Here is a 115,343-nt window from a genome sequence, read left to right on the forward strand (position 1 = left end):
TGCCCGTTGGTCTGGAGTATTCTTTCCGCCTCGGCCGTCGGGACAAAGCGCCCACCTTCGGCATCTTCGCCCAGGTGTTAGACCTCGGGGCCCTTCTCAACTACCGCGTTGCCAATGCCTTCACCCCTCCCGCCGACGAGGCCACTGCCGCCGACCCCCAGATCGGCTTCGATCAGGTGCTCTCCCCCGGTGCCTGGCTGCTCTGGCACGTCCCCAACACACCCATTGTCATCGGTGGGGGCTACTCCTACAGTCCCCGCCTGCGGCGGGTGGCGGTCAGTGGGGTAGAAGAGACCGCCAACTCCCACCGCCTGGGGCTGCTCATCGCGGTGGATGTCAACCTGTTCCATCTGGCTGCCAGCCGCCGCAGCAGTCGCTGATTATGCTTATCTATTCCCGTCCAGCACTTAAGGGGTCGCTTGGGGGTATTTTCTCTTTGCCGGGCTCGGGTATGCGTGTGGGCCTCACCAATGCACATGTACTGCTGCCTTACAGCGACATGCCGCTCGGTACCCGTGTCTTCAGTGCCAAAACCGAGAAGCCCATAGGGCGGGTGTTGGCTGCGACCAACCTCTGGACGGGCGCTACGCTTCCCCTCGACGCTGCTCTTTTCACTGTCGATGTCTCGCTGACGAGCGCCCTCTGGCCTCCGGTTGCGCTGTCATGGCCCATGCCCGACTGGCAGTTGTCCCCCGGCAGTGCCGTACAGGGCTGGCTGGGCAGGTCGGGCTATCTCACCGGCACAGTGGTACAGGCCCCCGCCACCTGGGATCTTCTCCTGCCCGGTTCCGGCATGCAGGTGCGCTACAGTCCGCTCTTCGCTATCCAGTGGCACGATGGCCGCACCTCCACTGGCGGCGACTCCGGCTCGCTCATCCTCACGCCCGAAGGCCAGGTCGCAGGCCTGCTCCTCGGTCTCTCCGACAACGGCCTCTCGCTCGCCTGCCACGCCCAGCCCCTCATGCAGTGGCTGGTTTTTGTCTAAAATTCTTGATATAATTGGCAGTATTATTGGCAATTATTTTTGTTCATGGCAACTAGTGAAGAAGATGAAGTGTTGCGGAATGAGGCTTTTGAGGCTATTCAATCTTTGTTTAGAACCAGGGTAGGACTTGTAGTGGGTTCTGGCTTTTCATGTGGATACGGATTGCCAAGTATGGGGCAGCTAGCTAGACATCTTGAGAATGAGTGCCCAATAAGGCTCAAAGGCGATACAGATGCATATCAAAGATGGCAATCAGTATGTCATAAAATTCGTGAGAATCTTGAAAGCGGCTTGGAAGAGCTACAGCCCAACTCTCAAGTAGATACACGGCTTCAGGATACCATAAGAGAGATAGTCCAAGACTACATTCTAGGTGAATGTGAGAATGTAATCAATCAAAAATTAATTGGCGAGTCTGTTTGGCTTGATGCCTTCCCTAAATTTCTTAAATGGCTTTACGCTGGAATGCCTCAAAACGCAGATTTTATCTCTATTGTAACTACTAATTATGACTATCTTATTGAATTTTTTTGTGATGTTGCTATGATACCAGTTGATACTGGTTTTGATGGATTTGGAATTAGGGCTTTTAGAGAAGGTAGGCCCATTTTCAAAAATTATTACAGGCAGCAATTAAACTCTGGTGAAAAGAGATGCGTAATTAAATCTGTTAGACTATTTAAGCCTCATGGATCGTTGCTATGGTCTAATACTGATAATGGGCTTATCGAATCATTATTTCTGCCACGTAGCTGTAAAAGAATGATTGTAATACCAGGCCCGACAAAGTATTTTGAGTCAGTAACAAATTATAGTATTGATTCAATACGTAGTGAAATGAATGATGCGATTGGTAAGCTTGATTCGCTCGTTACAATTGGTTACGGTTTTAATGATAGACATTTGCAGCAAAATATTATAGGTAAAATAAAGAAAGGAATGAAAGTTCTTATTATTGCTAAAGAGCCAACTGCTAGCATATACGATTTAGTGTCATCTTCTCCTTTAAACATTATCTTAATTCAAGAAAGTGGTGAAGGCGCTATTTGTACTTATCAGGGTTCTTTAATTAAATTCGAGCAACCTATATGGAGGCTTGATCATTTTTTCACTTCTTTACTGAAATAAAATGTCAATTTTTGATTTTTCTGCACAAGACTCTATTGGTGCAGTCCGTCGTGTTGAGACTGCTTCAGTTTATGTACGTGTGACTAGCTCCGACGGGTTAGGTAGAACAAGAGTGGGAAGACTTGCAGTTACCCAAACTATTGGTGATGAGTGGGTAATTGGAATTGTAGAAAAAATATGGCGACACCCTGTAGAAATATCAAGACAATTTCAAGATTCTTTGGATGAGGATGATAATGCGCAATTTATCCCAATAGAAGAAAATGGGTTACTGATAAAGCTACTCGGAACGTACAGAAGCAGACATAAGCAGCAGGCGGATTTTTTTACAAGAGCTGTATTTTCTTTGCCTGAGATTGATCGACCTGTTTACCCACTAGAGGGTGAAAATTTGGCAAGCTTTATGTCAATTATTAGTAGAACCGCTGGTGAAGCGGGGAAATTCCCACTTTCGATAGGGGCTTATGCACTTGACGATAAAGCGCATGCTTACCTAGATGGCAACAAACTTTTCCAGAGACACGCTGCCTTATTAGGGAGTACTGGTTCTGGTAAATCCTATGCAGTGGCAATGATTTTGGAGCAGGCCGCCCAGCTCTCCTCTACGAATATTATTTTATTTGATATACACGGTGAGTATAATACACTTGAATTTGCTACACAGCTTAGAATCGCTGGAATAAACGAAGATGATGCTAGTGGACATAGCTTGTATGTTCCTTTTTGGCTGTTGAATTTTGAAGAAATGCTTTCATTGTTTATTGATAGGTCTAGTGATAATGCACCCAATCAAGCGGTGGCTCTCTATGATATTGTTTTAGATTTAAAGGCTGAAAGATTAAAAGCCTTAGGCAAGGAAGATCTTGCTGAATTTGTTACAATCGATACACCTGTTCCTTATAATTTCCATGATTTAGTACATTCACTCATAAGAAAAAATGATGAAGTGATTGAAACTGGTGAAAATTATGTTTCTGGAGATAAAAAAGGACAGCCTAAGACAGAAAAGGGCCCATTGCATGGAAAATTGAATAGATTAATCATGCGGATGAAGGCTAAGAGTACCGACAAAAGATACTCATTTCTATACAATATACCGAATGAAATGATGGATTTCGATTCTCTGAATTTTATAATGAAAAGATTACTTGGAGTCGGAAACAATGGGCTTTTTAATGGAGGTATTAAAGTGATAGATTTTTCTGAAGTGCCAACAGATGTTTTGCCAGTTGTTGTAGGTTTGGTTAGTCGTTTGATTTTTCAGGTGCAGTTTTGGAGTTCAGGTGATTCCGTGAATGGATTAAGACATCCGGTACTTTTAGTCTGTGATGAGGCACATTTGTATATGCCAAATTCTAGTGCTAATGTTAGTCCTGTAGAGCGGAGAGCAGTTGAACAGTTTGAAAGGATTGCCAAGGAGGGGCGAAAATATGGAATTGGATTATTCGTTGTTAGTCAACGCCCCTCGGATGTAAGTACTACTATACTTAGTCAGTGTAACAATATTATTAGTTTGAGATTAACAAATCAGGCTGATCAAAACACTGTTAAGCAGGTCTTGCCTGAGAGTTTAAATAGTCTGCTTGAAATGTTGCCAAGTCTCGATATTGGAGAGTCTATTGTTGCAGGAGATGCAACATTATTGCCTACGCGGATAAAACTAAGGTTGCCAGTTTGCAAGCCTAGGAGTTCCACAATTGATTTTTGGTCAGAGTGGTCTAATATGTCAAAAGGTTTAGACATTGATGCTGCAATAAACAATTTAAGGATGCAGACGAGGTTGGGAGGTTTGGGCTCATCTAAAGGTAATCAGTAATAACCCTCCCCCCCCCCCAAACGAACACCCCCTTGCTTCCGCAGAAACAAGGGGGTATAGCCTGAAGGGGACAGCCTGTTTAGGCCGTCGCCAGCTGCACAATCGGACAGCTCGTCTGCTTGATGGCGCCAAACCCACCGCCGATGTTCACCACGTTGTGAATGCCCTTGCGCTTCAGCAGGCTCGCCGCTATCATCGACCGATAACCTCCCGCGCAGTGAATCAGCACCGTGTCCCCCGTGGGCACTTCGCTCATGCGCGCTTCCAGCTGGCCCAGCGGCAGCAGCTGTGCAACCGGCACTACACCGTTGCTCTCGCATTCGCTGGGGTTGCGTACGTCCAGCACCCAGCCCAGCTTCATGTCTACACGCTTCGCAAACTCCTCCGCCGTCAGCGTCTTCACTTCGTCCACGGCGCGGCCACTGGCTTTCCAGCTGTCCATCCCGCCGTCGAGGTAGCCAACTACGTTCTCATAGCCTACCCGCGCCAGGCGCAGCACGGCTTCGGCTTCTTTGCCGGGCTCGGCCACCAGCAGCAGGCGTGCGTCGGTCGGTATCAGCGTGCCCACCCACACTGCATACTGGCCATTCAGACCAATGTTCAGCGCACCGGGCACAAAGCCTTTTTCAAAGCTGGCGGGCTCGCGGCAGTCCAGTACCAGCGCCCCCTGTGTTTGGGCTTCCTCAAATTCACCGGGTTGCAGCGGTTGCAGGTTGCTGGCCATCACTTCGTCCAGGCTGCTGTAACCTTCGCGGTTCACTTTCGCGTCGAAGAAGAAATAGGCAGGTGGGGCGCTCAGGCCGTCGGTCACTGCGGCGATGAAAGCTTCGCGGCTCATGTCCTGTAACGCGTAGTTCGTCTGCTTCTGGATGCCAATAGTGCTGTGCGTCTCCTTGCCGATATTCTTGCCACACGCCGACCCTGCCCCGTGCGCCGGGTACACCACCACGTGGTCGGGCAGCGTTTTGATGTGCCGGTTCAGCGAATCGTACAGCATCCCGGCCAGGTCGGCTTGCGACAGGTCCGACTTTACCGCCAGGTCTGGCCGGCCCACATCTCCCACAAAGAGGGTGTCGCCCGTAAAGACGGCCTGCGGCGTGCGGGTTTCGTCCAGCAGCAGGAAACAGCTGCTTTCGGGGGTGTGGCCGGGGGTGTGCAGCACTTTCAGGGCAATGTCCCCCAGCTTCAGCTCTTCGCCTTCCTGCGCCACATGCACCGTAAAGGCTGGCTGGGCCGTGGGGCCGTATACGATGGTGGCACCCGTCTTGCGCGCCAGGTCCAGGTGGCCCGACACAAAGTCGGCGTGGAAGTGCGTCTCCACGATGTATTTGATCTTCGCCCCGCGGCTCGCGGCCAGCTCCAGGTACGGCTCGGTCTCGCGCATCGGGTCCACAATGGCCGCTTCGCCATTGCTCTCGATATAATACGCTGCCTCGGCCAGGCAGCTCGTATATAGTTGTTGTACGTAGTAGCGGCTCATAGACACAAGTATAGGCACGGGAACATTCCCGCACCCTGAACTAACGCAGTTTGCCCGCGCCTTCGTTTGTCACTGTCGGCTGACGACTCTCAGTTGGGCACAAAAAAGGGGGCTGGCTTGGCCAACCCCCACTTTCCAACTCCATGCGACGACGTCTTAGAGCGACGTCGTACTCAGTTCGGCATTCACATGGCGGCCCGTACGGGTAGCCAGGTCCTGCGGGCGCTTGCCCTCTACCTCTACAGCGCCGTTCGGCAGGGCAGCAGCCATGATTTCTTTCAGCTCGGCTTCGTACTGGAACTGCTTTTCAGCCGAGGCGAACACCAGGTGCAGGGCTACGTCGTAGCTCTCGTTGTTGCGGGTGTTCGGGCGAACCATCACCTTGTAGTCCGAAACAAGGCCACGGCTCTTGGCTTCCTGGGCTACTTTCACCCAGTTTTGCTTCAGCGACGCCAGATATTCGGTCATCTGGCTCGGGTTGTTCAGCTTCATTTCCTCGATAACCACAACCTGGTTTACCTGGGCTTGAACCTGAATGCTTGCCACTGCCAGCATCACCAGCAGGAAGGCACCTTTGAAAAACGTTTTCATTTTGAGTAGCGTGAGTAAGTGAGAGACTTTCAGTTTGTATGCTCCGGCGTGTTGTCCGTTGAATACAGTCGCAAGTTGTGCGGTCTTTCGTCCGCCGACAACCCAACGAACGTTAAGCCAAGTGAAGAAATCTTAACGTGTTATGAATTGATAAACAGCAGATTAGCCAAATGTTCCCGCCGCAGAAGGTCAAAGACGGTCCCGTTGGCCAAAAGGTTGCACCGTCCGCTGTTTTCCCTTCATTTTCACGAAGTTTTCCCTCTCAACACAAAAAAAGGGTGGGAAACCCCACCCTTTGCTGTCTGTTGTTTGAAAAGGGCTTTTGCAATGCCCACTGGATTGCTCAGTACAAAATTCCGCCATCCCGATTCCCCCCACAACCCAAGGAAGGTTAAGCCCCTCACAACAAAACCTAACGGCCAATAGCTTGCGCCCAGGCCCGCACGCTACCTATCATGCAGCCCGTCCATACCTTATATTTTATGAGTCTCCCGCTCATCGCCGACCGCACCTACAGCCAGCTCACGCCCGCCCAGCCCTTGGAGCCTGCCATCTACGAGGGCTGTACCTTCTCCCACTGCGACCTCTCCGGCGCCGACCTCTCCGAGTATCAGTTCATCGACTGCACCTTCGCCCACTGCAACCTCGCCAACGCCACTCTCTACCGCACTGGCTTCGTACGCTGCACCTTTGAGCACTCCAAGCTCGTCGGCCTGCAGTTCCTGCACCTCGATAAGCTTTCGCACGAGCTCACCTTTCGCGCCTGTAACCTCACCTACGCCAGCTTCGAGGGCTGCAAGCTGCCCCGCACCCGCTTCGCCGACTGCACCCTGCACAACGCCGACTTCGGCCGTGCCGACTTCTCCCAGTCCACCTTCGCCGACACCGACCTCCGCGACGCCCACTTCGAGGACACCACCCTCGACAAAGCCGATCTCCGCACCGCCCACAGCTACAGCATCAACCCCGCCACCAACCGCCTCCGCAAAGCCCGCTTCGCCCTCCCCGCCGCCGCATCTTTTTTCCACTTCATGGGAATAGAGGTACAGTGAACTTTCATATATTGCATGAAATCCAATAATATGATTCTAAAGCAAGTCGATATTCACGGCCTTAATGGTAGTGAAAAAGTTCGAACATTAAAGTTGATTGATAACAAACTGATTCTCGTCTCAAAAAATGGATATGGTAAAACTACCATTGTAAGCATGATTTTTAATTTTTTGAGTGGACAGTATATAAAACTACTTAACTATAATTTCGAATCTATTATTATTAACATTGGCGATAGTGGGTCTCTTGAAGTACGAAGAGTTGATATTTATGAGTCATATAAAAAAGTCAAATCTATGAATACTAGAAGAATTCCTTCTGAGTTGCTTAACAGGGCGCAATATGAAGTAGATAAGCTATACAATAAATTTAGCATGAATGAAGATAATTTTTTGGTTAATAGTGATTGGGATGATTATTATGAGATTAGGTATGCAAAGGATAATAAAATGCTGTATGATGTAATTAGGCTATTGGATGTTCATATAATGGAGAATCTGGGTCATGTTAAAGATGAATTTAAAGGAATTCAGATGCTATTCCTGCCAACTTATAGAAGGATTGAGAAAAATCTTGGGTATATATTTCCGTATATTAAGCAGGATAGTACGGTATCAAGAAGCGTACTTTCTCAATGGCAATCTGAAACTTTTTATGAGTTTATTGGGTTTGGAATGGATGATATTGAGAAAGTTTTTGTAGAAAGAGGTGAAGTTATTAAAAAATTGCTGAGTGATAAAATTAAAAAGGAATTGGTTGGTGAGTTGATTAAAGATATTGTTGGAGATGATGCTCTTATTCTAAATGTCTCTGAACTTAGTAGCGGAATAAACTACGAATCATTTAGTGCTTTACTTGACAGAATTGAAGATAGTCATTTAGGTAGAGAAGAGAAATCAAAACTACTTGTTATGATCCGGAGCTATGATGATGCTAACGAGAATAAAAGTGAGATTGATAGAATAAAAATATACTTAATTAATAAGATATATAACATTTTTGATTCAATAAAAAAAAGTGAAGAGAAAATATATCGCTATGTTGAAATTATAAATTCATACTTAGAAAACAAAGAAATATACTATGACCCTTCTAGTTTTAGGATATTTGTTAAAGCGAAAAATAGTGATGGTGATTACATGATTAGTTTAAATGATCTGTCATCTGGTGAAAAGCAATTGATATCATTATTTGCTAGGCTACTTCTAAGTGACGGTGATAATTTCTTTATCATTATTGATGAACCGGAATTGTCTCTTTCTGTTGAGTGGCAGAATAAATTTGTTCAAGATATTGCTAACTTGGATGTTTGTAAAGGTTTAATTGTGGTTACTCATTCCCCATTTATTTTTAGTAATTCAATATCAAAGTACGTAAAATCAGTTTAATATGGCTATTGCAAATACTGAATTCTTTCCGGCTCAGAAACATGATGAATCAAGAGCTGATTTTATGTTACGACTAACTAATATTTCTGCTGAGTATTATCGTCAATATATTCTTCGAGATAATGATGTTTTTTTCCTCTTCAGTGAGGGGAAGCATGATCATCTTGTTTATAATGGTATTATTACACGTGTTTTGAGAAAAAGAGTATCATATTACTGTTTGTCTGGTATTAAGAATGTTATTGATATTTGCCATTTTTTCGAGCATGCTTCCTCAGTGAGCCCCTCATTTGATTACTGTTTTTGTGTTGATAAGGATTTTAGTAATTTTTCTAGTGATCACTCGAAAAGACTTTATGTAACTGCTTTTTATTCAATTGAGAATCATCTACTTTCAGATGATTTATTGAAAAGTTTTTTTTATTACAAGTTTTCTGGCTTCCAGGGGCGTGGTCTTACTGTTGATTTATTTATCGAAAAGTACAAAAATGACATTGATTTTGTTTGGAGAAATTCTAAATTATTTTTTTCAATATTGTGCTTGTTCAAAAATAATCGCATGAATCCGGTGATTGACAATGTGAATTTTTGTGAACTATTTAAGTATTGTAATGATGGCAGAATTGAATTTTTGAAAAAAAATCAAAAAAATCAAATACTTAGGATATTTAAGGGTAAAGACAGATCTTTTTTAAAAACGACAAAACTAAGGTTTAGTGAATTAAAAGAAATATTAAATACGTTTAATAAGGTTGAATATAAGTGCAATTTTAGGGGTAAATTTGAATTAGATTTTTTTAATTATTTTGTATCAAATATTGTACAAACTTATCAAGTTAGGTATAATGGGCAATTAAGTAGGGATTCTGTTTTTGCTGATTTGGCCTCTCATTCTCATGATTGCTTTCCGCATTTTGAGAGTTTTTTAAACGACCTGCAGACTGCACGCTTAGAATAATGTAACTCCCCCCTCCCCATGCGGTCTTTCGCTGCGCTCTACGCTGCCCTCGACGCCACCACCCGCACCCGCGAGAAGACCGCCCTCCTCGCCGATTACTTCCGTACCGCCGCCCCTGCCGATGCCGTCTGGACGCTGTCCCTGCTCTCTGGCCGCCGCCTGCGCCGCCCGGTGTCTACCACGCTCCTCCGCCGCTGGGCCGCACAGGCCGCCTGCATCCCCGACTGGCTCCTCGACGAGTGTTACGACGCCGTAGGCGACCTCGGCGAAACCCTCGCCCTCCTCACCGAGCCGCCCACACCTCCCACCGCAGAGCCCCCGCCCCTCCACCACTGGATGGAGCACGTCATCGCCCCCCTCCGCGACCTCCCCGAAGACCAGCAGCAGGCCGTCGTCTCCCGCGCCTGGGCCCAGCTCTCCCGCCCCGAACGCTTCCTGTTCAACAAGCTCATCGGCGGCAGCTTCCGCGTCGGTGTCAGCCAGCAGCTCGTTATCAAAGGACTGGCACAGGCATCCGGCCTGCCCGAAGCCCTGCTGACCCATCGCCTCATGGGCGACTGGCAGCCAACGCCCCACTTCTTCGCCAGTCTCCTCGCCCCCGATGCCCAGACCGTAGACATTAGCCGTCCCTATCCCTTCTTCCTCGCCTACGCCCTCGACGTCCCCTTCGACGACCTCGGCACCCCCTCCCAGTGGCTGGCCGAGTACAAGTGGGACGGCATCCGGGCTCAGCTCATCCGTCGGCAGGGCCAGCACTTTCTGTGGAGCCGCGGCGAGGAGCTCATCACGCAGTCGTATCCCGAAATGGCCGCGCTGGCTACCCATCTCCCCGACGGCACCGTGCTCGACGGCGAGCTCCTGCCCTGGAAGCCAGCACCGGCGCCCGACCCCGAAGCATTTCCGACAGGGTGGGGCAGCGGCCCCGCCACTTTCGCCGACCTCCAGCGCCGACTGGGCCGCAAATCACTGGGTCCCAAACTGCTGGCCGAGGTACCCGTGCGCCTCGTCGCCTACGACCTCCTCGAGTGGCAGGGGCAGGACCTCCGCGACCAGCCCTTGCGCCGCCGCCGCCAGCTCCTGCTCGATCTCTGTGCCCAGCTGTCCCCCGGCTTGCCGCTCCTGCCCAGTCCTGCGGTCACTGCCCCCGACTGGCCCGCGCTCACCCAGCGCCAGCAGGCCGCCCGCGACGTCCTCGCCGAGGGCCTCATGCTCAAGCGCCTCGACAGCCCCTATGGCACTGGCCGTCGCCGCGGCGACTGGTGGAAATGGAAAGTGGAGCCCTTCACTCTCGACGCCGTGCTCGTCTACGCCCAGCGGGGTACCGGGCGCCGTGCCAGTCTCTACACCGACTACACCTTTGCCGTCTGGGGCCCCAGCGACGACGGCAAACCCACGCTCGTCCCCTTCGCCAAAGCCTACAGCGGCCTCACAGATGAGGAAATCGGCAAAGTCGACGCCTGGATCCGCCGCAACACCCGCGAGAAGTTCGGTCCCGTCCGCACAGTCGCCCCCGAACTCGTCTTCGAACTCGCCTTCGAGGGCATCCAGCTCAGCGCCCGCCACAAGAGCGGCATCGCAGTGCGCTTCCCCCGCATCCTCCGCTGGCGCACCGACAAGCCCGCCACCGAAGCCGACACCCTCGACACCCTCCGCGCCCTCCTCGCCAGCCAGTGAGGTTGTGGCCGCACATCTCCCGATGCTTTGATAAAAGGCACGTCATTTCGAAGGTTGCCCCATCGGGGCTTCCTGAGAAATTGGCTCATCCCGATTTATCGGGGCTACCTTTGGCCTTCGCAGAAGGCCCATATCCGCCGGTTTGCGGCCATTTCGAGCGCAGCGAAGAAATCTCCCCAGCGTCTTCAACAAGGCCGATTGAAGGTAAGAGCACGTCATTTCGAAGGTTGGCGCAGCCTTCCTGAGAAATCTACCTTTGGCGGCTTGCCGCCAGTCGTTAAGCTCAGGGCGTAAGCTACATAACTGGGGACCAGTCTTTAGGTGCCGTCCCACTAGAATTTTGGGGCTTCAGCAAATGCGGTTTGGGTATATCGGGAATGTGTCTTTGGGTATGGGATCATTGCCTGAAAATCATTTCCCGCAAGAATGTGCCACTCTTCCTGTAAACCAACCTGATTCCGAAAAACCTACACCCCTTCGCCAAACTCCACCTGCCACTCCAGCACCTGCCGGTCGTCGGACACTGTGACCACACCATAGGCCACATCTTCGGGGTGTTTGGGCAGCCACAGCACGCGGTTCACGCTGCTGGTGTGGGCGGGGTGGCGGCGGGTGTCCACCACTTTCACCAGCTTCAGATCGCTGCTGCGCCACAGCTTCAGACTCTTGTCCATGCTGCCGCTGGCCAGCCACTTCCCATCGCCCGAGAACGTAAGGTGGTGTATGCCAAACAGATGGGCCACGATGTCGTGCAGCGGGGTGCCGGGCGTGCGCACATCCCAGGCTTTCAGCCGGGCATCACGGCCGCCACTCACCAGCCAGCCTTCCGGGTGCCAGGCCAGCGTGAATACCGTGCCCTCATGGGCTGTCCATTGATACAGCGGTGCCAGCGTGGCGGCATCGTACAGGCGTATCTGCTGGTCCTGCCCTGCTACAGCCAGCAGCTGTCCGTCCGGCGACAGTGCCACCGCCCGCAGCCCCACCGGCGACACCTGTAGGCTCAGCGTGCACTCCAGCGTGTCCAGGTCCCAGCGCGTCAGCAGGCCATCGCCGCCCACAGCCGCCAGTTGTCGGCCAGGCAGTTCGCACAGGTCATACAGACTGCCCCTGTGCGCCTGTGCGCTCTTCAGCAGCTTCCGCCCAGTCAGGTTGTAGAAATGCAGGCCGCCATCCAGCTGGCCTGCCACCAGCACCTGCCCATTATCTGCGGCCAGTGTGGTGTAGATGCCTGCGGTGCCTTTCATCAGGGCGTCGCCGTCGCGCGCGCTGCCGGCCTGCCATAGGGCCACAACCCCCTCCGAGCCCGCCGTTACAAACCGGCCTTCGCCTATGCCGCTCACACTATAAACAGCATCGGTGTGTCCGGTGTGGGCCTGTGCCAGCCGCGCCTGTATCGGATAGGTCATACTATATAAGGAGGGGAGTAGGGGAGAGGAACAGCCTACAGGAAATCCGTTTCCGCATCAATTCGTTTCAGCGCCGCCGCTATTTCCCCGTGCTCATAGCCCTTCTGTGCCAGGTATTGCGCCAGCCGCTGGGCGCGGTGGGTAATGTCTGGGGCCAGGGTGCGGTTCTTGGCGGCCAGTAGTTTGTCCAGCGTGGCAGTATAGTCGGCTTCGTCTATTTCCTCGGCCAGGGCAATCTCGATCACGCTGTCCGGTATGGCGTCTTCGCGCAGGGCATACCGCAGCTTGATGCGGCCCCAGCCCCGGGCCCCGCCAAACTTGCCCCGTACAAACAGCCGCGCGTAACGCTCTTCGTCTATAAACTGCTGTTCGCGCAATTCTTCCATCCAGGCGGCGTGGTGCTCGGCAGCCACGCCCAGCTCATGCAGCTTGCGGCGCACATCGCCGGGGCTTCGCTCCTGAAAGCCACAATAGCGGTACAGCGCCCGCCGTATGTCGGCCGTCGTCAGGGCTTCAGGCTTCCGTTTGCGCTGCAACATCCCCTCTAAATTCCGCTTTTCGCCTGCCCGCCGCACACCTATTTTACACACAGCCTACCCATAACATTGCAGTTACAATTGTTTATGTATTTTTGCGGTCTGAATTGAAAAACAGCACCGCCCTCACACGGCAGTGCCCCACTCCTCCCCTCAGGCCGTGGCAGCCAACCCCTACAGTATCGATGTGCACCGTCTCAAGGACGGTGAGCATACGTTCGACTTCCATGTCGGGGCGGCGTTCTTTGCCCAGTACCCCGAACAGCTGGTCGACGACGCTGATATTGCCGTCAACATCCGCCTGAGCAAGAACACCCGCCTTATCGATCTCCGCATGGACATCGCCGGGGCGCTTACCCTCGCCTGCGACCGCTGCCTGCAGCCCTTTGGCTACGCCATCGACACCGATGCCCGCATCGTCTACTCCTACGACACCTCCCTAAAGGAAACCGAGGAGATGGACGACGTCGCCTATCTGCCCCGCGAGCAGCAGCACCTCGACCTCACGCAGGACATTTACGACTACATCGCACTGCAGATTCCCATGCGCCGCCTCCCCGAAGGCTGCCCTGGCGACATTTGCCCGCCCCATATTCGTCAGTATCTTTCTGACGAAGAACAAACTCAACCTGCTGAAAATCAGGAAGAAGAATCAATTGACGAATTAGACCCCCGGTGGGCCGCACTCAAAAAGCTGCGCGAATCCGGAAACTAATCGTACCTTTACAGCCCTTTTTTCGAGTAGAGCAATGCCAAATCCCAAACGACGCCACTCCGTCAGCCGCCGCAACAAGCGCCGCACGCATGACAAGCTGGAGGTCAAGCCCTTCTACATCGACGAGACCAGCGGCCAGGCCACTGCCTACCACCGCGTCTGCCTCGAGAGTGGCTACTATCGTGGCCGCCAGGTGATGAAAGGTACCGACGAGTAATCCCCCCGGCCGATGCGCATAGGCATTGACGTGATGGGCGGGGACCACTGGCCCCATGCCCCCATCGGCGGTCTCAAGTCCGCCCTTAGCGCACTGGAATCCGGCGTGGAACTCGTCCTCGTGGGCGACCAGGAAATCATCCTGGCCGAACTCGAGCGACAGGGTCTGCCTGCCTCCCACGAGCGCTATTCCGTAGCGCACGCTGGCGAAGCCATTTCCATGGACGAGCACGCGGCGATGGCCATCAAGGCCAAGAAGAACTCTTCCATCGCCATCGGACTCTCCATGATGAAGGAAGGCACCCTCGACGCCTACGTCTCCGCCGGTAATACTGGTGCCCTCATGGTGGGCGGTGTGTTGGGTCTCGGACTCATCGAGGGCGTTTCCCGCCCTACGATTGGCGCCTTGTACCCCCACAAAGGCCGCTATGCCATGATTTGCGACGTCGGCGCCAATACCGACTGCAAGCCCGAGCAACTGGTACAGTTTGGTCTCATCGGCTCGGTGTTCATGCAGAACGTCTTCGGCATCGACAAGCCCCGCGTCGCGCTCATCAACATTGGTGAAGAGCGCAGCAAAGGCAATCAGGTGGCGCAGGCAGCATTCCAGCTCTTCGAGCAGAACCCCAGCATTAATTTTGTGGGCAATGCCGAGGGCCGCGACCTAAACCGCGACATGGCCGATGTCTACGTAGTAGACGGCTTCACTGGCAACATCCTCCTCAAGTTCGGTGAGTCTTTCTACCCGTTCCTGAAGGAAAAGCTCCCCAACGACCCCGACATCGAAGCCTTCAACTTCGAACAGATTGGTGGCCTGCCCATCATCGGCGTTAAGGGCACCATCATGGTAGGCCACGGCATCTCCGGCCCGCTGGCTTTCCACAACATGATTTTCCGCGCGATAGAAATCGTTCGCAGCAACCTTACTGAGAAAATTGCCCGCGCATTCGCCGAGCAGTAAGTCTTTTCCGGTAGGTCACGAATCGTATAATGACGGTGGGGGTGTACAACTCCCACCGTTTTTTTTCACTTTTGCAAACCCCGATGTCATCGGGCGTTTCTCTTTTCGCGAATGTCCCCCAAAATCACCGCTGCCATCACCGCCCTCGGCGGTTACGTACCTGAGCGTGTCCTCTCCAACGCCGATCTCGAAAAGATGGTGGACACCTCTGACCAGTGGATCCGCGAGCGTACGGGTATTTTCGAGCGCCGTATCCTCGAAGAAGGTCGTACCAACTCCGACATGGCCGTCATCGCCGCCCAGCGCGCCCTTGAGCAGCGCGGTATCTCTCCCATGGACATTGATATCATCATTGTCCCCACCGTGACCCCCGACATGGTCTTCCCTGCTACGGCCAATATCGTCGCCGATAAGCTGGGAGCCAAGCGTGCCTGGAGCTTCGACGTTGGTGCCGCCTGTTCTGGCTTCCTCTTTGCGCTCGCTACCGGGGCTTCCTATATCGAGTCGGGCCGCGCCAAAAAAGTGCTCGTCATCGGATCCGACAAAATGTCCTCCATCATTGACTATCAGGACCGCAACACCTGCATCATCTTCGGCGATGGGGCCGGTGCCGTCCTCCTTGAGCCCAATGAAGAGGGGCTGGGCCTGGTAGATTATTGCCACTACACCGACGGCTCAGGCCGCCAGTTCCTTCACATGAAGGCCGGGGGCAGCCAGAAGCCCGCTTCCATCGACACCGTCCGCAACCGCGAGCATTATGTCTACCAGGATGGTAAGCACGTTTTCAAGCATGCCGTCACGGGCATGGCTGAGGCAGCCGCTACCATCATGGAGCGCAACAACCTCAAGTCTGAAGACGTCGCATATCTGGTGCCGCACCAGGCCAACCTCCGCATCATCGATGCCACCCGTGAACGCATGGGCTTGCCCGCCGAACGCGTGATGGTCAACATCCAGAAGTACGGCAACACCACCGCCGCTACCATTCCGCTTTGTCTCGTCGAGTGGCAGGATCGTCTCAAGAAAGGCGACAACCTCGTGCTCGCTGCCTTCGGTGGCGGCTTCACGTGGGGTGCGTCTTACCTGAAGTGGGCCATCTGATATATTTGCCGTATGCGCTCCTTCAGGCTCGTTGGCTTCCTGCTCGTTACGCTTCTTTTGGCGGGCTGTGATGCCTTCGACGACGACGCCCAGTATGTGCCCGAGTACAAGGCCAGCCTGCTGCTGGTGCAGCGGAGTGGGGGGCTCCACCTTGATGCCCTGTCTCCCGCACAGGGCTATCAGCCCGACTTCCATCTCCGGGCGGGCGTAACGGCTCCGGCCGCTATGGCCCTCGATGGCGATAATCTCCTACTGGCCGACTCCGCCAGTCCTCGCCTCGTCGTCGCCGATCCCGTCTCCGGTGCAGTGCGTGGTACCTTCGCCCTCCCGTTCGTCGCCGACGCTATCTGCCGCGGCAACGAGTCGCTGCTCATTCTCAACCGCACCGCCCGCAAAGTAGCTTTCATCCAGCTCACCGCCGCTTCGGCCACCCCCGTCCGCGTCTTTGATCTCGACTGGACGCCCCTTTTCATCGCCTACTCTGAGACCGCCAAGTACCTGGTCGTCGGCAACGACGCCCTCAGCAAAGGGCGCGCACTCCTGCTCTCAGAGCCCGCCATCACCGAGCTGGCTTCGTACACGCTCACCCGTGCCGCCGCTTCCCTCAGCCTCAACTCCGGCGGCCGCTTCCTCATCGTTTCCACGCCCGACGGCAATCCCGTCAACGCCGATCTGGCCATTCACACCGTGGATCCCCTGGGCTATGGCCTCGACAATCCTGCCGGAGTGCCTCAGGCCAATACCCGGCAGTACCAGCCCTCCAACATGTTCCGCTCGCTTTTCGGCCGCGAGTTCCTTCGTCCTGTCCGGCTCCTCACTTCCACCCGCCGAACCGACATCACCGCTCTCACGGACACCCTCTCCCGCTTTGAGATGGACTTCGAGGGCTCCCGAATCCTCTATCAGCGTCAGGACAGCCTCTTCCAGTTCGATGCCGCACGTGGCTCTTACCTCGCACGCGTCCCCTTCTCTGGGCATCTGCGCTCCGCCCTTCATTATTATCTCCGCAGGCACTAGCCATCTGCCAAACACTTGGCACTGGCTTTTTTCCGTATCTTCACGCCCTGACCAAATTGGGCCGGAGCAGGCCACCGGTTGTGGCTCAGCTGTTTGCCCCCGTGTGCTGCTCCTTTCCGTCTGAAACTCAAACCCTGACCCAATCGCACAGACTCATGGATTTCAAGTCGGTACAAGAGATTCTTCGTTTCGTAAACAAGTCGGACCTCACCGAGGTGGAGCTTGAAGACGGCGAGTTTAAACTGAAAATCAAGCGCGCCGTTCCCGGCGCAGGCGCTGTTGTTGAATACGTATCGGCTCCTCAGGCTGTACAGGTGCCCGTTTCCCTGCCGGTGCAGGTGCAGGCCCCTGTAGCACAGTCAGCTGCTACTGGCGGTGAAAACGTACCCGCACAGGCAGCTGCTGCGGCCGAAATCCCCTCCGGTGCCAACCTTCACACCATCGTGTCCCCCATGATCGGTACCTTTTACAAGTCCTCGTCTCCCGACAAGGAAGCGTATGTAAAGGTGGGCGATGTCATTTCGCCTGGCCAAACCCTCTGCATCATCGAGGCCATGAAGCTCTTCAATGAAATTGAGAGCGAAGTCTCCGGCAAAATCGTCAAGATCCTTGTCGAGAACGCACAGCCGGTGGAGTACGACCAGCCCCTCTTCGTTGTGGAGCTGTCGAAGTAACACACCTTATCTCCTCCGCCCGTGTTCAAGAAAATCCTGATTGCCAACCGCGGCGAAATCGCTCTGCGCGTTATCCGAACCTGCCGCGAAATGGGCATCCAGACGGTAGCCGTGTACTCTACCGCCGACAAGGACTCCCTGCATGTCCGCTTCGCTGACGAAGCCGTCTGTATTGGCCCTCCTGCCAGCAAGGATAGCTATCTCAACATCCCCAACCTGATTTCCGCTGCCGAAATCACGGGCGTTGACGCCATTCACCCTGGCTACGGATTCCTGTCTGAGAATTCCAAGTTCTCCGCTATCTGCCAGGAGTATGGCATTAAGTTCATCGGTTCGCCCCCACACATCATTGATGCCATGGGCGATAAGGCTACTGCCAAGGAAACCATGCGCAAAGCAGGGGTTCCCGTTGTGCCAGGCTCCGATGGTCTCCTGACGGATCTCTCACATGCCCGTAAAATCGCCAAGGAAATCGGCTACCCCGTCATCATGAAGGCTACCGCCGGGGGTGGTGGCAAGGGGATGCGCGTTCTCTGGAGCGAAAACGACCTTGAGGCTGCATGGGATGCCGCCCGCATGGAAGCCAAGAACGCTTTCGGCGACGACGGCATGTACATGGAGAAGTACATTGAGGAGCCCCGTCACGTAGAGATTCAGGTTGTTGGCGACCAGTTTGGCAACGTCTGCCACCTCTCCGAGCGCGACTGCTCTATCCAGCGCCGCCACCAGAAGCTCGTCGAAGAGTCGCCCAGCCCGGCCCTCACCCCCGAGCTCCGCAAGCGGATGGGCGATGCCGCCGTACAGGGCGCCAAGTCGGTCAACTACGAAGGCGCTGGCACCATCGAATTCCTCGTCGACAAGCACGGCAACTTCTACTTCATGGAGATGAACACCCGTATCCAGGTAGAACACCCGGTTACCGAGGAGATCTTCTTCTATGACCTCATCAAGGAGCAGATCAAAGTCGCTGCGGGTATCCCCGTCTCCGGCAAGGCATACTTCCCGCAGGAGCGCTACGCCATGGAAGTGCGTATCAATGCCGAGGACCCCTACAACGACTTCCGCCCCTCCCCCGGTAAAATCACCAACTTCTATCGGCCCGGTGGCCATGGTGTTCGTGTAGACACGCACGTCTACGCAGGGTACGTCATCCCGCCTTACTACGACTCCATGATCGCCAAGCTCATTGTGTCTGCTTTTTCCCGCGAGGAAGTCATCGACAAGATGGCGCGTGCCCTCGACGAGTTCATCGTAGAAGGCGTCAAGACAACCATTCCCTTCCACAAGGCCCTCATGAAGGATGAACGCTTCCGCCGCGGAGAGTTCTCTACCCGCTTCCTCGAAACCTTCGATTGGAAGTAAATCTGAGTAACAAATGTTAACGGAACAGGCACTGCGCTGACCTACAGCCGCTTTGCTCTGTTAATTTATCCTAACACAGACGCAGCCCCCTTGGGGCTGCGTTTATTTTAACAGTTATTTGTACCTAACGGGCGCTAAGGCACTTTTTAGACAGCGCCCGAACTTACATGAATCAGCGCATCCTTTGGCTCGTCGTGGGCCTGATGTCAGCAGCCCTCATCGGACTGATGTCCATCCAGCTCTACTGGGTGCGCAACGCCATTCAGCTTCGCGAGTCCCAGTTCGATCTCGCCGTGCAGTCCGCTGTTCATGCTGTCATAGCCCGGCTCGAAGCCCAGGAGGCCCGCGACCGCGCAGCGTCTCTCCTTTCCCCTGATCCCGATACGGCCACCCGTTACTTCGTGGCATCACCAAAGGCCAAGCCGCCAGTCATACCCACGCCGCCGGGGCGCGTTACCCTCTATGCCGGCTCCAATGGTATTTATCAGGTCCGCGATGGTAAAATCATCGGCGTCGATACGTCCGTCAAGATGCAGGTGGTGCCTGGGCAACAGCCTGGTCCTCAGCCACTCTCACCAGAGGTCATCGCCAGTCGGGCGCGCACCGAGGGCCGCAACCTCACCTCCAGCCTGCCCACCGCCAACCCCGACTCGCTCAGCTTCTACGTCACCACACAGTCCGACATCCGGGCGGGTATCAATGCCGACGACCCCGATCTCTTCGGCAGTTCATCGCTTTCCCGCAGCATTGCCAACCAAGCCGATGTGCGGCGCCGCGCGCAGCAGGTCCGGGGCAGCGCTCAGTCACAGCAGGAAGTTGAGCGCCTTAACAGTCGCCTGCGGACGCTTAATGACAAGCTCCGCGAGATGCTCCTCAGCCCAAAGCCCATTTCCCAGCGGGTAGATACTGCGGCACTCCACAAAATCATTCAGCAGGAACTCACAAGCCATGGCGTAGACGCTGGCTTCATCTTCTCCATCACACAAGGCAGTGGCTCCGTGCGCCTGGTCGACAACACAGTTCCCGCCACAGTCAATCCCAACAATACCCGCGCCTACCTCGCCCGCCTCTTCCCCAACGACGTCCGCCCAGCCAACTACTTCCTCAACATCACCTTTCCTACACGGGGACAGGTCATTTTCGAAAGCGTTCGTTGGATTTTGGGTTCGTCGGTTATCTACATCATCCTTATCGTCTTCGGCTTCACCTATACTGTCCGCACAATCCTGCAACAGAAGAAGCTCTCCGACATGAAGACTGACTTCATCAACAATATGACGCATGAGTTCAAGACCCCTATCGCTACTATCTCCCTGGCGTCAGAGGCCTTGCGCGAACCCATAGTGCAGCAGAACCCTGATAAGATGGGGCGCTACATCCGTATCATCCAGGAGGAGAACAAACGCCTTGAAGGACAGGTTGAGCGCGTGCTCCAGATGGCCCAGATAGAGCGCGGTCAGGCGGAACTCCAAATGCAGGAGATAGACATACACGAAATACTTCTCGCACCCATTCAGAAGGTCGGGCTCCAGATTGAGAAGCGTGGCGGCACCCTTGAAACCCGCCTCAACGCCAAGCAGACCCGCATCATGGCCGACCCCCTGCACCTCTCCAACATCTTCTTCAACCTTCTCGACAACGCCAACAAGTACAGCCCTGATGCCCCGCGGGTCCAGATTACCACCCAAAGCTTTGGCGGTGTCATCCAGATATACGTTCAAGACCACGGCCTTGGCATGACCGAAGCCCAGATGAAGCACATTTTCGAGTCGTTCTACCGAGTTCCCAACGGCAACCGGCACGACGTCAAAGGCTTCGGTCTTGGCCTCGCTTACGTTAAGTCCATGGTTCAGGCACACGGCGGAAACGTCGAGGTGCGCTCCGAGCTCGGAAAGGGCTCCCGCTTTGAAATCACCCTCCCGCTGTTGACAGCATAACACTTACTCACTCACCACTCAAAATGAAAGACGTCCTGAATTCAACTCACGTTCTCCTGGTAGAGGATGATCCCAACCTCGGCAGTGTCCTCCAGGAATTTCTGGAAATGAAAGGCTTCAGCGTGGTACGCTGCGAAGATGGCGAACAAGGCTGGCAACAGGTCCAGAAAGAGTCCTTCGGCCTTTACATCCTGGATGTCATGATGCCCAAGAAGGACGGTTTCACCCTCGCGCGCGACATCCGCGCCTCACAACAGGATGCGCCCATCATCTTCCTCACCGCCCGTGGCCGTGTGGAAGACAAACTGGAAGGCTTCCAGGCCGGCTGTGATGACTACATCACCAAGCCGTTCTCGGTGGAAGAGCTCCTCATGCGCATTAAGGCCATCATGCGCCGCGCAAAAGACCGCAAGCAGGGAACGGTAGACCTCCCCGAGGCCGATACCGAGCAGTACCGTATCGGTCGCTATCTCTTCGACTACCCACGCCGCATCCTGCAGTATGCCAGCACTGAAGGCGCCGCCGAAGAACAGACCCTCACCTCCCGCGAGGCCGATCTGCTCCGTCTTCTCAGCCAGCATCCCAACGCCGTCGTCCGCCGCGACCTTGCCCTCAAGCAAATCTGGGGCGATGACTCCTACTTCAATGCCCGGAGCATGGATGTTTTCATCTCCAAGCTGCGTAAATACCTCTCTGCCGACGCCTCTGTGCGCCTCATGAACGTCCATGGCATCGGCTATAAGCTTATGATTGGCTGATTCAGCCCGTCCTGAGCTGGCAGACAAAAAAGGCCCCACTGGGGCCTTTTGTCTTTTTCAGTACGTGAACAGCTCAGGCGGGCAGATACGCCACCAACCAGTCGGCGGCCAGTACGGTCTTGGTTTGGCCTTCGCGCTCCATTTCACAGGCCAGCGTCAGCAGCACGCCCCGGCCCTCGGCCAGCAGCTTGGCATCCTGTAGCTTCATCCGTAACCGCACCCGCGAACCTACTGGCACCGGCTGTGGGAACCGAATCTTGTTCAGGCCGTAGTTTACGGCCGTTACGGGCCCCGTAATCTCTACGATCTCGCGCAACATCACCGGTAGCAGGCTCAGTGTCAGAAAGCCGTGGGCCACCGTGCCACCGAATGGGCTTTCCGTTTGGGCGCGTGCTACATCCAGGTGTATCCAGTGGTCGTCGCCCGTCAGGGCGGCAAACTGGTTTACTGCATCCTGCTGGATCTCGTGCCACTCCGACACTCCTATCTCCTGCCCCACGTATTGCGGCGTATCCGAATACTGGATGATTTTCTTCATGGCCCAATATGGCCCAATTATGCCATATTTCAATTCCCGGCCTGCATAATGTCAGCTTTCTCCATTGCTGGCCAGTGCCCGGTATGCTACCTTGAAGCATGAAAGCACTATTCCTCTGTGTTCTGGCCGTGGGAATGGTCGCCTGTCAGCAGGTGCCCCGGCTGTCTTCGGCTGCCACCCAAACCACCCCTGCCGCCGACTCCACCCGCCAGGTCGTCCTCGCAATGTTCGACGCTTTCAACCGTCACGACTCTACGGCCCTTGCAGCCATGTATTCCGAAGGTGCGCTCCTCTACAACCCCGGCCCCAATGGTCTACGGGCCAATACTGGCAGGGCGTTCGTTCGTGCTCACTATGGTGAAATGTTCCGCCTAATGCCGAGCATTAAAGATTCCGTTGTCTCCCTCATCGTCGAGGGCAATTCCGCGGCCGTGCAGTTTGTTTCCACCGGCACAGGCCCAGACGGTAAGTCGTTTTGCCTGCCTATTGCGGCTTTCCTTACTGTCCAGAACGGCCTTATCACCCACGACATCACCTACTACGACCGCATGCTCACTGGCGGCGAGTAAGCGTCTGCGGCTTGGGGTAGGGTAGTGTTTGTCAGGCTTGTGCCAGCGAGTCGCGTAGTGCCCGCGCAAAGGCCGCTACGTCGCTGTAAGTGTTGTACATCGGGGCTGGGGCCACCCGGATGATGTCGGGTTCGCGCCAGTCGGCCACAATGCCCTGTGCACTGATGCGGTCAAACACTGCCCGGCCACCCGGTATGCGCAGACACAGCATGGCGCCTCGGCTGTGAGGGTCTCCAGGGGTCACAATCTTCACTTGTGGCAGTTCCTTTAGCAGGCTTTCCAGGTAGCCCGTCAGCTTCAGGCTTTTGATGCGCAGGTTGTCTATGCCTGCCTCGGCAAACATCCGGCTCGATGCCATCAGGGGTGCCAGTGCCACAATAGTGGGCGTGCTCTGTGCCCAACCCGCCGCCCCCGCCGCGGGCTCAAACGTAGGCCGCATCATGAACCGCGAGGCTTGTGCATTGCCCCACCAGCCGGCCTGTCGTTCCAGGGGCGATAAGCTGTGGTGTTTCTCATGCACAAAAATGACACCAGGCGCACCGGGGCCGCTGTTCAGGTACTTGTAGGTGCACCAGGCGGCAAAGTCTACGCCCCAGTCATGCAGGCGCAGGGGAACGTTGCCAACCGCATGCGCCAGGTCTACCCCAAAGGTGATGCCGTATTGCTGGGCCCGCTGGGCTATCGCTGCTATGTCAAACAGTTGCCCTGTCAGGTAGTTCACTCCCCCGAGCACAATCAGCGCCAGGTCGTCGCGGTGCAGGTCTATCGCCGCCAGTATGTCTTCTGTGCGCAGTATGTCTTCATCGGGTCGCGGTATCAGCTCCACAATGCCATCCGTGGGGTCATACCCATGCAGTGCCAGTTGGCTCTGAAACGCATACACATCTGACGGGAATGGCCTGTATTCCATCAGAATCTTCTGCTTGCGGCCTTTAGGCTTGTAGAAGCTGCTCATCAGCACATGCAGGTTCACAGTCAAGGTGTTCATTGGGTGCACTTCGTGCGCCCCGGCGCCCACCAGCCCCGCCAGATGTTCAGCTATCTGAAACGGATACGTCATCCAACGGTGTGGCTTGCTCGTAAAGCCGCCTATGCCTGTCGTCCCCCATTCTTTCAGCACCTCTTCCACCTCGCGTACGGCTGCCTTCGGCTGTGCACCCAATGAGTGCCCACACAGGTAGATATTCTCGGGGCCGGGCACCGTTTGTGGAAAATTGAATTCCTGTCGCCAGCGGGCCAACGGATCAGCAGCATCTAGGCTTGCAGCCTGCTTCAGCAGTTGCTCAAAAACTGCATTCAGGGTAAGATGATCGGCATTCATTTCTAACCTCAAGTTAGTCCGTAGCGACCTACCTGTCTAGCTGAGGTGCAAAAAAGGGCGCCTATTGCGCCCTTTTGATTGGATATGAGCCGATTGCCTATCGACTGAGTTCGGGCAGCACACTCCCTGTCGCATCCGGCAGGGCTGGCAGGCCCAATAGCGCCAACAGGGTTACAGCGATATCTGGAATAAACACATTGCGGCCAGTCTTGCCGGTGGGCACCTTCCATCCGGATATCAGGAAGGGAACGTGAGTGTCGTAGGGGTAATGCGTACCATGCGTAGTGCCAGTGGTTCGGTCAGAGTAATTGTCGAACCAGCCATACTCCAACTGAACCGACAGATCGCCACTTCTGTCCGGGTGATACCCACGTGCCACGGGGTAGGGCTCCAGCTCTCGGCCATTCAGCATCTGCTGGCGGGTGAGAACGCTGGTAACATGCGGGTAACGGCTTGTGTAGTCAGCCACAAGGCCAATGGCATCATCCAGGGCTACCTGCTTCTGCGCAAGTAGCGTGTGGTTCAGATACAGCTGTTGGTTGGTAAAGTCCAATACATAGCTGCCGGGGCCATACTTTGCCGCCAGCAGTGAATCTACCGCCTGACGATAGGGGCGTACACTGAAACGCCCACCGGTTTCCCCTGCTGTCTGGGCATACTCCGGCAGCGCTGCAACGCCATGATCGGCAGTCAGAAATACGATGACATTCTGCCAGCCAAAACGCTGATCCAGGTACGAGAAGAATTCTCCCAGTTCCAGGTCCAGCCGCAGGTAAATGTCTTCCGTCTCCACGGAATTGGGGCCGAAGGCATGGCCTACATAATCCGGGCTGGAGTAGCTTACGCACAGCAGGTCGGTTGCGGTGCCCTGGCCCAGCTGCTCACCTTCGATAGCGGCTTTGGCCATCTCGGTCGTAAGGGTGTTGCCCCAGGGAGTGTAGGGCAGATCGCCATAGCTGCCGTCTTTACGGCGGGCAGGCTGGTGCGGAAAGGTTCGTTTCCGGTCGGCCATGGGGGTGTCTTCCCCAGGAAAGTCGTCAGCGGTGCTTTCCGTGTATTGGTCCAGAGGCAGTAGGGTGGTCCAGGGCTTCACGATGAAGCTGTCTACCAGCCGCCGGGCATTGAATTTGCTCACCCAGGCGGGCAGCTGCCGATGATAATAGGTAGAGGTAACCCAATTGCCGCTCTGCCGATCCCACCAGTAAGCGCCTACAGGCTTGTGGCCTGCGGGCAGAATCGCCCCTCGGTCTTTCAGTGCGAGGCCTACCACTTTGCCACCTTGCTGGCCTATGCGATCACTCAGATTGTCACCCAGCAGGTTGCGTGGGCTCATTTGGCCACTGGCATTTTCGGCCCCTACCGTTTGTTCCAGGCTGTCTTCTGAGCAGTAAAACTCCCGCTGCTGTTGTCGGCTGTACCATTCGTTGGCAATAATGCCATGTACGGCAGGAGTGGTGCCACGGTAAATGCTTGCATGCCCCGGCCCTGTGTATGTGGGCATGTAGTTGTAGTCCATCCGCTCAAAGCTGAAGCCTGTGCGCAGCAGCCGTTTGAAGCCGTTGGGGCTGTACTTGGCCGCATAGCGAGTCAACAGGTCGTAGCGCATCTGGTCTACGACAATGCCCACCACCAGGCGCGGCTTGGCGGGCACTGGCGTGGCGACGGTGGCCGCAGAAGCAGTTTTGGCTGGACGGGCATTCCGGGCGCCCCGACCGCGTTGCTGGCTGGCAGCAGTCAGCGCCACCATTACCAGAACGACTGTAAAAAAAGCTCGCATGGTTTGTCTGTTGCAACTTTGTAGCAGGTGCTTGGCGGCAAAGGTAAACATTCGCCGACCCGACGTGCGTTAAATCATTGTTGGGTCGCCAAGTTACTGACCTTCTGGTTAACGGTATCTCTCCGACCCATTCTTCACTATCTCCCGCATTAGGGGTATTCCGTATCTTGCACCCGAACCGGTAACTCACTGACACTCGAATGCTTGCCCAGCAACTTCAGGACCTCTACAAACGCTACCGCTCGGCCCGTGCCGCCGAGGGCCTCTCGGCCAAGGAGTTCGAGCGCGTGCTTATGATATTCCCCGCTGTTCTGGTGCTCGGCGCCGATGGCCATATCGACACCACCGAGATGATGTTCATCTCCCAGCTCAGCCAGGTGATGGCCGATGGCAGCGTCAACATATCAGAGGAAGACATTCGTCAGGAGGTTCGCTTTCTGGCCCGCAATGCTGCCGCCTGGCGCGAGCCCTTCCTCGACGTCCTGCGCCTCTACATCCAGCAGTATGGCGTTGGTGCCGAGGTGCTCGACATCATGATCCGCGCCGCCGCTTCTTCCACCGGCAACATGAAGCAGAACATCCTCATCCGCATGCAGGCCAACGGAAACCCCATGCAGGAAGGCTTCATCAGCGAGGAAGAAAAGGAGGCCATTCTCAACCTCGTCGGCGAACTCGGCATCTCCTCCGACCCCGTCGTCATCACCCGCCTCGCCGAAATGCTCGGCTGAGCGGCGTAGAAATCGTCCCCAGTTCTGCCCCCAACCCCTGAACTTTTCGGGGCGTTCCTCGTTTATTACCTTTGTAGGCTGCCCGTGTGCTATCTTCCCACGGCTCCTGCGCTCTCTACGCTAACCCGCACAGCCTCAAGGTGTCCAAGCTCGCTCCCATCCAGGCAGGTCCGCTCCTCTCCCGCGTCAACCTCCCGGCCGACCTCCGTCAGCTTTCCGAAGCCGACCTCTTCCAGTTCTGCAACGAGCTGCGCGACTATATCATCGAGCATTGCAGCATCTACGGTGGCCACTTCGGCGCGTCCCTCGGCGTCGTCGAAATCACTGTTGCGCTCCACTACGCCTTCAATACCCCCCACGACCTAGTCGTGTGGGACGTCGGTCACCAGGCCTACGGTCACAAGCTCATCACCGGCCGTCGCGACCGCTTCCACACCAACCGCACCTACCGCGGGGTGGCGGGCTTCCCCAAGCGTAACGAGAGCATTTACGACACCATGGGCGTCGGCCACAGCAGCACCAGCATCTCTACGGCGCTGGGCATGGCTACCGCCAACCGCCTCCGTGGCGAAGACCGCAAGGTCGTAGCCGTTATCGGCGACGGCGCCATGACCGCCGGCCTCGCCTTCGAGGGCCTCAACAACGCAGGCGCCTCTGGCGAAGACGTGCTCGTCATCCTCAATGACAACTGCATGTCCATCGACCCCAACGTCGGGGCACTCAAGGAATACCTCATCGACATCACCACCTCGCGCACCTACAACCGTATCCGCGACGAGGTGTACAAGCAGCTGGGCAAGCTGAAAGGGCTCGGCGCTGCTGCCCAACAGCTCGGCGCCCGTCTGGAAGATGTCCTCACCAATTCCATCGGCAAGCCCGGTGCCCTCTTCGAGGCCCTCGGCTTCCGCTACTTCGGTCCGGTAGACGGCCACGATGTGAACCACCTCGTGCGCCTCATGGGAGACCTCCAGCAGATCAAGGGCCCCAAGATTCTGCATTGCGTCACCGTCAAGGGCAAGGGCTTTGCCCCCGCTGAGAAAGAGCAGACCAAGTGGCACGCCCCTTCCTACAACTTCGACAAGGTCACCGGCGACTGGGTAAACGTCAAGCTCCCCGCCGATCCTACTCCGCCCAAATACCAGGATGTCTTCGGCGAAACCGTTATTGAGCTCGCCCAGCAGGATGCCCGTGTCGTGGCCGTTACCCCCGCCATGCCTAGCGGCTCCGGCCTCGTCAAGATGATGCAGACCATGCCCGACCGCTGTTTTGACGTCGGCATTGCCGAGCAGCACGCCGTTACGTTCTCCGCTGGTCTGGCCGCGCAGGGGATGGTGCCCTTCTGCAACATCTACAGCAGCTTCATGCAGCGGGCCTACGACCAGGTCATCCACGATGTCGCCATACAGAACCTCCCTGTAGTCCTTTGTATGGACCGTGCCGGGATGGTCGGTGCCGACGGTGCCACCCACCACGGTGTGTACGACGTCGCCTACATGCGCTGCATTCCCAATCTCGTAGTATCGTCGCCCATGGACGAGCCCGAGCTGCGGAACCTCATGTACACCGCCTCCCAGACCCGCAATCCCTTCTGCATCCGCTATCCGCGTGGCAACGGCGTCAACCTCGACTGGCGCACGCCCATGCAGCGGGTGGAGGTAGGCAAGGGCCGCAAGCTGGTAGACGGCGAGGGCGTGGCTATTCTCACCTTTGGGCCCATCGGCCATCAGGCTACCAAGGCCATCGCCAGCCTCAACAAGGCTGGTCTGCACCCCGCGCATTACGATCTGCGTTTCGTCAAGCCGCTCGACGAGGAGATGCTGCACGAGGTCTTCTCGCGCTTCTCCAGCGTCATCACAGTCGAAGATGGCTGCCTCAACGGCGGCGTCGGCTCAGCCGTGCTTGAGTGGATGGCTGACAAGGGCTACAGCGCCACTGTGCGCCGCCTCGGTGTCCCCGACCGCGTGGTCGAGCAGGGCACCCAGGCCGAGCAGTACCGCGAGTGTGGCTACGACGCCCGGGCCATTGAGGACACCGCCCGCGCACTCTTCGGTGTTCCCGTCACCGCCTGAGGCCCCACAGCATTTGTTGCAGGGTTCTGTCAAAGCCCATATATTTGCACTCCCGAAAAACTGGCGTATGCCAGTCATCCGGACGGGATGTAGCGCAGCCCGGTAGCGCGCTTCGTTCGGGACGAAGAGGCCGCAGGTTCGAATCCTGTCATCCCGACCACTACCCAACGAGAAGCCCCCACCGGCTTCTCGTTGTTGTTTATGCCAACGCCAGCGCGTCCCGACGTGTCGGGAAGGCCGCAGGTTCGAATCCTGTCATCCCGACCACTACCCAGCGAGAAGCCCCCACCGGCTTCTCGTTGTTGTTTGTGCCAACGCCAGCGCGTCCCGACGTGTCGGTAAGGCCGCAGGTTCGAATCCTGTCATCCCGACCACCACCTAGCGGGAAGCTCTGAAAACGGGCTTCCATCTGTCTTTTTTAAGGGTTGTGTTAACGCGCTGGAATCCCTGCTCACCCCCAGTAAATTGAGGAAATGGCATCGTTTCGATTCGGCCGCCAGCAAATCCACCCCTAAAAAGCGGCCTATCGAAGCATCGAAGAGACGGGCGCCGTGCAGCTGCCACGCCGATTCCAAACTGGACCTAGCTTTCACGCTTCTTCTCAATCGCGTTTACAACCATTTCAAAAAGCAGCCCAACTGTTAAAGATGGCTGCTCCTCTTTCAGATACCCACTTCTAATTAGTTGATAGGCTCGAACTGGAAGTAAAATAAAATCAATCAAGGCACTAAATAGGTGCGGGTCGCTTCCAAAGTATTTATACATTTCATTTCTATCCATTACAATAGAAAAATGCTCCTCAATAGCCTCGATTATTATATACCCCATCTCGCCACGAACTTTATACGACAAATTAATGGAGTCAGAAAATTTTATTTCATGCCTATCAATTCCGATATAAAATTCCAGAATGGAATATAAAACATCATGAACTTCCCTAATTTCTACCTCCTTAAGCATTTCCATCCTATTAATGATTATTTTGATCATTACGCAAATCAGCCAAGTCGGAGAACCACTCTACGCTCAGATAAAGCCACATGTTTTTTCCTGTGATATCATCAAACTGCGATTGAACACTGCTAAAAAACCGCCAAACCTCAACTCCTAACAAGAATCCGGCGACATATGGAGTTCTTCTTAAGTACGGAATTAGTTTATATGCAGTTCGCGAAGATGAGAGGTTCAGGGTAGGTGCCTTTTAGCTCTGCATTTTAAGCCCAAACTTTCTGGCGAAATATGTTGAAGCCGTAAAATATTTTGAAGCTTTACCACCCACTCCATTAGTTCCAAAAACTAGTCTTTTTTCAATTGGGAAATTTGCAATTCCTAGAGCAACTTCCAACAAAGTCATAATAGTTCTAGCATTGAATTCATCAATACCAAATTGCGTCCTCCCAACATCTTTCATTATTTCCCAAAGCAAATCATGTTCACTGTTGTAAGTTACATTTTTATAAGTGTAACTGCAAGGCGGTTGGCCGGGGCAGCCGCAGGGGCAGACGGGGCCTCCATACTGGGTGCTGACTTCCTCCAAATACCGATTGGTGAAGTCATACCCGTAGGTCGATCCGTCGGCGCGGCGGTAATAGGTGTAATAGCCTGCATTTCGGGAGGTGGTGATGGTGTAGCGTCCGTTGCTCTGGTTGCGGTAGGTGGTAACAGAACCCTCAGGGGTCATTGCCCACAATCTTTCTGCCAGCTCTTGGGCCCCCTTGTCCACCGGATGCAGCGGCCCACCGCCAGTGCCACTGTTCCAATCGAGATCCCATAGATGATTACCCGCCACCAGATATTCCCACAGTCGCTGTCCGAAGGACACGAAGGTAGGTGCAGGGCTATCCGTTACGTCGTCCTCGGCGTAGAGCCCTGTGGGGTCTTTGTAATTAACGGCATTGTTACGTGCATAATGGTACGGCGTAAGGTCGGCAGTCTGTGCTGCCAGCAAATCCACACCCCAAAAGCGGCCTATCGAAGCATCGAACAAACGCGCGCCGTGCAGCTGCCACGCCGATTCCAGCTCCTCGGCGATGCGTTTGCCCTGGGCGTAGAGGTCGGTGGTGGTACTGCTGCTGGTGGGGGTGCTGGAGAGCGATGAGATGCGGGCGCTCAAGTTAAAAATCCGAGCCAGTTTCTTTACATAGCTCGAACACCGTGTAAACCATCATTGTAATATTCGAGAAATTGGGCTCTTGGGCCTAGTATAGCAAAAAGCTATACCTACTCTTGTTCTTGCCTTTTCATTTGAAACCAAACATATGCTATATATATTAAGGGACAAACAAGAAGTCCAATTGCTATAAAAGTCTCAAAATCAAAACCATAACTCCAATCAAAATTTACAACTAGTCCATATGCGAATATGGAGTATAATGTCATGCTGGCAATAAGCATTACCCAACTTTTTCTAATTTTCATGCTATTTTAATTTTATCAACGGATAATCTGAATAAATCTTTTGTTTAGCCACGCTTATCGACAGGTCAATACCGCTAATTATTATCAGGCCCACCCAAGGCGCTGGCTTCATAGCATTCAACTGGCTTGTTTTCCAAATTCCAAAGGTGAATGCATAAACGTCATAGCCTAGTGTTGCAGAGCTTCGCAGGGTATTTACTCGATCAGAGCTACTGGGAGGAATCATGGACATGATTGCTTCAAAAAGACTCGAAGGAGTATTCCTTGCGTTTATCTGCTCTTCTATTGAAGAGGCACGAAGAGTTCTGATAATTTGAAAAATGCCTAAACCAGCTCTGCCACCGCCATCCAACACAAGGAATGGATTTCCAGTTCCCACCCCGCCAGCGACTTCTAATACACCAAATAATACTGCACTGGAACCCACTCCTACCGAAACCCAATCTACATCAGGGCACGGTGGCTGGCCGGGGCATCCGCAGGGGCAGTCGGGGGCGAGGGCTGACTGGGCTTCTGCTGGACTTAGCATATACCAATCATCCCCAGTATAGACTTCAGGAGAATGAAAGCTTGAAGCTTTGCCTTTGCGCTTCTTGCGATGATACACTTTCATTCCTTTCTGGAGACGAACATACTGAAAGTATTTAATTCCTCCATCGCTGTCAAATGGCGTGCCTATAATGCGTGGAAACTCTGACGTTATCGCAGCCCAACCATAACCGGGATTGCGACGATAAATAAGAACCTCGCCACGTCTGATTCCTTTCTGCAAAGCACGCTCTTTAGTATCATCCCACGGCACACCATACATCAATTCGCGCTCAAGATATAATTGGGCTTTTGAACCTTCATTGTCCCCTCCAAAAAAACCACTTGAGAACCCAGATACCCCATCCCGGCCGTAGGCCCCCATACTGGCGAGAAGACCATAGAGATGGGCTGCAGCTGCCGCACCTGCATCACCGCCCCCACCGCCTGTTCCGTCGTCAAGGGGATTGTAGGTGGTGAGCATCAACCCATTGGCGTCCTTGTAGTTGAGGGGGTTATTGGCGGTGTAGTGGTACGGGGTTAAATCCGCCATTTCGGCCGCCAATAAATCTACCGCCAGGAAGCGGCCGATGGAGGCATCGAACAGGCGGGCGCCGTGCAGCTGCCACGCCGATTCCAGCTCCTCGGCAATGCGTTTGCCCTGTGCGTAGAGGTCGGTGGTGGTACTGCTGCTGGTGGGCGTGCTGGAGAGCGATGAGATGCGGGCACCCCAGGCGTAGTAGTGGTAGCGCTCTTGGACAGTACCACTGGAATCCAGCACCATGCGGGTGCTGCCCAGGTGGTCGGTGACGGTGAATGACTTAGCCAAATTAGCAAAATGTTATTCAATTTTGCCAAGATAAATAAGCCTGTTTTCATTATTCAGAACTGGGTTTTTCCGCTTTCTGGGGCCTATATAATAGTAATCTGCCCCAGCTTTTAACGCTATATCTTCGACATAACAGCCTCCATCTGAAATCTCAAATACTGCCATTTTAATCCATGGGCCATCACTGCACCAAAACCCTCTAGAATATGCATTCTCCCAGTTTACGGAACGCATTCGAACGGAATCCAAACGCGGCAGTCCAGTTTGAAGCGCATATCTACCATCTGGATAAAACACCAAGACACAAACAGACGTGTCAATACTATAACCAGGTACTGGTCTTGTTATGTAAATATATTTTTCACCCATCAACTGGCTGTCCAATTTACAGTTGGACTTGTATGGGCTTTTCTCTTTTCCTTTAGGGCGTATATTTCCGTCCACGAGCTTATAGTGCACACAGCTTGTAACGACAAATATACAAATTACAAAAAAAACGACCTGTTTCATACTAAAAGTTTCCTTTCAATTCAAATGATTTCCGATAGTAATATAGGTAGGTAGATTCATGAGAAATTTTTCTATGAATCCAGTTCTGAAACCAAGCATTTGAATAATTCTGTATCGTTATTCCACCGTACCGGATAAAATTGGCAGCCTTATTTAATAATAAATGATATCGGGTTTGAGGATAAAAGACCCAAGGCTTGGCATATTCATCTTGCAAGCCTGAAGACAACTGACTCCGCCGATATCCACTAAAATTCTGATAGCCAAACTCCGCTTTTCCTAGGGATATTACTAAGCCGCCTGTCCATCCCGCATCGGTGCCATTGCCTTCCGGTCTTCCAAACAAACGTCCAGAACCCAAATAAGGCAGAGAGCGAGAGTCATTGTTGGTTGAAAGCATAAACAAATCTCCAAGTCTGAGGCCCAAAAGACCCTGAATCTGCCATCCGGGACCATCACCATAGGCATTTATCGCCGAATTATAGGTAAGCATTTGCCCCCAGGACAATGACATATCATAAGTGTTTTTGAATGGCGAGGGTGTATCGTAGTTCAATGTATAAAAATTTCGTGGCCCCGCTTGCCCTTTACCAGCAGTAACATAAGCCACAGCTGTAACATCAAAGTACCCACCGCGTAAATTGTGAGCCGGGGCCCCCAAATGAGAGCCAGTGTAGTCATAAGCAGGGGTCCCCAACTGAGATCCTCTGTAGTAACTGAAGCTAAAAAGGGCCGTAAGATCATAGTAACTCGCCTGAACCTGAACACCTACTGACGCCGTTGCTTTGAAGCTATTAGCAGAGATTGTAACGCCAAATGCAATGCCTACCTTTCCGATTGGATCGTGTCCGCCCCCATTATCGAGAAGTGCCTGTTTACCAAGCCCCGCATTCTCAGGTGATAATGTATTGTTTAAACTCCACATATCCTGAACTGTACTCCCCCAAGAAACACCTGTACTATTTGTGGAAGATAAATCTTTGCTCATGCTGCCACCTCCCGTGCTTTCCTCTTCGTCTTCAGGCTTGTGGGTTGCTTCTTTCAGGCCTGATTCGTCAGTAAAATAGATGGGGTTGTTTAGCGCGTAGTTATACGGCGTCATGTCAGCGGCTTCAGCGGCCAGCAAATCTACCGCCAGGAAGCGGCCTATCGAAGCATCAAATAACCGTGCGCCGTGCAGCTGCCACGCAGATTCCAGCTCCTCGGCAATGCGTTTGCCGTTGGCGTAGAGGTCGGTGGTGGTACTGCTGCTGGTGGGGGTGCTGGACAGGCTGGCAATGCGGGCGCCCCAGGCGTAGTAGTGGTAGCGCTCTTCGACGGTGCCGTCGGCCTTGACGACCATGCGGGTGCTGCCAAGGTGGTCGGTGACGGAATACTGGGCGCCGCTGGCGGTAAAGTTGACATCGGTGCCGGCATACTGCACCTGTACTCCTGAAATGCCGGATACTGAAACAATCGTGGCCCCGGCGGCATAGATGCTGGTGGTAGTCTGTACGGTGCCACCCACATTACTTGGCACCACGAGGTATTTGACGAGCATACGGCCCGCGCCGTCGTAGACATACTCTACACTGACGCCGTTTTTGCTGAGGGTGCGGGGCAGCTGTAGGGAATTGTAGGTGGCGTTCTGGGCGGTGTTGAGGTCGGAGAGGAGGTTGCCGTCGGCGTCGTAGGTGTAGTCGGGCGCGGCGAGGGTGCTGGTGTTACTGCCGGGGAGCTCGTAGAAGGGGCCGTTGGCATAGGCCGTGGCGGTGTAGCCAGCCGACTGCTGGTTGACAAAAGCCAGCCTGTGCGAGGTGGCGAAGTAGCCAAAGGCGAGGTGCTGGGCACGAGGTACGGGGTTGTTACCGCCGGTTGTTACTCCCAGCGCCCGTTTGAGGCCGAGGATGTTGCCGGCAACGTCGTACTGCATGTCGTACTCGGAATAGAGGCCCTCGGCGGCGGTTTTGGCGATGCCTTTGGTGGAGTCGTCGAAGTAGGCGGCGGTGAGGCGTTTGGCGCGGTCGTACTGATACTTCTGGAGGAAGGTTTTGCCGAGAATGCCGTCGTGTGTCCAGGTGTAGGCGATGAGGCCGTCGTAACGGCGGGGCGTGAGGGTGCCATCGCCGAGGCTGTCGGCATAGCCGAGACGCTCTTCAAAAAGGCGGGGCTTGGCAGCGGTGCCATACAGGATACGGGAGAGCTGACCGTACTCGTTGCGGGTGTACTTGACGGTAAGCGGGCCGGTGCGCTTCTGGCGGACGCGGCTGAAGGCATCGTACCAGTAGCGGACTTCTAAAGGGGTTATGATGTTTAAGTAGAGGTCTTTTCCTTTTACCGCAAACAACCGCCCAAGAACATCGTATTCAAAGGTTTCGGTGTACATGAAACTACCCTCGTCGGAGGTCAATGAAGATTCCAACCTTCCATTCCATGCATACTTCAGGGTGCCCTGTATCCACTGGGCTGGCTTGTCGTAGCGCTGCTGGGCGGTAAGGACATTGCGGCCGAGGGTATCGTAAAGGGTGACGGCCCAGGTCCAGGTGAGGGCCCAGCCCGTACCGGCGGGTGCGCCTGCCTTGCTGGAGCCGTACTCGCGCAGCGGGCGGGCTTTGAGGCCGGTCTGCTGGCCGGGGACGAAAGCGCGGAGCCCGCCGGGGTTGGGCTGGCGATTGGAGAACTTCAGGAGGGAATCCTGCACGCCATTTCGGTCGAAATCGCTGTCGTCATAGTAGAAGATGGCGTCGGTGTAGGTGGTTCCATCGGTTTCGGTGGTATTCTCCTGAAGTGTGGGTTTGGCGGTGTTGGAGTAACCGTAGGTGCCACTCTGGGCGCGGCGCTCAAAGAGAGGTGCGGTGTCGGCGTCGAACTGGGCCTGCAACTGGGCCTGGGTAAGGGTAGTGACGAACTCGCCAGAGAGAAGGTTACGGCCGGCGGCATCGGTCTTGGAGTAGCGCCAGGTGTAATTTGTTTGATTGCCCTGTTTGCGCTCACGGAGGAAAGACAGTACGGGTGTACCCTTGCGGTCATAGACGATGTATTCCCACTGCTTGCCGGGGGCCTTACGGGCATTGAGGCGGCCGCGGGCATCGTAGCGGAACTGGAAGCACCAGCCGTCGAGAACGGCCTGCGGCGGGGTGCTCCACTTGCCATTGGCCAACCAATGCTGGTAGGCCAGTGGCGTGATGGTAAGCGCCTGACGGCCCAAACTGTCGTAGACATTAAGGGTAATGATGTCGGCGGCGGCAGTGGGACCACCGGGCTGACGGGTGGCGATGAGACGGCCCTCGCGGTCGAGATAACTGAAGAGGGAATCGCCCTGGGGGTCGATGGAAACCTGCACGAGGAGGCCAGTGCCGGGCTGGTATCGTGCGCCGAGTGTCACCGCACCGGAGCGGCTGACCGTGGCGGTGGGCAGCCAGGGATCTGCAGCGGCATAATAGCGTGCAAAAGTGCGCTGGGAGCGGCCAGCCCCTGGCTGGTAGAGGGCACCCCACCCACCCTGCTCCAGTACGCGGTTATTGGGTGAGGCCTCTACTTTGGTCTGGACGTATGGCGCGGCAGAAGCCGACACGCCGTATTTGGGCGCAGGCGCGGCGTAGAAGCTGGCGTATTCAGCTGGTGCATTGGAGCGGAAGTAGCCTCCGGTCTTCTGGGCAGAAGGGGCAGGATAGGGCGAGAAGGAGCGGAGGGAGCGGCCCTCGGCGTCGTACTGGAAGAACTGAACGAGGTCGGAGGAATCGGTGGAGGCGTGGGTCTGGATCTGCTGGAGCGTGCGGCCCATGCCATCGAGGTAGGTAACAGACTGGCTGACGGCATCGGCATCCATCATCTGGCCGGGGGTAGTGGTACGGATACCGCCCTTTCGGAACGCATTGGTGATAACGTAGTTGCGGCTGGCAAGCGCGGGGTCGGAAAGTGTGAGTTCGGTTTTGAGGGCTACCGTGATGGTACTCATCTGGGAGGAGATGCGGGGAGCCCCACTGGTTCGGCTGTCGCCGTTGATGGTAACGACGCAGCCATAAACACCTCCCTGTGAAACTGAAATGGACGTTCCGGTGCCAGAGATGGGTATTTTGTCACCAAAGGGATCTACCCGATACCACTGATAAACCGGGTTGAGGGAAGCGGGATAGACAGTGGTCTGTGTAATGGTGGTGCCGCCAGCCTCGTAATAATTGCCACTCTGCACCAGTTGGGGATGCGCGTACCCTTGCAGCGTAATGGGATAGGCAGGAGCGGCAGAAACACATTTGCCATCAAGGGTGCGGTACTTCAGCGTGAGACTGAGGCTCTGCGTTGTGGGCGTTGAAGGCGTGTAGAAGCTGAGTCGTGTGGGAAGGAGCTTGAGGACTGTTGATTGCGAGGGGCTTGTAACAGCTTCCAGTATCAGACTATTGGAGAAATTTGCCAGAGGCACAGAGAGCAGTGAAGTGGCAACATCACTGCTTTTCTCTGGAAAGTAATACGCAGTAGCAGCCAGTGGCGCAGGCGGTGCCGGATACATTGTCACGCTGAGGATATCGTATGCACCTGCGGGTGTAGTGTTTTCGCAGATAGTAGCGCGGGAGCAGCTGACAGAACCCGAAGTGGCATTGGCGGGCCAGGTGACGTAGATGGTGTCTTTCAACACCCCATACGTAAATGTGCCTCCTCCAGACACAGACCAGTTCCAGGTACAGCGCCAAAGAGCCGCCTGAACAGGAGCATTGGCGACGACGTCAAATGCCCGGATGTAATACTTGTGTCGGCAGGCTCCTGGAATTGCCGGGGCAACACCAATACTGCCGGAGGCGGCATCGACCACCTGCAGGATGATGTTCTCGGTGCCCCCACCAATAAAAGCGGTTGCGGCTTTCTGTTGGCCAAACACCGGCGAAAGCAGCGCAGGAACGCCCCACCCCAAGACGACCAACAGTAAGCAATGCTGCAGCTTTTTAAACATTTCGGTCATGGCTTACTGGTTCTCCTGGATGTGGGTGTGCTTTTCAAGCAGGAGTTCGCCGCGGTGGTTGCGGACGCGGACAGCCTCAAGGAGGCTGTTGTACTCCTGAAACTGTGGGATGCCCAAGGCGTTGCTGGAAGAGCTGGCGCCAACAAGGGGCAGGAAGGTGGTGGACGTCATGGCGGCCTCCAGCGGATGGAGGCGGATGTCGTCAATGAAGGCCTGCGATGCAGCCGAAGTGGTATAGAACGTAGCCTTCAGTGCGATAGGCCCCGTGTAAGTCGGCGTTGTACCCGCTACACGTGGGAGGTTCAGCTTGACCATAACCCACTGCCAATCTGCGCTGGCGGGTGCTTCGGTGGTTTCGGCGAAATAGGAGATGCCGGAAATGTCGGCCCCGGAAGGCTGAACGGCTTTCAGCTCAAGAGAAATCGGTGCATTGCGCTTAACCCAGGCAGAGAGCACATACGTAGCCTGAGCATCGGGCGCCGCTAGTAAGCGTGTAGCCAATACATAGCGCCCCTGTGCATCGGGTGTGCTGCCACCCGTAGGACCACTGAGGGCATTCTGGCCAGTGAACGCGCCGGAGGTAGCCAGGAAACCAGCTGCGCCAATACTCCAGCCATCGAGCTGGGCGGTGCCTGGCTGCAACCACTCGAAACCTGCATAGGAGGCTGTCCCAAGATCGAACGATGCATTGCCCACTGTTGCCACTGACAGGGTAGACCGATACCCCCACAGCGTACTACTGGGTACGCCTCTTGCGTCAACTACGGTCAGCGGCTGCGCATAAGGGTTGTAGGAAACCACATTGCCACTGTGCAGCTGAGGATAGTAGTAAGCAGCATCCGGTTGAAACACACCCGAAACGATGCGTAACGGGCGAAATGTCTTATGGAGAAGCAGGGGTTGGCCAATACGCGCACCATAGGACCGGAACGGCACGACTACCGCTTGCGGTGCGGCAGTGTATTCATTGGCAACGGTGATGCGGCGAAGAACCGAAAGGGCACTTCCTGTCACCACCTTCTGGGTATCGGAAAGCGAGGCCCGGTAATATGAAAGCGTCTCGACGGGTACTCCGCGACGGCCCTGCTGTTTGAGGGCAATGAGCGCTGCTGTGGCGGTGTCGGCAGCTGTAGACGGGAGCGAGGGATAGAGATCTTCTGCGTACGAAATGCGCGAGCCCAGAATGCGGCCACTGCCCATGTCGCTTTCCGTTTGCACCGGGAGCATGTTGGACTGGTGGAAAACAGTCCACTGGCGCTGCACTACTGGAAGTGGCGGGGTATCGTGCGTGTAGGTGGTGTCGAGCGCCTCAACCTGACGTACCCAACCTGACAACAGCCGTGACTGCCCTGACAGCAGATAATCATCGGTGCCCATACGCACCGTCAGGCTCCGGGTATAGTTGGGCGTGAGCCGCACGTTTGCGGAGTCAGCGGTACCATTGCCCTGCCAGAAGTGATAGAGCACCCTGCTGGCGGAGAGCTTCTGAGGCGACGCTGGTACCTGCATGCTGAACACCTGCTGGCCCGTGGGGAGCGCCCGCTTCCAGGATTGGCTGAAAGCGACCGTACCAGACGGCTGCACCAGGGAGTCGGGGTAGTTGAGCGCGGAAGTGAACGTGTAGCGGGTTTGCCCGAAGCGGCCATTGACGCCCTGTTTTTCCAGCACCTCACTGTAGCTGATGAAAGCGTCGTCGAGGAAGTCGGTGAGCGAGGACGATGCCCACAGTTTTACCTCCACTGCTCTGTTGGCGCCTGTGCAGGGGAGCACCTTGTAGACCGAACGGGAATAGGTAGGATACAAAGCGCCATTGCCCGTGAGCTGACCAAGGCCATTCCTGCCCTCCCCATAGACATATTCTCGAATGATGTTGGCGGTGTCGGCGGGGTTTCCATTCGGCTGCTGCACCACGCGCTTCAAACGCAGGCCCCCGACAGGACCTGTAGTCGCCTGATGCAATTCCCATTCATAGGCAGTGACACTCCCCAAAGGAGACCGGATGGCCGCAAGTGTAGCCCATCGGGCCAAGGTATCGGCGGCACGGTGGGCTACGGCGTCATTACCAGGAGCAAACTGAGTGTTAGCCGTCTTTGTATTGGCATAGCCCCAATGGTCGACGGAAAAGGCCAACCGATTGGGCAGGCAGTTGTTCTCCGCATAATAGCTGAGCCGCGTGCGCAAGACAGCGGGAGCGCCGGCGTCGGATGTATACTTTCGGGAGAGCGCCTTCAGCATGAGGCGCTTATCGTTTGCGCAGCTGCTGTTGAAATAGGCGTATTCGAGTTCCCAGACCGCGAGCGTATCGGCAGGGCCGCTGAACTCGCGCAACAGCACAACCTTTCGCAGATCGTAGGCCGAAGCGTAGTCGGCCCTGGGGGAAGAGGCCTCTAGAAAGAGCATTCGTCCGTTGACAAAAGCAATTTCCCTGAGGCGCACTCCCTGACTCAAATACACTTTCACAGCTGCATCCAGAAGCTGACCATCCGTATAACCGACACCTGGGCAAGAGGCGGCGGAGCCACCAGTGGGGGGCGGAGACGTATAAAGACCAGGCGCTGCCGACGTGGCGTAACTGGTTCCGACCATACTGCGCCAGGCTGTACGACCAACGGGATAGGCTGCGCCGACAAAAGTGTCGTACTGAAATACAATTCGATCGGAGTGATCGGCGGCATCAATCTGTGTGAGATACCACGCGTGTGTCTCTGGCGCTTCCGCAACGCCATTGACCACCATCTGTGTGATTTCCTTCTGTGCAAACCGATAGCGGGTACCCGTTTCATCCTCCACCGTAAAGGCCTGGATTTTCTTGACTCCTGCTTCATCGGCCCACTCCGCCTCTATTCTGAGGAGTTGGTAGGGCATGGTGCGGAATGTGTAGATGCTGCCATCGGGGAAAGCGGCGAATTTGCCCTTGCGCCCCAGGAAGTTGAAGTAGAAAATATCCGGCTGGTCAGCGGTGACGCCTGTGATGGTGGTGCCGGTCACTGCGTAAACATCTGTACTGCCGAAGGGAATACGAACGATGGCTCCCCCCGCCTGCAAAGACCAATTGAGCCCGACATCGGTAGCCATTGCGGCCAGTTTTACTCCGCCGGTGAGATACTCCAGCCCCACAGGTACACTCAAGGATCTACTGGAAAGCGAGTAAATCGGGAGGCCGACATTCTGCCGCCCTACGGCCATTCCCTGATCCGCAGCCGCCTGTTGCGCGAGCCCTACTGCGGTATATGACGGGAGCCGATAAGGCAGGAAGGGTGTGGTCTGGGCAAAAACAGGGGACACCAGAGCCCAGTTGGCCAGGAGGAAAAGGAGCTTACGCATGCAGCAGCAGCTGTAGAGAGAGATATTATTTTACCAGACGATAGCGGAAGCCTACAACCGCCTGTGGGGCCCACTGAAAAGCAGCGGGCGGAAGCGCAACGGGTATCTGAACGCCTTCAGGTGCCGCAGGTACCGACTGCCGCAAAGGAGTAAGCGGCAGCCAGGCAAGGCTCATGAGGATGGAAATGCGGGGCAGAGAGGCGCTTTGGGCTTCTGGCAGAGGTGCGCTGGTGCGCGAAGATTCTGGCGCCTCTTCTCCTGATGAAACAGCCAGCGCCACAGAAACGGAGTTGGGCCACACCCGAATGGTATCGGAAGAAACACAGCTACCCTGATGTACCTGAACCCAGTAGCGGCCGGGCAGATGGACATCAATAGCGGGGGCTGTTTCACCCGTGCTCCAATAGTAGCGCCGGGTGGTATCGGCACCTGCACGCAGCCGTAAAGCGGAGCCATCGGCTGGCAGGGTTGTATCGCCACCCAATTCTACTGGGGAGGGGACAAAAACCTGAATGCGCCGAACAACGGAGTCGCAGATGCTGTTGTAGCACCCCTTGAGTTGTACTTCATAAGAACCAGCGGTCAACTCCAGCACTGGGGCTTCATCGGTAGACCATTCCTGAAACGATTCCTGCTGTGAGCGAATGGACCAGCTCCACTTTACCTTCTGTCGCCGATTGGAGCGGTTAACCAACTGTTGCGTTTGGCCTTCGCAGGTGTTGGCCACCGTGAAATCGACCACAATGCTGCCATAACTGCCCGCGATACCATTTGGAAGCCCAAAACCACTGCGACTGCCGTCGGGCAACGCAACTGCATGGTCGGTGAAGACCGGCTTTGTTTGCGCCAAGGCAACCTTCCCAACCCACTGAGCGCCTATGCCTGCCGGGCCGTCGCTCATGGCCACATAGATGTTGCCATCGGGGCCCAATTGCAGTGCCCCTGTAACCAGAGAAGCGTCGGTACCTGACAACTGCACCCGACTGGCGGCGGTCTGAGCGGAGTCAGCCCCCAATTTCCAAGCATTGATGTGGTTTTGCCGCCAATCGGAAGCCACCAGCCAGGTACCGTCACTGGAAAAGGCAAGCCCATAAGGGGACGCAAGTGCTGTGCTATCCTGATGCCAATCGCTGACTACCAACGGATTGGAGATGCGCCCGGTAGCGTTGTCAAACTGGTGGAGTTCTATTCGGCCAAGCCCCGTGATAGCTGCCGCCAGACAGTTGCCGCGAGGTGAAACTACCAATTGGCCGATGGTCCCATCTCTGAACCCAGAGTGCATTTCACCGCTGGCCGACTCCACGGGCGTGCCCAGGCCGGAAGCGGTTACTGGCCAGGCAATAAACGTATTCGAGAACCGTCGATGTGCTATGAGCCAGCGGTCGCGCCCATTGGCATGGTGCACGGCCGCCAGTTTCTCGGTCATGTCGGGTAGTTGCAGGAGGGGTTGTGGGAGAAGCTGGAGCTTGCCGGGAGCAGATTGAACCACACGGTAGACTGTGAGTCCCCGGCTTCTGCCTGCATACCCCCCCTGATCGACGACTGCCAGAAGAAACATTCGTGGATTATGGGGAACCGGCAGGAACAAAGCTGACTGCGTGCTGGAGGCATGCCCCCCCAGGTCGGTAGCAATTACCTGATGCTGATGGTCGTAAAGGGTGTTACCATCTGTGTAGGCCAGTAAGACACCTGCGCTGTCATGCAACACAGCAGCGCCCTCCAATTGCTGCAAAGCGTGGCCCTGAAAGGGGTGCACGCCTTCATTGCTGAAACGGAGGCCGGCATTGTAGCCGAACACCCAAGTCACAGCCTCTTCATTCCCAGCATCCGAGGGAATAGAAGGTACATGTTGCGAAAAGCCTGGAACCGAAGCAGCCTGCGCTTGCGGATCTGCCAGACGGAATTCGTCCTTAAGCCTTATTGCACCGATGTAGTTTCCTGCGGCTTCCTTCAGTTGGATAACCGCACGGCCTTTGCTGTCTGTGTCAAGCAAAAAACGGACAGGGAACTGGGAGGCGGTTGCCCACGCGTGTATAACCTGAATGCTGTCCTTTTTGAGGGAAAGCTGTGCTACCTGGCATATGCGTCCTGTCAGGCTGTCGATTTGCAGGATGTAATAAGAGGCTTTACTGGCGGGATTGTTGATGATTATGCCTTTTGTATTGGGAAGCCTTTCACCGGGCCCTACCAACACAGACCCATCTGCCTTGAATACCCGATAGCCGTCAGTCCAACAGAGCGTTTTGCCTCGCCTGTCCAGCAGGCTGGCTCTCTGTGCCCAAGCTGAATGCACTATCAGCAGACAAGCAACTACGCCCCAGATTCGCCTTCTGCACAACGACAGCCCAAATTGCAAATACATCCACAAATCACCCAAAGAACACCTTCAAAATCAACATAAAATGAAAAGTTTACCATTTTATACATCAATCCTTCTTTCCGGAACAGCCAGTTATTTGACGAGCGAAGGTAATTGGCTAGACCCGATGAGGGAAAGCCCGAGAAGCAATGTAGAATAGCGCCGCAGAGATTACCCTGTTTACACTTGCTGTGAGAGAACGGCAGGCACCAACGCATTGGCGCTGACTACAAGTACCAGCGAGCGTCCCGACGTGTCGGTAAGGCCGCACCATAGATATGTTATCTCGAACCAGCGAAGACAGCTGATGCAGTTCAGGCCGCAGGCTTGTCCTTGCCCACCATTCCCAGGTGTGTGTGCCGGAAACCCTCGGGCAGCTTCAGCCCATAACCCAGCAGCCGGTCCAGTGCCGCGTGGGCAAAGAGGATCAGACCTGCCGCAGCCAGCACGGGAGCCTCGGTATATAGCCCAGCCGCCAGCGTCAGCAGGGCCAACCCCTTGTGGTGAAAGGTGTTGTACAGCGCAGCCCCCACACGTGGCCCCGCCAGATAGCCCAGCATACTGAGGTCAGGGGCCAGCAGCAGCGCAAAAAACGTCCAGAGGGGCAGCCCCAGCAGGTGGTAGCCGTACACCGCAATGCCAACCTCGGCCAGTTCTTCCAATTTCAACGAATGGCGAATGCCCAGCGGGAGGGTAGAATACATCTTTCAGGTATAGTGCATGAAAGGATAGCGATCAAAATGAAAAGTTGCCCCTAACTGTACCATCACCAGCCGCCACACCAGCGGTAAACGCATTGCCGAGGAGCGGGAATCGGCGTGACAGTTGCTTCGAATATTAACCCTTTCATGAAACCCACACTGGAGAAAATCAATCAGGTGCTGGCCGAGTGGAATCCCATTGGCGTGCCCTATGATATCGCTCAGGACGAATACGCGGGCTATGCCTTTCCTGTTTTCATGTGTATTTACAGGGATAAGCCGTTGGAAGAGCTGCTGGTCCACATTCTCTCCGACACAATAGGCCTTACTTATGATCCCGCCAATGCAGCACATGTTGACTCTATTCAGCAGTTGGCTGCCCGGCTGCGAAAAGTCTATGAGGAAACGCCTCCAAGCTGGCTGCCACCCTCACACTTCCACGCCGAACCATAGCCGAACCAGCCAGCCCAGCCCGTAGCTGATCGTTGCCACCCCCAGCGTCAGCCCCGCCATTTCCAGAAACTTGCTCCGGAACCGCTCGCCATACACCACGCTCTGGTAGAACGTGAACACCAGAATGATGCACATGGCATGCGCCAGCGCCCAGCCCAGCGCCACATACAGGCGGTCCAGCAGCAGATACGGCCCCGTCAGCAGGGCTACGGTGAACAGATAGGCGCCCCCGGTGTAGAATGCCGCCGTCAGCGGGCTCCGGTGCGTCCCTTCCCCCCGTTCCGACTTCACCGACAGGTACTCCGACGCCGCCATCGACAGCGCCGCCGCTATGCCCGTAATCAGCCCCACGGCCGCTATCAGCTTCGTCTGTTGCAGCGCCAGCGTGAAGCCCGCCAGTGCGCCCGTCAGCTCTACCAGCGCGTCTGAAACACCCAGCACCACCGAGCCGATGTAGTCCAGCCGCTGCTCCTGTATCCCCGCCAGCAGGGCTTCTTCGTGCTCTTTCTCGTCGGCACGGATGCCCTCCAGCGCTACGGCGGCGTCGGGCAGTTGGTGCGCCAGTTGGGCATAGGTTGCTTCCAGGCGCTGCTCGCTCTGCTCCAGCAGCTTCAGGCTGAAGGTCAGGCCAAACACCCGCGCCAGCCACACGTAGGCATTCACCCGCCAGCGGTCGGGGGGCTGGGTGGTGCCGGTGCGGCTCTGCCAGAAGGCATGGTGGCGCTCCTCGTCGGCGGCCATGCGCTTCAGCAGGGCGCAGTTGTCGCCGTCGGGTGCCAACTCGGCCAGCCGCTGGCAGATGTGGTATTGCGTCAGCTCCTGGCGTTGCAGGCGCAGCACCGCAGGCCGCAGTTCGGCTGGAATGGAAGAAACAGCAGTCATCGAGATATCAGATAGGGCAGGGGAGTGGCCTCAAGATACAGCTTGTGGCCGTTTACAGCCCATCTCTCGCCTCATTCCGGCTCGCTCAGCTCTGCTTCCAGTTGTGCTACAATCGGCGGCACTTTGCGGCCCTTCAGCCACTCCACCGCCAGCAGAATCAGACCGGTCAGCAGGCCGCCCATCAGCATGCCCAGGCCTCCGGCTTTTTCGGCATCTATGTCCAGTTGGTTCAGGGTGAAGAGTGTAAGCGGCAGCAGGAAGAACACCGCCGTCAGGGCGCTGGGAATGGCCGTACCCAGGCGGCGGCTGTGGTGAAACGCCAGCAGCGCCAGCGCCGATCCCAGTCCGTCGAACAGCAGCAGGTACGCATACTGCCGCTCCAGCGACAGCAGCGCGCACAGCAGCGCCACAAAGCCCCCGTTCAGCCACGTAATCAGCAGTTGCAGGCTCGGCTGCGTGTACGACGCCACCAGATACACCAGTATCCAGAACGAGACACTCCGCACCAGTTTTAACAGAAACGCTTTCACAGAGGGGTTAGGAGGGAAGAGTTGCCCTAAAGAACGGAGATTTTGCCCGACGTTGCGTCGCGCTCTTCCCACTCACGTCATTCTGCTGTGAGGATAGGATGGTAGAAGCAGGTGCATCAGGACGACTCACCCAAAATGTTGGCAGTTACCTACAAAAGCATTCTTTTTCTCCCTCCAACTCCGCAGATTTCCCCGCCTCCGTTCCCCAGCCCCTCCGTAACTTCACCCGCTCTCCTCCGCTTCCGGTCATGTCCGTCTCTCCCGCCGAACGCATCCAGCAGCTCACCGCCGAGCTCAACCATCATAACCACCTCTACTACGTCGAGGCACGCCCAGTCATCTCCGACCAGCAGTTCGACCTTCTCCTCAAGGAGCTCGAAGCCCTCGAAGCGGCCCACCCCGAACTCCGCCACCCCGACAGCCCCTCTCTCCGTGTCGGCGGCACCATCACCCGCGAGTTCCCCACCTTCCGCCACCGCCGGCCCATGATGTCGCTGGCCAACACCTACAGCGCCGACGAGCTCACCGACTTCGATCGTCGCGTCCGCCAGGGCATTGGCCGCGAGGCCGAAGACGTCGCCTACTTCTGCCAGCTCAAGATCGACGGCGTAGCCCTCAGCCTCCACTATGAAGACGGCGTGCTCGTCACGGGCGTCACCCGCGGCAACGGCACCGAGGGCGACGACATCACCCCCAACGTCCGCACCATCCGCAGCATCCCCCTGCGCGTGCCTGCTTCCGCCCCCGCCCGGTTCGAGGTTCGCGGCGAGGCCTATATGTCCCAGGCCGACTTCGATCGCCTCAACGCCGAACGCGCCGAGCTCGGCGAACCCCCCCTCATGAACCCCCGCAACACCACCGCGGGCACCCTCAAGCTCCAGGACAGCCGCGAGGTCGCCAACCGCCGCCTCCGCTTCATCGCCTACTACCTCTTCATCGAAGACGGCCCCCAGCCACGCAACGACTCCGAGGCCATTGACCTCCTCCGCCAGTGGGGCTTCCCCGTTTCCGATGCCAATGAGGTTGCTCCCAACCTCGCCGCCGTCTCCACTTACATTGAACACTGGCGCGACCGCCGCGACGGCCTCCCCTATGCCACCGACGGCGTCGTCGTCAAGGTCAACGACCTCCCCGCCCGCGAAGAACTCGGCGCCACCAACAAGGCACCCCGCTGGGCCGTCGCCTACAAGTATGCCGCCGAACAGGCCCAGACCCGCCTCGACCATGTCTCCTATCAGGTAGGCCGAACCGGCTACATCACGCCCGTCGCCAACCTCGTGCCCGTGCTTCTGGCAGGCACCACCGTCAAGCGCGCCTCGCTCTACAACTACGACGAAATCCGCCGCCTCGACCTCCACATCGGCGACACCGTCGTCGTCGAGAAGTCCGGCGAAATCATCCCCAAGGTCATCGAGGTAGTGCCTGGCCTGCGCCCTGCGGGTGCCCAGCCCGTTGCCACGCCCACTCAGTGCCCCGAGTGTAATACCTTTCTGGTGCAGAACCCCGGCGAGGTCGGCTGGTACTGTCCCAACGAGGCCATCTGCCCACCCCAGATCGAAGGCCGCCTCGAGCACTATGCCAGCCGCAAGGCCCTCGACATTCAGGGGCTTGGCACCGAAGTCGTGCACGCGCTGGTAGCGGCCGGGCTCGTCCGCACCCCCGCCGACCTCTACGACCTCACCGTCGAGCAGGTGGAGCAGCTGGAGCGTTTCGCCCGCAAGTCGGCTGAGAACCTTGTGGCCGGCATCAAGGCCAGTGCGCAGGTGCCCTATGCGCGCGTGCTTTACGGGCTGGGCATCCGGTTTGTAGGCGAAGGCGTGGCGGCAAAGCTGGCTGCCGCGTTCCCCACGGTGCAGCTGCTCATGGCGGCCTCCTACGACGCCCTCGTCGCCACTCCCGACATCGGCGAGCGTATCGCCCGCTCCGTCGTCGACTGGTGCCAGCGTCCCGAGAACCAGCACGAGATTGCCCGGCTCTACGCCGCCGGCCTCCAGTTCGAACACGTTGCCGCTGCGCGCGCCTCCGATAAACTGGCTGGCAAGAAGATACTCGTGTCAGGCACCTTCCCCGGCTGGTCTCGCGACGACCTCAAGGCCCTCATTGCCAGCCACGGCGGCGAGAACGCCAGCGGCGTCAGCAAGAACGTTGATCTCTTCGTCGTCGGCGAAGACGCTGGCCCCAGCAAACTGGAAAAGGCCGCCAAACTCGGCGTCCCCGTCGCCACCCTCGCTGACTTGCTCGCTATGATGGAGTAGGGGTGCGGGTCTGTTCCCGTCTCTCGGCTCACGTCATTTCGAGCACAGCGAAGAAATCTATCTGAACATGTTGCGATAGATCTCTTCGTCCCAACACGTTGGGCCTCGAGATGACGTGCAGGAGTTGTTGTCATCGAATACGCTGCGCCTCGCCGTACTTCAATTAACCGCCCCTTGCACGTCATTTCGAGCGCAGCGAAGAAATCTATTTGAACCAGCGGCGATAGATCTCTTCGTCCCAACAAGTTGGGCCTCGAGATGACGTACAGAAGTCGTCCACATCGATTACGCTTCTCCCCCTTCACCAAAAAAGCCGGGTTGCCCCGGCTTTCTTTATCTACAACTGAGGGCGTGCGCCTCAGTCTTTGTTCAGCATCTTGTCTTTCAGTGGAACGGCGCCCGGTACTTCGGCTGCCAGTGCGGCCGCCTTGGCGTCGTCAAACTCGCCTTCCCAGCGGGCAATCACCGCCGATGCCAGACAGTTGCCCGTTACGTTCACAGCCGTGCGGGCCATGTCCATCAGCACGTCAATGCCCAGAATGAAAAGCACCGGCTCGGTCGGCAGGTTGAACGACGCCAGCGTCCCCAGCAGAATCACCAGCGATGCCCGCGCGATGCCCGCCACGCCTTTGCTGGTCAGCATCAGCGTCAGTACAATCAGAATCTGCTGGCCAATCGGCAGTTCCACGCCCGCCGCCTGGGCCACGAAAATGGCCGCCAGCGACAGGTACAGCGTCGAGCCGTCGAGGTTGAAGCTGTAGCCCGTGGGCAGTACAAAGGCCACTACCTTGCGCGGCACACCCAGGCGCTCCATGCCTTCCATGGCGCGGGGCAGGGCTGCTTCCGAGCTGGCGGTGGCAAAAGCAATGGTCACCGGCTCTGACAGCGCACGCAGGAACGCCTTCAGCGGTATCCGGAACAGCAGCAGCACTGGCAGCAGCACCAGCAGCAGGAACGCAATGAGCGCCACGTACAGCGTGGCCAGCAGCTGGAACAGGTTGCCCAGAATCCCCAGCCCCATGTGCGACACCGCGTAGGCAATGCTCGCGCCCGCAGCTACTGGCGCCAGGTACATCACCATGTTCGTGAACTTGAACATCACCTCGGCCAGGCTCTCGGTGAACTCCAGCATCGGCTTGCGCTTGTCTTCCTTCACCATGGCCAGCCCCACGCCAAACAGCACGCTGAACACCACAATCTGCAATACCTCGCCATCGGCTATGCTCTTGGCAATGTTCGTCGGGAAGATGTGCACCACGATTTCCTGCCAGCTTTTGCCTTTCACGGCTTGTAGCGTCTCGCCGGTGCTGGGCATGGCGCTCATGTCAATGCCCACACCCGCCTGGCTGATATTGATGGCGATGAGGCCAATGATCAGCGCCAGCGTTGTCACCACCTCAAAGTATACAAGCGACTTCCAGCCCATGCGGCCCACCTGCTTCAGGTCGCTGTGGCCCGCGATGCCCACCACCAGCGTCGAGAACAGCAGCGGCGCAATGATGGTCTTGATCAGGTGCAGGAAGATGTCCGACAGGAATTTCATTTCGCTGCCGATGGCCGGAAAGTCATAGCCAATCAGCAGGCCCAACACCATGGCGTAGAAGATCCAGCCGGTGAGGGTGCGGCGCATCGCCGTGTAGACGCCCAAGGCTGCAACGGCGGCTATGCGCAGGCCCAGCAGCAGTGTCGCATTCAGCGACAACAGATGCAGCAGCGCTACCACCGCCAGAAAGCCAAAGACAATCAGGAGTGTACGTTGTTTCATGCTCGGGAAATCGGAGTGTTGGCACCCACAGGCGCCAGACAAACCTACGAAAATCAGCCAAAGCGCACAGGTGTTGGGCTGTTAACCCGCTTCAGGCATTTCCATCCGACGTACCCATCAGCCGCAGAAACTCCTCAGGTGGCGGCGGCGCCCCCGGCCGTTGCAGGTAGGCCCGGCTCCAGTCTACCATCGCCTTGAATACCTCTTCCAGCGATTGCCCGTAGGCCGTCAGGCTGTATTCCACCCGGGGCGGCACCTCCGGATACACCCGCCGTTCCACCAGCATGTCCTGCTCCAGCGTGCGCAGTTCCTGTATCAGCATTTTCTCCGATATCTCCGGGATCAGTCGTTTAAGCTCCCCATACCGCCGTGTTCCGGTTAGCAGATATGACAGAATCACCAGCTTCCACTTGCCGCCCAGTACGTCCTGCAAACTCCGCATCACACACAGGTTCGCCTCCCGCGATGCCTTCTGCCAGCACGCACCAAAGGCATCTGCCGAAAATTCCTGATTTTTATCCATCTGACGGTCAGCTATTTTTACCTTCTGGTAGGTACCTTACTTTTATGTAGGTACTTTCTTTTTCGGCAGTAAACGTAGTGGTTTGCAGCACACTTTCCAAATGTCTCACACCATGAAACGTACCTATGTAGTGCTCGGCGCCAGTGGCAACACCGGCGGCCAGATTGCCCAACAGCTCCTGGCCAGCGGTCACAACGTCATTGCCGTGGGCCGCAACGCCGCCAATCTCAACACCCTCGCCGCCAAGGGCGCTGAAATCGCCGTCGGCGACATCCTCGACTCTCCCTTCCTCGAAGGGCTCTTCCGCCGCGCAGACGCCGCCTATCTCCTCATTCCGCCGAACTTCTCCGCCCCTGACTTCCTCGCCTATGGCAATGCCGCCGGGGAGTCCATTGCGGGTGCCGTCCAGCGCTCCGGCCTCAAGTATGCGGTCAACCTCAGCTCCATGCTCGCCGATCGCCCCGAGGGCACCGGTCCCATCGTCAGTGTACACCGTCAGGAGAAGCGCCTCAACCAGATTCCCTCTCTCAACGTCCTCCACCTCCGCCCGGCCTACTTCCTCGAGAACCTCTTCATGTTCGTGCCGATGGTGCAGCACATGGGCTTCACAGGGGGCATGGTCAATCCGGAGGTCCGTTTCCCCATGATCGCCACCGCCGACATCGCCGCCACGGCCGCCCAGCACCTCCTGGCGCTCGACTTCTCCGGCAACCGCGTCCGCGACCTCCTCGGTGCTGCCGACTACTCCTTCGGCGAATTCACCCAACAGCTCGGTCAACTCATCGGCAAGCCCGACCTCCAGTACCACGTCTTCGACGCTCCCAGCCAGAAGCTGGGCATGCTCCAGGCAGGGCTGGGCGAGAGCATCGCCGACCTCTATCTAGAGATGAACGCCACCCTCAATAACCCCACGGTGGACTTCGCTTACCGCACGGCCTCTAACACCACGCCCACCACACTGGCGCAGTTTCTGCCTGCGCTTGCAGGCGCCATCAAGGCCGGCCAGCCAGCCTGACGGACACGGCCTTCTGTTCGCACTCCTGCATTTGCACCCCGCCTCGGCGGGGTGTTTTGGTTTGTAGGCCTCCAGGTCGCGTTATCTTGAGGGCAAAGGCCGAAGATCTATACTTACAAACAAGCCTCTTATCCCGTTGCAGCAGGACCGTCTACAGGGTCGGCACAGGCAACTCTACAATCGTGCTTCCAGATTGCTTAAATCACTGTCACTCATGTGGGCTACCCCCATCTGGCCCCTCGGAACCCGCACCCCGTCTCGCCTGTAGGGTAGGGAAACGCAGTTCCGATATGCGCTCCTCTGTACTCCTTATCTTGCTGCTGGCCACTGCCTGTGTTCCTCCGGGCCAGTGGCTCACCACTGCCGACGGCATGACCGTCTACCGCCCCAAGCCCGGCTCCCTCGCTGCCAAGGCCGACGCCCGCTCCACCGAACGCCTCCGTCGAACCGAACCCATGATTGATGGGTACTGGTACGTCGATTCCCTCCAGCTCGCCGGCTTTCAACAGGGCAAAGTGACCTGCCTGCTCTTCGGCTTCGACGCAGGTGGCCGCTTTCTGCTGCACTACGCCAAACCCGCCACCAGACTCGACTCGCTCTTGCCCGCACTGCATTGGGAAAACGTCATGTTCCGTGGCTTCTACGAAGCAGAGGGCAGGCGCTTCCGCATCCGCGAGGTCGATGTGTATTTCTTCCAGCCCAAACACGGCTTCGCATTCCCCGGCTACAGATTCGATTTGCGTGGCGACAGCCTGATGGTCTGGTACAGACCCGACGGAGAGCGCGCCCGCAGGTTTATCCCTCTCCAGCGCGTCGCAAAACTTGCCCCCGCACCTTGACTTTGACAGGCCCACTTGCCACCTTTCCGGCATGGCTGCTCCCCTCATCGTCTCCCGCCCCGACAACATCTTCCGGGGCATTCTCGTGGCAGTGCTGGCACTGCTGTTGGTGGTTAACTACTCGGTACTGCTGCGGTCGCAGATGAGTTGGGCTGTACTGCTGCCGCTGCTTGTGGCCGGAAGCCTTATCATAGCGCTGCAGTTCCTCATCGTCAAGGTCTTCGCCACCGACCAGACCCTTACCCTCAAGCTCTGGCCCTTCTCTACGCGCGAACTGTACTGGACTGACATCGCCCACGTTGAGCATACCACCGGAAATCCGGTCTTCAAGGTCGGCGGCTACGGCTATCGCATGCGCTGGAAAGAGGTGGCATACGCAGTATCGGGGCCGCACATTTTCCGTATGCGCCTCAAAACCGGCCACTCCGTCACGCTTACCCTCTCCGAGCCAGATGCTGAAACATTCCGCGGCCTGCTCACCCGCCACAATCTGGCACCGGTGCAGCAGTAATTCCGGCCCGCCCAGAAACACAGCGCCCCTGTCAGCAGTCACTGGCAGGGGCGCGGTTATTTATGTAAGGAGATTGGCTGCCGAACTCACACATGCATCGGCATGCACATGCCATCTACCACACGGTGGCAGCGAAGGCTCTGGTCACCAAACACGTGTGGCTTGATGATGCTGGTGCCCAGCAGCATTCGCGCGCATTCCTGCACACCTTCAGGCATACTGGGGTGGGGGTGCGGCATTTCGGCCAGTTCCTTCAGCCCCTTTTTCATGTGAATGAGCAGCGCAACGGCCTGAATGGTGCTGCTGGCGTGTTCGCCCACCACCCGCATACCCAGTATGCGCATCTCGTCGTCGTCGGTCACAATCAGCTTGAAGAAGCCCGTCATGCTGCGCATGGCAATGGCCCGGCCCACGTAGTTGTAGCTGTAGCACGCCACCCGGTATGGGATGTTCTTGCGCATGCAGTCCTGTTCGTTCATGCCCACGCCCGCCACTTCCGGCTGCAGGAACATGATTGTCGAGATGTTCTCGTAGGCCAGTATCTCTTTCTTCTTCAGCACGATCTTTTCTACGGCATGACGGCCTTCCAGCTCACCTACGTTTACCAGGCATACATCGGCGGTGAGGTCGCCCACAGCGTGTATGTTTGGGATGTTCGTCTGGCCGTCGTCGGTGATGAAGCTGCCGCGGTTGTTTACCGCTACGCCCAGGCGCTCCAAGCCCAGCCCTTCGATGTTCGTGGCCCGGCCTACCGACACCAGTGCTTTCTCGGCGTAGTAGGTCTGGATTTTGCCGTTTTTATAGCGCAGCACATACTTTACGCGGTCGCCTTCCACCTCCATGCTTTCCAGCGAGGCGTTGTGGTGTATGGTCACGCCGTTCTGTTCCAGATTGTAGGCGGCCACACGTGCCACGTCTTCGTCTTCAAACGGCAGAATTCGCTCTTCTTTGTCGATAAGGAACACTTTCGTGCGTCCGAAGTTCGAGAAGATGGTAGCAAATTCGCAGCCAATGACTCCCGCGCCCAGTATCACCAGGCTCTCCGGAAAGTCGTCGAACGACGAAATGCCGTCGCTCGTCACAATGATCTTCTCGTCTATCGGAATGTGCGGCAGGTAGCGGGGGCGGCCGCCAGTTGCCAGAATGATGTTGTCGGCCTGCACATTGAAGCTCTGCCCGTTCTGGATGTGCACCTCCGTCGGCGACACCATCGAGCCAAAGCCTTTGGCAAACTTCAGCTGCCCGCTTTCGCTCTTCTCCTGTAGCACTTTCAGCTGGTATTCCAGCTGCCACTTCCGCTCTTCCACGGCGTTGTTCATCACACGGATGACGTCGCGGTAGTCGGTCACGTATTGCAGCACTTTGTAGCCTCGGTCGCGGCGCTCCAGTTTCCGGAAGTCGCGCGACAGCTCCCACAGCGTCTTGCTTGAGAGCGCACCGTTGTAGATGCCCGCACCTCCCACACGGTCTTTCTCTATCAGCATCACTTTCTGTCCGAGGTCCAGCGCCCTGACAGCGGCGGCGTAGCCCGCAGGCCCACCACCGATTACACACATATCGAATGACTCCATCTTGCGGTCGGTTCAGTTCGTCCACACACGAAACTGTGTGTGATAACGGTTGCAGCAAAGCTAATGATATTCAACGCCCTCCTGCGTCCCGCATTTGCGGCATAGCGCTTTTGGGGCAGCCGAAAACGGGTGGGGCGTTCCTTTCTGTACAGTTATCAGCGCAGAGGCGTTCCCACGATGATCCGTTCTACGATCAGATCTTTCGGCAACTGGGCTAACACAGGCTTCTCTACCAGTTGTGCAGGCAGTTCGCTGGCGTCAAATACCAGCAGGGCGCCCAGTTTCGGTACGGCAACAGTCAGGCCCAGCGCGTCAGTCCAGTATGCTTCGCCCAGTTCGGCCAGCTTCTGCACCTCTTCCAGCGTCAGGCCCACGCCAAGTCCTTCGGGGGTGTTGTACAACGGGCTCAATACGTCTATCTGCGCTACCTGACATGGATTGGGAGCCACGCAGGTCACACGCAGGCGCAGCAGCGGACGTCCTGTGCTGTCTATGCACTCTACATATTTGTGTCCTTCTTCCAGCGATTCGCGCAGTTGGGCTTGTGGCACCACCACGCGTACACTATCCAGACTCATGCCTGGCCGCAGACGGCCTACGGCATTGGGCAGTAGGCGCAGGTCCATCAGGGCCTGCTCAGCGGCGGCTTTGGCGGCCATTTCACTGCGCAGGGCTTCGGCTTCGGCACTGCTTCCGGCGCCAGTCTGGCTGTCGGGCGTGCATGCACCCGCCAGCAGCACTGCCAGCAGGTAGGGGGTAAGGCGGCGCTTCATTATTTCTTCAGGCCTATTTCCCGCAGACGCTCGTCCAGATATTCACCTGCCGTAATGGGGGTATAGGCCAGCGGATTGGTGCTAGTAACGCAACTGGGCAGGCAGGTCAGGTCCATTTCGGCACGGGGGTGCAGGAAGAACGGCACACTGAAGCGCGAGGTGTGCATCAGTTCGCGGGGCGGGTTCACCACACGGTGAGTGGTGCTGCGCAGACGGTTGTTGGTCAGGCGTTGCAGCATGTCGCCTACGTTGATTACCAGACTGTGGGGCACTGCGGTTACTGGCACCCACTGGCCAGTGCGGGTCAGCACCTGCAGGCCATCGGCGCTGGCGCCCATCAGCAGTGTGATCAGGTTAATGTCTTCGTGCTCGGCGGCGCGCACAGCCCCTTCCGGCACCGAATCCGGGTCTTCGATCGGGAAGTAGTGGATTGGACGCAGGATTGAGTCGCCGTTGAAAATCTTATCGTCGAAGTAGTGTTCGTCCAGTCCCAGATACAGCGCAATGGCCTGCAGCATGGCCCGGCCTGTGTCTTCCAGCCGGCGGTATACCTCGGTGGTCACACGCTCAAAGTCGGCCACCTCGGCGGGGAATACGTTTGTGGGGTAGCGCTTGGCCCGCTCAGGGTCGTTCTGGATGGTCTGCCCCACGTGGTAAAACTCTTTCAGGTCGCCCACGTTGCGGCCTTTGGCATGCTCTTTCCCTTTGCCAGTGTAGCCACGCTGACCTGCCAGGCCGGGCACTTCGTACTTCAGCTTAACGTCTTCGGGCAGGGCAAAAAACGCTTTCACCACACGATACAGGTCGTCCTGCAGGGTATCGGTCAAGTAGTGGTCGCGCACGGCCACAAAGCCAATGTCCTGATAGGCGTTGCCAAGGTTCTGTACGAAAGCAGCACGCTGCTCGGGGGTGCCGTGGGTGAAGTCGCGGAGCGAAAGCGAAGGAATCGTCTGCATGCGGTAGGTCTGGGGTAGTCTGGCAAAACTACGGTTTTCGCCTTGTCACCCCAAAAAAGCCACAATTCGACCTGGGTGTTTCAACAGGTAAAATTATTCACCGAAAGTAGCTAGTAAGTAACAGACACAACCCGCTAATTTGCTTATTGGTAATTGCGCTAGAACTGCATTAGCTTTTCTTAAGATTTACCGCCCGATCGACTCCAACTTCCTCTCTAACGAACCAACTCTTACTGTCATGCAGTCGTGCCTTCTGCGTTGGCAATCCGCCCGGTTGCCCCGCCTTGCTGTATGTACTGGCCTTTTCTTCCTGATGGTAGCTCTGATGCTACCTGTGGCTCATGCGCAGGTAGGCATAGGCACCAATACCCCGCAGGCCAACGCCATCCTCGATCTTGAGGCTACCGATAAGGGGCTTCTTGTGCCGCGCCTCTCAGTAGTTGAGCGCAACAACCTCCAGCTGACCCTCCAGGGCCTGCCTCCGCTCGTTCGTGACCGTAACAAGGGCATGGTTGTCTTTGTTTACGGCGGTGGAGAAGACCGACTCTATGTCTTCGACGGAACGGTCTTTACCCCCGTTGCAGGCGCCAGTACGGGCACCGTCTCCAATATCACCACGGGTATTGGCCTAACGGGTGGCCCCATCACTACAACTGGCACCATCGCACTGGCCAACACTGCTGTTACCCCTGGCGCATATGGCACAGCCAACGAAGTACCTACCGTCACTGTAGATGCGCAGGGCCGTCTTACTGCTGCTGCCAACACCCCCATTCTCATCGGCGATGGCAATATCACCGATGTTGCTGGAGGAAAGGTACTTGGCCCGGTCGCCAACGCCACCAGTGCCGGTACGGCTACCAACTTCACGGGCCCACTCTCTGGCGATGTAACGGGTAACCAGGGCACCACCACACTCGCGGCCATTCAGGGCAACCTCGTTAATACTGGCGCACTGGGTGCCCCAGACGCCGGCAAGATTCTCCGCTGGGACGGGACCCAGTGGGTGGCCGATGTCATTGGCGCTGGCTCCGAGGCCGACCCCATCTTCACTGCCTCCTCAGCCGCAGGCATTACTGCGGCCCAGATTGGCACTTGGGACAACATAGCCGCCAACGGCCTAACCACCGGCAGCACCGCCAATGGTGATGTCACGGGCACCTTCAGTAACCTGCAACTGGCTACTGGTGCTGTCGGCTCGGCCGAGATTTTCGATGGCAGTATTCAGAACGTGGACATTGCCGCTGTAGATGGCGCCAAGGTAACAGGCACGGTTGCCAGCGCCACCAGTGCATCCACGGCAGCTTTCGCCACCAACGCACTCAACGCCGCCAACTTCACCGGCGCACTTGCAGGTGATGTAACGGGTAACCAGGGTTCTACCACTATCTCCTCCATCCAAGGTAACGTTGTCAACACAGGCGCACTGGGCGCACCCGATGCCGGCAAGATTCTTCGCTGGAACGGCACCCAGTGGGTGGCTGATGTCATTGGCGCAGGCTCCGAGGCCGACCCCATCTTCACTGCCTCCCCAGCCGCAGGCATTATTGCGGCCCAAATCGGCACTTGGGACAACATAGCCGCCAACGGCCTAACTACCGGCAGCACCGCCAATGGTGATGTCACGGGCACCTTCAGTAACCTGCAACTGGTGAGTGGTTCGGTAGGCTCTGCCGAAATTGCTGACGGCAGCATCCAGAATGCCGATGTCGCCAGCATCGATGGCGGCAAGGTCACGGGCACTGTCGCCAATGCCACCAACGCAGTCAACGCCAACTTCGCCACCTCAGCCACCGCCGCCGTTGCCTTCACCGGACTGCTCGCAGGCGATGTAACCGGCAACCAGGCTACCACCTCCGTTATCTCCATCCGCGGCAATGCCGTTGCGCCCGGTCTGCTCAATGCAGGCAATACTGGCAACATCCTCACCTGGGATGGCTCCCAGTGGGTAGCACAGGCCCCCTCGGCTGGTGCTGAAACCGACCCCGTTTTCTCGTCTGCCCCGGCTGCTGGCATCACCGCTACCGATGTCTCCAACTGGAACAGCATCTACATCAATGGCCTCACCACCAGCACCACCGCTGCTGGCGATGTCACCGGCACCTTCAGTAACCTCCAGTTGGCTGCTGGTTCGGTAGGCTCCGCCGAAATCGCCGATGGCAGCGTGCAGGACGCCGATATCAATGCCGTAGATGGATCCAAGGTAGTCGGCGCTGTTGCCAGCGCCATCAACGCCGTCAGTGCTGTATCGTTCTCGGGCACCCTCGCTGGCGATGTTGTTGGTACGCAGAGTATCAACGCTATCGCTGCCATTCAGGGTAATGTCATCAACACAGGGCCACTGGGCGCACCCGATGCTGGCAAGATTCTCCGCTGGAACGGAACCCAGTGGATCGCCGATGTTATCGGTGCTGGCTCCGAGGCCGACCCCGTCTTTACCGCCGCCCCGGCCGCTGGCATCACCGCCACCGACATCACCAACTGGAACAGTATCTTCACCAACGGCCTCACTACCAGTACCACCGCCAACGGCGACCTCACTGGCAACCTCACCACGCCTACTATTGACAAGCTTCAGGGCCAGACCCTTACCCTTGGCGCCCCTGCTTTGGGTAACGTCATCACCTGGAACGGCTCGGCATGGGTAGCGCAGGCCCCCTCCGGCGGTTCAGGCACTGTCACCAACATCACCACGGGCACAGGCCTTACTGGTGGCCCCATCACCAATACTGGCACCATCTCGCTGGAAAACACCTCTGTGGCGTCTGGCTCCTATGGCGGCCCCGCGTTGGTAGCAACCTTCACGGTTGACCCCCAAGGGCGCCTTACCGCCGCTGGTAATACTTCCATCGCAATCGGCGACGCCAATATCTCAGGCATTTCCGGGGCCAAGGTTGTGGGCGCGGTTGCAAACGCCACCACGGCAGTTGGCTTCTCTGGCCCACTCTCTGGCGACGTCACTGGCAACCAAGGCACTACTTCTGTCACCGCCATTCGTGGTAACACTGTAGCCGCAGGTGCGCTCAACGCTGGCAATACGGGCAACGTTCTCACCTGGAACGGTTCCCAGTGGCAGGCGCAGGCCCCGGCTACCAATGGTACAGTAACAAGCATAACCGCTGGAACGGGCCTCACGGGTGGGCCCATCACCACCACAGGCACCCTCTCGCTGGCCAACACCGCGGTTACAGCGGGTGGCTATGGGGCCTCAGACCAGGTGGCCACCTTCACCGTCGACGCTCAGGGCCGTCTTACCGGGGCAGGTAACGCCCCCATCTCAATAGGCAATGCCAACATCACTGATGTTGATGGCGCCAAGGTGACGGGCACGGTTGCCAACGCCGCGTTCGCAGTCAATGCCGCCGATGCCGCAACAGCCGTCAACTTCTCTGGCGGGTTGGGAGGCGACGTCATCGGCGCGCAGTCTGCAACGTCGGTAGCCGCGCTGCAGGGGAACGTCCTGAACACGGGCACGCTGGCTGGGCCGGACGCTGGCAAAATCCTCACCTGGAACGGCACACAGTGGGTGGCACAGACTCCCAGCACCGGTTCCGAGTTCGACCCCATCTTCACTACGTCACCGGCCGCCGGCATCACCGCCGCCAACATCAACGACTGGGACTACATCGCCGCCAACGGCCTCATCAACGGAGCTGGTGCCGGTGGCGACCTCACCGGGGCTTACCCCAACCCCTCTATCGCCAACATTCAGGGCCAGCCCGTCAACCTCGGCCCCTCCAATCCGGGCGACGTCCTTACCTGGAACGGTACCGAGTGGACGGCAACGCCTCCCACATTGGGCATTGAGGTAGACCCCATTTTCGCTGGCTCGGCTGCTGTGGGCATCACCAGCGCCGACATCACCAACTGGAACTTCATCTTTAACAACGGCCTCACCACCAGCACTGCCTTCACTGGCGATGTCACGGGCAACTATAGTGGCATGGTGGTAGAACGCCTGCAGGGCAACCCTGTACAGAACACCGCTCTGGGTGTGGGCGATGCAGGCCGCATCCTTACCTGGGATGGCACCCAGTGGGCTGCAGCCCCTGCCCCCGTAGGACTGCCTGCTGCCACCACGCAGTATTCCACCGTCTTCTGGGACGGCACTGCCTGGGTCGAAAACACTGCGCTCCTCACCGATGGCAACACTGTGTTCATTAGCAGCCCCGCCGACGACCTCTTCCGCGTCGAGTATTCAGGCACCAACGTGGGCAAGTCAGCTGTTACAGGTTATGCTTCCACCACCACCTCGAATATCACTTATGGTATTGCGGGTGCTACCGAGTCTACCGACGCGGCTGCGGCAGGCATCTACGGCCTCAACCGCAACGCCGGCTTTGCCGTTCACGCCCGGCGCGAAGGTACCACTGGTGGCGGTGCAGCTATCTTTGCTGAATACGACGCCACAGGCGCACCCGGTGTCATCATCGAAGCCATCAACACCTCTGGCGAAAAGTTCAGTGGTGGTATCAATGTGCAGCTCACCAATTCTGGGGCCGATAATACCTACGGTGTTCAGTCTACGGTAGCAGGTAATGGTGCCAACTTTCAGGCGGTCGGCCCTCCCGGTAGCAATGCTTACGGCTTCTATTCCGTCATGAACAGCGGCGCCAGTGGCACTGGCCTCTACGTCCAGAACGATGGCGCGGGCCAGGCCGCCCGTATCGGCCAGTCGAACCCCACCAATAACCTGCCGGCACTCTACATCCAGAACCTCTCCGCAGGCCCTGCTGCCCGCCTGGACGGTGGCGACCTGGAAATGCGATCCAATACCGCGACGCCCAGCGGTATCCGTTTCTACGAACCCAATGACGGCACGGCCAACTACACCCGCTTTGTAGCACAGCCACAGGTTACCGACATCACCTACACGCTGCCAGCAAGCAGCGGTGTGGGTGTCCTCACCAACGATGGTGCGGGCAACCTCTCGTGGGCTGCGGGCGGTGGCGGACTCACACTCCCCCTCCGCGACTCCACCTCGCTCACCAAGGTTGGTGCCTCGTCGTCCTTGAACCCTGACGATTACGTCCTCTACATCGCCAACACCGCTACCACCAACGGCGGTGGCGCTATCGCCGCCCGCAGCTACAGCGACAACGGGCCAGTGGGCGCTGTCCGGGGCGAACTCTTTTCGATCATCGCACAGGGGGCCGGTGTGGCTGGTTTCGTGCGCTCGCCCGACGCATTGGGTGTGTACGCGTCCAACGACGCCACGTCTGGCGATGCCGTGGGCCTGCAGGCCAATACGCAGAGCCCCGCCGGGTATGCCATCAAGGCCTCCAACCAGAGTGGCAATCCCAACGGCCTCGCGCTCTATGTGCAGCAGGGCTCGGTGGGCATTGGCACCAATGTCGCCGGCGACCGCCTGACAGTCGACGGGGGCATTGCCCTCACCGGCAACGGCGTGCGACAAATCGCCATGGGTAGCGATGACGATGGCGATGGCAATGCCCTTCAGATTTCGGCAGGTAGCGCCAACGGAGTTGGTGGCAATGGCGGGAACCTGATTCTCCGTTCTGGTAACGCCATTGGCTCCTTCTTCGGTGGCAATGTAATAATGCAGGCGGTTGATGGCAACGCCGGTGGTGGTGCGGTTACTATTGGCGGTGGCAATTCTACGGGTGGCCCAGGCGGCAACATCTTCCTGTCGGGCGGTGTCTCCTTTAGCTCGGCCAGTGGCGGCACGGTCTCCATCAACGGTGGGGGCAGTAACGCAGGCCCTGCCGGTACCGTACAGATCAACGGCGGCACCTCTAACGCTCCCGGATTTGCAGGTGGCAGCATCCAGTTGGTGGGTGGTCAGGCGGCCGATGCCCTTTCTCAGGGTGGGCAGATTTCGATTCGCGGCGGCTTCAGTGCCGGCGGCCCTTCGCTCCGCGGCGATATCTACCTTGCCGAGAACGGCAACACTCCCTGGGGCGAGGTCATCATTGGCGGTAACCAGACCGGCTCTCAGGAACTGGTCACCGTCAACGGCGCCATCAACATCGGTGCCGCCTCGGCTAGCCCGGTTAACGGTACGCTTGAATATAACGGTACCACCTTCCGCGGGTATGTGGCCGGCAACTGGCGCGACCTCACCAGCCCCTGGACCGACAATGGCGCCACCATCGCCGTCACCGATGTCAACCAGCGGGTCGCCATTGGTACGGGCATCCCGGCGCCCTCCGCCGCACTGGAAATCAGCAGCACCACGGGCGGTCTGCTGCTGCCCCGCCTCACCAATGCCCAGCGCGCTGCCATAGCTACCCCCGCGCAGGGTCTGCTCATTTACCAAACCGACGGCTCTACCCCCGGCCTTTATTACTATGACGGCCTGGGCTGGATGAACATCACCACTGGCTTTGGTGTGGGTGTCACCTATGGCCCTATCGCTACCCAGAATACACTGGCCATTGGCGCGCGCTACCTCATGGACATCAGCTATGCGGGCCTGGGCGCTGGTCAGTCGGCGGCTGGCGTGCGCATCAACTCCACTGCTGGTTCGGGTGCCACCACTGCCCGTGGCCTTACCCTCACCACGGATGCCGTCTTTTCTACCTCCGGTATGACAATTGGCATTCTGAACACAACCAATGGCAGCAGCCCTGGCACAGTGACGATTGGCCAAGTCACAAACGTTTCGGTGACAGGCGGTCAGGCAGTTGGTCTGGATGTCTCGGTATCGGGTGGTGGCTCCACTTCCCGTGCGGCCAGCTTTGTCGGTGGCCCGGTCGGCATCGGTACTACCAACCCCAGCAGCACCTACCAGCTGGACATCAACCGTAACCTTGCCACCAGCGGCACCATCGAACGGGTGCTACGGCTCTCCAGCACCACCAGTGCGGGTGGGGCCAGTGTGGGTGCCGGCGTAGGGTTCGACTTCGAACTCGACAACAGCGCCTCTGCTGTGTTCATCGGTGGCAACATCTCGGCAGTGTCTACCAGCATTGGTTCGGGCACTGAGTCGGCCCGGCTGGATTTCAGTACCCGCAATACGGGTGGCAACCAGCGACGCATGTCCATCCAGTCCAATGGCGACCTGACGTTCCACAACACCACTGCAGCCAATATCTTCAGTTCCACCGATGCAGCTGGCCCGGGTGGCTCGCTTACCATCAGTGGCGGCGCTGGCAATACGGGTGCCAATATTGGGGGCTTTGGTATGCTCAAAGGCGGCGATGCCGCCACTACTGGGGTAGGCGGCAGTGCCTACCTGGTAGGGGGTGCCTCCAGCACAGCGGCCAACCGAGGCAATGCCTTCCTGGCAGTGCAGGCTCTAGGCACTACACCCTTCGGCCGTGTGGGCATTGGCAGCACAACCCTTACCAATAACGGTGCACTCGTATCCATCAACGGCGATCTTGCTTTCAACGCAGGTGCCAGCCGGGTACTTCAGGTTGACGATATGACGCTTGGTGCGGGTTATGACCTCACCGTCCGCGGTGGTAGCGGCGGTGGCGCTTCGTCCATTGGTGGCCGCACCATCGTTACAGCGGGTAATGGGGGTACAACCTCAGGTGCTGCCGGCGATGTAATTGTCGTTGGTGGCTTAGGGGCCTCCGCCACTGAAGATGGCGATGTGATTCTGGCGCACACTGGCTCTGCGGCACGTGGCAAAGTCGGTATCGGTACCACCACGCCGGCCTCTACACTTTCGGTGAATGGTACCATTCAGTCGTCCTTCCTGCTCATGACCACTGGCGGATCTTACGACCTCTCCAACGTGAACACTGCCATGTGTAATACCACTGGAACGTATGATCTCACGCTGCCTTTGGCCAGTACGCAACTTGTGGGCCGCACCATCATCGTCGTGAAGCGTGCAGCCGCAGCGGTTGTCAACTTCCTGCCACAGGGCGCCAACACAGTTGTGGGCACTACCGCCTTTACTTCTACTGGCACATCTGCGATTATGCTGATCTGTTGGACCAACAACTCCTGGATGGCGGTCCCCCTCTACGGTACACCGTAATCTGTGTATCTCTTATACGAACACAGGCCCCCAGAAATGGGGGCCTGTCTGTTTCTGCCTTTGGCTAACTTCACGCCACCATGAACCGACTGGCTGTTCCTCTGTTCGCCTGCCTTGCCGCGATGGCCTGTAATCTCACCGGACAGGCCCCTCAACTGCCGCCGCTCGACCGCGCCGTCGTGAACGCCTGGCGAGTCAATGCTCCCAGCTTGCCCGTAGGCGATGCCCTTGTCACCCGTCTTGAGGCCGAGCCCGTCAGCAGTGCCTGTGCCCGCCGACTCCAGAACCTCTGGCAGCGTGGGCCCTCGGCACCAGTGGCAGAAGTGGCGCAGGCTGTCGATTCCATAGCACTGGCTACCGAGAAAACCCCCTTTGAGCCTTGGTTCGACCAAGTGGCCGCCGCTATCGCTCTCCACCGCATCATGCAGGAACAGCGCCCCGACCTCCGGCTGGCCCAGCGGTATTACGAGCCTCTCATCCTGTCGGGCTATCGCGACCCCCTGCTGCTGGCCCGTACCTGGGATCTCCTGCAGCGCAGCAATCTGCGCCAGGAGAAAGTCAATGCCGAGCGTTACCTCATCGCCGCCATTGCACAGGCCGTGCTGCTCCAGAATTCCGACCAGTCGCTGGACCTTGGCGGTATCGGCGACCTCGAAGAGGGGCTGACGCTGGACGACGACGACGCCTCGGCGCAGTTGCTCGATGCTTTCGAGAAAGTCGAGGCCAACGGCAATGCTGATGCCGAACTGGCCCTCCGGATCCTCAACGTCGATGCCCAGCATCCGCTGGCGCCGCCCGACTTTCTGTAACAATCAATAACCAGCCACACACTCCAGTACTACTCAGTGGTACCGATGGTGGACCGAGCGTTGTGGCTGCCCTTCCTCGCCGTACCTTTGCCGCGTGAATTATCTGTCTGTAGATGGGCTCGGCAAGCGGTTTGGCGAGCATGTATTGTTCCGCAACGTCCGCTTTGGGCTGCAGAAGGGCCAGCGAATGGCACTCATCGCCCGCAACGGTGCTGGTAAAACCACCCTTCTGGGACTGCTCGCCGGCCTCGACTCTCCCGATGAAGGCACCGTAGGCCTGCGCAAGGACATTCAGATTGGTTGGCTGCCGCAGCAGCCCACGTTTGAGGAAGGACAAACCGTGTTGCAGGCCGTGCTGGCTGCCGATACCCCCGCCCGGCAGGCAGTGGCTGCCTATGAAGCCGCCCTTACTGCCGCCGAAGCCAACCCCGACAGCCGACCCGCCCAGCAGGCGCTGGAGCAGGCCCTCGCGGCCATGGAGAAGCACAACGCCTGGGACTACGAGGCCGACGTTCGCAACGTTCTCAGCCGTCTGCGCATCACTCGGCTCGACCAGCCCGTGCAGACCCTCTCCGGCGGGCAGCAGAAGCGCGTGGCGCTGGCCCGCATCCTCCTCCAGAAGCCCGACCTTTACATCCTCGATGAGCCCACCAACCACCTGGACATCGACATGGTGGAGTGGCTGGAAGGTTACCTGAAGGCACAGGATGCCACCCTGCTGCTCGTCACCCACGACCGCTATTTCCTCGAAGCCCTCTGCCGCGACATCATCGAGATTGCCGACCAGACGGTGTACCACTACCAGGGCTCCTACGTCGATTATCTCGAGGCCAAGGCCGCCCGAGAAGCTGCTGCCGATGCCGCGGCTGCCAGCGCCCGCAATCTCCTCCGCACAGAGCTCGAGTGGATGCGTCGCCAGCCCAAGGCCCGTGGCACCAAGAGCAAAGCCCGTATCGAGGCCTTCTACGACCTGCAGGATAAAGCCAAAGGGCGCAGCGACCAAGGCAATGTGCAGCTATCGGTACAAATGAGCCGCCTGGGCAGCAACATCCTTACGGTCAAGGATCTGTCGCGCACTTTCGGCGACCGGCCCATTCTGCGCCCCTTCTCCTACGTCTTTCGCCGCGGCGAGCGCGTGGGGCTCGTCGGCCCCAATGGAGCAGGGAAGTCTACCCTCCTCAACATCCTTACCGGCCGCGACAAGCCTGACACCGGTACCGTCGAAGTGGGCGAAACCATCGTGTTCGGCTACTACACGCAAGACGGCCTTCAGTTCAAGCCCGGCCAGCGCGTCATCGACATCGTGAAGGAGATTGCCGAGGTGGTGCCCATCTCCCGCGACGAAACCGTCACGGCCGAGCAGTTCCTCAAACGCTTTCTCTTTGAGCCCGCCCGGCAGTACACCCACATCGAGAAGCTGTCCGGGGGCGAGAAACGCCGCCTTTACCTGTTGACAGTGCTGCTGAAACAGCCCAACTTCCTCATTCTCGACGAACCCACCAACGACCTGGACCTGCCCACCCTCAACGTGCTGGAAGAGTTTCTGGAAGGCTACGGGGGATGCCTTATGGTCGTGACCCACGATCGCTATTTCCTGGACCGCACTGTAGACCACCTGCTGGTGCTGGAACCCAGTGCCAAGGGCAGTGTCGTGCGCGACTTCAATGGCAACTATACCGACTACCGCGAGGCCCGCGCCGCCGAAGAAGCTGCCGCTGCACAGGCTGCTGTGCCTGCAAAACCCGCACCGGTGGTGGTGGAAGCGCCAGCAGCTAAAGCCGACCCGGCCAAAGCCAAGCTGAGCTACAAGGAGAAGCAGGAGTTTGCTACGCTGGAAACCCGCATGGCGGAGCTCGAAGCCCGCAAGGAGGCGCTGGAAGCTCAGATGGCCAGTGGCAATCCTGCCCTGATTCAGGAAGCTTCGGTGGCCATTGGCAGCGTACTGGCCGAACTGGAGCAGGTGTCTGACCGCTGGCTCGAACTGGCCGACCGTGCCTGAGTAGCAGTAAGATATAAAACAGAAAGGGCTCCCACACAGGAGCCCTTTTCATTTCTTCGGAGAAGGATTACTTCTTCTTGCCTTTGGGGGCAGCAGCAGCCAGCTTCTCGATGGCAGCCTTGGCATCAGCGAGGATTTTCTCGCCTTCGGCCTTGGCAGCACCAGCTTCGGTCTGGGCAGCAGCAATTGCTTCTTCAGCAGCCTTGATGGCAGCGTCGGTAGCTTCGGCGTTAGCCTTGCCAGCGCTGTAGTCAGCTACGGCAGCCTTTACCTTTTCTACAGCTTCGCTAACAGCCTGGATGGCAGCACCGTGCTTGTCGGCAGCAGCCTTTACGCCAGCCTGAAGCTTGGCAATCGAGGTATCAGCCTTCACGATGCTGTCGGTCAGGGTAGCCGTAACAGCGGTTTGCAGGGCAGCGTTGTCGCCTTGCAGTTGGGTGAGGGTGGCAGCAGCCTTCTCAGAGGTGGCGGTGAGGGCCTTAACCTTCTCAGCGTCAACGCCGTTGCAGGCAACCAGAGCAATCGCTACCAGAGCGATAACGGGGAACAGAATGCGTTTCATTGTCTTTTAGGACGTGTGTTGTGGGTGCAAAGTTATCGTTCCGTATTCGGGACTAGCAAGGAGCAGGCCAACAAAAAAAGGGCCTGATAATCAGGCCCTTGTGTTTTTATTGATTGTTGAAACAATCAGTTGCTGCCTGCTGGCTGTTGGGCCGGAGCGCTGAAACGCTTCTGCAGCTGCATTGGATTCTGCTGGCCGCCCTGGCGCTGTTTGAACAGCTGGAACTTCGAGGGCACCATACGGGGCGGGAACGCATTGTTGTTTTCGTCAATGTCGGCCGTCTCGCGGTAGGGGTCCAGGTAAATCTGCTTGATGGGTTTGCTGCGGGCAAACACCTTCGACACCTTCTTGTCGTCCAGGCGCCAGATTTCTGCCGGAATGCGCACTACCTCCTCGGTATTGTCTTCGTATTGGAACAGCAGGATGATGGGCATCACCAGGCCGCCTTTGTTCTCGAAGTCAATCTGATAGTAGTGCTGGCGGCTTTCGGCCAGGGCGCGCTCTTCGGGGCTCAGGCTGGCCAGGTAGGCCTGATAGGCCTGCTTCTGCCAGGGCTGGGCGGTGAAGGCGTCGTAGTTGTTGTAGAAGTCGTTGAGGCTCGGGTTGGCTTCTACGGCCGTGGGGCCCAGCAGGCGCTTGTTCTGCGTCAGCGAATACTGCTCTGGGCGGGCTTCGTTGCGCTGGCGGCGTTCGGCCAGTTCCACTTCGGGGTTCTGGGTGTCTACGCGGTAGTAGGTTACGCCGGTGATGGCCAGGTCCACGGGGTCGGTGGTATAGAACCAGCCGCGCCAGAACCAGTCGAGGTCTACGCCCGAGGCGTCTTCCATGGTGCGGAAGAAGTCGGCGGGGTAGGGATGACGGAAGGCCCAGCGTTCGCTGTAGGTCTTGAAGGCCATGTCAAACAGCTCGCGACCCATGACGGTTTCGCGCAGGATGTTAAGGGCGGTGGCAGGCTTGCCATAGGCGTTGTTGCCCACGCTGATGATGGACTCGCCGCTCACCATGATGGGGTTCTGCACACTCTTGTCGGCTTTCATGTAGCCCACGATGTTTTCGGGCACACCGCGGTTGCTGGGGTAGTTGTGGTCCCACTCCTGCTCGGCCAGGTACTGGAGGAAGGAGTTGAGGCCTTCGTCCATCCACGTCCACTGGCGCTCGTCACTGTTCACGATCATCGGGAAGAAGTTGTGTCCTACTTCGTGGATGATCACCGAGATAAGGGCATACTTGATACGCTCGGAGTAGGTGCCGTCAGCTTCGGGGCGACCGCCGTTGAAGCAGATCATTGGATACTCCATACCGAAGATGGGGCCGTGCACCGAGATGGCAACGGGATAGGGGTAGTTTACCGAGAACTTGCTGTACACACGCAGGGTGTGGGCCACGCTTTCGGTAGAGTACTGGCCCCACAGTGGGTTGCCTTCCTTGGGGTAGTAAGACATTGCCAGCACGTTCTTGCCGCCAACGTTAACGTTCATGGCGTCCCAAATGAACTTGCGTGAGGCCGCGAAGGCGAAGTCGCGCACGTTGCGGGCAGCAAATACCCAGGTTTTGCGGGTGGTGCTGCGGCTCTTCTCATTCTCGCGGGCTTCTGCCTCGGTAACGATGAGCACGGGCTTGCTGCTGGTGCGGGCCTGGGCCAGTCGCTGCTGCTGGGCAGCGGAAAGTACCTGAGTAGGGTTCTGGAGTTCGCCGGTGGCGCCTACCATAAGGTCGGCGGGGGCGGTGATACTCACGCGGTAATCGCCGAAGGGCAGTGTAAACTCACTGCGGCCCATGAACTGCTTGTGCTGCCAGCCCACGAGGTCGCTGTACACGGCCATGCGGGGGAAGAACTGCGCAATCTCGTACAGGTAGTTCTTGTCTTCGGGGAAGTATTCGTAGCCCGAACGGCCGCCGAGGGTCTTACAGTCGTTGATGTTGTAGGCCCACTCCACGTTCATCACATACTTCTGGCCGGGACGCAGGGGCGTAGCCAGGTCTATGCGCATCATCGTTTTGTTGATGGTGTACTTCAGGGCCTTACCGGTGGCGTCGGTCACTTTCGAAATCTTGAAACCGCCGTCGAAGTTCTGGGCGGCGTTCTCGTTCACCATGCGGGTGAAAGACACCTGCTCGCTCAGACGACCAGTCTCGGTGAGGCGGGCGTCGCTGTTGGGCTCATTGATGTTCTGGTCCAGCTGGAGCCAGAGGTAGGTGAGCGCGTCGGGCGAGTTGTTGGTGTAGGTGATGGTTTCGCGGCCAGTGATGCGCTGCTTCTCGTCGTCGAGGGTCACGTCAATCACATAGTCGGCCCGCTGCTGCCAGTAATCGGGGCCGGGGGCACCGCTGGCGCTGCGATAACGGTTGGGCGTGGGCAGGCGATTGTCGATCTGTTCGAACTTGTTCTCCTGCAGCACGTCCTGGGCGAGGGCCGTACCAGCCGGGGCCAACAGGGCCACCAGTGCCAGCGAACGGCGCATCAGCGTAGACAGTTTGCGCATGGGGTAAGGGAAAGGAAGGGTAGGCAGGTATTAGAAAGGGTACTTCGCTATCATCAGCTGCACAGCCAGGGTGGCAATGACAACCGAGGTCAACACGTTCCAGGCGCGCCAGGACGATACCCGGCCCGTCGGTACGGTTCTATCAAAAATAGCAGCCAGCACCAGAATGACCAATACAACAGCCAACTGTCCGGCTTCCAGTCCGAGGTTGAACGAGAGCAGCTCGGCGGCAATAGTGGCCTGTTGGCCCAGCAGCTCGCGCAGGTAGTTGGAAAAGCCCAGCCCGTGAACGATGCCGAAAACCGTAGCCATAACATATTTTAACGTTCGACTGCGGGTGTTCGCTGCACTTTCCGGCCCTGGTGTCAGCAGGTTGAATACGCAGGTGGCCGCGATGGTAACCGGAATAAGAAACTCGATAAGCGCCGAGTCTACGTTCACCACCCGCAGCACCGACAGCGCCAGCGCCACCGAGTGCCCTACCGTGAATGCCGTTACCAGCCACACCAGCGGTCGCCATTGTTTGAAGCGATACAGTGCGCAGAGGGCCGCCACAAACAGAATGTGGTCGTAGCCGGCCAGGTCGGTAATGTGCTCCAGCCCCAGCTGGAAATAAGTCAGAAAAGTGTCCATGTCAGGAGGTTGTACAGATGGGGGTATCGAAGGGTGCCCATGCAGTGGCAGTTTGGCCGTCTTCGGGTTGTATCTTGCCACGCATGCCACTCCTGTGGCTGGCCGCAATGATACGAATGCCTGTTGTTTCTCACCGCCTGCGCTTTCTGCTGCCGCTCTTTGCGCTGGCCCTCGTGTGTGTTCTGGGGGCGCAGCGCCGCCATCCCATACACCTCAGCATCACCGACATCGACTACAACGCCCAGAGCCGGTCGCTGGAAATCACGCACCGCCTCTTCATCGACGACCTGGAGATTGCCCTCAGCCGCATGGCGCCACAGTTGGGCCCTCTGCGCCTCACCACCCCACGCGAGCACCCCAAAGCCGACAGCCTTATCCGCCTGTACGTGCAGGTGCATTTTGGACTGAAGGCCGACGGTCAGACGCCCCAGCGCTCTTGGATAGGCCGCGAGGCCGACCGCGAGTCCATCTGGGTGTACGAGGAAGCCAGGCTGGACAAGCCGCCCGTGACGCTGGAACTGCTCTGCACGTTCATTCAGGAGGTGTACGACGACCAGCGCGCCATCGTCAACGTCACAGCGGGCAGCACCCGCCGCTCCACAATGCTCTACCGCGCCAAGCCCTCTGGCGAGCTGAAGGTGGGGGGCTGAGGAGCATATTTGCTCCATGTCTCCCGATGCATCGGGACTACTTTTGGGCGGGTACAACCCAGTCATACCTGCTGACGGGAATCGGCCAGCAGCTGGGGCTGGAGTATCGCTACGCAGAGTAAAGGTGCCCTTCACAAAATGTTTGAGTGTGGTGAGCGGGATTGGGCGTAAGTTGCGTTAGTATGGCCGTGGACGCACCTGTAACCCTCACCTCCAAGGCGGCGCAACCGCCTGCCCCCAGCAAAACCAGTCTGCTGCGCCGGACTACCAGTCTGCTGAAGCCGTATCGGTCGGTGTTCATCGGGGCGCTGGTGCTGACCGTAGGTGCCAGCCTGCTGCGGCCCCTTGCGCCCTATCTGTTCCAGTATGTGCTGGACAACCCCCTGGCCGTGGGCGACGTAGGCGGCCTGCGCTTCTGGACGCTGATGATTGTGGGGCTGATCGTCATCCAGACCGTGGTGCAGTATTACCAGACCTGGATTACCAACTGGCTGGGCCAAGCCGTGATGAACGACCTGCGCAAACGCATCTTCGAGCACCTGATGAGCCTGCGGATGAAGTATTTCGACCGCAACGCCATTGGTACGCTGCAAACGCGCACCATCTCGGACATCCAGACGCTGAACTCGGTGTTCTCGGAAGGGCTGGTGACCATCGCGGGCGAACTGCTGCAACTGGTCACCATCCTCACCATCATGCTGTGGGTAGACTGGCGGCTGACGCTGGTGGTGCTGTCCATCCTGCCGCTGATTCTGCTGGCCACGGCCATCTTCCGGGTGAAGGTGAAAACGGCCTTTGAACTGGTGCGTCGCCATGTGGCCCGCCTCAACGCCTTTCTGCAGGAGCACATCACGGGCATGCTGGTGACGCAGATTTTCAACCGCGAGGAAGAAGAGATGAAGCGTTTCCGGGCCATCAATGCCGACCACCGCGACGCCAACCTGAAGGCTGTGAAGTATTACAGCATCTTCTTCCCGGTGGTGGAGGTGATATCGGCGCTGGCCCTGGCCCTGCTGGTGTGGTACGGGGCGCGTGGGGTGCTTGACGGCCGTGTGACCTTCGGGGTGCTGGTGTCGTTCCTGATGTACATACAGATGTTCTTCCGTCCCATCCGGATGCTGGCCGACCAGTTCAACACGCTACAGATGGGCCTGGTGAGCGCCGAGCGTATCTTCAAGGTACTGGACACCGAAGAGCACATTTCCGATACGCCCAATGGCCTGACGCTGAAAGACCTGGAGGCACGGCCGGCGAGCATAGAGTTTGACCGCGTGGAGTTTTCGTACAACGAGAACGACCCGATACTGCGGGGCGTGAGCTTCACGGTGGCACCGGGCACTACCACGGCCATTGTGGGGGCGACGGGCGCGGGCAAGTCGTCGATCATCAACGTGCTGATGCGCCTGTACGAGATACAGGGGGGCACCATTCGTGTCGGCGGCGAGGATGCCAAGGCCTATACGCTGGATGCCCTGCGCAGTGGCATGGGCCTGGTGTTGCAGGATGTGTTCCTGTTCTCGGGCACAATCCGGGAGAACATCACGCTGTTCAACGACCAGATACCGCTGGAGAAGGTGCAGGAGGCGGCCAAACTGGTGGGCGCTCATGAATTTATCGAGCGGCTGCCGGGCGGCTACGACTACCGTGTGGGCGAGCGTGGGGCCACACTGTCGGCGGGCCAGCGCCAGCTGCTCAGCTTTGTACGTGTGCTGGTATATGACCCCCGAGTGCTGCTGCTGGACGAAGCCACCGCCAACATCGACACCGAGACCGAAGAACTGATACAGGCGGCGATAGGCCGGGTGATGGCCGGGCGCACGAGCATCATCATTGCGCACCGCCTGAGTACCATCCAGAAAGCCGACCAGATACTGGTGATGCACCGCGGCGAGGTAATGGAGCGCGGCAACCACCGCGAACTGCTGGGCCTCAAAGGGCTGTACTACAAGCTGTACCGAATGCAGTACGGCGAGAAGGCGCTGGCGTAAGTCATAAACCCCTGCTTTGATACAAGCAGGGGTTTTACTTTAACACGATGTCGTCGGCGAGGGTGCGGCCGGCGTAGTCGTTGATGAGTTTGAGGAGGTTGGACTTGGTGTAGGCCAGTTCGTGCTTCCAGGCGGGAGTTTTGAGCTCAAGATGGAAGGCGCGGTTTTGATACCAGACGGCATTGGTCTGGTCGGCGATGGCAGGGCCTACTACGGTTTTCCAGTTGGCGATAACACGGCGTGCGATTGCGGCTTCGAGCAGGCCGCGTTCTTCCAGAAAGGCGTCGAGTGCAGCCCCGATATGATACTCGTTGGAACGCTTTGCCATGAGGCAAAGGTAGGGAGAAGTGCCAGAGAGCGGGGCACTAAGGTAGGAGTATGCGCAGGAGAGTGCTGGCTTTGTGCGTCAGGACGGCAACAAGAAGCCAGAGGAGCAGAGCGGTCATCACGATCAGCCCAATCACTGCGAAAGGCCATGTGAAGAGCAGAACCAGCACCGAGAAAACAAAAACGTTGCGGAGGAGGGCGTGTGGCATGACCCTCCATTCTCTGCCATAGAAGCCACTGAGAGTATGGCAGAAGTAAAGGTAGAGCGCGGAGAGGTAGAGCGCGAGGGCCAGGGCCTCGCCAAATTCAGGTGAGGTGGTAGCCCAGGTGAAGAGCGATTCGAGGAGTAGGAAAGGGAGAGCAATCAGGAGGGCCGTTCCCCAGAGGTAGATGCTGTAGATGAGATGCTGGGCGAAGGTATAAGAGCGAATAGGTTTGGGGGGCACCTCAAGTGGAAGCCACCGAATGGCGGTTTTAAGCAAAAAGATACCAAGTGTGAAAGCTGCTATTCCCAGCAGGACAATTACTCCGTCAATGCCCTGAAAGTAAAGTGCCAGACCGGTAGGGGTGTTGGGCGCAGTATTGGTGAGGAGGTTGGCCAGGGGCAGTTCTTTGAGCAGCTGCTGTTCAAAGTTGGCGAAGAAGGACTGTGGGAAGAGGTAGTGTGCGATGAGGAAGAAGGTGCCCCAGCAGATGGCCAGCCAGAGGAGCGGTTTTGTGAGACGGCGCGACTGGTCGAAGGCATACTGGTAGATATGAAGGCCCGCGGTGCGGGAGAGCATAAGACGAAGCGTCCCGAAGAAGGTGGCGCTGGAGGCCATGCAGGGAATGCGGGCATGACTGCTGATGAACTGCGAAAGGGTCTGGGAGCGCTCGTGGCTCTGGCCGCAGTTGCTGCAGAAGAGCCCTGTGAGGGGCTGGTCGGGGCAGAGGGAGCAGTACTCGATAGGTATGCGCTCAAGGGGAGTTTTTGCAGTTGGCGGCAATTGTAGAAGGGGGCCCATAAGCAGCAGCGGCGAGATATTCGTCGGAACAACAAAAGTGCTGAAGGGAAAGCAGGGAACCCTGTTTTTGGCTGTTAAGAATGTTGAAGTGAAATCTTAAGGGCGGATTTACACTGATGCAGGAGGGGTTTCCTGTACGCTAACGACAGGCTGAAGGCGGGGTAGCGACAGGAGTTGTCGTGTAGTGGTTTCGGCGAATAAAAAAGCCTGACTTCATGGAAGAGGTCAGGCTGGCGTTTGTTTGAAAAGGCGTTTATGAAAGCACCGGTTCGGGACGGGCAGTGATGCCAGGCACGGGTTGTGCCAGTATCTCTGCGCCATTCAGGGGGGAAAGGGGCTGTTGATGGTCCTCGGCATAGCGCATGCGAGTCTCAAGATCCAGCTGGATTCGTCTCATTTCCTCCTGTGTAGCATGGAGTTCCTCAAGGTTCTGACGGAGCTCTTCTTCTTGCGCGGCAAGCATCTCGGCTCGTTCGCGGGTTTCGGCGTAGAGGCGCAGCAGTTCCTGCTGGCTGCGTACGGTGACGATATGTGCAGCGAGGGTTCCTGCCAGACGCTGGAAGAAGCTGAGGGTAGCAGGTGAGGGCGCAGAGAGGAATGTGAGCTCAAGCACGCCTTCGACCTTGCCGTTGTGTGCCAGTGGGTAGATGGCGAGCCCCTGTGCCTGTACACGAGCGAGGGTGCTATTGGCGGGCGCTTGGAGCGAGTTGCCGTTGCCAATGGGGGCTTCCTGTGTGACGCCATTGAGGAAAAGGGGCTGGTTGCTGTGGGCAGCCTGTCCGGTGAGCCCTACCCCAAAACGAATGCTATGCTGGAGGTACTGTTCTTCGGCTGCATAGCCAGCAATGGGGCGAAGCCAGGCGTTGCCCTCGCGGTCGTCGCGGATAAAGAGACATGCCTGAAGAGCATCTATCTCGCGGGCGAGTTCGTCGAGGAAACGGTCGCCCCAGCGGGCGAGGGTGTCCGACTCGTCCCAGCGGAGGATTTCGGAGAAGTGCGCGATGCGGGATTCTTCCAGCCGCTTGGCCTCCAGCTCTTCACGCTTGGCTTCGAGTTCGTTCTGCTGCTGCTGCATCTGTGCCTGCACAGTGAGCAGGCGAACATTCTGCTGTTCAGATTCCTGCTGTCGGGCATTGGCATCGGCGAGGGCATCCTGTAGCTGCCAGGTGCGCTGGGCGATCGTCTGTTCCAGCTGTTCGTTGGCCAGCTGGGTTTCCTCCTGCTTGATGGCGAGGTCGCGGGCGGTTTCTGCCTGCTCGAGGGTGCGGCGATAGAGGTAGTTGGCGATTATCCCCGCCAGCACTGCCTGCAGAACTGCTATGCCGAAGTGGAAGGCCAGCTTGGTGAAGCCGATGTAGGACTCTTCGAAAAAGTAGAGCTGGACCCCCATGTTGGTGAAGACAGCAAAAGCTGTGTGCTGAGCCACAAGAACTGCGACGCCTGGGACAATGGCTTTCCAGTCCTGATAGAATACCATGGCCGACACGGCGGTAAAGTAGAAGAAGTGCATCTCGGCTAAGCCGTGGAGCTGGTAGATATGCAGGATGACGAAGATCTGGAGGGTTACGCCTGCCATCATTCGGGTGAAACGGGAGGCAGGGACGAGGGCGCGACTGCCGAAGAAAAGCGCGGTGGCCAGTGCAGCAACAGAGAGCGACACGAGCCAGGTGTCGTAGAAAGTGGCGAGGTAAAGCGAGAGCAGGGCATGGAAGCCAATGAGCCAGCTCATGTAGCGGTCGCCGCGACGGTATACACTGGAGAGCACCTCCTGAGTGTAGTTGTCAAACGAGTTGGAAAGGGAAGTCATGGCGCGGTTGATGAAGTAGCTGCAAGGTTGTTCCTTGCTACAACCCACATACGGCCATAAAGAGTCCCCTGGATGCATAAAATGGTTACGGTAGATTAACCATTTTATATATCATTGATTAACAATTATTTAAGTAGGTATACAATTGTGTTTTTACCCGTTTTTAGTGAGGGCCAAGTTCGGCTCAGATGGGGTAGGTTTTTGCCATTTGGTATGCCTCTAATAGCAAAATGGTTAACTGAGAAGTCAGGCCCAGCCGTTGGCGATGGCAAGGCGGACGAGTTCGGCGGCATTTGCGGCACCAGTTTTTTGCAGGATGTTTTTGCGGTGCGTGTTGATGGTGTGGTGCGATAGGCCAAGGCGTGCGGCTATCTGCAGAGTGGTATTGCCCTGAAGGATGAGGGCGAGGACATCGCGTTCACGCGGGGATAGGTCTGAGGAGAAGGACTCGGTAGTGTCAAGGAGGTTAAGGGAATGGACGCGGCCATCGTCGGAGGTGTAGCGCAGGAGCGCAGAGGGCACCTGCTGAACGGGAGTAAGAGAAAGGTCGTAGAGTGTTGCGAGGTCGCGGTGGAGAGTACCCTGGGGTGTCAAGCGCAATGGGAGGGTCTGCTGTAGAATAGGGACATAGTTGCCATCGGGTTTGGCGAAGCGGAAGGTGTATGTGTAGGAGCAGGAGCGAAGCTCAGTGGGGGAGAGGGTCGTAAGCAGGTGTAGCACCTGCGGAATGCAGGGTGTGAGCTTCTGTAGATCGTCGGGGTGGATGCGCTCGGCGACAGTGGTGATGGGCAGCTGGATCAGCTGCACAGGCGAGAAGCCGATAATGGGCTGTATGCTCTGGCTCGCGAAGAGATAACGCTGCGCGGCGTAATCTGCAACGATGATACCGAGGTGAAACTGCCGAGCAAGGGGGCTGTTTTCGAGCAGGGCAACGGCATCAAGCTCTTCCTGGGAGAGGATGGGCCTGTTAAGGATGAGGTCTTCGCCGAGGCGCAGCCTGAGCTCGGCATAGGCCGCCCGTGCGGCCCGGACGGGGGACAGGTAAGGATTGGCGTTCGCCATTAATGGCTGGCTATTTCAGGTAAGATACACAAGGTATCAGACCCAGCCAAGCTGAACTGCGCGGCGCACGAGGTCGGCGGTGTTGTTGGCGCCAGACTTCCGCAGGATGTTCTTGCGGTGAGTGTTGACAGTGTGTGGCGAGAGACTGAGGCGGAGAGCAATCTGCTTACTGGAGTAGCCATCGATGACGAGGAGAAGAATGGCACGTTCGCGTTCAGAGAGACGCGTGCTTTCGGAGATGGCCGCAGTGAGGGGCAGAATGACAGCCTTGCCGCTATCGTTGATGTAGCGGAAGGAGGCGGTGCCATATGCCTTGAGAGGCAGTTCGGCAAGATCGTATACGAGCGAGAGGTTGAGATGGAGATATCCCTCTGGGGTGGTGCGCAGAGGGATTGTCTGCTGCATGATGGGTTTGAGGGAGCCATCGGGCAGGGTGAAACGATAGACAAAGGAAGCGCAGGCAGACGCACGCAGCGGCATGGCAACAGAGACAAACTGGCGCATGGCCTCGGAAAGGCAATCGAAGAAGGCGGGTCTGTCTTCGGCACAGATGTGCTGTGCAAAACCTTTGGGGCCGATGGCGATGAGTGACTCGGGGGCGAACGAGAGCATCTGCTGGGCGCCCTTGCCTACATGCAGAAATCGGTTCTGTGCATGGTCGATGACGGCAATGGCCATCGGGAGGTGCCGAAAGAGTAGGCTCTGCTCAAACTGGGCGATGTGTGCCAGCTCGTCGGGTGTAAGAGTTACGGGCAACTGCGGCAGAACAGCCGCAAGCTGCGCAAGCAGAGTTGTGTTTTCACGCTTGTCAGGATCGGTCAGGGTCATGCGTGTCTTGTAGTGTTGTCTGTTTGTTGGAGTTACGCGGACAACGCGCGTCGGGTTCTGAAAGTTGGGTGAGAAAATGCGTTTTCGGAATACCAAAAAGGCGGTAGTAACTTAAAATGGACAGTTAATGTCTGTTTTGAACTACTCGCCTGTTTTCTGATAATTAACAGATTATCCAATATCTGCTGTGGAAGGCAGCTATGACTAAAAATTTGGGCACTTAATTTTTTGTGTTGAAGGGTGGCCAAAAGAAGGGGGCGCACGTGGGGGAGTCTACTGCACCAATGGGCTAAAAAGAGGGAGCAAATGAGATTGCGGAGGTCTGGGCGCAGGGCAACGAAGATTGCCAGAGCACCGCAGGCGTCGGGAATGGACGTGCGGCGTCTGGCAAGGAAACTGAACAGCGTAGGCTGTTAGCGGGTGGCGGTGGGCTGCGCCTCAGCGAGGCGGCGGATGTGCTCCATGACGCGGAAGTGTACGTTTCGGACAATGGGCTGTGCCCAGGCGTCGAAGTACCAGGCGGGGAAGACCTTGAGAGCGTACCAGCTGGTGCCGATGAGACGGGTGTGGCCCTCGGGTGTGCGGATGAGGCGGAACTGCCCTTTCTGCAGAACGAGGTGGCCAATGAGCTCGGGGTCGGCAGGCTGGGAGATGATGTCAAAGGTGAGGACCTGGGCGGGGCGGTACTCAACCATCTTCTCATGGAAGACGGTGCCGTTGGAGAAGATGCACTGGCGGTCTGCGCCGAGCTGGCGCGCCGAAACCGTGGTGGCAATGGGGCGCGGCAGGCCGATATCGAAGAGCCAGAACTCGGAAGGTGCAGGAATGGAATCGAAAGCAACGACGTGGGGCCAGACAGCTTCAGGCGGAGCGGCGATGACGATTTCGTCGGCAACGGCAGCTTCGTGGTGGTGTGGCAGGGCCGCCTCTCCTACAAAGAGCATCAGGATAGAGAGTGCTACGGCAATCTGAGCGCGGTTGTTGTCGGCAGGAAAAAGGCTGCGGCCTATGTAGAAGCCCGCCAGAACAAAGATGAGGATCAGGGGGGAGACGATGAGCAGGCAAATGGCCCCTTCCTTCAGGATAACGGCGCAACCCAGGATACCCATACCGATAATGGCAAGGCTGTAGAAGAGTGGATCGGCACGTTTCTGTGCCTTGTGGCGGGCAAGCCAGGCACTGACAATGCCCATGATCACAGGAACGAGCAGGAAGTTGGCCGAGACCCAAACGCCGTTTTCGATGCCCAGAAGGGCATTTTGCTGGAGGTAGTAAGAGATGCCCAGCAACAACCAGCCCACAACCGAGGGGATGAGTATGATGAGTAGGTTCTGGAGCGTCTGCGGGAGGGCCCCGAAGCGTTGTTGGAGAGACATATCGTAGTTACAGAAGAGGTGCTGACCGAAGTATAGTCAATTTTCAATTAAAATTGAAAATGATGTTCAGCGGTTGTACTTGAGGTATTCCTCTACAATCTCGTCCATGGTGGCAGCAGTAGAGGGCGGATAGGTTTTCCGGAAGAGCTGGCGATAGGTTTCGGCCTTGGGGTCTTTTGAGGCATAGGCGAGCAGTATGGCTACGAGGTCGAAACGGGAGGAGCGTGGAAAAGCAGTTGCGTTCTGGCGGAAAAAGGGCTCAAGCTTGGGGGAGTTGGTCGTGAGGTAGGTCCAGAGCAGGGCTTCGGCGCAGATGCGATTCTTCATGCGAGGCCAGCAGGCTTCGAGAAGGGGCACGCTGTTCCTGTAATCCTGTACAGAGCTGTAGAACAACGCCTGGAAAAAGGGCAGCATCGCTTCAAGGGGATCGATCTGGATGCCCTCCTGAAGGAGTTGGATTGCCTTTTGCACATTGCTTTTGGCGAGGTAGTCGGAGACGGGCAGGCGAACCATCGTCATATGCGGGGCTGTGCGCACGAGTGCCAGGGCAAGTGAGTCGTTCTGGGGGGTAGGGGTAGCGTTGGTAAGCAGGAGGGCATTGAGCCTGGCGCGCACAATGGGTGTGGGGGCCACGCGCATGGCACTGTCAATGAATGCGCGGAAGCGTGCTTCTGGGGCGGTGTACAGGAGGATGCCGGCATACTCGCCGAGTACGAACCGGTGGTCAGGGTTAAGGTTGCTGAGCCGCTGCCAGAGAGAGTCGGACCGGCCCTGATTGGCGGTGGCGGCATGTTCTTCGACAAGGAAAACCCAGCCAATGAGGTTGCTGGCCGTGGGGTCAGCGGCTACGGCTTTCTGCAATAGCGCCAGTCTTCGTGCCCCATCCTCCATACGGGGGATAGCGATGGCCCGAAGGGTTTCGCGCCAACTGGTGTTCTGACGAATTCCCGGCCAGGCATCGGCCAGCTTCTGCGCACTGTCAGGATTGGCGTTGATCAGCCGGTGGAGGAAGGCATACTGAATGCCAGCGTTGTTGGGCTGGCGTCGGAGCAGGGAATCGAGCTGGGTGATGGAATACTGCTGCTGCCAGTGAAGACGGAGGAAATCCGTGGGGTCGGTAGGTTGACCTTTGAGAGCAACAGGGAGAATGAGCAGCAGAGCCAGTAGATAGCGCATAGCTAAAAATCCCAAAAAGAGACGAGGGAAGCAAGCCAGATTTAGCGGAGGGCGGAGGTGCCGGCGATGAAGCCGGTGGTCCAGGCGGCCTGGAAGTTGAAGCCACCGGTGATGCCATCGATATCGAGCACCTCACCGGCGAAGAAGAGGCCGGGTGCACGGCGACTCTGCATAGTGGTAAAATCGACGTCCTTGAGCGAGATACCGCCTGCGGTGACGAACTCTTCCTTGAAGGTGGTTTTGCCGCGGACGGGGTAGGTGTCGCGGAGGAGGAGTTCCAGGAGACGGTTGCGGCTGGGGTTGGGGAGGTCGGCCCAGCGGAGGTCGTGGGGGATGGCGGCGCGGGAGAGGAGGTAGTCCCAGAGGCGCTGAGGCAGGCCGAAGGGATTGCGGGTGGTGAGCTGTCGGGTGGCGAGGGTAGTGCGATGCTGGTCGAGCTGGGCTCGGAGGCCGTCGTCTGAGGCGTCGGGGAGCCAGCGGAGGCGGACGTCGAAGTGGTAGTTGAGGTCGGCAAGGGCGCGGGCACCCCAGGCCGAGCAGCGCAGAATGGCCGGGCCACTGAGGCCCCAGTGGGTGATGAGGACGGGGCCGCGCGCCTGGATCTTCTGGCCGACGATGGAGACCTCGACGTCGGGGTGGGCTACGCCTTGCAGTGCGGTGATGGGCTGGCCGGGCAGGTTGAAGGTGAAGAGCGAGGGGACGGGGGGCACGAGGGTGTGGCCGAGGTGGGCGAGCCATTGAAGCCCCTCCAGTTTGGGGCTGCCCCCGGTGGCGACGATGACGGCGCGGGCAGTGAGGACGTCGCCGGAGGCGAGGGTGAGCCGCCAGCCGGATTCGGTGGGGGAGAGGGCGCGGACGTCTGTGTGAAGGCGGAGTTCTACGCGGCGGTGGTGGAGCTCGTGGAGGAGGGTGTCGGCAATGGTGGCGCTGTCGTCGGTGACGGGGAACATGCGGCCATCGGGCTCGGTCTTGAGGCGGGCACCGCGGCTCTCGAACCAACGGATGGTGTCGGGCACGGCGAAGCGGGCAAATGCCTGGCGCAGCTCGCGGGCGCCACGGGGATAGTGGGAGACGAGGCGCGCGACGTCGGTGCAGTTGTGGGTGACGTTGCAGCGGCCCCCACCGGAGATGCGGAGCTTGGCCAGCGGTTTGCCGGTTTTCTCCAGCAGGAGAATGCGGGCTGCGGGGTTATGGGCAGCGGCGTTGGCGGCGGCAAAACAGCCAGCAGCCCCGGCACCGAGTACAATAAGATCGGCGGACGGGGCTGACTGAGACATGCGGGGTCAACAAATACCGGGCGCGGCGGCTCAGTAGTTGAGGGGGTAGTTTTTCATGAGGGCGTGCACCTCAGCAGCCACGGTAGCGAGGTTGGCCTCGTCTTCGGGGTTGAGGATGACACGGTCTACCCAGGCGGCAATCTGGCGCATCTCGGCTTCCTTGAGGCCACGCGACGTGATGGCGGCGGTGCCGAGGCGTATGCCGCTGGTGACGAAGGGGCTCTGGGTGTCGAAGGGCACCATGTTCTTGTTGGCGGTGATGTCGGCCTTGACGAGCGATGCCTCAGCGACCTTTCCGGTGATGTTCTTGTTGCGGAGGTCAATGAGCATGAGGTGGTTGTCGGTGCCGCCAGAAATGATCTGGTAGCCGCGCTCGATGAGGGCACCGGCGAGGGCCTGTGCATTGGCCACCACCTGCTTGGCGTAAGCTTTGAACTCGGGTTGCAGGGCTTCGCCGAAGGCTACGGCCTTGGCAGCGATGATGTGCATGAGGGGGCCGCCCTGTGTGCCGGGGAACACGGCCATGTCCAGCACGTTGGACATCATCTTGATTTCGCCCTTGGGGGTTTTCTCGCCCATAGGGTTGGGGAAGTCCTCGCCCATGAGAATCATGCCGCCACGGGGCCCACGGAGAGTTTTGTGGGTGGTGGTGGTGACGATGTGACAATGGGGGAAGGGACTGTTGAGCAGGCCGGCGGCGATGAGGCCAGCGGGGTGGGCGATGTCGGCCAGGAGGAGGGCGCCTACCTTGTCGGCGATGGCGCGGAGGCGGGCGTAATCCCACTCGCGGGCGTAGGCAGAGGCACCGCAGATGATGAGCCTGGGCTTCTCGGCGAGGGCTTTCTCTTCGACCTTGTCGTAGTTGATGCGGCCGGTTTCGGCTTCCACACCGTAGAAGGTGGCGCGGTAGAGCTTGCCGGAGAAGTTGACCGGCGAGCCGTGGGTGAGGTGGCCACCGTGGGCGAGGTCGAAGCCGAGGATGGTGTCGCCGGGTTTGAGGACGCCTAGCATGACAGCAGCGTTGGCCTGGGCACCAGAGTGGGGCTGTACGTTGGCCCACTTGGCACCGAAGAGCTGGCAGGCGCGCTCGATGGCCATACGCTCGGCGACGTCTACAAACTGGCAGCCGCCGTAGTAGCGCTTGCCGGGCAGGCCTTCGGCGTACTTGTTGGTGAGGCAGGAACCAGCGGCTTCCATTACGGCCTTGGACACGAAGTTTTCAGAGGCAATCATCTCGATGCCTTCGTTCTGACGGCGGAATTCCTGCTCGATGACATCGAAGAGCGGGTCGCGCTGGGCCGTGGCCAAGGGGCTGGTGGAAGTTTGCATGTGTCGGTTGTGGAGTTATGCGGCGTAAAGGTAACGAAAGGAAGCGGGTGGTTGGTGTGGGAACGGGGGCTTGGTGGTACGTGGAGTGGTAGGAAGGGCGGGGGTTTGGGGAAGCAGATCTCTTCGCTGCGCTCGAGATGACGTGCAGGGGGGTAGGGCTGAGGACGCAGAGGGAGGAGGGCGGCTCCGCGCCGCCAAAAGTAGTCCCGACGGGTCGGGAGACGTGGGTGGGGGAGGGGCAACAGAAAAGGGCTGCGTGGGCAGCCCTTGGGGTGTATACGGAAGGAGAGGGCCTTATGCCTGCTCAATGGCGGGGGCAGGACGGGCCTGCATGCCCTTGGCGGCGGGCAGCTTGACGGTGAAGGTGGTGCGGCCGGGTTGGCTGCTGACCTCAATGGTGCCGCCATGCTGCTCGATGATCTTCTTGCAGATGTCGAGGCCGAGACCGGTGCCTAGGCCCTTGGGCTTGGTGGTGAAGAAGGCCTCGAAGATGCGGGGCAGGACGTCGGCGGGGATGCCGGGGCCGCTGTCGCTGAGGGCTACCACCACCCACTCGCCCTGCTGGGAGAGGTCGATGGTGAGCTGGCCGTGGCCTTCCATGGCCTGAATGGCGTTCTGGATGATGTTGGTCCAGACCTGGGTAAGCTGGTCGCCGAAGCCCATGACAGGGGGTACATTTTCAAAGTTGCGGGTGACCTCGATGCCGTGCTTGAGCTGGTTGTGGTAGATGGTGAGGACAGTGCCGATTTCCTCGCGGACGTCGACGGGCTCGGGCTTGTCGCCAGAGCGGTGGGAGTAGTTCTTCAGCGACAGGACGATCTTCTGCATCTTGGAAGATGCGAGAATGACGTTGTCGATATTCATCCGGATTTTGCCGGCATTGAATACCATCTCGAAGACAGTAACGCAGTTGGGGTCGGCGAGATAGGGGATCATCTCCTGGATGTCGCCGTAGATGCCTGACTTGACGAGGTTGCCAGCGAGCTCGGAGGCGCCGGGGATGTTGTTGCGCTCGAGGGCTTCGGTGATGTCTTTCTTGAACTGGCGTTCCTCGCGGGAGGAAAGGGGCGGGCGCTGCTGCTGGCTGCGCTCAAGGAGCTGAAAGTAAAGCTTCTGGAGGGGTTCGGAGAGGCGGTTGAAGTAGTCGGGGTAGTTCTGCATCACGATGGGGATGGACCGCGAAAGCGATGCAGAAGCGGCGTTGATGGCGCCGAGCGGGGTATTGATTTCGTGTGCCACACCAGCGACAAGCTGGCCCAGAGTTGCCATTTTCTCGCTCTGGATCAGCTGACTCTGGGTAGACTTGATGTCGTTGAGGGCCTGTTCGAGTTCCTGCTTGCCAGCTGTTACTTCGTCGTAGGCGGAGCGGAGGTTACTCTCCGACCGCTGGTTGATGCGTGCGAGGTAAAGGAAGCCGAGTACAAGGACGAAGATGTCGATGATGGAGGCGAAGTAGATGCGGACCTGAATGTTGGAGGCGAGGTCGGGTGCAAGGTTTGGCGTGGCGCGGGCGAGGAAGTCGAGGCCGATGAAGTTGGCGATGAGGGTGATGAGGCCGAAGGCCATCCAGCCGGACTCGCGGAGGTCGAACAGCAGCACCGGAATGGTGATGAGGGCCATGAGGAGCAGCTTGCCGGGGATGAGCTGGAGGAGGTCGGTGCCGTCAGTCATGAAGGAGACGACGAGCATGATGAACGACGACGACGAAGCCACCAGCAGGTAACGGGCCAGAATGGTGTAGCCCATTTTCATAAACAGCAGGCAACTGAGAATGATGATGAAGACGGTTCCGGTGAGGGTGAGCAACTCGGGATGGTTGCGGAACAGAATCATGTACAGCAGGGGCACCACACTCATGGTGAGCGTAAGCTGGTTGCCGAGCTGAATTTTCTTGCGGTGCTGTTCGTCCTGGGCGTGTTCGATGCCGATGGACGAGATGCGCTCCCAAAAGCCTGCCATTCTGAATATCGGTGTTTTCCTAAAATTACCGGAAAACCTGTAGGTAACAATTATTAAGAGTTCAAATAATGGGATTGCACGGCAAAAAATCTGAGTTTGGCGGTATGAGCAAACCCGTACAGACAGAGGTAGGAAGCCGCATCAGCCCGGGGCTGTGGCGGTGGTGTGGCCTGGGATTGGCTTTGTTACTGAGTGTAGGCACTTCGGCGGTGCAGGCGCAGACATATGTAGGATTCAGTCGGGAAGACTCAGTGTACTTCCGGACGCACTACGTGAAGCGCGAGGTGATGGTGCCGATGCGCGACGGGGTGAAGCTGCACACGGCGATCTACACACCTGTAGATGCCTCGGCGGAGAAGCGCTACCCGATGCTGATGACGCGGACGCCCTACAGCTGTCGCCCGTATGGGACCGACGTGTTTCCGGGTGTGGGATCGGGCTACCCGACCAACCTGATGCCGAGCACCAAGCTGATGCGCGAGGGCTACATTCTGGTGCAGCAGGACGTACGGGGCCGCTACATGAGCGAGGGCGAACACATCAACATGACGCCCAACCAGGCAGTGGCCGGCAAAAACGATCTGAAAAAGAAGAAGAAGGACCCCAAGGTGATAGACGAGAGCACCGACACCTGGGACACGGTGGAGTGGCTGGTGCGGAACGTGGCGCACAACAATGGCCGCGTGGGGCAGTGGGGCATCAGCTATCCGGGCTTCTACACGGCGGCGGGGATGATAGACGCGCACCCGGCGCTGGTGGCGGTGTCGCCGCAGGCCCCGATTGTGGACTGGTTTACCGGCGACGACTTTCACCGGAACGGAGCGCTGTGGCTACCGCACGGGTTCAACTTCCTGGCCAGCTTTGGCCTGCCACGTCCGGTGCCCACGCCCAACGGTAATCCACCGTTCCGGCATGGCACCCCCGACGGCTATAAGTTCTTCCTGCAAGCGGGCCCGCTGCGCAACCTGGATGCGAAGTACCTGAAAGGGCAGGTGCAGGCCTGGACCGATCTCATGGCCCACGACACGTACGACAGCTTCTGGCAGGTGCGCAACCTGCGGCCGCACCTGAAGAACATCCGTCCGGCGGTGATGACGGTAGGCGGCTGGTTTGACGCCGAGAACCTGTACGGCGCGCTGAAGGTGTATCAGCACACAGAGCAGAACAGCCCCGGCGGCAATAACAAAGTGGTGTTTGGCCCGTGGGTACACGGCGGCTGGACCCGCAGCCAGGGCGACTATCTGGGCGACATGCGTTACGGCGCCAATACGTCGGAGTTTTATCAGGACAGCCTGCTGCTGCCGTTTTTCCGGCACCACCTGAAGCAGCAAGGCGCCGACCCGCTGGCCGAGGCCACGATGTTCCGCACGGGCACCAACACCTGGCACAGGTTTGGGGTGTGGCCGCCGAAGGAAACGCAGCCCGTGACGTTCTACTTTCATCCGGCGGGGCAGCTGAAAGCCGAGCAGCAGCCTGAGGGCGGCGCGGCCTTTACGGAGTGGATCAGCGATCCGGCCAAGCCCGTGCCCTACTACAACGCCATGACCACCGGCATGGAGCGCCCCTACATGACCGCCGACCAGCGGTTTGCCGCCACCCGCCCCGATGTGGTGGTGTTTGAGACCGAGCCGCTGGCCGAAGACTTCACCGCCGCTGGCCCCATACAGGTGCGCCTGCGCGTAGCCACCACCGGCACCGATGCCGACTGGGTGGTGAAAGTGATAGACGTGCTGCCCGACAACACCCCCGACCCCCAGCCCAACCCCACCGGCGTGCGCATGGGCGGCTATCAGATGCTGATACGCGGCGAGGTGATGCGGGGCAAGTTCCGCAACAGCTTTGAGAAGCCCGAGCCGTTTGTGCCGGGGCAGGTAACGGAAGTGACGTTCACGCTGAACGACGTGTTCCACACCTTCAAGAAAGGCCACCGGCTGATGATACAGGTGCAGAACTCGTGGTTCCCGATGATGGACCGCAACCCGCAGCAGTTTCTGAACATCAACACCGCGACGGAAGCCGACTTCAAAGCGGCGACGATGCGGCTGTACCACGGCGGCGAGGGTCTGAGCGCCGTGACGTTCCTGCGCTGGGACGGCAAGTGAGTCCTGCCCAGCCGAACTGACAACGCACAGGCACTCTTAACGGGGTGCCTGTGTGTGGTTTGTGAGCCTACCGCACAACGCCTTTTGTTGCGGCCTGTAGGAGCAGGGCTTCGTATTGGGCGACGATGGTGTCGCGGGCGTAGAGGGTGGCGATGCGGTGCAGGTTGGTGGCGATCCACTGCGGGGCGTCGGGGGCGGAGCGGCCGGGGCTGTCGCGGAGGGCAGTGACCTCGGCGGGGGTGTCGAAGTAGTGGGCTTCGGAGCCGAGGATGGTCTGGTTGAAGACGTTGCGGTGGGCCGCCATGAGCGCACCGCTGGCCATGGCCTCCAGCAGCGAGGGGTTGGTGCCGCCCACACTGTGGCCGTGGAAATAGAGGTTGCAGTGCCAGCGGAGGACGTTGAGGGCGTGCTGGTCGTAGATGGCGCCGAGGAAGCGGACACGCGGATCGTGGGCGAAGTGCTGCTTCAGGTATTCGCCGAATTTGGTTTCGTGCTTGCCGATGACGAGCAGGGTGCGCTGGCTGGTGCTGCCGAGGGTGCCGCGGAGTACCATCTCGAGGTTGTTCTCGGGCTCGAGGCGGGCGATGAGCATGTCGTAGCCGTGGGGCTGTAGGCCGTAGGTGGGCAGGATGGCAGGGGCATCGGCAGGACTGGGCTGGAAGGGCTCGGCGCCATAGGGGATGTAGGTGCTGTCTTTGCCAAAGCGCTGGCGGAGGTGCTGCTGAATGCCGAGGGAGTCGGCGACGAGGGCGTCGGACCAGCGGGCGCCGAGGGCTTCGGCCCAGTAGAGGAAGCGGCGCACGGGGGCGGAATACTTGCTGCGCTTCCACTCGAGGCCGTCCATGTTGGTGACGACGGGTACGCGGGGCAGCAGCCAGCCCCAGATGCTGCTGGAGGTATAGCCGAGCTGGAGGACGACGTCTACGGGGTGGCGGCGGAGGTGGCGGATGCAGTTGAGGTCGTAGAGGAACTGGCCGGCGGTGCCGATGCGGTCTTCGGGGTCGGTGGCATGGACGATGTCGACGCCCTGGAAGGTGGTTTCCTGATAGGGGTGGGTGTGGCTGGAGTAGACGCGTACACGATGGCCCCGCTGCACGAGGCCGACGGAGAGGTATTCGGCAAACTGCTCGAAACCGCCATAGCGGTTGGGGATGCCGCGGCAGCCGAGAATGGCGATGTGAAGGGGGCGCATGTGGGGCGCAAGTTACCGTAAGGGGGAGAAACTACCGCAGTTGCGGGCTGGCGCGGCAGCCTGCGGCTGCGGGATGGCAGTGACGGTATACAGGGCTCGGGCATTGATTTAGGAGGCTCTGGTGGCGGAGGTTAAAGCATTTCAGGCGGAAGCACTCCTGTAGCGATACAATGCGTGGGTGTGCCCTTGCCTCACCACCGGTGGGATTTTCTTCTGCGCAACGGGTATTGGAGTGACAGTTTGTGTGGCAATCTGACTTGATATGCCGGCAACGGGTGCAATCTTTGTAGAGGCTGCTTGCTTATTTTCTGCTTTCTCCCGCCATGTTGTTTTACTATCGCTGGGTATTAATCACCCTCCTGTTAATACTTGGGATTGTAATTGGGCTGTGGGATGCCAGCTGGCTTTCGCGGCTGAGCCGGTCGGACTTCTTTCCAATCTATCTCATGCCGTGGATACTGGTGCTGGTGCTGGTGGCCAGTATCTGTCGGGTGGCGTATCGGCTGCTGGCATGGAGCGGGCAGGGTTCGCGGAAAAAATCGGTCAGCTGGGTGCTGCCGCCTGAAGCCGCAGAGCAACTGAAAGGTCCTGGCCGTATTTCGCCTGCGCCGTTCTACCATCGCTATCTGCGGTACATCTACATACTGTTGCTACTGCTGCTGGTGGCAGAAGTAATCACCAATGGCAAGGGCGTTGTCCTGTCATTGGTGGATCGCAGAAACCCCTACCATCCGGACCAATTGTTTTCGCTGCCACGTGCAGCAGAATGGGTGGCGCTGCTGCTGCTGGGCGGCGTTGTGGTGGTGATGCGGATTGCGCGCCAGCAGTTGCGTACTTCGTTGCGTACGGAGGGCCTGCCAGTGGTGCTGACCCACGAGGGGTTGTCGACACCGGTGCTTGTGCTGGACTGGGGCAAGTGGGGCGGACTGACGCTGGACAGCTATCGGCTGACACCCATAAAGGGGAGCAACAGCCACGAACTGGCGCTGTATGTGGAGGATAACCTGACCCTGAGCCAAAATCCTGACCATGAAGTACTGCTGGAGCTGCCCAACGAAAAAGTAGCGGAAGTAGACGCCCTGCTGCGTGATATAGCCCATTCCTGACGCCACCCAGGGGGGCCCTGCGCCAGTAATTACCCTGCCTGAGATGCTTCCAGAGGGGTTTTTCATGCCTTCTGGCCCGCGTGATTTACCGCAGTTGCGGGCTGGCGCGGCAGCCGGAGAAGGCGCATCTTGCCAGACACGCGCTATTACCCCTTTCCCTGTATCCTTATGACTGAACCGACAAGCTACTACGCGCAATGGCGCAGTTACAGCCTTTGGCTGCTGTACGTCGGAGTGGGAGTGCTGCTCATTGGGTCGGCACTGTGGATGTGGCTGAGTGACCCCGATGTGATGGTAGTGGCTGTGATTTTGGGCGGCACCGCAGCACTGATGGGCGGGGCCATGGCAGGGATGTTTCAGTTCCTGCACCGTAAGTGGCAGCGCAAAACCGCCGATGCACCCGTGCTGCTGGAGTGGACGGTACCGCGCACCCTGCTGCTACAGGAGCAACTGGCCCACACGCGGCGCAACCTGGCCTTCTTCAAACACCCGGTGGTGTGGATGGTGGTGGCGGGCTTTGTGGTGGTGAAACTGGCGATCAAGGAAGGGATGGACATACTGGAGCCTGAAGCCTGGACCCAGGACGAGTGGGTGCTGATAGGCGCACTGGTGCTGTTTGCACTGGGGCTGATATTGGCCATATTGGGCCTGCGGGTGATATACCTGAAGCGCAAACTGGCGCAGGCCGACAGTTCGCCCAAGCGGATACGCCTGTACGACTTCGGGATGGACTACGACGGAAAGCCCTTTATGTGGAACGGGCTGGGTAGTGTGGAATTGAAAAGCGCCGACTACCACCCCGACGGAGTGGCCGAGGGCTATGGCCGGGTGGAGTTGAACTTCGAAAAGGGCGACTTCTCGGTGCCAGTGCCGCACACGCTGGCCGAGGAAGTGCAGGCGTATTTCGCTGACCTGAAGTAGGAGGCAGGCAGCCCCGGCGGTAAATGCGTGTCTTTCCTGCAAAGCTGCCTGTTTGCCATATGAAGATACGTTTGGATGGAGAGGATTTCTACGATGAGTGGATTAGACCGATGCCGCCACCGTTCCGGCGAGGTCTTATCCTGTCTCTTCTTGGGATGGTTGTCGGGAGCATGGGAATGGTGGTGGCATTCCAGCTGAGTGATATCGAAAATCTGACGAGGCCGATGCGCCTGCTGTTGGAGTTGATGCTGATGCTGACAGTGGTGCACCTGCTGCGTGGGCTGTATTTCTTCTTTGCGGGCGACAGCTGGCGGTTTCTGGTTATCCGGAAGAAGCCGGTGCTGACGTGGGAGGTGCCCAGCACGCTGTACCGGGCCACGCTGGAGAGCAGCCGGTGGAAATGGCAGGAGAGGCTGCACGTGCAGGCGTTTATGCTGCTGCTGTTTGTGGTGGCACACGGCTGTTGGGTGCTGGTGAAGACGCCTGGCTGGGAGGAATTCCGTTTCTGGCATGAAGTAAAGCAGGTGTTGCTGCTTTGGGGCTTCAACTGGGCGCTGTGGCACATGGGCAGCGGGATTCTGAAAAGCGGAGTAAACGATGTGCCCCAGGGTAGGGTAATGGTGCACGTAAGCGCATACGAAGCTGGGCTGCTGCTGCCGGGTAAGGTGCTGCTGTGGCAGTTTCTGGGTGGAAGCACCCTGCTGAAGGTGCGCTGGGAGGCCCACAGAGAAGAAGGGTGGCTGCTGCTGCGGATATGGACGCTGCTAGGCGTAACCTATCTGCCGGTGCCGGTGGGAGAAGCCGAGGAAGTGCAGGCATATTTCGCTGAGGTGAAGTAGGAGAGTGGGCAGCGCTGAGGTGCTGCGGATATATGGCGGGGAGTGGGCATATTGCGGCCGATGACGAAAGTTGCCTATCCAAGTCCGTACCAGCGGAGCCGGAACCGGATGCTGCTGGTGGCGGTGGTGTCGCTGGTGCTGTTGGCCTCGTTTCTGCCCGAACTGCTGCGGCCCGATGCCAAAGGAACATTGCCCACAAGCATGCCCATCGTGATGGCGTTGTTTGGCGTGCTGCTGCTGCTGGCTGGCCTGCTGCACCGCGCCCACCGCAAGTGGGAAGCTCGGGTGGCAGCCGCCGCTCCGCTCCTGGAGTGGCAGGTGACGCAACGGATGATGCTGGAAACGCAGCTGCGCCACTATCCGACGCTGCTGGAGCGGTTTCAGCGGCCAGCACTGATGCTGATACTGGGGCTGACGACACTCTTTGGCCTGCGCTTCACAGACAATCTGGAAATGAATGTGTTCTGGTGGCTGGACGCATTGGAGTTTCCGCTACTGCTGATCGGGGTGGTGTCAGTGAGCTGGGTGGTGGGCCGCTGGGTGTTGCGCTGGCGGCTGGGGAAAGCAGGCGATTCTGTGTGGACGCTTCGGTTATACGCATTCGGGTTTTCGTGCCCGTGGTACAGCCTGGAGTGGAACACGCGGCTGCTTTGGCAGCCCGAGGCCGTGCAGTATGAAGCAGGGCCTATACCGGGCTATGGCGACCTGGTACTGCGGTTCAAGGCCACGCGGTTGGCCTTTCCGGTGCCGGCGGAGGTAGCAGCGCAGGTATTGGGCTACTTTGAGCAGCGGGTGGAGGAGCGGAGGGGGTAAGGAAAAGCCCGTCAGACGTGGTCAGCCAGCTTGCGGGTTCTTGGTAATTTTTTACAAGTAAGGGTTGCTGGATATTCGGCCTTTGCATCACCTTTCGAGATGCGTGATTATTACCTGGCGCTGGGATTGGGTCAATTGCTAGCTGCTATTGCCGTAGTTGGATTTCTGACGCCGCCATTTCATCCTCTGACTAATTCGATGGAGGTAGTTCTCATGGTAGTTTTTGGCGGGTTGGGGGTGCTGCACCTGTACCAGGCCTATGACTGGCACCGGTATATGCTTACGACCCGCGTGGTAAGCTGGACTTTGCCAGGCGTAGAGGGCATGAAGATTCTGGACTGGCGGGCCTATCCCTTTCTATGGCTCGATACCCCGCAAACGCAAACAGGCGTAGGGGTACTGGTGCTGTTGATGATGTTGAACCATGAAGCAGCTGAAAGGGCGTTAGAAGGGGGCAATAATGACGGATTTCATGAGCAATGGCTCTACGGCGCAGGGCTGCTGGTCATGTTTGTGTTACTGAATGTAGTGGCGTGGTGGCTGCTGCGCCAGGGCGAGGTGCGGTATACGCTGTACGGCAGAGGCTTCGAGGGGGCAGGCTTGCGGCTGGACTGGGGCCGATGGACACGCGTGAAGCTGAAAACGGCTCTGGTGCGGACGGTGCAGGACGGTGGCGACGCAGCATTTTACCTGTCGGTAGAGGATGGACGGTGGCGCGATTCGAACTTCTGGATACAGATACCGATACCGAAAGACAAGGTGGCCGAGGTGCAGGAACTGATAGCGGAAGAACTGAGGTAGCATGAAGGCAAAAACCTCGAGCGACTTTCTCCTGCGAATACGCAACCGGGCGCTGGCAGTCTGTGGTTTTGTCGCGGCCATTCTCGCAACTGGAGTTTATACGGTCGGAGCGCTGGACCGCCGCACTCCCTGGTTTGCGTGGAGCTTCATGCTGGGTTTTGGAGTGCTGGTGGTAGCGGGGTTTTTGGCGTTGCAAATGCATTTAGGTGCGCGCAGGTGGACACAACTGCTGAAGGCTCATCTGCCGCTGGTGGGGTGGACGGTGCCACTGGAAATGGTAGTGCACGAACGGTTGATTCAGGCAGAAACCAGCGCCAAAGACCAGCGTAATCCGGTACTGTTGGTTGGCATACTCATTATGTTGGCAATTGTATGGGCTGAGCTGGACAGTGAAGCCCCAGCCGAGCGCTGGAGCATTGGTCGACTGGCGGCATTTCTGGGGGTATACCTGGGTGTGGTGGGGCTGATGAACGGCATCAGCTGGGTGCAGGTGTGGTATCTGCGACGGCAGCTGGCAGGCGGCAATGGGGAGCGGCCAGTGCAGGTGGTGGTGTATCCTTTTGGGGCGGAGGTCAATGGCAAGCCACTGGGCTGGGAGCAGCCTGAACTGCTGCGGCGCAAAGACTGGTCTTATGATTCGGGTGGGGCGGCACCGGGCGTGGGGCGGCTGTCGTTCCGGAAAGAGCAGAATACGTATACCCTGCCGCTGCCCCACGCGCTGGAGGCGGAGATGCTGAAGGCGCTGCGGGGGCGGGCATAAGATGTACTGTTAACTGGACGGTTGGCGCGCGCGGAGGGCGAGAAAGGGCATGGTATGGATGTTGCAGGAGGGTGGGCAGACAACTCAAACACCTACCTGACATGAAACGCTACTTCCCTGCCTTGCTCACGCTGGTGGTACTGACGCTGATGCTGCCCAGCCAGCTGTTTTCCCAGGGTCCGCCGCCGTGGGCGCCTGCACACGGCTACCGCAACAAGCAGCAGCCCCGATACTACTACATACCCGAAGCACGGTCGTACTACGACTGCACCAAAGGCGTATTCATTTCGCTGGGGGGCAACGGCTGGAACGTAACGGCCAGTCTGCCGATGCCCTACGTAGGCTTCAGTCTGAACACGGCAACGGTAGTAGCACTGGACTTTACTGGCGATCGGCCCCAGACATTGTACAGCACCCACAGCAGCCGCTACCCCATAACATATGTGGACCCTGCCCAGCCCAACCGCGGGCCCAAGAAGAACAAAGGCGTGCCGCCCGGCCAAGCCAAAAAGCAGGGTGGTGGCCCAGGAAAAGGTGGCCCCAAGGGCAAAGGGAAAGGCTGAACGCCGGCGCCTTGTTAATAATTGAGAATAAGTTTGTTGTAAAGAGTAGTATCCAATGGTTGGGTGCTGCTCTTTTCTATTTTTGAAGTCGAGTATTGGTGAGAAATAGCCATACTGACTGAACCATGAAGAATCTGCCTGGGAGAATTGCGGGCGCATTGGCGCTGGCGCTGCTGTCTTTTGCCAATGCGACAGCACAAGTAGGTATTGGCACAGTGACGCCGAACGCACAGTCGTTGCTACATGTGTCTGGTACAGGCCGCGGAGTACTGATGCCCTACTATTCATCAGCTGACAGCGCCGCCGCGGCGGGCAGCTATGGTGCAACTGAAGTGGGCATGGTGGGTTACAACACCAACCTGGAACGGCTGATGGTGTGGACCACCACTGGCTGGCGTGTGCAGGGTTCGGGTGCCGACCTGGCGTTTTTGCGGAATGGCAACCGCGCAGTGAACTCGCCTCTGGTGCGGGCGGTTGGCATAGGGGCATTGCCCACCAAGGCGCGACTGGAAGTGAACCCCTTGTCGGCGGTGAATGGGATGGCTGCGCTGTTTGGCCCCACAGTATCGGGTATAAGTGTGTTCACGCGGTCGGATGTTTCCGGGATTTTGTTCAATGGGTATCAGGATACGGTTTCGGGAGACTTCCGGTCGTTAGGGCCGGGATTGATGGCATATATGGCGGTCAGTGCCGGTGAGGAGTTCCTGACGTTTGGGACTGGCGATAGCCCAGTTGCGGGTGCAGACTCTGCGGCCAACTGGGACCCCAGCGTATTCATAGGTGCTGACCGGCTTGGGGTGGGCATGCGCCCCTTAAATGCGCCGTTTCAGGTGTTGGCGCCGGCAGCAGAGGGTAATCTGGCGCTGTTTGGGCCAAACAGGGATATCAGCCTCTACCACCGGCCGGGCATTTCCAACGGCATTATGTTTAATGCGTTTTATGACCAGGCGTTTGGTAATACTGTCCCAGCTACAGATGGATTTGCCTATCAGATAGCCTCCAGCCCTTCGAGTGGATTTCTTACGATTGGTGTCGCCAGTGGAACAGCAGGCAGCCCTGCCGGTTTTACCACACTGGCGGTAATGCTACCCGATGGGAATCTTGTGCTAAGCAACGGCCTGTGGATTGCGGGGCCTCTGCAGTTGGCAGGCAATGCGGGTTTTTCGGGACAGGTGCTTCAGTCTACGGGAGCAGGTATTCCTGTATGGGCCAATGACGGGCTGACACTGCCGTATTCAGGTACAAGTGCAATCGGTGCAGGTAATGTGCTGAACATAGAAGCCAGCGGCGCCAACGCTATTGCGGGCCTGTTTACGCAGACCAACTCTGCCAGCGCAACCCCTGCACTTCAGGGAGCCACGCTTTCGACAAACGACGGCATTGGCGTGCTGGGCACGGCCACAGGAGCTACTACCGTGACCGCAGGGGTGAAGGGCATTGCATATTCGCCCATAGGGCATGGCGTGGTAGGGATTTCTGGAAGCAGTGCGCCGTCTTTGCCCGGTGGGGCGATAGGAGTTGTGGGGGTTGGCCTTCAAAACAACGGTTATGGGGGCTACTTTCAGGCGAATGTAACGGGCGGCCGGGGCCTGCGGGCCGTGGGTACGGCCATTGGCATGGACGCAAGCTCGCCTAACGGACAGGCAGTGTATGCCCAGACAAACAACGGCACGGCGGTTTTCGCAACGAATGCCGGTGGCTTTGGCATCGCTGTTTCATCAACTGCGGGCACAGGGGTGACAATCAGCAACACTGGCGGTCCGGCGCTGGTAACGACGAGTGGGCGTGTAGGTATCAACGAGACGGTTCCAAATTCTTCGTTGACAGTGAACGGCTCGCAGTCGGTGAACTTCACCTCGCTGGTGGGTATAGGTCCCCACACGATCAATGACACGCATTATTTTGTTCGTGTGGCGGGTACGGCAGGGCTTACGACGAATGTGACACTACCAAACGCGAGCACCTGCCGCGGGCGTATCTACTATATCCTGTGCGATATCACGACCCTGATACCGGGTACGCAGGTTACCTTCAGCACCGCGTCCGGTGACGGCTTTACAGGTGGCGGCGGCGCCATCACGACAGCATTTACTGTCACCAGCCCTGGCACGCGCGGGTTCATCTCCGATGGCGTGGGTACGTGGTACGTTTTCTAAGTCAAAACACCGAAACAGCATATCTGTAAGGCCCCTGTCAGGGGCCTTTGTCGTTTGGGTTCAATTGTTTGGAGAGAGCGGGAAGTTGTCTAATTTGCAGTTGTAATAATCTGCCCTGCTTGTATCCTTCAGTAAGCGTAAATGCGTACTGGAGGGCAGCACTGAACTACTACTACCATGAAAAAGCTACAACGAGTGGCCCTCGGCGTACTGGCCGTACTGTGTACTATTGGCACAGCCCAGGCCCAGGTTGGCATTGGCACGACGACGCCCGAGCCGAACGCGCTACTGGACCTGCAATCGACGACGCAGGGTCTGCTGTTGCCACGCATGTCGGTGGCGCAGCTGGCGGCCTTTGATGCGGTGCTGGATGCCCTGCCGCCTATACAGCGGCAGAACAACCGTGGTATGGTAGTGTATGTGTACGGGGCTGGCGAAGAAAGGCTGTATTCGTATGACGGTGCTGACTTTCAGGCAGTAGGGGGATCGGCCTTTGCGGGCTGGACCTTCACGGGCAATGCGCTGGCAGGTGGCGAGTTTATAGGCTCGACCAACGGCAATCCTGTTCCGTTTTATACCAACAACGTGGAGCGCATGCGCATAGATGCTGCGGGTCTGGTGGGTATTGGTACGCCAGCCCCCAGCCAGCGGCTGACGTTGGCCGATGGCAATTTCCTGCTGGACAACACGGGCACCGCCGGGCAGATGCGGTTCCGTGAGCCCTCGGCAGCAGGGGCCAACTTCACAGCTTTCCAGGCTCAGGCACAGGCAGCCGATATTACCTATACGCTGCCCGCAGCAGTTACGCCGGGCGGCTTCCTGACGACTGACGCTGCCGGAAACCTGAGCTGGGGCACGATTACTGGCACCGTAGCCAGCGGCACGGCCAACGACAACACGCTGCGCTGGAACGGGACGAACTGGGTGGAGACGGATGCCGTGAAGTCGACTGGGAATGGCCTGGTGATCATCTCGCCGACGGGCAATGCACTTGAGACTGTGGCGAGTAGTACGGTCGCTGGAACTTCTGGTGTACGGGGCAATGCCACGTCAGGAGCTCCTGCTGCGGTAAACTATGGGGTACACGGTAGTGCGAATTCGCCGGCGGCTGGCGCGGCGGGTGTTTATGGTGTAGCAACCAATACTGCGGCTACGGGTGCAGGTGTATTTGGTACGACAGCCAGTACCAACGCTGCGGGCGCAGGTGTGCGGGCCACCAACACAGGCAATGGCCCGGCGCTGGTGGCTCAGGCAGCTTCTGGCCCAGCGGCCCAGTTCGTCAATACGTATGTAGAATTGACCAGCACAGGCCCCGGCCCCTCACAACTGCGTTTCCGCGAAGAGAGCGGTGGCCTTGATTATGTGGCCCTTCGTGCGCCCAATTTGTTGCCTGCTTCTACTACCTACACGCTGCCAGCGGCAGATGGTACGAGCGGTCAGGTACTGACGACCAACGGTGCCGGAGCCATGAGCTGGAGCAGTATTACAGGTACTGTGGCCAGCGGCACGGCAACCGATAATACGCTGCGCTGGAACGGGACAAACTGGGTGGAGGCTGCCAATCTGACAAACGATGGAACGCTGGTAAGTGCCCAAACTACAAGCGGCAACTTTGCCTTTATCGGTGAAAACTCGAATGCGTCGGGCTCCAATATTGCAGGTATTCGGGGCTTGGCCACCGGATTTTCACCGCAGATTGCATATGGTGTGATCGGCCAAACAAACTCCAGCAATACAGGTTCTGCGGGCGTGTATGGTGTAGCGACAGACCAGGGCGCTGGTGTTCAGGGTTTTTACAATGGAACAGGTGGGGGCTTTGGTGTTCAGGGGCAAACAATTTCCACTAATGCCAACAGTGCGGCCATCTATGGTAGTTCGGGTAGTGCGGCAACTGCTGTACTGGCACTGGCCACCGGCACTGGCCCTGCACTCAAGGCGCGTGCAGGCAGTAGCGCTACGGCATCGTTCGAGAACAGCTGGGTAGAACTGGTAAACACGAACAACGCGCCAGTTCCCCTTCGCTTTCAGGAGGCCAGCACCAACGGCGCCAACTTTGTGTCGCTGGCAGCACCGGCAACCCTTGGCGGGAACGTGGCCCTGACCCTGCCGAACTCGGCAGGCACCAACGGCCAGGTACTGACCACCGACGGCACGGGTGCGCTGAGCTGGACCACCCCGAGTGGTGGCGTAACCGCTGGCACGGTCGCCAACAACACGCTGCGCTGGAACGGCACCAGCTGGGTGGAGGCTGCCAACCTGACGAACGATGGCACGACGGTATCGGTGGCAGCGAACAGCGCGCTGGGCCTTGTTGCTAACAACAGCTCAGCTGCGTCTACAGCTGCGGCAGTGCGTGGCAACATGACAACCATAACCACCAATGCTACTTATGGGATTTATGGCACCACCAGCAGTACCAACGTTTCGGCTGCGGGTGTTTACGGCACCAACACCAACTCTGGCTATGGTGTGCTGGGTACCAACGGTAACATTACGAGCGGGTATGGCATAGGTGGCAGCTACACGAACACAGGCTCTGGTAGTGGTGTTTACGGTACCAGCAGCACTGCCGGGGGGGGGGCGGGTGTTATGGGTGTGGCAACAGCCGGTACACTTTCTGCGACCTACGGTGTGTACGGCTCCAGCAACTCGACGAGCGCACTGGGGGCAGGGGTGTATGGCACCGCAAGTAATGGTGCTGCGGGTGTAATTGGCCAGGCAAGCAGCTCGGGCAATGGTGTTTTGGGCGAAGCCATCGGCAGCGGCAGTGCGATTTTTGGCCGCACGCTGGGTACAGGGGCTTCCGGTACTTTTCAGGGGGGCTACGTAGAACTCGTTAATACGAGTGGTACACCTACGCCTCTCCGTTTCCTGGAAAGCATTGCCAATGGCACGAACTACGTGTCGGTGCAGGCTCCGAGTGCACTGGCGGCAAACTACACACTCTCATTGCCCCCGACGGCGGGCACCAACGGCCAGGTACTGACCACCGACGGCACGGGTGTGCTGAACTGGACCACTGTGGGCGGCGGCAGTGTTGCAGCAGGCACAGCAACCAACAACACCCTGCGTTGGAATGGCACGAACTGGGTGGAGACCAGTCTGTTGACAGTGTCGACCAACAACGTGACCATTACCACGCCTAATCTCAATGCGCTGTATGTAGAGACGACAAACACAAGTTCAGGTTCTTCTGCAATCATCGGCGACAACTCGCTGGCTTCGGCCAACCTTACCTATGGTGTTGCAGGCTACAGCAATTCCAGTACGCCGGATGGTGCGGGTGTCTTCGGTCAGTCGAGCAGCGGCGCATCCGGTGTGATGGGTGCGAGCCTGACGACAGCTCCGGCTATACGTGGCCGCGCGGGTTCCGGCGCTGCGGGTTCTTTCGAGAACAACTATGTGGAGCTGGTGAACACGAATAATACCCCCGCAGAAGTCCGCTTCCAGGAAGGCAGCAGCAACGGTATCAACTATGTTTCGCTGGCCTCGCCGACGGCACTTGGCAGCGACGTGGCTCTGACTCTACCCAATTCGGTAGGCACCAACGGCCAGGTGCTGACGTCTGATGGCACTGGTAACATGAGCTGGACGACGGTGGGCGGCGGCAGTGTTGCTGCGGGTACAACCACCAACAACACCCTGCGCTGGAATGGCACCAGCTGGGTGGAAGCCAGCAACCTGACCAACGATGGCACCACAGTTACAGCCACCAACTCGACGGGCTTCAACGTGGTGGATGTGTCTACGACGAACCTGTCGCTGAACGGTGTTTCGGCAATTCTGGGCCGTGCCAGTGGGGGTTCCAGTTTCACCACTTATGGTGTAACGGGTACTACAACGAGCACTGCAACGAATGGTGCAGGTGTGTTCGGCAGCACTTCGGCCAATGGCTATGGCGTATATGGCCGCAGTTCGGCTGCGGCGGTGAACACGACAGGTGTTTATGGCGAAGCCGCATCGGTGACCGCCAACGCGACATATGGTGTGCGGGGTTTCACGCAAAGTACCAACCTGGTTTCTGCGGGTGTTCAGGGCTCGACGGCAGGTGCTGGCTCCGGTGTACGGGGTGAGAACAACGGGGGTACTGGCGCAGGTGTCTACGGCTACTACAGTGGTGCGACCGCTTCTGCGGGTGTACAAGGCCAGAACGTTTCGACGGTAGCGAGCTCGGCCGGTGTGCTGGGTTCCGCGCCTATCTCCACCACCAACGTAACGTACGGTGTCTATGGCACCACGAATTCGCAGGATTTCTTTGGTGGCGGTGTATATGGCATTTCCACTAATGGCGCCTCGGGTGTTGTAGGCGAAACCTCGGGTGGTGGTACGGGTGTCATTGGTCGCAGTAACGCGCTGTCCAGTGGCTCGGCGGGGCAGTTCCTGGTAGAGAATACATCGAACCCTTCCATCGGTGTGCTGATAGACCAGCAGGGTACCGGCCCTGCGCTGAGCGTTTACAACAACACGGTAGAGCTGCGGAACAACGATAACGCCGCACTGGAAATGCAGTTCTACGAAGCCTCGAGCAGTGGTGCCAACTACATTGGCTTCAAGGCACCGAATGCACTGGCAGGCAACTGGGTGTATACGTTGCCTCCGGCCATTCTGGCGGGGGGCTACCTGACGACCGATGCGGGTGGCAACCTGACGTGGGCTGCGGTAGGCGGTGGTCTGGCTGCGGGTACGGGTGCGGGCAACACGCTGCGCTGGAATGGTTCGGCCTGGGTGGAAGCCAGCAACCTGACGAACAATGGCAACCTGGTGACCATCAACAGCAGCGTAAGCGATGCCCTGCAGGTAACGTCAAGCGTTGCGGGTGGCACTGCCATATCCGGCAGTGCGAGTGATAACACTGGGGCCATCTCTTATGGCGTGCAGGGTTCGACGAGCAGCACGAGCGCTAACTCGGTGGGTGTATATGGTATTGCGTCTGCTGGCTATGGTGTGCGCGGCCAATCGAGCGGTGGAACTGCGGGGATTGGTGTACGTGGCGAGGCCACTGCCATTACCAGCTTTGCCACCGTGGGTGTTCAGGGTATTACCCAGAGCTCGGGTGTAGAGGGTGCTGGTGTCGAAGGCCGGGCTGCGAATGGCGCTGCGGGTGTGCGCGGTTTCTCGTCAAGCACGGGCCCTGCAATCTCCGGTAGGGCTATCAGTACAGGTGCCGCGGGCTCATTTGAAGGCAATTTTGTAGAGCTGCTGACAAGCACCGCCAATGCACCGGAGTTGCGGCTGCGCGAAGCGAACAGTGGCCCTGATTATGTGGCATTCCGTTCTCCTGCCACGCTGACGGGTTCCACTACCTATGTGCTTCCAGCGGCAGACGGCACCAACGGCCAACTGCTGACGACCGACGGTTCGGGCAACCTGAGCTGGTTAACACCGAGCGGCAGCAGTGTTTCGCTGGGTACGCTGGCCAACAGTACGCTTCGCTGGAATGGTACCAGCTGGGCAGAATCGTTTAACCTGACGAACGATGGCACGAACGTATCGGTGTCGGCCAGCTCGAATACATACTCGCTGGACGTAACGAATACAAACACGACGACTGGCAACATCGCCGCTGTGCGTGGCCAGGCAACTGGTGCCTCCATCTTCGTTAATTACGGCGTAGTAGGCAACGCCCTCGGTGGCGCAGGTTCTGCGGGTGTATGGGGCAGTTACACAGGCTCGGGCTCGGGCTATGGCGTACGGGGTACCACCAGCTCGACGGTAGGTGCCAGTGCAGGTGTGTATGGTTCGACAACTACTGCTGCGGCGGGTGTGCTGGCGGATAACACAGGTGGAACCGCTGGCCCGGCACTGTATGTGAGAGGCAACAGTACCAGTGCGGGTGGCCATGCGGTACGGGTGCTTGGTCTGTCGGGTATGACGGCGGATATCGCCACGATTGACAACCAGTCTGGGACGCCGACAGCAGCTACGCTGGCTACCTTCAATGGTTTTGTAAGCATCAGGAACAACAACGACGCTGCGGCCAGCCTGCGGCTGTATGAGAACAGCGGCAACGGCCTGAACTACGTAGGCTTCCGGGCCCCTGCACTGCTGGGTGCCGACTACCTGTATACGCTGCCAGCGAACTTTGGTACGAACGGCCAGGTGCTGACGACCGATGGCGCCGGCAACCTGACGTGGGGCGCTGCCGGCACGAGCCTGGCGGCAGGCACGGTAGCAGGCAACACCCTGCGCTGGGACGGTTCGGCATGGGTTGAGGCTACCAACCTGTCGAACACGGGAACGGTGGTAACGATTGGTTCGGCGGCGGCTTCCAATACACTGGAAGTAACCAACACGGGTGCCGCTGCCAATACCGCGGCTGTATACGGCAATAACTCGGCAGGTACCTCCAACGTTACCTACGGTGTACGGGGTGCTACCGGTAGTACGGATCCGAGCGCGGCAGGTGTTTTTGGTTCCAGCAGCTCAAATGCAAGCGGTGTACGGGGTGTCAACAACTCGACTCTCGCCAACAGCTACGCTGTGAGCGGTGTGCATACGGGTTCGGGCATCAACCCGATGGCGGGTGTGTATGGCCAGTCGAACGGAACGTCGGCGGCGGCAGCAGGCGTGTATGGCTTTGCGGGTAACGGCGCGACTGCGATACTGGGCGAGTCGAACAGCAGCGGGCCGGGTATTCAGGCGCTGAACACGGCCAACAATGGCATTGCAGCACGTGTGCGCAATACCAATGGGGGCAGCAACCAGCCAGCGCTTCAGGTAGAGAAAGTCGGTACAGGCCCAGCAGTGGTGGTGAACAACAACGGCATTTCGTTGCAGAACGACAACAATACGGCGCCAGTGCTGGAGTTTACGGAAGCAAATGGCAACGGTACGAATACGATAGGTTTCCGGGCTCCCGCAGCCGTGGCCAGCAACACGCTGTATACACTTCCTGCCAGCTATCCGGGCACCTCGGGAGTGCTGCAATCGGATGCATCGGGCAACCTGACCTGGGCTGCGGCAGGTGCCAGCGGCTGGAGCTTCAGTGGCAACGCACTGACAGGCACAGAAGTGCTGGGCTCTACGAATACGGTTCCGGTGCGGTTTGTTGTAGAGAACGAAACGGTGATGCAGTATTTGAGCCCAGGCTCTGGTCAGACGCCAATCATCGTGGGTGGCAGCAGCTTAAACTCGGTGAACATAGCTGCGGCGGGCAGTATCATTGGTGGTGGTGGTGCCTCGGGCTCGCCGAACCAAATCACTGACCAGTTTGGCGTAGTAGCCGGTGGCGCTGGCAACTCTGCGGGCGACAATGCAGGTACGACACTGGACGCCAGCTACGCCACAGTAGGCGGGGGCTTCAATAACGTAGCGGGCTCACAGTTCGCAACGGTAGCAGGGGGTTCGGATAACCGTGCAGTGGTTCAGAGTGCCTTTGTGGGTGGCGGGGGCAGCAACACGGCTGGGGCCGACTTTGGTGCCATTGTCGGTGGTAACAGCAACTCGGTGAGTGGCCAGTCGGGCTTCGTGGGTGCGGGTGGCGGCAACAACGCTGGCGGCGCACAGTCGGTAGTTGTTGGCGGTAGTGGTAACGCTACTGTGGGTGACAACTCCTTCTTGGGTGGTGGCGAAAGCAACACGGTAGGCTCCTCGCATGTGGTGCTGGCGGGTGGTGCGTCCAACTCGGTCAGCGAGAACGCCACAGCAGCCGTGCTGGGTGGCGGCGGTGGCAACCGTATCCGTGTATCGTCAGGCGGCACACTGGATTACAGTGTTCTTGTGGGCGGGGTGAACAATACCATTGCTACAGACTTTCCTGCGGCCAATCTGGCTGGTTCCTTTATCGGCGCGGGCAGCTTGAACCAGGTTTTTTCCAGCTCTATGCCCGCCCCTTATGGCGCAGTGGTTGGCGGTGAGCAGAACGTACTGATCAGCTCGCCCTACAGCTTTATCGGCGGCGGTGCACAGAACTCCATTGACAATGGTGCTGAGGATGTAGGCAATACACACAATGCCATTATCGGCGGTTTCAAGAACACGATCCTCAATGGTACGCTGTCGAGTATTCTGGGCGGTGAGAACCTGACGCTGGGCAAGCTGTCGGTGGGCTACAATGTGGGTGCTCCAGTAGATGTGACCTCGCTGCCGCAGACGGCCTACTTCGGTAACGTGGACGTGGTAGTGGGCAACACGGACGGCTCGCGCCAGAGCCTGCGCCTGCTGGCCGACAACAGCTTGAGCAACGTGGGTACGGTACCCAATGTGGCGATACAGGCCCCATCGATACTGGCGAGCAGCTACACGCTGACCCTGCCGACGACTGCCGGTACGAACGGTCAGGTGCTGACGACGAACGGCACGGGTGTGCTTAGCTGGACGACCCCCTCGGGTGGTGCTGGCTGGGCGCTGACCGGCGGCACGGCCCTGACGAACTCGGGTGTAGGTGCCGGCCAGCAGTATCTGGGCACACCCGTGGGCAATTTGCAGCCTGTGATTTTTGCTACGCAGGGCGTAGAGCGGATGCGCATTGCCAATACTGGTTCGGTGTTGATTGGTGGTGCAACGGGCCTGAACGCGCTTGAGGTTGCGGGCAACGCACGATTGACCGGCAACATATTGTTCAATAACCTTAACAACCACTCGATTTCCATCGAGAACAGCACTGCGGCCCAGGGGCGTGACCTGCTGTTGTTTGCAGGCAGCACTTCTGCACTCAACCAGAACGGTGGCAACCTGACGATGGGTGCCGGTTCGGGTTTGGGCACTGGCGCTGGCGGTGACGTGAACGTGGCGGGTGGCGACAGCGATGACGGCCCTGCGGGTGATGTGTTTATAGGTGGTGGCCTGAACAACAACAGCGGCCTGCCAGGCAATGTGATCATTCAGGGTGGCGCGGCCACAGACGGTCCCGTTGGAGGTAATATCACCCTGACGGCGGGCACAGCAAATGGTGCTGGCGGTGCAAAGGGTGGGCTTCTGTCGCTGGTTGGTGGTGAGTCTACCAATGGCGACGGTGGCGATGTGGTGCTGGTGGGTGGCTACACGGACAATGGCGGTATCGCTGGCTCGATCAGTATTCGGGGTGGCGATGCAGGCAACAACTCGGGTGGCAACGTAAACATTTACGGTGGTTCGGGTCTGGGCATCGGCAATGTAAATCTGGCCTGGAACGACGTAAGCAATTCGCCACAGGGTTCTGTAGGCATCGGTACCAACTCGCCGGGTAGCGAGCTTTCCGTAGCAGGCAACATGACGGTAGGTGCTGGCTTTGCTTCGGCCAGCGCCCCGTCCAATGGCTTGGCTGTGCAGGGCCGGGTAGGTATTGGTGTTTCCGCTCCCAATCAGACCCTGACGGTAGCCGGCTCGTTCGGGGGTAGTGCCACAGTGCATACCGCAGGCGGTAATTACAACGTACTGGCCAACGATCTTTTCGTTGTTAAAAACAGTGCGGGCAACATTGTGCTGCCGAACCCCTCAGCCACCGAAGTGGGACGTATGCTGATGCTGAAGAACCAGACTGGTGCCGGCATGACGGTTACCACCGTAGGCGGAGGCACTGTGATCTATGATGGCGCAGCTACTGCTGGCACCACCGCAACCCTGGCAGCGTTCACCGGCACAACGGTGGTCTGCGTGTCCTTTGGTGGCACACCTTTCTGGGTGGTCATGGGCCGCTAAGAGCACTTGACTGTCTGATGATTATAAATGAAGCCTTCCGATAGGAAGGCTTCACTGTTTTTAAGGGTTGGGATATTGGCATGGGAGGCTGGGCTGTGTAACTTTCCAAAGGAACTGACAACTAACCACCTGATGAAACCCCACCAAATAGCCGGCGGACTGCTGGGCGTTGCCATTGGCGATGCTCTGGGTATCCCCCATGAATTTGACCAGCGTGACGTGCTGGACCGAACCCCCGTGACAGGGATGGACGGCCATTTGGCGCACAACCAGCCGGCAGGCACCTGGAGCGACGACACGTCGCTGACGTGCTGCCTGGTGGAGAGTCTGCTGGTTCAGCCCGCCGTTGGAGTACTTGACCGTGCTGACCTTGCCGAGCGGTTTCAACAGTGGTATGAAAGCGGCTATTGGACTGCACGTGGCGATGTATTTGACATAGGGGTATCGACGCGTGCGGCCATTCTGACGATGGCTGGGGGCGTAGACGACGAGTTGGACCTGCCGTTGGACAAACTGCCCCAGGGCAACGACAGCCTGATGCGTGTGCTCCCTGTTGCCATGGCGTGGTTTAGGGCGTCGCGGGCCGAGCTTTGGGACGCCTGCGTTGCGGTCTCGGGGCTTACACACAAACATCCTGTCTGTCATCTGGCAGCCTTCATTTATGTAGAGACTGCCCGCAACCTGCTGCATGGACTGGCCCCCAGAGAAGCCTACAAGGCGATGGTGCCAGCTGTGAATGGTTTTCTGGACAGTACGGCAGTGGCCAATGCCGAGGTGCGGGCCCTTTTCGACCGCGTGCTGAAGCAGGATTTGGGGCTGTTGGACCGCCGTCAGGTACTTTCAGATGGGCATGTAGTGCACTCGCTGGAGGCTGCGCTGTGGGCCTTGCTGTCTGGCTCCGGTTTTACTGACACCGTGTTGCGGGCGGTTAACCTTGGAGACGATGCCGACACAGTGGGTTCGCTGGCGGGTGGGCTGGCCGGTGTTGCCTATGGCGTCGAGGCCATCCCGCCAGAATGGCTGACAGTGCTTGCTCGGGTAGATGACCTTCGTGCGCTGGCTGGTAAGTTTCAGCAAATGCTGGCAGGAGTCATTCCAAGTCATTGAATAATAGCTGTTAAGTGCAAATTGTCTTCTGGCGGACAAGTTGATGTTATAAACAACGATGTTATTTGCATCAAACTTGTCGCATCTTATATGAAAGCATTTGACGTACCTACGGCCGAAACGGTGCCTGCCAGTGCAGGGCTGTTTGCGGCGATTCAGAAGCAATTGGGCGGTATGTTGCCCAACCTGTTCGCTACCATAGGTTACTCGCCTGTTGCGCTGGAAGGCCTGCTGGCATTTCAGGGCACGCTGGCCAAAGGCAGTTTCAAGCTGAAAGAGCGTGAGGCCATTTACCTGGTGGTGAGCGAAGTAAACCAATGTGCCTATTGCCTGGCCGCGCACACGGCCATTCTCGGGATGAACCAGGTGAGCGAGGAAGAAACACTGGCAATTCGGGCTGAAGCACCCAGTGATGTACGGCTGAGAAGCATTGTACAACTGGCGGCAGCTGTGGCTCGTGACCGGGGCCGGGTGGCACCCACGCTGGTGGAAGCATTTTTCGCTCAGGGATTTGATGAGAAAGCGCTGGTGGAACTGATTGCGCTGGTGGGAGAGAAGTCGCTGGTAAACTATGTACACAACCTGACGCAGGTGCCGGTGGATTTCCCAGAGGCCAAGCCGCTGCACTAAGCTGTAGACACAGAAGCTGACCAGCCTTCCGCAGTGGAGGCTGGTTTCTTTATGTTTGTGCGATGCAGGGGCGTTTCCAAAATGAGTATCACCGGCTGCGGGCGGTGTTGCTGCGGGTAAGCAGCGAGCTGGCCATTGGCATAGACCGCGTATTGGCGCCCTACGACCTGACTCAGCCTCAGCTCAATATCCTTCGTATCATCCGGGGTGCAGGCGTAGCCCTGACGGTGAGCCAGATCCGGGAGCGGATTGTAGACCGACGTGCAGACGTGTCGCGGCTGGTGGACCGACTGGTGGGGCATGGGCTACTGGAGAAGTGTGTGAACCAGGCGGATCGGCGGCTGGTGGACATCACGCTGAGTGCGGAGGGGCAGGAGTTGCTGCGGCAGATAGATGAGCGTATGGGCGAGATAGACGCCTTGCTGCATGTGTATTCGGAAGCGGAAGCCGGCGCCTTGGCCGAGGAGTTGGCGCGGTTGTTGAAATGAGATAAGCACACCTTTATACGACCAATGATACAGACTTCGAAATTGATGCAGCTTGTGGCCCTGATCGGGGCTTTTCTTGTGTTCAGTGGCCATGAGTTCTGGGTACGGCCCGAGCGCTACCGGGTAGAGCCAGGCCAGCAGATGGCCTTGCAACTGTTTGTAGGCGAAGGATTTGAAGGCGAAGAGCGGCCCTTCAAGCGGCCGCGGGTAGAGCGATTTGAGCAGGTGCAGCCGTCAGGCGCCAAAGTGGACATCGCCAAGCGGGCATTTGCTGACTCGCTGATGCCTGCCGCGGCGGTGCGTATTGCAGAGCCAGGTACGCATGTGTTTGTGTATCACAGCAAGCCGACGTTCATTTCGCTGAAGGCGGCTGACTTCACGGCCTATTTGGAAGAGGACGGACTGGACAACATTCTGGCGCTGCGCCACCAGCAGAAGCGGACGGGCCAGGATGCACGCGAGCTGTATGTGCGCTGCGCCAAAACCCTGGTGCAGGCGGGCGCCAATGCCACGGCAAGTGCCACCCAGCGTGTAGGGCTGCCACTGGAACTGACGCCAGTACAGAACCCTTACAGCCAGAAAGCCGGTGGTTACTTTACCTTTGAGCTGACACTGCGAGGCAAGCCGCTGGAGTTTGCGCGCGTGGTGGCATGGCACCGTGGCGCGAATGGGCTGACCCGTTTGGAGAGCCGGAGCGACGCCCGCGGACGGGTAACCTTTCAGCTGGGGGCGCCGGGCGAATGGATGGTGTCGGCAGTATACATGGAGCCAAGTGCCAAGCCCGAGGAAGCTGATTACCAGAGCTGGTGGGCCAACCTGACGTTTGAGGTGGGACAATAGCGCGGTGGAAAAAGGCGTTTACACAACACAAATTTCTCTTACCTTTGCGGCGGCTTTGGGGCGGGTGTGCCCCAGAGTTCCTTCCCACACGACATACTCCTGATTATGAGCATCTCTGCCTCCGACGTCAACAAGCTGCGCCAGATGACCGGCGCCGGCATGATGGACTGCAAGAAAGCCCTGGCCGAAGCCAACGGCGACTTTGACAAGGCCGTAGAATACCTGCGGAAGAAGGGCCAGAAAATCAGCGACGCCCGGAAAGACCGCGATGCAAAAGAAGGCGGCGTATTCGCCCAGCTGCTGGACGGCGGCAAGAAAGCCGTTATGCTGGAGCTGAACTGCGAAACCGACTTCGTAGCCCGTAACGAAGACTTCCAGAAAATGGGTGCCGATATTCTGGCCGAAGCTGCCAAGAACCAACCCAAGAACCTGGATGAGCTGTACCAGATGACCGTTAACGGTGCCAAGGTAGAGAACATGATGGTAGACGCCATGGCACGTATCGGTGAGAAGATTGCCGTAGGCAAGTACGAACTGCTGGAAGGCGAGCGCATCATCAGCTACATCCATCCCGGTGCCCGCATCGGTGTTCTGGTAGCCTTCAACGGTGTGGCCGGTGTAGACAACATCGAAGCAGTAGGCCGCGATATCGCTATGCAGGTGGCCTCGATGAAGCCGCTGGCACTTGACAAGGACGGCGTAGACGCTTCTGTTGTAGAGCGCGAAATTGAAATCGGCAAAGAGCAGGCACGCCAGGAAGGCAAGCCTGAAGCCATGCTGGAGAAGATTGCCATGGGCAAGCTGACCAAGTTCTACAAGGAGAACACCCTTCTGAACCAGGAGTTCGTGAAGGACCCCTCTAAGACCATCACAGACGTTCTGAAAGCCGCTGGTGCCAACCTGAAGGTTACGGCCTTCAAGCGTATGGGTCTTGGCGACTAACGTTTTGATTTTCATAGGAGAGAGGCTTAAGGCCTCTCTTTTTTTGTCCGTACCTTTCGTAAACCGCATCCCTCACCCCGAATCCCTACCCCTGACCCGATGAAATACAAGCGCATCCTTCTGAAACTGAGTGGCGAGGCCCTGATGGGCGACTCGCAGTACGGCATCTCTACCAGCACGCTGGACACCTACGCGGCCGAGATAGCCGAAGTAGCGCGGATGGGTGTGCAGGTAGCCGTGGTGATAGGCGGAGGCAACATCTTCCGGGGAATGCAAGGCGTGGCTAGTGGGATGGATCGTTCGCAGGGCGATGCCATGGGCATGCTGGCAACGGTAATCAACGGGCTGGCACTGCAGGATGCGCTGGAGCGGCAGAAGTGCGACACCCGCCTGATGAGCGCCCTGAAGGTAGAGCAGGTATGCGAGACGTTCATCCGCCGGCGTGCGGTGCGTCACCTGGAAAAGGGGCGGGTAATTATTCTGGCTGCGGGCACCGGCAACCCGTATTTCACTACTGACACTGCCGCCAGTCTGCGCGCTGCCGAGATTGAGGCTGACGTAGTGATGAAAGCTACCCGTGTGGATGGCGTGTACACTGCCGACCCAGAGAAGGATGCCAACGCCGTGAAGTTTGAAACGGTCTCGTTTGCCGAGGTACTGAAGAACCGCCTGAACGTGATGGACATGACGGCATTTACACTGTGCCAGGAAAACCAGCTGCCGATTATCGTGTTCAACATGAACAACGCCGGCAGTCTGAAGCGCGTGGTACTGGGCGAGGCTGTGGGTACACTGGTATCGTAAGCGCAGGTACGTACTGATTTTCTATTTTTGTCCCCATTCCTTAACCGAAGCATATTATGTCTGACCGTATCAAGGCCGTACTGGCAAAAGCCAAGGAAGGCATGCAGAAGGCCATTGACCACCTGGACAACGAACTGATGAAGATCCGTGCGGGCAAAGCCAGCCCTGCCATGCTGGACAGCATCCGGGTGGATTACTACGGGGCTCCGACTCCGGTCAATCAGGTAGCGGTGATCAATCTGGCCGATGCGCGCACGCTGACGATTCAGCCATACGAGCGTAACCTGATTGCGCCGATCGAGCGGGCCATTGTGGAAAGCACGCTGGGCATAACGCCGCAGAACGATGGTATCCTGATTCGCCTGACGATGCCCTCGCTCACGGAAGACCGCCGCAAGAACCTGGTGAAGCAGACGAAGGACGTGGGCGAAGCCGCCAAGGTGACGGTACGTGCCGTGCGTCGCGACCAGAACGATGCGCTGAAGAAACTGGTGAAGGATGGCGAACCAGAGGATAGCGTAAAAGCCGCTGAGGCCGAGGTGCAGAAGATGACCGACAGCCATGTGACGAAGATTGAGCAGATGCTGGAAGCGAAGGAGAAGGAAATCATGACGGTGTAATCCGGCACGATTCCTGCATGGGCAGGGTTAACAAACAACAATCAACACATTTCGGTAGCCTATGCCCGCGAAACCCAGCCAGACGCTCGCCCGCGTACTGATTATTGATGACGAACGGAGTATTCGCAACACGCTGCGCGACATACTGGAGTTTGAACAATATCAGGTGGATGAGGCGGGGGATGGAGAGGAAGGGCTGGAACTGCTGAAAGCCAATACGTATGACGTCGTATTGTGCGACGTCAAGATGCCGAAGATTGATGGACTGGAGCTGCTGGAGCAGGCGATACCGCTGCGCCCGGACACCCAGTTCATCATGATTTCGGGGCACGCGAATATCGATACTGCTGTAGAGGCGACGAAGAAGGGCGCGTACGACTTTATAGAGAAGCCGCCGGACCTGAACCGCCTGCTGGTGTCCATTCGCAACGCGCTGGACAAGAGCACGCTGGTGCAGGAGACGCGTGTGCTGCGCCGTAAGGTGAGCGGGGTACGCGAAATTATTGGCACAAGCGATGCCATTCAGCACATCAAAGACACCATTGCCAAGGTAGCGGTGACCGAAGCCCGTGTGCTGATAACCGGCAGCAATGGTACGGGCAAGGAGCTTGTCGCCAGGTGGATTCATGAGCAGAGCAACCGCAGTGCAGGCGCGCTGGTGGAAGTGAACTGCGCGGCGATACCAGCCGAGCTGATAGAAAGCGAACTGTTTGGCCACGAAAAGGGCTCGTTTACGAGCGCTGTACGCCAGCGGATTGGCAAGTTTGAGCAGGCGACGGGTGGTACGCTGTTCCTGGATGAGATTGGCGACATGTCGCTGTCGGCGCAGGCGAAAGTGCTGCGCGCGCTACAGGAGAACCGCATTACTCGGGTAGGTGGCGATAAGGAGATTACGGTGGATGTGCGTATAGTGGCCGCCACCAACAAGAACCTGCTTGAGGAGATTGCCAAGGGCAACTTCCGCGAGGACCTGTATCACCGCTTGTCGGTTATTCTGATACATGTGCCAGACCTGGCCCAACGGCGCGACGATGTGCCCGCACTGGCGCAGGCGTTTCTGGATGAAATCTGTCAGGAATATGGCTACCCCGCCAAGACTATATCGGACAAGGCGCTGGTGCTGCTGAAGGCCATGCCCTGGACAGGGAATGTGCGCGAGCTGCGCAACGTGATAGAACGCCTCGCAATATTCTCTGGAGCCGAGATACAGGATAAAGAGGTAGTGATGTATGCAGGCAACCCTGTGATGGGTGCACCTGTTGTACAAGACGCAGCGGCTGCCTTGGCCCCCGCGGCTGGTCTGGAAGATTACTGCGAACAGGTGATCGCTGGCTTTGACAAATTCCAGGACTTCAAAGATCACATGGAGCGCGAGTTCATTCACCACAAGCTGGTGAAGAACGGCTGGAATGTGACGAAGACTGCCGAGGAGATTGACATTCAGCGGAGCCACCTGTACAACAAGATCGAGAAGTACGGCCTTCAGCGCGAAAGCAAGTAAGGCTGCCGAACCAACCGAAAAGCGAAACGCCCCGGCTATCGGGGCGTTTGCTTTTGCTAGAGATCAACTCAACCATAGTTCCGACTGAGCGCGCAGTAGCTGGGGGAAGCTGGGGTTGGCGGCGAAGGCCTCGCGGAGCCAGTGGGCGCCGTTGTGGCAGGCCTCGGTCTGGGTGCGAAGGCGCTCGTAGGCGTCGAGGGTGCCAAGGGCCTGGAAGTCAGACTGAAGGATGAGAAGGGTGCGGCCGAGGTCACCTTCGAGATAGGTGGAGCGGCCATCATGGGCGTCAACGAGGCGCGCCTGAAATCCACGCCGGCAAGCCTGAAATCGATTGTGGCGATAGGCGGCGTCGGCGAGGAGTGGATCGATGGGAAGTTGGGGTTTTTCGCGCAGAAGATAGCGTGAAAGGGCCTGTGCGTAGGCGGCCAAATCCGCAGCGAGCTGCACGGTGAGGGGGCAATCGCAGACGCGAATTTCGACTGTTCCGAGGTGGGGCTTTGGGCGGATGTCCCAGTAGAAGTCCTTGAGATCGGAAATGATCTGGGCCTGTTGCAGGCGATTGACGTAAGCGCAGAACTGCTCCCAGTTGAGGATGCTGAGCGGCAGGACGCCCGAGAGGGGAAAGGCATCTACGATGTTGAGGCGGTAGGTATCGTATTCGGTGGCCTGTTCTTCGTAGAAGGGGCTGGAGGCCGCCAGGGCTATGAAGTGTGGGATGTAGCGCTGGAGGGCGTGGGTAAGATAAATGGCGTCGTCGGCGGAGGCAACTGAGACGTGGATGTGCTGGCCGAAGACGGTGAAGAGCCGGGCGAGATAGCCATAGGTGTCGGCGAGAAACTGGAAGCGAGGTGAGGGTGTGATGAGGCGATCGGTCCAGCGGTGGAAGGCATGTGCGCCTCCTCCGCAGAGGGCCACGCCGAGGGCTTTGGCTTCGTTGGCAAGGATGTCGCGCATCTGCGCTACCTCCTGTTGCAGATTGGAAATGCTTTCGTGCGGGGAGGAGCCGACCTCGAACATACTCTGGGTAATTTCAAGACAACTGGTCCAGTGGACGTCGTGCAGTTGGATTCGTTGGAGCAGCTCGGCAGCGACGGGCTGGAGGTTCCAGGTGGAAGTATTGAGGATCTGGAGTTCCAGCTCAATGCCCACGTGTAGTGGGGCGACAGACTTGAAGGGGATGGACATAAAGGTAAGGGCCCCGGGCGCTTCCCCATCCAACGGAGAAAGCCGGAAAGCCACCTCACAGGTCTAGCGCTGATAGCTAAAAATGGTTCCCGCAGTTTGGAATTAAAACAGACAGAAAGACAAGTGAACCGGAGAAAACCGTGGGCTGTTGAATGTCCAAGAAGCAGTAGAAATGAAACGTCTGAACATACGGATATCTGGCCGGGTGCAAGGCGTGTCGTACCGTGCAAGTACACAGCGCAAAGCCGTAGAACTGGGCCTCAAAGGCTGGGTGCGAAACCTGCCAGAGGGCTCGGTAGAGATCGCGGCAGAAGGTACAGAGGCTGCACTGGCACAGCTAACGGCTTGGTGCATGCAAGGCCCACCGTTGGCGCAGGTTACGGATGTGGCAGTAGCCGAGGGTATGCCCGAAGGGTTCGCGAGTTTCGAGATCCGCTACTAAGTTTGCGGGCGGTCAGACGAGGGTTTCGTCGTCGTCCTCGTCGAGGAGGTCTTCGGCGGCAAGGTCGCTAAAGATGTCTTCTATGGCCTCTACAAGGTCTGGGCCTGCGATAGGCTTTACGAGGAAATTGGTGGCACCTAGGCGTGCGGCCTGTCGGATGCGCTCTTCGTCGTCGTGGGCGGTGAGAAACACCACTGGGATGCTGGCAGTCTCGGGCTTGGCAAGCAGCCGTTGCAGGACCTCGAAGCCATCGA

The 115,343-nt window shown here is 58.0% G+C and carries 87 protein-coding genes, 1 tRNA gene and 1 pseudogene (2 of these 89 running past the window's edge); 51 read left to right on the forward strand and 38 right to left on the reverse strand.

What is annotated here, in order from left to right; genetic code table 11:
* The 4 genes in view from AC2D8O_RS04430 to AC2D8O_RS04445 are tightly spaced (at most 45 nt apart) and all read left to right on the forward strand, a layout consistent with a single transcriptional unit that may run on beyond the window.
* A protein-coding gene (locus tag AC2D8O_RS04430) for a hypothetical protein (RefSeq protein WP_484677586.1) crosses the window boundary here: on the forward strand, nucleotides 1-380 show its final stretch. Its footprint begins 1,675 nt before the window's first position; the window shows 380 of its 2,055 coding nt (coding positions 1,676-2,055); its start codon lies beyond the left edge, outside the window; the stop codon is at nucleotides 378-380.
* 2 nt (nucleotides 381-382) lie between these two features.
* On the forward strand, nucleotides 383-985 hold the full coding sequence (locus tag AC2D8O_RS04435; RefSeq protein WP_484677587.1) for a S1 family serine peptidase: 603 nt from the start codon (nucleotides 383-385) through the stop codon (nucleotides 983-985).
* 45 nt (nucleotides 986-1,030) lie between these two features.
* Nucleotides 1,031-2,113, forward strand: a complete 1,083-nt coding sequence (locus AC2D8O_RS04440; protein WP_484677588.1) for an SIR2 family protein — start codon at nucleotides 1,031-1,033, stop codon at nucleotides 2,111-2,113.
* A 1-nt stretch (nucleotide 2,114) separates the two neighbouring features.
* Nucleotides 2,115-3,929, forward strand: a complete 1,815-nt coding sequence (locus AC2D8O_RS04445; protein WP_484677589.1) for an ATP-binding protein — start codon at nucleotides 2,115-2,117, stop codon at nucleotides 3,927-3,929.
* A gap of 79 nt (nucleotides 3,930-4,008) precedes the next feature.
* Here AC2D8O_RS04445 and AC2D8O_RS04450 read toward each other — a convergent pair whose 3' ends face one another.
* Nucleotides 4,009-5,409, reverse strand: coding sequence for an MBL fold metallo-hydrolase (locus AC2D8O_RS04450; RefSeq protein ID WP_484677590.1), 1,401 nt, complete (start codon nucleotides 5,407-5,409; stop codon nucleotides 4,009-4,011).
* Between the two features lie 156 nt (nucleotides 5,410-5,565).
* On the reverse strand, nucleotides 5,566-6,000 hold the full coding sequence (locus AC2D8O_RS04455) for a hypothetical protein (protein ID WP_484677591.1): 435 nt from the start codon (nucleotides 5,998-6,000) through the stop codon (nucleotides 5,566-5,568).
* A gap of 482 nt (nucleotides 6,001-6,482) precedes the next feature.
* On the opposite strand from AC2D8O_RS04455, the gene AC2D8O_RS04460 reads away from it, so the two are divergent.
* Genes AC2D8O_RS04460 through AC2D8O_RS04475 form a run of 4 tightly spaced genes read left to right on the forward strand, consistent with a single transcriptional unit; the run spans nucleotide 6,483 to nucleotide 11,073 of the window.
* On the forward strand, nucleotides 6,483-7,052 hold the full coding sequence (locus tag AC2D8O_RS04460) for a pentapeptide repeat-containing protein (protein WP_484677592.1): 570 nt from the start codon (nucleotides 6,483-6,485) through the stop codon (nucleotides 7,050-7,052).
* Between the two features lie 15 nt (nucleotides 7,053-7,067).
* Nucleotides 7,068-8,441, forward strand: a complete 1,374-nt coding sequence (locus tag AC2D8O_RS04465; RefSeq protein WP_484677593.1) for an AAA family ATPase — start codon at nucleotides 7,068-7,070, stop codon at nucleotides 8,439-8,441.
* A gap of 1 nt (nucleotide 8,442) precedes the next feature.
* The gene (locus AC2D8O_RS04470) at nucleotides 8,443-9,399 is read left to right on the forward strand and encodes a DUF4435 domain-containing protein (protein WP_484677594.1); all 957 of its coding nucleotides are present in this window, start codon (nucleotides 8,443-8,445) and stop codon (nucleotides 9,397-9,399) included.
* A gap of 18 nt (nucleotides 9,400-9,417) precedes the next feature.
* Complete coding sequence (locus tag AC2D8O_RS04475; RefSeq protein WP_484677595.1) at nucleotides 9,418-11,073, forward strand: ATP-dependent DNA ligase; 1,656 nt, start codon at nucleotides 9,418-9,420, stop codon at nucleotides 11,071-11,073.
* A gap of 467 nt (nucleotides 11,074-11,540) precedes the next feature.
* On the opposite strand, the gene AC2D8O_RS04480 is transcribed toward AC2D8O_RS04475, so the two are convergent.
* Both AC2D8O_RS04480 and AC2D8O_RS04485 read right to left on the reverse strand, forming a co-directional pair.
* On the reverse strand, nucleotides 11,541-12,479 hold the full coding sequence (locus tag AC2D8O_RS04480) for a WD40 repeat domain-containing protein (protein ID WP_484677596.1): 939 nt from the start codon (nucleotides 12,477-12,479) through the stop codon (nucleotides 11,541-11,543).
* 35 nt (nucleotides 12,480-12,514) lie between these two features.
* Entirely contained in the window at nucleotides 12,515-13,018 is a 504-nt protein-coding gene (locus AC2D8O_RS04485) for a regulatory protein RecX (RefSeq protein WP_484677597.1), read from the reverse strand.
* A 157-nt stretch (nucleotides 13,019-13,175) separates the two neighbouring features.
* On the opposite strand from AC2D8O_RS04485, the gene AC2D8O_RS04490 reads away from it, so the two are divergent.
* The 9 genes from AC2D8O_RS04490 to AC2D8O_RS04530 all read left to right on the forward strand — a co-directional run bounded on the left by AC2D8O_RS04490 (nucleotide 13,176) and on the right by AC2D8O_RS04530 (nucleotide 21,756).
* Complete coding sequence (locus tag AC2D8O_RS04490) at nucleotides 13,176-13,730, forward strand: YceD family protein (RefSeq protein WP_484677598.1); 555 nt, start codon at nucleotides 13,176-13,178, stop codon at nucleotides 13,728-13,730.
* A 34-nt stretch (nucleotides 13,731-13,764) separates the two neighbouring features.
* On the forward strand, nucleotides 13,765-13,947 hold the full coding sequence (gene rpmF, locus AC2D8O_RS04495) for a 50S ribosomal protein L32 (protein WP_484677599.1): 183 nt from the start codon (nucleotides 13,765-13,767) through the stop codon (nucleotides 13,945-13,947).
* Between the two features lie 12 nt (nucleotides 13,948-13,959).
* On the forward strand, nucleotides 13,960-14,907 hold the full coding sequence (gene plsX, locus AC2D8O_RS04500) for a phosphate acyltransferase PlsX (RefSeq protein ID WP_484677600.1): 948 nt from the start codon (nucleotides 13,960-13,962) through the stop codon (nucleotides 14,905-14,907).
* Nucleotides 14,908-15,018: 111 nt separating this feature from the next.
* Nucleotides 15,019-16,008: a beta-ketoacyl-ACP synthase III gene (locus AC2D8O_RS04505; protein WP_484677601.1), complete on the forward strand. Its 990-nt coding sequence runs from the start codon at nucleotides 15,019-15,021 to the stop codon at nucleotides 16,006-16,008.
* A gap of 12 nt (nucleotides 16,009-16,020) precedes the next feature.
* Complete coding sequence (locus tag AC2D8O_RS04510; protein ID WP_484677602.1) at nucleotides 16,021-17,025, forward strand: YncE family protein; 1,005 nt, start codon at nucleotides 16,021-16,023, stop codon at nucleotides 17,023-17,025.
* A gap of 155 nt (nucleotides 17,026-17,180) precedes the next feature.
* Nucleotides 17,181-17,699 carry an acetyl-CoA carboxylase biotin carboxyl carrier protein gene (gene accB, locus AC2D8O_RS04515; protein WP_484677603.1) on the forward strand — a complete coding sequence of 173 codons (519 nt, stop codon included), beginning with the start codon at nucleotides 17,181-17,183 and terminating at the stop codon, nucleotides 17,697-17,699.
* 21 nt (nucleotides 17,700-17,720) lie between these two features.
* Nucleotides 17,721-19,061 (forward strand): acetyl-CoA carboxylase biotin carboxylase subunit, encoded by a 1,341-nt coding sequence (accC, locus tag AC2D8O_RS04520; protein ID WP_484677604.1) that lies wholly within the window; start codon nucleotides 17,721-17,723, stop codon nucleotides 19,059-19,061.
* A 167-nt stretch (nucleotides 19,062-19,228) separates the two neighbouring features.
* A complete protein-coding gene (locus AC2D8O_RS04525) occupies nucleotides 19,229-20,998 on the forward strand; it encodes a sensor histidine kinase (protein ID WP_484677605.1) in 1,770 nt (589 codons plus the stop codon).
* A gap of 23 nt (nucleotides 20,999-21,021) precedes the next feature.
* Nucleotides 21,022-21,756 (forward strand): response regulator transcription factor, encoded by a 735-nt coding sequence (locus AC2D8O_RS04530; protein WP_484677606.1) that lies wholly within the window; start codon nucleotides 21,022-21,024, stop codon nucleotides 21,754-21,756.
* Nucleotides 21,757-21,829: 73 nt separating this feature from the next.
* Here AC2D8O_RS04530 and AC2D8O_RS04535 read toward each other — a convergent pair whose 3' ends face one another.
* Complete coding sequence (locus tag AC2D8O_RS04535; protein ID WP_484677607.1) at nucleotides 21,830-22,294, reverse strand: MaoC family dehydratase; 465 nt, start codon at nucleotides 22,292-22,294, stop codon at nucleotides 21,830-21,832.
* Nucleotides 22,295-22,392: 98 nt separating this feature from the next.
* On the opposite strand from AC2D8O_RS04535, the gene AC2D8O_RS04540 reads away from it, so the two are divergent.
* On the forward strand, nucleotides 22,393-22,863 hold the full coding sequence (locus AC2D8O_RS04540) for a nuclear transport factor 2 family protein (protein WP_484677608.1): 471 nt from the start codon (nucleotides 22,393-22,395) through the stop codon (nucleotides 22,861-22,863).
* A gap of 31 nt (nucleotides 22,864-22,894) precedes the next feature.
* Here AC2D8O_RS04540 and kynU read toward each other — a convergent pair whose 3' ends face one another.
* Nucleotides 22,895-24,184 carry a kynureninase gene (gene kynU / locus AC2D8O_RS04545; RefSeq protein ID WP_484677609.1) on the reverse strand — a complete coding sequence of 430 codons (1,290 nt, stop codon included), beginning with the start codon at nucleotides 24,182-24,184 and terminating at the stop codon, nucleotides 22,895-22,897.
* Between the two features lie 97 nt (nucleotides 24,185-24,281).
* Nucleotides 24,282-25,961, reverse strand: a complete 1,680-nt coding sequence (locus AC2D8O_RS04550; RefSeq protein WP_484677610.1) for an alkaline phosphatase family protein — start codon at nucleotides 25,959-25,961, stop codon at nucleotides 24,282-24,284.
* A gap of 200 nt (nucleotides 25,962-26,161) precedes the next feature.
* Between AC2D8O_RS04550 and AC2D8O_RS04555 the strand changes: the two genes are divergently transcribed.
* The 3 genes from AC2D8O_RS04555 (at nucleotide 26,162) to AC2D8O_RS04565 (ending at nucleotide 28,918) form a co-directional block, all read left to right on the forward strand.
* A complete protein-coding gene (locus AC2D8O_RS04555; protein ID WP_484677611.1) occupies nucleotides 26,162-26,689 on the forward strand; it encodes a hypothetical protein in 528 nt (175 codons plus the stop codon).
* Between the two features lie 140 nt (nucleotides 26,690-26,829).
* Nucleotides 26,830-28,758 (forward strand): 1-deoxy-D-xylulose-5-phosphate synthase, encoded by a 1,929-nt coding sequence (dxs, locus tag AC2D8O_RS04560; protein WP_484678267.1) that lies wholly within the window; start codon nucleotides 26,830-26,832, stop codon nucleotides 28,756-28,758.
* 83 nt (nucleotides 28,759-28,841) lie between these two features.
* A tRNA-Pro gene (locus AC2D8O_RS04565) sits at nucleotides 28,842-28,918 on the forward strand.
* A 422-nt stretch (nucleotides 28,919-29,340) separates the two neighbouring features.
* Here the strand turns inward: AC2D8O_RS04565 and AC2D8O_RS04570 are convergent.
* The 8 genes from AC2D8O_RS04570 to AC2D8O_RS04605 all read right to left on the reverse strand — a co-directional run bounded on the left by AC2D8O_RS04570 (nucleotide 29,341) and on the right by AC2D8O_RS04605 (nucleotide 44,363).
* Nucleotides 29,341-29,724: a hypothetical protein gene (locus tag AC2D8O_RS04570; protein WP_484677612.1), complete on the reverse strand. Its 384-nt coding sequence runs from the start codon at nucleotides 29,722-29,724 to the stop codon at nucleotides 29,341-29,343.
* A gap of 235 nt (nucleotides 29,725-29,959) precedes the next feature.
* Complete coding sequence (locus AC2D8O_RS04575) at nucleotides 29,960-30,871, reverse strand: RHS repeat-associated core domain-containing protein (RefSeq protein WP_484677613.1); 912 nt, start codon at nucleotides 30,869-30,871, stop codon at nucleotides 29,960-29,962.
* Between the two features lie 306 nt (nucleotides 30,872-31,177).
* Nucleotides 31,178-32,533: an RHS repeat domain-containing protein gene (locus AC2D8O_RS04580; protein ID WP_484677614.1), complete on the reverse strand. Its 1,356-nt coding sequence runs from the start codon at nucleotides 32,531-32,533 to the stop codon at nucleotides 31,178-31,180.
* Nucleotides 32,534-32,545: 12 nt separating this feature from the next.
* Nucleotides 32,546-33,043 (reverse strand): hypothetical protein, encoded by a 498-nt coding sequence (locus AC2D8O_RS04585; RefSeq protein ID WP_484677615.1) that lies wholly within the window; start codon nucleotides 33,041-33,043, stop codon nucleotides 32,546-32,548.
* 1 nt (nucleotide 33,044) lies between these two features.
* A complete protein-coding gene (locus AC2D8O_RS04590) occupies nucleotides 33,045-37,976 on the reverse strand; it encodes a DUF6443 domain-containing protein (RefSeq protein WP_484677616.1) in 4,932 nt (1,643 codons plus the stop codon).
* A gap of 3 nt (nucleotides 37,977-37,979) precedes the next feature.
* Nucleotides 37,980-41,300 carry a hypothetical protein gene (locus tag AC2D8O_RS04595; protein WP_484677617.1) on the reverse strand — a complete coding sequence of 1,107 codons (3,321 nt, stop codon included), beginning with the start codon at nucleotides 41,298-41,300 and terminating at the stop codon, nucleotides 37,980-37,982.
* Nucleotides 41,301-41,325: 25 nt separating this feature from the next.
* Entirely contained in the window at nucleotides 41,326-43,293 is a 1,968-nt protein-coding gene (locus AC2D8O_RS04600) for a lactonase family protein (protein ID WP_484677618.1), read from the reverse strand.
* A 680-nt stretch (nucleotides 43,294-43,973) separates the two neighbouring features.
* Nucleotides 43,974-44,363 (reverse strand): DUF4260 domain-containing protein, encoded by a 390-nt coding sequence (locus tag AC2D8O_RS04605; protein WP_484677619.1) that lies wholly within the window; start codon nucleotides 44,361-44,363, stop codon nucleotides 43,974-43,976.
* Nucleotides 44,364-44,507: 144 nt separating this feature from the next.
* On the opposite strand from AC2D8O_RS04605, the gene AC2D8O_RS04610 reads away from it, so the two are divergent.
* On the forward strand, nucleotides 44,508-44,813 hold the full coding sequence (locus AC2D8O_RS04610) for a hypothetical protein (protein WP_484677620.1): 306 nt from the start codon (nucleotides 44,508-44,510) through the stop codon (nucleotides 44,811-44,813).
* Here AC2D8O_RS04610 and AC2D8O_RS04615 read toward each other — a convergent pair.
* Together AC2D8O_RS04615 and AC2D8O_RS04620 are read right to left on the reverse strand one after the other, a co-directional pair.
* Nucleotides 44,790-45,695 carry a VIT1/CCC1 transporter family protein gene (locus AC2D8O_RS04615; RefSeq protein WP_484677621.1) on the reverse strand — a complete coding sequence of 302 codons (906 nt, stop codon included), beginning with the start codon at nucleotides 45,693-45,695 and terminating at the stop codon, nucleotides 44,790-44,792. The two genes, AC2D8O_RS04610 and AC2D8O_RS04615, sit on opposite strands and share 24 nt — an antisense overlap.
* A 71-nt stretch (nucleotides 45,696-45,766) precedes the next feature.
* Nucleotides 45,767-46,225: a hypothetical protein gene (locus tag AC2D8O_RS04620; protein ID WP_484677622.1), complete on the reverse strand. Its 459-nt coding sequence runs from the start codon at nucleotides 46,223-46,225 to the stop codon at nucleotides 45,767-45,769.
* A 248-nt stretch (nucleotides 46,226-46,473) separates the two neighbouring features.
* On the opposite strand from AC2D8O_RS04620, the gene ligA reads away from it, so the two are divergent.
* A complete protein-coding gene (ligA, locus tag AC2D8O_RS04625; protein ID WP_484677623.1) occupies nucleotides 46,474-48,480 on the forward strand; it encodes an NAD-dependent DNA ligase LigA in 2,007 nt (668 codons plus the stop codon).
* A 358-nt stretch (nucleotides 48,481-48,838) separates the two neighbouring features.
* On the opposite strand, the gene AC2D8O_RS04630 is transcribed toward ligA, so the two are convergent.
* Together AC2D8O_RS04630 and AC2D8O_RS04635 are read right to left on the reverse strand one after the other, a co-directional pair.
* A complete protein-coding gene (locus AC2D8O_RS04630) occupies nucleotides 48,839-50,245 on the reverse strand; it encodes a dicarboxylate/amino acid:cation symporter (protein ID WP_484677624.1) in 1,407 nt (468 codons plus the stop codon).
* A 91-nt stretch (nucleotides 50,246-50,336) separates the two neighbouring features.
* A complete protein-coding gene (locus AC2D8O_RS04635; protein WP_484677625.1) occupies nucleotides 50,337-50,768 on the reverse strand; it encodes a winged helix-turn-helix transcriptional regulator in 432 nt (143 codons plus the stop codon).
* A gap of 112 nt (nucleotides 50,769-50,880) precedes the next feature.
* On the opposite strand from AC2D8O_RS04635, the gene AC2D8O_RS04640 reads away from it, so the two are divergent.
* The 3 genes from AC2D8O_RS04640 (at nucleotide 50,881) to AC2D8O_RS04650 (ending at nucleotide 53,133) form a co-directional block, all read left to right on the forward strand.
* Nucleotides 50,881-51,783 (forward strand): NmrA family NAD(P)-binding protein, encoded by a 903-nt coding sequence (locus AC2D8O_RS04640; RefSeq protein ID WP_484677626.1) that lies wholly within the window; start codon nucleotides 50,881-50,883, stop codon nucleotides 51,781-51,783.
* Nucleotides 51,784-52,073: 290 nt separating this feature from the next.
* Nucleotides 52,074-52,622 carry a hypothetical protein gene (locus tag AC2D8O_RS04645; RefSeq protein WP_484677627.1) on the forward strand — a complete coding sequence of 183 codons (549 nt, stop codon included), beginning with the start codon at nucleotides 52,074-52,076 and terminating at the stop codon, nucleotides 52,620-52,622.
* Between the two features lie 31 nt (nucleotides 52,623-52,653).
* Entirely contained in the window at nucleotides 52,654-53,133 is a 480-nt protein-coding gene (locus AC2D8O_RS04650) for a hypothetical protein (protein ID WP_484677628.1), read from the forward strand.
* An 86-nt stretch (nucleotides 53,134-53,219) separates the two neighbouring features.
* On the opposite strand, the gene AC2D8O_RS04655 is transcribed toward AC2D8O_RS04650, so the two are convergent.
* From AC2D8O_RS04655 to AC2D8O_RS04665, 3 genes are all read right to left on the reverse strand, one after another.
* Nucleotides 53,220-54,704 (reverse strand): dihydrolipoyl dehydrogenase family protein, encoded by a 1,485-nt coding sequence (locus tag AC2D8O_RS04655; protein ID WP_484677629.1) that lies wholly within the window; start codon nucleotides 54,702-54,704, stop codon nucleotides 53,220-53,222.
* A 155-nt stretch (nucleotides 54,705-54,859) separates the two neighbouring features.
* Nucleotides 54,860-55,477 carry a hypothetical protein gene (locus AC2D8O_RS04660; RefSeq protein ID WP_484677630.1) on the reverse strand — a complete coding sequence of 206 codons (618 nt, stop codon included), beginning with the start codon at nucleotides 55,475-55,477 and terminating at the stop codon, nucleotides 54,860-54,862.
* Nucleotides 55,477-56,433 (reverse strand): isopenicillin N synthase family dioxygenase, encoded by a 957-nt coding sequence (locus AC2D8O_RS04665; RefSeq protein ID WP_484677631.1) that lies wholly within the window; start codon nucleotides 56,431-56,433, stop codon nucleotides 55,477-55,479. Before AC2D8O_RS04665 ends, AC2D8O_RS04660 begins: the two co-directional genes overlap by 1 nt.
* A gap of 313 nt (nucleotides 56,434-56,746) precedes the next feature.
* Between AC2D8O_RS04665 and AC2D8O_RS04670 the strand changes: the two genes are divergently transcribed.
* The 3 genes from AC2D8O_RS04670 to AC2D8O_RS04680 all read left to right on the forward strand — a co-directional run bounded on the left by AC2D8O_RS04670 (nucleotide 56,747) and on the right by AC2D8O_RS04680 (nucleotide 67,198).
* A complete protein-coding gene (locus AC2D8O_RS04670) occupies nucleotides 56,747-64,390 on the forward strand; it encodes a beta strand repeat-containing protein (protein WP_484677632.1) in 7,644 nt (2,547 codons plus the stop codon).
* An 80-nt stretch (nucleotides 64,391-64,470) separates the two neighbouring features.
* The gene (locus tag AC2D8O_RS04675) at nucleotides 64,471-65,199 is read left to right on the forward strand and encodes a hypothetical protein (protein ID WP_484677633.1); all 729 of its coding nucleotides are present in this window, start codon (nucleotides 64,471-64,473) and stop codon (nucleotides 65,197-65,199) included.
* Between the two features lie 94 nt (nucleotides 65,200-65,293).
* Nucleotides 65,294-67,198: an ABC-F family ATP-binding cassette domain-containing protein gene (locus AC2D8O_RS04680; RefSeq protein WP_484677634.1), complete on the forward strand. Its 1,905-nt coding sequence runs from the start codon at nucleotides 65,294-65,296 to the stop codon at nucleotides 67,196-67,198.
* A 67-nt stretch (nucleotides 67,199-67,265) separates the two neighbouring features.
* On the opposite strand, the gene AC2D8O_RS04685 is transcribed toward AC2D8O_RS04680, so the two are convergent.
* The 3 genes from AC2D8O_RS04685 to AC2D8O_RS04695 all read right to left on the reverse strand — a co-directional run bounded on the left by AC2D8O_RS04685 (nucleotide 67,266) and on the right by AC2D8O_RS04695 (nucleotide 70,876).
* Nucleotides 67,266-67,760 (reverse strand): hypothetical protein, encoded by a 495-nt coding sequence (locus AC2D8O_RS04685; protein ID WP_484677635.1) that lies wholly within the window; start codon nucleotides 67,758-67,760, stop codon nucleotides 67,266-67,268.
* A 125-nt stretch (nucleotides 67,761-67,885) separates the two neighbouring features.
* Nucleotides 67,886-70,243, reverse strand: a complete 2,358-nt coding sequence (locus tag AC2D8O_RS04690) for a M1 family metallopeptidase (RefSeq protein ID WP_484677636.1) — start codon at nucleotides 70,241-70,243, stop codon at nucleotides 67,886-67,888.
* Nucleotides 70,244-70,273: 30 nt separating this feature from the next.
* Nucleotides 70,274-70,876 carry a HupE/UreJ family protein gene (locus tag AC2D8O_RS04695; protein WP_484677637.1) on the reverse strand — a complete coding sequence of 201 codons (603 nt, stop codon included), beginning with the start codon at nucleotides 70,874-70,876 and terminating at the stop codon, nucleotides 70,274-70,276.
* Nucleotides 70,877-70,959: 83 nt separating this feature from the next.
* On the opposite strand from AC2D8O_RS04695, the gene AC2D8O_RS04700 reads away from it, so the two are divergent.
* Both AC2D8O_RS04700 and AC2D8O_RS04705 read left to right on the forward strand, forming a co-directional pair.
* A complete protein-coding gene (locus tag AC2D8O_RS04700; protein ID WP_484677638.1) occupies nucleotides 70,960-71,526 on the forward strand; it encodes a DUF6702 family protein in 567 nt (188 codons plus the stop codon).
* Nucleotides 71,527-71,708: 182 nt separating this feature from the next.
* Nucleotides 71,709-73,514 (forward strand): ABC transporter ATP-binding protein, encoded by a 1,806-nt coding sequence (locus AC2D8O_RS04705; protein ID WP_484677639.1) that lies wholly within the window; start codon nucleotides 71,709-71,711, stop codon nucleotides 73,512-73,514.
* A gap of 34 nt (nucleotides 73,515-73,548) precedes the next feature.
* On the opposite strand, the gene AC2D8O_RS04710 is transcribed toward AC2D8O_RS04705, so the two are convergent.
* From AC2D8O_RS04710 to AC2D8O_RS04755, 10 genes are all read right to left on the reverse strand, one after another.
* Nucleotides 73,549-73,842: a DciA family protein gene (locus AC2D8O_RS04710; RefSeq protein WP_484677640.1), complete on the reverse strand. Its 294-nt coding sequence runs from the start codon at nucleotides 73,840-73,842 to the stop codon at nucleotides 73,549-73,551.
* A 37-nt stretch (nucleotides 73,843-73,879) separates the two neighbouring features.
* On the reverse strand, nucleotides 73,880-74,845 hold the full coding sequence (locus AC2D8O_RS04715; protein WP_484677641.1) for a hypothetical protein: 966 nt from the start codon (nucleotides 74,843-74,845) through the stop codon (nucleotides 73,880-73,882).
* 253 nt (nucleotides 74,846-75,098) lie between these two features.
* On the reverse strand, nucleotides 75,099-76,652 hold the full coding sequence (locus AC2D8O_RS04720) for a GAF domain-containing protein (RefSeq protein ID WP_484677642.1): 1,554 nt from the start codon (nucleotides 76,650-76,652) through the stop codon (nucleotides 75,099-75,101).
* A 246-nt stretch (nucleotides 76,653-76,898) separates the two neighbouring features.
* Nucleotides 76,899-77,714 carry a LuxR C-terminal-related transcriptional regulator gene (locus AC2D8O_RS04725; protein ID WP_484677643.1) on the reverse strand — a complete coding sequence of 272 codons (816 nt, stop codon included), beginning with the start codon at nucleotides 77,712-77,714 and terminating at the stop codon, nucleotides 76,899-76,901.
* A gap of 36 nt (nucleotides 77,715-77,750) precedes the next feature.
* Complete coding sequence (locus AC2D8O_RS04730) at nucleotides 77,751-78,542, reverse strand: LuxR C-terminal-related transcriptional regulator (RefSeq protein ID WP_484677644.1); 792 nt, start codon at nucleotides 78,540-78,542, stop codon at nucleotides 77,751-77,753.
* Nucleotides 78,543-78,955: 413 nt separating this feature from the next.
* A complete protein-coding gene (locus AC2D8O_RS04735) occupies nucleotides 78,956-79,918 on the reverse strand; it encodes an SRPBCC family protein (protein ID WP_484677645.1) in 963 nt (320 codons plus the stop codon).
* 66 nt (nucleotides 79,919-79,984) lie between these two features.
* Complete coding sequence (locus AC2D8O_RS04740) at nucleotides 79,985-81,094, reverse strand: hypothetical protein (RefSeq protein ID WP_484677646.1); 1,110 nt, start codon at nucleotides 81,092-81,094, stop codon at nucleotides 79,985-79,987.
* Between the two features lie 41 nt (nucleotides 81,095-81,135).
* Complete coding sequence (locus AC2D8O_RS04745; RefSeq protein WP_484677647.1) at nucleotides 81,136-82,371, reverse strand: BaiN/RdsA family NAD(P)/FAD-dependent oxidoreductase; 1,236 nt, start codon at nucleotides 82,369-82,371, stop codon at nucleotides 81,136-81,138.
* A gap of 30 nt (nucleotides 82,372-82,401) precedes the next feature.
* Nucleotides 82,402-83,700 carry a serine hydroxymethyltransferase gene (gene glyA / locus AC2D8O_RS04750; RefSeq protein WP_484677648.1) on the reverse strand — a complete coding sequence of 433 codons (1,299 nt, stop codon included), beginning with the start codon at nucleotides 83,698-83,700 and terminating at the stop codon, nucleotides 82,402-82,404.
* A gap of 294 nt (nucleotides 83,701-83,994) precedes the next feature.
* Entirely contained in the window at nucleotides 83,995-85,659 is a 1,665-nt protein-coding gene (locus tag AC2D8O_RS04755) for a sensor histidine kinase (protein ID WP_484677649.1), read from the reverse strand.
* 104 nt (nucleotides 85,660-85,763) lie between these two features.
* Here AC2D8O_RS04755 and AC2D8O_RS04760 point away from each other — a divergent pair, with 104 nt between their 5' ends.
* Nucleotides 85,764-87,761 (forward strand): CocE/NonD family hydrolase, encoded by a 1,998-nt coding sequence (locus AC2D8O_RS04760; protein ID WP_484677650.1) that lies wholly within the window; start codon nucleotides 85,764-85,766, stop codon nucleotides 87,759-87,761.
* A 67-nt stretch (nucleotides 87,762-87,828) separates the two neighbouring features.
* Here AC2D8O_RS04760 and AC2D8O_RS04765 read toward each other — a convergent pair whose 3' ends face one another.
* The gene (locus tag AC2D8O_RS04765) at nucleotides 87,829-88,953 is read right to left on the reverse strand and encodes a DUF1972 domain-containing protein (protein ID WP_484677651.1); all 1,125 of its coding nucleotides are present in this window, start codon (nucleotides 88,951-88,953) and stop codon (nucleotides 87,829-87,831) included.
* 323 nt (nucleotides 88,954-89,276) lie between these two features.
* Here AC2D8O_RS04765 and AC2D8O_RS04770 point away from each other — a divergent pair, with 323 nt between their 5' ends.
* From AC2D8O_RS04770 to AC2D8O_RS04855, 18 genes and pseudogenes are all read left to right on the forward strand, one after another.
* Nucleotides 89,277-90,059 carry a hypothetical protein gene (locus tag AC2D8O_RS04770; RefSeq protein WP_484677652.1) on the forward strand — a complete coding sequence of 261 codons (783 nt, stop codon included), beginning with the start codon at nucleotides 89,277-89,279 and terminating at the stop codon, nucleotides 90,057-90,059.
* 168 nt (nucleotides 90,060-90,227) lie between these two features.
* Entirely contained in the window at nucleotides 90,228-90,980 is a 753-nt protein-coding gene (locus AC2D8O_RS04775) for a hypothetical protein (protein WP_484677653.1), read from the forward strand.
* A gap of 59 nt (nucleotides 90,981-91,039) precedes the next feature.
* Nucleotides 91,040-91,819, forward strand: a complete 780-nt coding sequence (locus AC2D8O_RS04780) for a hypothetical protein (protein ID WP_484677654.1) — start codon at nucleotides 91,040-91,042, stop codon at nucleotides 91,817-91,819.
* A 60-nt stretch (nucleotides 91,820-91,879) separates the two neighbouring features.
* A complete protein-coding gene (locus tag AC2D8O_RS04785; RefSeq protein ID WP_484677655.1) occupies nucleotides 91,880-92,632 on the forward strand; it encodes a hypothetical protein in 753 nt (250 codons plus the stop codon).
* Nucleotides 92,633-92,731: 99 nt separating this feature from the next.
* Nucleotides 92,732-93,433 carry a hypothetical protein gene (locus AC2D8O_RS04790; protein WP_484677656.1) on the forward strand — a complete coding sequence of 234 codons (702 nt, stop codon included), beginning with the start codon at nucleotides 92,732-92,734 and terminating at the stop codon, nucleotides 93,431-93,433.
* Nucleotide 93,434: 1 nt separating this feature from the next.
* Nucleotides 93,435-94,193: a hypothetical protein gene (locus AC2D8O_RS04795; protein ID WP_484677657.1), complete on the forward strand. Its 759-nt coding sequence runs from the start codon at nucleotides 93,435-93,437 to the stop codon at nucleotides 94,191-94,193.
* Between the two features lie 101 nt (nucleotides 94,194-94,294).
* Nucleotides 94,295-94,756, forward strand: coding sequence for a hypothetical protein (locus AC2D8O_RS04800; protein WP_484677658.1), 462 nt, complete (start codon nucleotides 94,295-94,297; stop codon nucleotides 94,754-94,756).
* Nucleotides 94,757-94,881: 125 nt separating this feature from the next.
* Entirely contained in the window at nucleotides 94,882-96,912 is a 2,031-nt protein-coding gene (locus AC2D8O_RS04805) for a hypothetical protein (RefSeq protein WP_484677659.1), read from the forward strand.
* A 177-nt stretch (nucleotides 96,913-97,089) separates the two neighbouring features.
* On the forward strand, nucleotides 97,090-106,530 hold the full coding sequence (locus AC2D8O_RS04810) for a hypothetical protein (RefSeq protein ID WP_484677660.1): 9,441 nt from the start codon (nucleotides 97,090-97,092) through the stop codon (nucleotides 106,528-106,530).
* 132 nt (nucleotides 106,531-106,662) lie between these two features.
* On the forward strand, nucleotides 106,663-107,637 hold the full coding sequence (locus AC2D8O_RS04815) for an ADP-ribosylglycohydrolase family protein (protein WP_484677661.1): 975 nt from the start codon (nucleotides 106,663-106,665) through the stop codon (nucleotides 107,635-107,637).
* Nucleotides 107,638-107,727: 90 nt separating this feature from the next.
* Nucleotides 107,728-108,267 carry a carboxymuconolactone decarboxylase family protein gene (locus tag AC2D8O_RS04820; protein WP_484677662.1) on the forward strand — a complete coding sequence of 180 codons (540 nt, stop codon included), beginning with the start codon at nucleotides 107,728-107,730 and terminating at the stop codon, nucleotides 108,265-108,267.
* Between the two features lie 62 nt (nucleotides 108,268-108,329).
* Nucleotides 108,330-108,755, forward strand: a complete 426-nt coding sequence (locus AC2D8O_RS04825; protein WP_484677663.1) for a MarR family winged helix-turn-helix transcriptional regulator — start codon at nucleotides 108,330-108,332, stop codon at nucleotides 108,753-108,755.
* A 24-nt stretch (nucleotides 108,756-108,779) separates the two neighbouring features.
* Nucleotides 108,780-109,595: a DUF4198 domain-containing protein gene (locus AC2D8O_RS04830; protein ID WP_484677664.1), complete on the forward strand. Its 816-nt coding sequence runs from the start codon at nucleotides 108,780-108,782 to the stop codon at nucleotides 109,593-109,595.
* 105 nt (nucleotides 109,596-109,700) lie between these two features.
* A complete protein-coding gene (gene tsf / locus AC2D8O_RS04835; protein WP_484677665.1) occupies nucleotides 109,701-110,537 on the forward strand; it encodes a translation elongation factor Ts in 837 nt (278 codons plus the stop codon).
* 99 nt (nucleotides 110,538-110,636) lie between these two features.
* Complete coding sequence (pyrH, locus tag AC2D8O_RS04840; protein ID WP_484677666.1) at nucleotides 110,637-111,341, forward strand: UMP kinase; 705 nt, start codon at nucleotides 110,637-110,639, stop codon at nucleotides 111,339-111,341.
* A 56-nt stretch (nucleotides 111,342-111,397) separates the two neighbouring features.
* A complete protein-coding gene (frr, locus tag AC2D8O_RS04845) occupies nucleotides 111,398-111,961 on the forward strand; it encodes a ribosome recycling factor (protein WP_484677667.1) in 564 nt (187 codons plus the stop codon).
* A gap of 61 nt (nucleotides 111,962-112,022) precedes the next feature.
* A pseudogene (locus tag AC2D8O_RS04850) lies at nucleotides 112,023-113,192 on the forward strand (sigma-54-dependent transcriptional regulator); the annotation flags it as partial.
* A 132-nt stretch (nucleotides 113,193-113,324) separates the two neighbouring features.
* Nucleotides 113,325-113,462, forward strand: a complete 138-nt coding sequence (locus AC2D8O_RS04855; protein ID WP_484678268.1) for a helix-turn-helix domain-containing protein — start codon at nucleotides 113,325-113,327, stop codon at nucleotides 113,460-113,462.
* 63 nt (nucleotides 113,463-113,525) lie between these two features.
* Here the strand turns inward: AC2D8O_RS04855 and AC2D8O_RS04860 are convergent, their stop codons facing one another.
* On the reverse strand, nucleotides 113,526-114,647 hold the full coding sequence (locus AC2D8O_RS04860) for a YbdK family carboxylate-amine ligase (protein ID WP_484677668.1): 1,122 nt from the start codon (nucleotides 114,645-114,647) through the stop codon (nucleotides 113,526-113,528).
* A 172-nt stretch (nucleotides 114,648-114,819) separates the two neighbouring features.
* On the opposite strand from AC2D8O_RS04860, the gene AC2D8O_RS04865 reads away from it, so the two are divergent.
* Nucleotides 114,820-115,089, forward strand: a complete 270-nt coding sequence (locus AC2D8O_RS04865; RefSeq protein ID WP_484677669.1) for an acylphosphatase — start codon at nucleotides 114,820-114,822, stop codon at nucleotides 115,087-115,089.
* 12 nt (nucleotides 115,090-115,101) lie between these two features.
* Here the strand turns inward: AC2D8O_RS04865 and AC2D8O_RS04870 are convergent, their stop codons facing one another.
* Nucleotides 115,102-115,343: the 3' portion of a response regulator gene (locus AC2D8O_RS04870; RefSeq protein ID WP_484677670.1), read on the reverse strand. The gene runs 175 nt beyond the window's last position; the window shows 242 of its 417 coding nt (coding positions 176-417); its start codon lies beyond the right edge, outside the window; it ends in the stop codon at nucleotides 115,102-115,104.

The sequence above is a fragment of the Pontibacter sp. T17 genome (assembly GCF_057219875.1).

Coding starts and splice junctions, on each gene's coding strand:
- AC2D8O_RS04480 (WP_484677596.1), bottom strand. CDS start 12,479: ATGACCTATCCGATACAGGCGCGGCTGGCACAGGCCCACACCGGACAC.
- AC2D8O_RS04670 (WP_484677632.1), top strand. CDS start 56,747: ATGGTAGCTCTGATGCTACCTGTGGCTCATGCGCAGGTAGGCATAGGC.
- AC2D8O_RS04780 (WP_484677654.1), top strand. CDS start 91,040: ATGAAGATACGTTTGGATGGAGAGGATTTCTACGATGAGTGGATTAGA.
- accB (WP_484677603.1), top strand. CDS start 17,181: ATGGATTTCAAGTCGGTACAAGAGATTCTTCGTTTCGTAAACAAGTCG.
- AC2D8O_RS04540 (WP_484677608.1), top strand. CDS start 22,393: ATGAAAGCACTATTCCTCTGTGTTCTGGCCGTGGGAATGGTCGCCTGT.
- AC2D8O_RS04550 (WP_484677610.1), bottom strand. CDS start 25,961: ATGCGAGCTTTTTTTACAGTCGTTCTGGTAATGGTGGCGCTGACTGCT.
- AC2D8O_RS04730 (WP_484677644.1), bottom strand. CDS start 78,542: ATGACCCTGACCGATCCTGACAAGCGTGAAAACACAACTCTGCTTGCG.
- AC2D8O_RS04435 (WP_484677587.1), top strand. CDS start 383: ATGCTTATCTATTCCCGTCCAGCACTTAAGGGGTCGCTTGGGGGTATT.
- AC2D8O_RS04865 (WP_484677669.1), top strand. CDS start 114,820: ATGAAACGTCTGAACATACGGATATCTGGCCGGGTGCAAGGCGTGTCG.
- AC2D8O_RS04615 (WP_484677621.1), bottom strand. CDS start 45,695: ATGACTGCTGTTTCTTCCATTCCAGCCGAACTGCGGCCTGCGGTGCTG.
- AC2D8O_RS04470 (WP_484677594.1), top strand. CDS start 8,443: ATGGCTATTGCAAATACTGAATTCTTTCCGGCTCAGAAACATGATGAA.
- AC2D8O_RS04860 (WP_484677668.1), bottom strand. CDS start 114,647: ATGTCCATCCCCTTCAAGTCTGTCGCCCCACTACACGTGGGCATTGAG.
- AC2D8O_RS04525 (WP_484677605.1), top strand. CDS start 19,229: ATGAATCAGCGCATCCTTTGGCTCGTCGTGGGCCTGATGTCAGCAGCC.
- AC2D8O_RS04610 (WP_484677620.1), top strand. CDS start 44,508: ATGAAACCCACACTGGAGAAAATCAATCAGGTGCTGGCCGAGTGGAAT.
- AC2D8O_RS04805 (WP_484677659.1), top strand. CDS start 94,882: ATGAAGAATCTGCCTGGGAGAATTGCGGGCGCATTGGCGCTGGCGCTG.
- AC2D8O_RS04755 (WP_484677649.1), bottom strand. CDS start 85,659: ATGGCAGGCTTTTGGGAGCGCATCTCGTCCATCGGCATCGAACACGCC.
- AC2D8O_RS04555 (WP_484677611.1), top strand. CDS start 26,162: ATGCTTGCCCAGCAACTTCAGGACCTCTACAAACGCTACCGCTCGGCC.
- AC2D8O_RS04690 (WP_484677636.1), bottom strand. CDS start 70,243: ATGCGCAAACTGTCTACGCTGATGCGCCGTTCGCTGGCACTGGTGGCC.
- AC2D8O_RS04645 (WP_484677627.1), top strand. CDS start 52,074: ATGCGCTCCTCTGTACTCCTTATCTTGCTGCTGGCCACTGCCTGTGTT.
- AC2D8O_RS04450 (WP_484677590.1), bottom strand. CDS start 5,409: ATGAGCCGCTACTACGTACAACAACTATATACGAGCTGCCTGGCCGAG.
- AC2D8O_RS04535 (WP_484677607.1), bottom strand. CDS start 22,294: ATGAAGAAAATCATCCAGTATTCGGATACGCCGCAATACGTGGGGCAG.
- AC2D8O_RS04700 (WP_484677638.1), top strand. CDS start 70,960: ATGCCACTCCTGTGGCTGGCCGCAATGATACGAATGCCTGTTGTTTCT.
- AC2D8O_RS04460 (WP_484677592.1), top strand. CDS start 6,483: ATGAGTCTCCCGCTCATCGCCGACCGCACCTACAGCCAGCTCACGCCC.
- AC2D8O_RS04765 (WP_484677651.1), bottom strand. CDS start 88,953: ATGCGCCCCCTTCACATCGCCATTCTCGGCTGCCGCGGCATCCCCAAC.
- AC2D8O_RS04630 (WP_484677624.1), bottom strand. CDS start 50,245: ATGAAACAACGTACACTCCTGATTGTCTTTGGCTTTCTGGCGGTGGTA.
- AC2D8O_RS04445 (WP_484677589.1), top strand. CDS start 2,115: ATGTCAATTTTTGATTTTTCTGCACAAGACTCTATTGGTGCAGTCCGT.
- kynU (WP_484677609.1), bottom strand. CDS start 24,184: ATGAATGCCGATCATCTTACCCTGAATGCAGTTTTTGAGCAACTGCTG.
- AC2D8O_RS04795 (WP_484677657.1), top strand. CDS start 93,435: ATGAAGGCAAAAACCTCGAGCGACTTTCTCCTGCGAATACGCAACCGG.
- AC2D8O_RS04810 (WP_484677660.1), top strand. CDS start 97,090: ATGAAAAAGCTACAACGAGTGGCCCTCGGCGTACTGGCCGTACTGTGT.
- AC2D8O_RS04605 (WP_484677619.1), bottom strand. CDS start 44,363: ATGTATTCTACCCTCCCGCTGGGCATTCGCCATTCGTTGAAATTGGAA.
- AC2D8O_RS04675 (WP_484677633.1), top strand. CDS start 64,471: ATGAACCGACTGGCTGTTCCTCTGTTCGCCTGCCTTGCCGCGATGGCC.
- AC2D8O_RS04790 (WP_484677656.1), top strand. CDS start 92,732: ATGCGTGATTATTACCTGGCGCTGGGATTGGGTCAATTGCTAGCTGCT.
- pyrH (WP_484677666.1), top strand. CDS start 110,637: ATGAAATACAAGCGCATCCTTCTGAAACTGAGTGGCGAGGCCCTGATG.
- AC2D8O_RS04720 (WP_484677642.1), bottom strand. CDS start 76,652: ATGACTTCCCTTTCCAACTCGTTTGACAACTACACTCAGGAGGTGCTC.
- AC2D8O_RS04635 (WP_484677625.1), bottom strand. CDS start 50,768: ATGGATAAAAATCAGGAATTTTCGGCAGATGCCTTTGGTGCGTGCTGG.
- AC2D8O_RS04640 (WP_484677626.1), top strand. CDS start 50,881: ATGAAACGTACCTATGTAGTGCTCGGCGCCAGTGGCAACACCGGCGGC.
- AC2D8O_RS04820 (WP_484677662.1), top strand. CDS start 107,728: ATGAAAGCATTTGACGTACCTACGGCCGAAACGGTGCCTGCCAGTGCA.
- AC2D8O_RS04740 (WP_484677646.1), bottom strand. CDS start 81,094: ATGCGCTATCTACTGGCTCTGCTGCTCATTCTCCCTGTTGCTCTCAAA.
- AC2D8O_RS04825 (WP_484677663.1), top strand. CDS start 108,330: ATGCAGGGGCGTTTCCAAAATGAGTATCACCGGCTGCGGGCGGTGTTG.
- AC2D8O_RS04815 (WP_484677661.1), top strand. CDS start 106,663: ATGAAACCCCACCAAATAGCCGGCGGACTGCTGGGCGTTGCCATTGGC.
- ligA (WP_484677623.1), top strand. CDS start 46,474: ATGTCCGTCTCTCCCGCCGAACGCATCCAGCAGCTCACCGCCGAGCTC.
- AC2D8O_RS04455 (WP_484677591.1), bottom strand. CDS start 6,000: ATGAAAACGTTTTTCAAAGGTGCCTTCCTGCTGGTGATGCTGGCAGTG.
- AC2D8O_RS04830 (WP_484677664.1), top strand. CDS start 108,780: ATGATACAGACTTCGAAATTGATGCAGCTTGTGGCCCTGATCGGGGCT.
- AC2D8O_RS04510 (WP_484677602.1), top strand. CDS start 16,021: ATGCGCTCCTTCAGGCTCGTTGGCTTCCTGCTCGTTACGCTTCTTTTG.
- AC2D8O_RS04770 (WP_484677652.1), top strand. CDS start 89,277: ATGTTGTTTTACTATCGCTGGGTATTAATCACCCTCCTGTTAATACTT.
- AC2D8O_RS04785 (WP_484677655.1), top strand. CDS start 91,880: ATGACGAAAGTTGCCTATCCAAGTCCGTACCAGCGGAGCCGGAACCGG.
- AC2D8O_RS04800 (WP_484677658.1), top strand. CDS start 94,295: ATGAAACGCTACTTCCCTGCCTTGCTCACGCTGGTGGTACTGACGCTG.
- AC2D8O_RS04505 (WP_484677601.1), top strand. CDS start 15,019: ATGTCCCCCAAAATCACCGCTGCCATCACCGCCCTCGGCGGTTACGTA.
- AC2D8O_RS04705 (WP_484677639.1), top strand. CDS start 71,709: ATGGCCGTGGACGCACCTGTAACCCTCACCTCCAAGGCGGCGCAACCG.
- rpmF (WP_484677599.1), top strand. CDS start 13,765: ATGCCAAATCCCAAACGACGCCACTCCGTCAGCCGCCGCAACAAGCGC.
- AC2D8O_RS04570 (WP_484677612.1), bottom strand. CDS start 29,724: ATGGAAATGCTTAAGGAGGTAGAAATTAGGGAAGTTCATGATGTTTTA.
- frr (WP_484677667.1), top strand. CDS start 111,398: ATGTCTGACCGTATCAAGGCCGTACTGGCAAAAGCCAAGGAAGGCATG.
- AC2D8O_RS04745 (WP_484677647.1), bottom strand. CDS start 82,371: ATGTCTCAGTCAGCCCCGTCCGCCGATCTTATTGTACTCGGTGCCGGG.
- AC2D8O_RS04440 (WP_484677588.1), top strand. CDS start 1,031: ATGGCAACTAGTGAAGAAGATGAAGTGTTGCGGAATGAGGCTTTTGAG.
- glyA (WP_484677648.1), bottom strand. CDS start 83,700: ATGCAAACTTCCACCAGCCCCTTGGCCACGGCCCAGCGCGACCCGCTC.
- AC2D8O_RS04665 (WP_484677631.1), bottom strand. CDS start 56,433: ATGCAGACGATTCCTTCGCTTTCGCTCCGCGACTTCACCCACGGCACC.
- AC2D8O_RS04595 (WP_484677617.1), bottom strand. CDS start 41,300: ATGCGTAAGCTCCTTTTCCTCCTGGCCAACTGGGCTCTGGTGTCCCCT.
- AC2D8O_RS04485 (WP_484677597.1), bottom strand. CDS start 13,018: ATGTTGCAGCGCAAACGGAAGCCTGAAGCCCTGACGACGGCCGACATA.
- AC2D8O_RS04735 (WP_484677645.1), bottom strand. CDS start 79,918: ATGTCTCTCCAACAACGCTTCGGGGCCCTCCCGCAGACGCTCCAGAAC.
- AC2D8O_RS04465 (WP_484677593.1), top strand. CDS start 7,068: ATGAAATCCAATAATATGATTCTAAAGCAAGTCGATATTCACGGCCTT.
- AC2D8O_RS04715 (WP_484677641.1), bottom strand. CDS start 74,845: ATGGGCCCCCTTCTACAATTGCCGCCAACTGCAAAAACTCCCCTTGAG.
- AC2D8O_RS04855 (WP_484678268.1), top strand. CDS start 113,325: ATGGAGCGCGAGTTCATTCACCACAAGCTGGTGAAGAACGGCTGGAAT.
- AC2D8O_RS04775 (WP_484677653.1), top strand. CDS start 90,228: ATGACTGAACCGACAAGCTACTACGCGCAATGGCGCAGTTACAGCCTT.
- tsf (WP_484677665.1), top strand. CDS start 109,701: ATGAGCATCTCTGCCTCCGACGTCAACAAGCTGCGCCAGATGACCGGC.
- plsX (WP_484677600.1), top strand. CDS start 13,960: ATGCGCATAGGCATTGACGTGATGGGCGGGGACCACTGGCCCCATGCC.
- AC2D8O_RS04585 (WP_484677615.1), bottom strand. CDS start 33,043: ATGAAACAGGTCGTTTTTTTTGTAATTTGTATATTTGTCGTTACAAGC.
- AC2D8O_RS04725 (WP_484677643.1), bottom strand. CDS start 77,714: ATGGCGAACGCCAATCCTTACCTGTCCCCCGTCCGGGCCGCACGGGCG.
- AC2D8O_RS04685 (WP_484677635.1), bottom strand. CDS start 67,760: ATGAAACGCATTCTGTTCCCCGTTATCGCTCTGGTAGCGATTGCTCTG.
- AC2D8O_RS04760 (WP_484677650.1), top strand. CDS start 85,764: ATGAGCAAACCCGTACAGACAGAGGTAGGAAGCCGCATCAGCCCGGGG.
- AC2D8O_RS04530 (WP_484677606.1), top strand. CDS start 21,022: ATGAAAGACGTCCTGAATTCAACTCACGTTCTCCTGGTAGAGGATGAT.
- AC2D8O_RS04660 (WP_484677630.1), bottom strand. CDS start 55,477: ATGAAGCGCCGCCTTACCCCCTACCTGCTGGCAGTGCTGCTGGCGGGT.
- AC2D8O_RS04590 (WP_484677616.1), bottom strand. CDS start 37,976: ATGACCGAAATGTTTAAAAAGCTGCAGCATTGCTTACTGTTGGTCGTC.
- AC2D8O_RS04695 (WP_484677637.1), bottom strand. CDS start 70,876: ATGGACACTTTTCTGACTTATTTCCAGCTGGGGCTGGAGCACATTACC.
- AC2D8O_RS04710 (WP_484677640.1), bottom strand. CDS start 73,842: ATGGCAAAGCGTTCCAACGAGTATCATATCGGGGCTGCACTCGACGCC.
- AC2D8O_RS04655 (WP_484677629.1), bottom strand. CDS start 54,704: ATGGAGTCATTCGATATGTGTGTAATCGGTGGTGGGCCTGCGGGCTAC.
- AC2D8O_RS04650 (WP_484677628.1), top strand. CDS start 52,654: ATGGCTGCTCCCCTCATCGTCTCCCGCCCCGACAACATCTTCCGGGGC.
- AC2D8O_RS04475 (WP_484677595.1), top strand. CDS start 9,418: ATGCGGTCTTTCGCTGCGCTCTACGCTGCCCTCGACGCCACCACCCGC.